Annotated in this window: 120 protein-coding genes, 1 tRNA gene and 6 pseudogenes (1 of these 127 running past the window's edge); 71 read left to right on the top strand and 56 right to left on the bottom strand. The window is 40.0% G+C overall.

The genetic code is table 11. From position 1 onward, the window contains the following. The 6 genes from NNJ85_RS09025 to NNJ85_RS09000 form a co-directional block, all read left to right on the top strand. A protein-coding gene (locus tag NNJ85_RS09025) for a PBSX family phage terminase large subunit (protein WP_254475363.1) crosses the window boundary here: on the top strand, positions 1-807 show its 3' portion. 522 nt of this gene lie to the left of the window's left edge; only the last 807 of its 1329 coding nucleotides appear in the window; its start codon lies off the left edge, out of view; its stop codon occupies positions 805-807. Beyond that, positions 792-2810 carry a portal protein gene (locus NNJ85_RS09020; protein ID WP_254475361.1) on the top strand — a complete coding sequence of 673 codons (2019 nt, stop codon included), beginning with the start codon at positions 792-794 and terminating at the stop codon, positions 2808-2810. Before NNJ85_RS09025 ends, NNJ85_RS09020 begins: the two co-directional genes overlap by 16 nt. Before the next feature lie 13 nt (positions 2811-2823). After that, entirely contained in the window at positions 2824-3708 is an 885-nt protein-coding gene (locus tag NNJ85_RS09015; protein WP_254473237.1) for a hypothetical protein, read from the top strand. A gap of 89 nt (positions 3709-3797) precedes the next feature. Further along, positions 3798-4922 carry a N4-gp56 family major capsid protein gene (locus NNJ85_RS09010; RefSeq protein WP_254473235.1) on the top strand — a complete coding sequence of 375 codons (1125 nt, stop codon included), beginning with the start codon at positions 3798-3800 and terminating at the stop codon, positions 4920-4922. 21 nt (positions 4923-4943) lie between these two features. Then, on the top strand, positions 4944-5324 hold the full coding sequence (locus tag NNJ85_RS09005) for a hypothetical protein (protein WP_254473233.1): 381 nt from the start codon (positions 4944-4946) through the stop codon (positions 5322-5324). Between the two features lie 11 nt (positions 5325-5335). Then, positions 5336-5716: a hypothetical protein gene (locus NNJ85_RS09000; protein WP_254473231.1), complete on the top strand. Its 381-nt coding sequence runs from the start codon at positions 5336-5338 to the stop codon at positions 5714-5716. Between the two features lie 35 nt (positions 5717-5751). Here the strand turns inward: NNJ85_RS09000 and NNJ85_RS08995 are convergent, their stop codons facing one another. Both NNJ85_RS08995 and NNJ85_RS08990 read right to left on the bottom strand, forming a co-directional pair. Continuing rightward, positions 5752-6036 carry an addiction module antidote protein gene (locus NNJ85_RS08995; RefSeq protein WP_254473229.1) on the bottom strand — a complete coding sequence of 95 codons (285 nt, stop codon included), beginning with the start codon at positions 6034-6036 and terminating at the stop codon, positions 5752-5754. Further along, positions 6017-6328 (bottom strand): type II toxin-antitoxin system RelE/ParE family toxin, encoded by a 312-nt coding sequence (locus NNJ85_RS08990; RefSeq protein ID WP_139413117.1) that lies wholly within the window; start codon positions 6326-6328, stop codon positions 6017-6019. Before NNJ85_RS08990 ends, NNJ85_RS08995 begins: the two co-directional genes overlap by 20 nt. Positions 6329-6392: 64 nt before the next feature. Between NNJ85_RS08990 and NNJ85_RS08985 the strand changes: the two genes are divergently transcribed. From NNJ85_RS08985 to NNJ85_RS08890, 20 genes and pseudogenes are all read left to right on the top strand, one after another. Further along, positions 6393-7100, top strand: a complete 708-nt coding sequence (locus NNJ85_RS08985; RefSeq protein WP_254473227.1) for a hypothetical protein — start codon at positions 6393-6395, stop codon at positions 7098-7100. Between the two features lies 1 nt (position 7101). Next, positions 7102-8562, top strand: a complete 1461-nt coding sequence (locus NNJ85_RS08980; RefSeq protein WP_254473225.1) for a hypothetical protein — start codon at positions 7102-7104, stop codon at positions 8560-8562. Further along, positions 8562-8987, top strand: coding sequence for a hypothetical protein (locus tag NNJ85_RS08975; protein WP_254475220.1), 426 nt, complete (start codon positions 8562-8564; stop codon positions 8985-8987). Before NNJ85_RS08980 ends, NNJ85_RS08975 begins: the two co-directional genes overlap by 1 nt. Position 8988: 1 nt before the next feature. Continuing rightward, positions 8989-9927: a hypothetical protein gene (locus NNJ85_RS08970; RefSeq protein ID WP_254475359.1), complete on the top strand. Its 939-nt coding sequence runs from the start codon at positions 8989-8991 to the stop codon at positions 9925-9927. Between the two features lie 24 nt (positions 9928-9951). Next, complete coding sequence (locus NNJ85_RS08965; RefSeq protein WP_254475357.1) at positions 9952-11364, top strand: hypothetical protein; 1413 nt, start codon at positions 9952-9954, stop codon at positions 11362-11364. A gap of 5 nt (positions 11365-11369) precedes the next feature. Beyond that, positions 11370-13484 carry a glycine zipper family protein gene (locus tag NNJ85_RS08960; protein WP_254475355.1) on the top strand — a complete coding sequence of 705 codons (2115 nt, stop codon included), beginning with the start codon at positions 11370-11372 and terminating at the stop codon, positions 13482-13484. Next, positions 13477-14113: pseudogene (locus tag NNJ85_RS08955) on the top strand (transglycosylase SLT domain-containing protein). The gene NNJ85_RS08960 and the pseudogene NNJ85_RS08955 overlap by 8 nt, the downstream one beginning before the upstream one ends. An 11-nt stretch (positions 14114-14124) precedes the next feature. Then, the gene (locus NNJ85_RS08950) at positions 14125-15126 is read left to right on the top strand and encodes a phage tail protein (protein ID WP_254475217.1); all 1002 of its coding nucleotides are present in this window, start codon (positions 14125-14127) and stop codon (positions 15124-15126) included. 9 nt (positions 15127-15135) lie between these two features. Then, a complete protein-coding gene (locus tag NNJ85_RS08945; RefSeq protein WP_254473210.1) occupies positions 15136-16149 on the top strand; it encodes a phage tail protein in 1014 nt (337 codons plus the stop codon). Positions 16150-16156: 7 nt separating this feature from the next. Next, positions 16157-17290 carry a phage tail protein gene (locus NNJ85_RS08940; protein ID WP_254475216.1) on the top strand — a complete coding sequence of 378 codons (1134 nt, stop codon included), beginning with the start codon at positions 16157-16159 and terminating at the stop codon, positions 17288-17290. Positions 17291-17299: 9 nt separating this feature from the next. Next, complete coding sequence (locus NNJ85_RS08935; protein WP_254475215.1) at positions 17300-17533, top strand: hypothetical protein; 234 nt, start codon at positions 17300-17302, stop codon at positions 17531-17533. Between the two features lie 21 nt (positions 17534-17554). After that, complete coding sequence (locus tag NNJ85_RS08930; protein WP_254475213.1) at positions 17555-22168, top strand: hypothetical protein; 4614 nt, start codon at positions 17555-17557, stop codon at positions 22166-22168. 9 nt (positions 22169-22177) lie between these two features. Further along, positions 22178-22507: a hypothetical protein gene (locus tag NNJ85_RS08925; RefSeq protein WP_254475211.1), complete on the top strand. Its 330-nt coding sequence runs from the start codon at positions 22178-22180 to the stop codon at positions 22505-22507. A gap of 64 nt (positions 22508-22571) precedes the next feature. Beyond that, positions 22572-23234, top strand: coding sequence for a lysozyme (locus NNJ85_RS08920; RefSeq protein WP_254475209.1), 663 nt, complete (start codon positions 22572-22574; stop codon positions 23232-23234). A gap of 31 nt (positions 23235-23265) precedes the next feature. After that, complete coding sequence (locus NNJ85_RS08915) at positions 23266-23493, top strand: hypothetical protein (RefSeq protein ID WP_254473145.1); 228 nt, start codon at positions 23266-23268, stop codon at positions 23491-23493. Between the two features lie 412 nt (positions 23494-23905). After that, positions 23906-25093: an alpha/beta hydrolase gene (locus NNJ85_RS08910; RefSeq protein WP_254475354.1), complete on the top strand. Its 1188-nt coding sequence runs from the start codon at positions 23906-23908 to the stop codon at positions 25091-25093. Between the two features lie 133 nt (positions 25094-25226). Beyond that, positions 25227-25721 (top strand): hypothetical protein, encoded by a 495-nt coding sequence (locus tag NNJ85_RS08905; protein WP_254475352.1) that lies wholly within the window; start codon positions 25227-25229, stop codon positions 25719-25721. Positions 25722-27554: 1833 nt separating this feature from the next. Further along, a pseudogene (locus tag NNJ85_RS08900) lies at positions 27555-28086 on the top strand (YqaJ viral recombinase family protein). 70 nt (positions 28087-28156) lie between these two features. Continuing rightward, a pseudogene (locus NNJ85_RS08895) lies at positions 28157-28322 on the top strand (DNA-binding protein). Positions 28323-28584: 262 nt separating this feature from the next. Next, a complete protein-coding gene (locus tag NNJ85_RS08890) occupies positions 28585-29742 on the top strand; it encodes a site-specific integrase (RefSeq protein WP_254475350.1) in 1158 nt (385 codons plus the stop codon). A gap of 45 nt (positions 29743-29787) precedes the next feature. Here the strand turns inward: NNJ85_RS08890 and NNJ85_RS08885 are convergent, their stop codons facing one another. The 6 genes from NNJ85_RS08885 to NNJ85_RS08860 all read right to left on the bottom strand — a co-directional run bounded on the left by NNJ85_RS08885 (position 29788) and on the right by NNJ85_RS08860 (position 33350). Continuing rightward, a complete protein-coding gene (locus NNJ85_RS08885; protein WP_254475348.1) occupies positions 29788-30132 on the bottom strand; it encodes a hypothetical protein in 345 nt (114 codons plus the stop codon). Positions 30133-30610: 478 nt separating this feature from the next. After that, positions 30611-31855, bottom strand: coding sequence for a hypothetical protein (locus NNJ85_RS08880; RefSeq protein WP_254475346.1), 1245 nt, complete (start codon positions 31853-31855; stop codon positions 30611-30613). A 267-nt stretch (positions 31856-32122) separates the two neighbouring features. Continuing rightward, a complete protein-coding gene (locus NNJ85_RS08875; RefSeq protein ID WP_254475344.1) occupies positions 32123-32335 on the bottom strand; it encodes a hypothetical protein in 213 nt (70 codons plus the stop codon). Then, positions 32328-32531, bottom strand: coding sequence for a hypothetical protein (locus tag NNJ85_RS08870; protein WP_246744087.1), 204 nt, complete (start codon positions 32529-32531; stop codon positions 32328-32330). Before NNJ85_RS08870 ends, NNJ85_RS08875 begins: the two co-directional genes overlap by 8 nt. Then, on the bottom strand, positions 32464-32691 hold the full coding sequence (locus NNJ85_RS08865) for a hypothetical protein (protein ID WP_254475342.1): 228 nt from the start codon (positions 32689-32691) through the stop codon (positions 32464-32466). Before NNJ85_RS08865 ends, NNJ85_RS08870 begins: the two co-directional genes overlap by 68 nt. Further along, complete coding sequence (locus tag NNJ85_RS08860; protein ID WP_254475340.1) at positions 32688-33350, bottom strand: lysozyme; 663 nt, start codon at positions 33348-33350, stop codon at positions 32688-32690. The genes NNJ85_RS08865 and NNJ85_RS08860 overlap by 4 nt, the downstream gene beginning before the upstream one ends. Before the next feature lie 106 nt (positions 33351-33456). On the opposite strand from NNJ85_RS08860, the gene NNJ85_RS08855 reads away from it, so the two are divergent. After that, positions 33457-33780: a type II toxin-antitoxin system RelE/ParE family toxin gene (locus tag NNJ85_RS08855; RefSeq protein WP_254475331.1), complete on the top strand. Its 324-nt coding sequence runs from the start codon at positions 33457-33459 to the stop codon at positions 33778-33780. Positions 33781-33792: 12 nt separating this feature from the next. Next, complete coding sequence (locus tag NNJ85_RS08850; protein WP_254475330.1) at positions 33793-34104, top strand: DNA-binding protein; 312 nt, start codon at positions 33793-33795, stop codon at positions 34102-34104. A 72-nt stretch (positions 34105-34176) separates the two neighbouring features. Here NNJ85_RS08850 and NNJ85_RS08845 read toward each other — a convergent pair whose 3' ends face one another. From NNJ85_RS08845 to NNJ85_RS08810, 8 genes are read right to left on the bottom strand one after another with little or no spacing between them, the layout of a single operon-like run. Beyond that, complete coding sequence (locus tag NNJ85_RS08845; protein WP_254475328.1) at positions 34177-35478, bottom strand: phage late control D family protein; 1302 nt, start codon at positions 35476-35478, stop codon at positions 34177-34179. Then, a complete protein-coding gene (locus NNJ85_RS08840) occupies positions 35475-35699 on the bottom strand; it encodes a tail protein X (RefSeq protein ID WP_254475326.1) in 225 nt (74 codons plus the stop codon). Before NNJ85_RS08840 ends, NNJ85_RS08845 begins: the two co-directional genes overlap by 4 nt. Further along, positions 35696-36076, bottom strand: a complete 381-nt coding sequence (locus NNJ85_RS08835) for a phage tail protein (protein WP_254475324.1) — start codon at positions 36074-36076, stop codon at positions 35696-35698. Before NNJ85_RS08835 ends, NNJ85_RS08840 begins: the two co-directional genes overlap by 4 nt. 5 nt (positions 36077-36081) lie before the next feature. Next, positions 36082-38217: a phage tail protein gene (locus NNJ85_RS08830; RefSeq protein WP_254475322.1), complete on the bottom strand. Its 2136-nt coding sequence runs from the start codon at positions 38215-38217 to the stop codon at positions 36082-36084. Continuing rightward, positions 38214-38318 (bottom strand): GpE family phage tail protein, encoded by a 105-nt coding sequence (locus NNJ85_RS09685; protein WP_256387030.1) that lies wholly within the window; start codon positions 38316-38318, stop codon positions 38214-38216. The genes NNJ85_RS08830 and NNJ85_RS09685 overlap by 4 nt, the downstream gene beginning before the upstream one ends. 8 nt (positions 38319-38326) lie before the next feature. Continuing rightward, positions 38327-38611, bottom strand: a complete 285-nt coding sequence (locus NNJ85_RS08820) for a phage tail assembly protein (protein WP_254475320.1) — start codon at positions 38609-38611, stop codon at positions 38327-38329. 1 nt (position 38612) lies between these two features. Next, on the bottom strand, positions 38613-39119 hold the full coding sequence (locus tag NNJ85_RS08815; RefSeq protein WP_254475319.1) for a phage major tail tube protein: 507 nt from the start codon (positions 39117-39119) through the stop codon (positions 38613-38615). Continuing rightward, entirely contained in the window at positions 39119-40348 is a 1230-nt protein-coding gene (locus NNJ85_RS08810; RefSeq protein ID WP_254475317.1) for a phage tail sheath subtilisin-like domain-containing protein, read from the bottom strand. The genes NNJ85_RS08815 and NNJ85_RS08810 overlap by 1 nt, the downstream gene beginning before the upstream one ends. Positions 40349-40702: 354 nt before the next feature. On the opposite strand from NNJ85_RS08810, the gene NNJ85_RS08805 reads away from it, so the two are divergent. The 4 genes from NNJ85_RS08805 (at position 40703) to NNJ85_RS08790 (ending at position 42504) form a co-directional block, all read left to right on the top strand. Beyond that, on the top strand, positions 40703-40885 hold the full coding sequence (locus NNJ85_RS08805; RefSeq protein WP_254475315.1) for a Rha family transcriptional regulator: 183 nt from the start codon (positions 40703-40705) through the stop codon (positions 40883-40885). A 289-nt stretch (positions 40886-41174) separates the two neighbouring features. Next, complete coding sequence (locus NNJ85_RS08800; RefSeq protein WP_254475313.1) at positions 41175-41696, top strand: Rha family transcriptional regulator; 522 nt, start codon at positions 41175-41177, stop codon at positions 41694-41696. Between the two features lie 177 nt (positions 41697-41873). Next, the gene (locus NNJ85_RS08795) at positions 41874-42125 is read left to right on the top strand and encodes a type II toxin-antitoxin system Phd/YefM family antitoxin (RefSeq protein ID WP_142416285.1); all 252 of its coding nucleotides are present in this window, start codon (positions 41874-41876) and stop codon (positions 42123-42125) included. 61 nt (positions 42126-42186) lie between these two features. Next, complete coding sequence (locus NNJ85_RS08790) at positions 42187-42504, top strand: hypothetical protein (RefSeq protein ID WP_254475312.1); 318 nt, start codon at positions 42187-42189, stop codon at positions 42502-42504. 9 nt (positions 42505-42513) lie between these two features. Here the strand turns inward: NNJ85_RS08790 and NNJ85_RS08785 are convergent, their stop codons facing one another. The 8 genes from NNJ85_RS08785 to NNJ85_RS08750 form a co-directional block, all read right to left on the bottom strand. After that, positions 42514-42822 (bottom strand): HigA family addiction module antitoxin, encoded by a 309-nt coding sequence (locus NNJ85_RS08785; RefSeq protein WP_254475310.1) that lies wholly within the window; start codon positions 42820-42822, stop codon positions 42514-42516. 176 nt (positions 42823-42998) lie between these two features. Further along, positions 42999-44327, bottom strand: coding sequence for a Bgr_08870 family protein (locus NNJ85_RS08780; protein ID WP_254475308.1), 1329 nt, complete (start codon positions 44325-44327; stop codon positions 42999-43001). Positions 44328-44341: 14 nt separating this feature from the next. Continuing rightward, positions 44342-47485 (bottom strand): DUF4815 domain-containing protein, encoded by a 3144-nt coding sequence (locus NNJ85_RS08775; protein ID WP_254475306.1) that lies wholly within the window; start codon positions 47483-47485, stop codon positions 44342-44344. Between the two features lies 1 nt (position 47486). Next, positions 47487-48593, bottom strand: a complete 1107-nt coding sequence (locus tag NNJ85_RS08770) for a phage tail protein (protein WP_254475304.1) — start codon at positions 48591-48593, stop codon at positions 47487-47489. Continuing rightward, positions 48593-49417 (bottom strand): baseplate J/gp47 family protein, encoded by an 825-nt coding sequence (locus NNJ85_RS08765; protein ID WP_254475302.1) that lies wholly within the window; start codon positions 49415-49417, stop codon positions 48593-48595. Before NNJ85_RS08765 ends, NNJ85_RS08770 begins: the two co-directional genes overlap by 1 nt. Then, positions 49414-49755 (bottom strand): GPW/gp25 family protein, encoded by a 342-nt coding sequence (locus NNJ85_RS08760; protein WP_254475300.1) that lies wholly within the window; start codon positions 49753-49755, stop codon positions 49414-49416. The genes NNJ85_RS08765 and NNJ85_RS08760 overlap by 4 nt, the downstream gene beginning before the upstream one ends. After that, complete coding sequence (locus tag NNJ85_RS08755; RefSeq protein ID WP_254475298.1) at positions 49752-50417, bottom strand: phage baseplate assembly protein V; 666 nt, start codon at positions 50415-50417, stop codon at positions 49752-49754. Before NNJ85_RS08755 ends, NNJ85_RS08760 begins: the two co-directional genes overlap by 4 nt. Then, positions 50398-50940 carry a hypothetical protein gene (locus tag NNJ85_RS08750; RefSeq protein ID WP_254475296.1) on the bottom strand — a complete coding sequence of 181 codons (543 nt, stop codon included), beginning with the start codon at positions 50938-50940 and terminating at the stop codon, positions 50398-50400. The genes NNJ85_RS08755 and NNJ85_RS08750 overlap by 20 nt, the downstream gene beginning before the upstream one ends. A gap of 52 nt (positions 50941-50992) precedes the next feature. Between NNJ85_RS08750 and NNJ85_RS08745 the strand changes: the two genes are divergently transcribed. Both NNJ85_RS08745 and NNJ85_RS08740 read left to right on the top strand, forming a co-directional pair. Beyond that, positions 50993-51307 carry a type II toxin-antitoxin system RelE/ParE family toxin gene (locus tag NNJ85_RS08745; protein WP_254475294.1) on the top strand — a complete coding sequence of 105 codons (315 nt, stop codon included), beginning with the start codon at positions 50993-50995 and terminating at the stop codon, positions 51305-51307. A gap of 16 nt (positions 51308-51323) precedes the next feature. Continuing rightward, on the top strand, positions 51324-51638 hold the full coding sequence (locus NNJ85_RS08740; protein ID WP_254475292.1) for a HigA family addiction module antitoxin: 315 nt from the start codon (positions 51324-51326) through the stop codon (positions 51636-51638). Positions 51639-51680: 42 nt separating this feature from the next. Here the strand turns inward: NNJ85_RS08740 and NNJ85_RS08735 are convergent, their stop codons facing one another. Next, entirely contained in the window at positions 51681-51959 is a 279-nt protein-coding gene (locus NNJ85_RS08735) for a hypothetical protein (RefSeq protein ID WP_254475290.1), read from the bottom strand. Next, positions 51956-52684, bottom strand: coding sequence for a phage regulatory protein/antirepressor Ant (locus tag NNJ85_RS08730; protein ID WP_254475288.1), 729 nt, complete (start codon positions 52682-52684; stop codon positions 51956-51958). Before NNJ85_RS08730 ends, NNJ85_RS08735 begins: the two co-directional genes overlap by 4 nt. 415 nt (positions 52685-53099) lie before the next feature. Here NNJ85_RS08730 and NNJ85_RS08725 point away from each other — a divergent pair, with 415 nt between their 5' ends. Together NNJ85_RS08725 and NNJ85_RS08720 are read left to right on the top strand one after the other, a co-directional pair. After that, positions 53100-53465, top strand: coding sequence for a helix-turn-helix domain-containing protein (locus tag NNJ85_RS08725; RefSeq protein ID WP_254475286.1), 366 nt, complete (start codon positions 53100-53102; stop codon positions 53463-53465). A gap of 3 nt (positions 53466-53468) precedes the next feature. Then, entirely contained in the window at positions 53469-54005 is a 537-nt protein-coding gene (locus tag NNJ85_RS08720; RefSeq protein WP_254475284.1) for an ImmA/IrrE family metallo-endopeptidase, read from the top strand. A 337-nt stretch (positions 54006-54342) separates the two neighbouring features. On the opposite strand, the gene NNJ85_RS08715 is transcribed toward NNJ85_RS08720, so the two are convergent. From NNJ85_RS08715 to ssb, 15 genes are all read right to left on the bottom strand, one after another. Next, on the bottom strand, positions 54343-54702 hold the full coding sequence (locus NNJ85_RS08715) for a hypothetical protein (RefSeq protein ID WP_254475282.1): 360 nt from the start codon (positions 54700-54702) through the stop codon (positions 54343-54345). Between the two features lies 1 nt (position 54703). Continuing rightward, positions 54704-55780: a major capsid protein gene (locus tag NNJ85_RS08710; RefSeq protein ID WP_254475281.1), complete on the bottom strand. Its 1077-nt coding sequence runs from the start codon at positions 55778-55780 to the stop codon at positions 54704-54706. A gap of 12 nt (positions 55781-55792) precedes the next feature. Continuing rightward, complete coding sequence (locus NNJ85_RS08705) at positions 55793-56161, bottom strand: head decoration protein (RefSeq protein ID WP_254475279.1); 369 nt, start codon at positions 56159-56161, stop codon at positions 55793-55795. Next, positions 56158-56499, bottom strand: coding sequence for a hypothetical protein (locus NNJ85_RS08700; protein ID WP_371923343.1), 342 nt, complete (start codon positions 56497-56499; stop codon positions 56158-56160). The genes NNJ85_RS08705 and NNJ85_RS08700 overlap by 4 nt, the downstream gene beginning before the upstream one ends. Then, positions 56421-57479, bottom strand: coding sequence for a S49 family peptidase (locus NNJ85_RS08695; RefSeq protein WP_254475277.1), 1059 nt, complete (start codon positions 57477-57479; stop codon positions 56421-56423). Before NNJ85_RS08695 ends, NNJ85_RS08700 begins: the two co-directional genes overlap by 79 nt. Continuing rightward, entirely contained in the window at positions 57469-59040 is a 1572-nt protein-coding gene (locus NNJ85_RS08690; protein ID WP_254475274.1) for a phage portal protein, read from the bottom strand. Before NNJ85_RS08690 ends, NNJ85_RS08695 begins: the two co-directional genes overlap by 11 nt. After that, positions 59040-59288 carry a phage head-tail joining protein gene (locus NNJ85_RS08685; RefSeq protein ID WP_254475273.1) on the bottom strand — a complete coding sequence of 83 codons (249 nt, stop codon included), beginning with the start codon at positions 59286-59288 and terminating at the stop codon, positions 59040-59042. The genes NNJ85_RS08690 and NNJ85_RS08685 overlap by 1 nt, the downstream gene beginning before the upstream one ends. A gap of 3 nt (positions 59289-59291) precedes the next feature. Then, the gene (locus NNJ85_RS08680; RefSeq protein ID WP_254475272.1) at positions 59292-61220 is read right to left on the bottom strand and encodes a phage terminase large subunit family protein; all 1929 of its coding nucleotides are present in this window, start codon (positions 61218-61220) and stop codon (positions 59292-59294) included. Between the two features lie 30 nt (positions 61221-61250). Continuing rightward, positions 61251-61802, bottom strand: a complete 552-nt coding sequence (locus NNJ85_RS08675; protein WP_254475270.1) for a hypothetical protein — start codon at positions 61800-61802, stop codon at positions 61251-61253. A 378-nt stretch (positions 61803-62180) separates the two neighbouring features. Further along, complete coding sequence (locus NNJ85_RS08670) at positions 62181-62759, bottom strand: hypothetical protein (protein ID WP_254475268.1); 579 nt, start codon at positions 62757-62759, stop codon at positions 62181-62183. Beyond that, positions 62756-63082, bottom strand: coding sequence for a hypothetical protein (locus NNJ85_RS08665; RefSeq protein WP_254475266.1), 327 nt, complete (start codon positions 63080-63082; stop codon positions 62756-62758). The genes NNJ85_RS08670 and NNJ85_RS08665 overlap by 4 nt, the downstream gene beginning before the upstream one ends. A 445-nt stretch (positions 63083-63527) precedes the next feature. Next, entirely contained in the window at positions 63528-63923 is a 396-nt protein-coding gene (locus tag NNJ85_RS08660; RefSeq protein ID WP_254475264.1) for a type II toxin-antitoxin system HicB family antitoxin, read from the bottom strand. Continuing rightward, positions 63920-64120 (bottom strand): type II toxin-antitoxin system HicA family toxin, encoded by a 201-nt coding sequence (locus tag NNJ85_RS08655; RefSeq protein ID WP_254475262.1) that lies wholly within the window; start codon positions 64118-64120, stop codon positions 63920-63922. The genes NNJ85_RS08660 and NNJ85_RS08655 overlap by 4 nt, the downstream gene beginning before the upstream one ends. A 64-nt stretch (positions 64121-64184) precedes the next feature. Further along, positions 64185-64721 (bottom strand): hypothetical protein, encoded by a 537-nt coding sequence (locus NNJ85_RS08650; protein WP_254475260.1) that lies wholly within the window; start codon positions 64719-64721, stop codon positions 64185-64187. 10 nt (positions 64722-64731) lie between these two features. Further along, positions 64732-65175 carry a single-stranded DNA-binding protein gene (ssb, locus tag NNJ85_RS08645; protein WP_254475258.1) on the bottom strand — a complete coding sequence of 148 codons (444 nt, stop codon included), beginning with the start codon at positions 65173-65175 and terminating at the stop codon, positions 64732-64734. 190 nt (positions 65176-65365) lie between these two features. On the opposite strand from ssb, the gene NNJ85_RS08640 reads away from it, so the two are divergent. After that, positions 65366-65647: a type II toxin-antitoxin system RelE/ParE family toxin gene (locus NNJ85_RS08640; protein WP_254475257.1), complete on the top strand. Its 282-nt coding sequence runs from the start codon at positions 65366-65368 to the stop codon at positions 65645-65647. Positions 65648-65663: 16 nt separating this feature from the next. Further along, complete coding sequence (locus NNJ85_RS08635; RefSeq protein WP_034988160.1) at positions 65664-65957, top strand: HigA family addiction module antitoxin; 294 nt, start codon at positions 65664-65666, stop codon at positions 65955-65957. Between the two features lie 41 nt (positions 65958-65998). Here the strand turns inward: NNJ85_RS08635 and NNJ85_RS08630 are convergent, their stop codons facing one another. The 5 genes from NNJ85_RS08630 to NNJ85_RS08610 form a co-directional block, all read right to left on the bottom strand. Then, positions 65999-66325 carry a hypothetical protein gene (locus tag NNJ85_RS08630; RefSeq protein WP_254475255.1) on the bottom strand — a complete coding sequence of 109 codons (327 nt, stop codon included), beginning with the start codon at positions 66323-66325 and terminating at the stop codon, positions 65999-66001. Between the two features lie 182 nt (positions 66326-66507). Beyond that, positions 66508-66879 (bottom strand): hypothetical protein, encoded by a 372-nt coding sequence (locus NNJ85_RS08625; RefSeq protein WP_254475253.1) that lies wholly within the window; start codon positions 66877-66879, stop codon positions 66508-66510. A gap of 88 nt (positions 66880-66967) precedes the next feature. Next, positions 66968-67393, bottom strand: coding sequence for a hypothetical protein (locus NNJ85_RS08620; RefSeq protein WP_254475251.1), 426 nt, complete (start codon positions 67391-67393; stop codon positions 66968-66970). Next, positions 67374-68414 carry a YdaU family protein gene (locus NNJ85_RS08615; RefSeq protein WP_254475249.1) on the bottom strand — a complete coding sequence of 347 codons (1041 nt, stop codon included), beginning with the start codon at positions 68412-68414 and terminating at the stop codon, positions 67374-67376. Before NNJ85_RS08615 ends, NNJ85_RS08620 begins: the two co-directional genes overlap by 20 nt. After that, positions 68407-68874 carry a crossover junction endodeoxyribonuclease RuvC gene (locus NNJ85_RS08610; protein ID WP_254475247.1) on the bottom strand — a complete coding sequence of 156 codons (468 nt, stop codon included), beginning with the start codon at positions 68872-68874 and terminating at the stop codon, positions 68407-68409. Before NNJ85_RS08610 ends, NNJ85_RS08615 begins: the two co-directional genes overlap by 8 nt. Positions 68875-68943: 69 nt before the next feature. On the opposite strand from NNJ85_RS08610, the gene NNJ85_RS08605 reads away from it, so the two are divergent. Continuing rightward, positions 68944-69612, top strand: a complete 669-nt coding sequence (locus NNJ85_RS08605) for a hypothetical protein (protein ID WP_254475245.1) — start codon at positions 68944-68946, stop codon at positions 69610-69612. Between the two features lie 258 nt (positions 69613-69870). Here NNJ85_RS08605 and NNJ85_RS08600 read toward each other — a convergent pair whose 3' ends face one another. Then, positions 69871-70119 (bottom strand): helix-turn-helix transcriptional regulator, encoded by a 249-nt coding sequence (locus tag NNJ85_RS08600; protein WP_254475243.1) that lies wholly within the window; start codon positions 70117-70119, stop codon positions 69871-69873. A gap of 86 nt (positions 70120-70205) precedes the next feature. Between NNJ85_RS08600 and NNJ85_RS08595 the strand changes: the two genes are divergently transcribed. The 29 genes and pseudogenes from NNJ85_RS08595 to NNJ85_RS08455 all read left to right on the top strand — a co-directional run bounded on the left by NNJ85_RS08595 (position 70206) and on the right by NNJ85_RS08455 (position 101545). Next, positions 70206-70808, top strand: a complete 603-nt coding sequence (locus tag NNJ85_RS08595; protein WP_254475242.1) for a S24 family peptidase — start codon at positions 70206-70208, stop codon at positions 70806-70808. Between the two features lie 167 nt (positions 70809-70975). Then, the gene (locus NNJ85_RS08590) at positions 70976-71359 is read left to right on the top strand and encodes a hypothetical protein (RefSeq protein ID WP_254475240.1); all 384 of its coding nucleotides are present in this window, start codon (positions 70976-70978) and stop codon (positions 71357-71359) included. Between the two features lie 55 nt (positions 71360-71414). Continuing rightward, a complete protein-coding gene (locus NNJ85_RS08585; protein WP_254475238.1) occupies positions 71415-71843 on the top strand; it encodes an antA/AntB antirepressor family protein in 429 nt (142 codons plus the stop codon). After that, complete coding sequence (locus NNJ85_RS08580) at positions 71836-72564, top strand: Rha family transcriptional regulator (RefSeq protein ID WP_254475236.1); 729 nt, start codon at positions 71836-71838, stop codon at positions 72562-72564. Before NNJ85_RS08585 ends, NNJ85_RS08580 begins: the two co-directional genes overlap by 8 nt. Before the next feature lie 11 nt (positions 72565-72575). Beyond that, positions 72576-72893 (top strand): hypothetical protein, encoded by a 318-nt coding sequence (locus NNJ85_RS08575; protein ID WP_254475234.1) that lies wholly within the window; start codon positions 72576-72578, stop codon positions 72891-72893. 10 nt (positions 72894-72903) lie between these two features. Next, on the top strand, positions 72904-73473 hold the full coding sequence (locus NNJ85_RS08570; RefSeq protein WP_254475232.1) for a hypothetical protein: 570 nt from the start codon (positions 72904-72906) through the stop codon (positions 73471-73473). Positions 73474-73487: 14 nt separating this feature from the next. Further along, entirely contained in the window at positions 73488-73859 is a 372-nt protein-coding gene (locus tag NNJ85_RS08565) for a hypothetical protein (RefSeq protein WP_254475229.1), read from the top strand. Positions 73860-73935: 76 nt separating this feature from the next. Continuing rightward, positions 73936-74700 (top strand): ERF family protein, encoded by a 765-nt coding sequence (locus NNJ85_RS08560; protein WP_254475227.1) that lies wholly within the window; start codon positions 73936-73938, stop codon positions 74698-74700. 1 nt (position 74701) lies between these two features. After that, the gene (locus NNJ85_RS08555) at positions 74702-75325 is read left to right on the top strand and encodes a lambda exonuclease family protein (protein WP_254475225.1); all 624 of its coding nucleotides are present in this window, start codon (positions 74702-74704) and stop codon (positions 75323-75325) included. A 59-nt stretch (positions 75326-75384) separates the two neighbouring features. Continuing rightward, a complete protein-coding gene (locus NNJ85_RS08550; protein WP_254475223.1) occupies positions 75385-75849 on the top strand; it encodes a DUF488 family protein in 465 nt (154 codons plus the stop codon). An 85-nt stretch (positions 75850-75934) separates the two neighbouring features. Next, positions 75935-76138 carry an AlpA family transcriptional regulator gene (locus NNJ85_RS08545; protein ID WP_139413528.1) on the top strand — a complete coding sequence of 68 codons (204 nt, stop codon included), beginning with the start codon at positions 75935-75937 and terminating at the stop codon, positions 76136-76138. Positions 76139-76239: 101 nt separating this feature from the next. Next, positions 76240-79635, top strand: a pseudogene (locus NNJ85_RS08540) (type ISP restriction/modification enzyme); the annotation flags it as partial. 1850 nt (positions 79636-81485) lie between these two features. Continuing rightward, positions 81486-82127 carry a hypothetical protein gene (locus tag NNJ85_RS08535; RefSeq protein WP_371923342.1) on the top strand — a complete coding sequence of 214 codons (642 nt, stop codon included), beginning with the start codon at positions 81486-81488 and terminating at the stop codon, positions 82125-82127. An 84-nt stretch (positions 82128-82211) separates the two neighbouring features. Further along, positions 82212-82814 carry a hypothetical protein gene (locus NNJ85_RS08530; RefSeq protein ID WP_254472608.1) on the top strand — a complete coding sequence of 201 codons (603 nt, stop codon included), beginning with the start codon at positions 82212-82214 and terminating at the stop codon, positions 82812-82814. 91 nt (positions 82815-82905) lie between these two features. Further along, positions 82906-83676 carry a hypothetical protein gene (locus tag NNJ85_RS08525; RefSeq protein ID WP_254475221.1) on the top strand — a complete coding sequence of 257 codons (771 nt, stop codon included), beginning with the start codon at positions 82906-82908 and terminating at the stop codon, positions 83674-83676. A 1500-nt stretch (positions 83677-85176) separates the two neighbouring features. Further along, positions 85177-86637 (top strand): hypothetical protein, encoded by a 1461-nt coding sequence (locus NNJ85_RS08520; protein WP_254473225.1) that lies wholly within the window; start codon positions 85177-85179, stop codon positions 86635-86637. Beyond that, positions 86637-87062, top strand: a complete 426-nt coding sequence (locus NNJ85_RS08515; protein WP_254475220.1) for a hypothetical protein — start codon at positions 86637-86639, stop codon at positions 87060-87062. Before NNJ85_RS08520 ends, NNJ85_RS08515 begins: the two co-directional genes overlap by 1 nt. A 1-nt stretch (position 87063) precedes the next feature. Continuing rightward, a pseudogene (locus NNJ85_RS08510) lies at positions 87064-87946 on the top strand (hypothetical protein). An 11-nt stretch (positions 87947-87957) separates the two neighbouring features. Further along, positions 87958-89487: a hypothetical protein gene (locus tag NNJ85_RS08505; RefSeq protein ID WP_254475219.1), complete on the top strand. Its 1530-nt coding sequence runs from the start codon at positions 87958-87960 to the stop codon at positions 89485-89487. After that, entirely contained in the window at positions 89484-91589 is a 2106-nt protein-coding gene (locus NNJ85_RS08500) for a glycine zipper family protein (protein ID WP_254475218.1), read from the top strand. Before NNJ85_RS08505 ends, NNJ85_RS08500 begins: the two co-directional genes overlap by 4 nt. Next, positions 91582-92165 (top strand): annotated as a pseudogene (locus NNJ85_RS08495) (transglycosylase SLT domain-containing protein). Before NNJ85_RS08500 ends, NNJ85_RS08495 begins: the two are co-directional and overlap by 8 nt. A gap of 11 nt (positions 92166-92176) precedes the next feature. Next, positions 92177-93178 (top strand): phage tail protein, encoded by a 1002-nt coding sequence (locus NNJ85_RS08490; RefSeq protein ID WP_254475217.1) that lies wholly within the window; start codon positions 92177-92179, stop codon positions 93176-93178. A gap of 9 nt (positions 93179-93187) precedes the next feature. Further along, positions 93188-94201, top strand: coding sequence for a phage tail protein (locus NNJ85_RS08485; protein ID WP_254473210.1), 1014 nt, complete (start codon positions 93188-93190; stop codon positions 94199-94201). Positions 94202-94208: 7 nt separating this feature from the next. Further along, a complete protein-coding gene (locus NNJ85_RS08480; protein ID WP_254475216.1) occupies positions 94209-95342 on the top strand; it encodes a phage tail protein in 1134 nt (377 codons plus the stop codon). Positions 95343-95351: 9 nt separating this feature from the next. Next, the gene (locus tag NNJ85_RS08475) at positions 95352-95585 is read left to right on the top strand and encodes a hypothetical protein (RefSeq protein WP_254475215.1); all 234 of its coding nucleotides are present in this window, start codon (positions 95352-95354) and stop codon (positions 95583-95585) included. A gap of 21 nt (positions 95586-95606) precedes the next feature. Further along, positions 95607-100220 carry a hypothetical protein gene (locus NNJ85_RS08470; protein ID WP_254475213.1) on the top strand — a complete coding sequence of 1538 codons (4614 nt, stop codon included), beginning with the start codon at positions 95607-95609 and terminating at the stop codon, positions 100218-100220. A 9-nt stretch (positions 100221-100229) separates the two neighbouring features. Further along, positions 100230-100559, top strand: coding sequence for a hypothetical protein (locus NNJ85_RS08465; RefSeq protein ID WP_254475211.1), 330 nt, complete (start codon positions 100230-100232; stop codon positions 100557-100559). Positions 100560-100623: 64 nt separating this feature from the next. Continuing rightward, positions 100624-101286 carry a lysozyme gene (locus NNJ85_RS08460; RefSeq protein ID WP_254475209.1) on the top strand — a complete coding sequence of 221 codons (663 nt, stop codon included), beginning with the start codon at positions 100624-100626 and terminating at the stop codon, positions 101284-101286. A gap of 31 nt (positions 101287-101317) precedes the next feature. After that, on the top strand, positions 101318-101545 hold the full coding sequence (locus NNJ85_RS08455) for a hypothetical protein (RefSeq protein WP_254473145.1): 228 nt from the start codon (positions 101318-101320) through the stop codon (positions 101543-101545). 175 nt (positions 101546-101720) lie between these two features. Here NNJ85_RS08455 and NNJ85_RS08450 read toward each other — a convergent pair. The 4 genes from NNJ85_RS08450 to NNJ85_RS08435 all read right to left on the bottom strand — a co-directional run bounded on the left by NNJ85_RS08450 (position 101721) and on the right by NNJ85_RS08435 (position 104984). Next, a tRNA-Thr gene (locus NNJ85_RS08450) sits at positions 101721-101796 on the bottom strand. A 193-nt stretch (positions 101797-101989) separates the two neighbouring features. Next, positions 101990-103348, bottom strand: coding sequence for an acetyl-CoA carboxylase biotin carboxylase subunit (gene accC, locus NNJ85_RS08445; RefSeq protein WP_254475207.1), 1359 nt, complete (start codon positions 103346-103348; stop codon positions 101990-101992). 14 nt (positions 103349-103362) lie between these two features. Further along, positions 103363-103863 (bottom strand): acetyl-CoA carboxylase biotin carboxyl carrier protein, encoded by a 501-nt coding sequence (gene accB, locus NNJ85_RS08440; RefSeq protein WP_254475205.1) that lies wholly within the window; start codon positions 103861-103863, stop codon positions 103363-103365. 248 nt (positions 103864-104111) lie between these two features. Further along, positions 104112-104984 (bottom strand): DsbA family protein, encoded by an 873-nt coding sequence (locus NNJ85_RS08435; protein WP_254475203.1) that lies wholly within the window; start codon positions 104982-104984, stop codon positions 104112-104114. Between the two features lie 346 nt (positions 104985-105330). On the opposite strand from NNJ85_RS08435, the gene glpD reads away from it, so the two are divergent. From glpD to cobT, 3 genes are all read left to right on the top strand, one after another. Beyond that, entirely contained in the window at positions 105331-106863 is a 1533-nt protein-coding gene (gene glpD / locus NNJ85_RS08430; protein ID WP_254475466.1) for a glycerol-3-phosphate dehydrogenase, read from the top strand. A gap of 684 nt (positions 106864-107547) precedes the next feature. Continuing rightward, on the top strand, positions 107548-108531 hold the full coding sequence (gene dusA, locus NNJ85_RS08425) for a tRNA dihydrouridine(20/20a) synthase DusA (RefSeq protein WP_254475201.1): 984 nt from the start codon (positions 107548-107550) through the stop codon (positions 108529-108531). Positions 108532-108922: 391 nt separating this feature from the next. After that, on the top strand, positions 108923-109930 hold the full coding sequence (cobT, locus tag NNJ85_RS08420) for a nicotinate-nucleotide--dimethylbenzimidazole phosphoribosyltransferase (protein WP_254475199.1): 1008 nt from the start codon (positions 108923-108925) through the stop codon (positions 109928-109930). A 31-nt stretch (positions 109931-109961) separates the two neighbouring features. On the opposite strand, the gene NNJ85_RS08415 is transcribed toward cobT, so the two are convergent. The 5 genes from NNJ85_RS08415 to NNJ85_RS08395 all read right to left on the bottom strand — a co-directional run bounded on the left by NNJ85_RS08415 (position 109962) and on the right by NNJ85_RS08395 (position 113461). Further along, entirely contained in the window at positions 109962-110450 is a 489-nt protein-coding gene (locus tag NNJ85_RS08415) for an Lrp/AsnC family transcriptional regulator (protein ID WP_254475197.1), read from the bottom strand. A 21-nt stretch (positions 110451-110471) separates the two neighbouring features. Then, positions 110472-111101: a uracil-DNA glycosylase family protein gene (locus tag NNJ85_RS08410; RefSeq protein WP_254475195.1), complete on the bottom strand. Its 630-nt coding sequence runs from the start codon at positions 111099-111101 to the stop codon at positions 110472-110474. Positions 111102-111128: 27 nt separating this feature from the next. After that, positions 111129-111686: a thermonuclease family protein gene (locus tag NNJ85_RS08405; protein ID WP_254475193.1), complete on the bottom strand. Its 558-nt coding sequence runs from the start codon at positions 111684-111686 to the stop codon at positions 111129-111131. Positions 111687-112025: 339 nt separating this feature from the next. Continuing rightward, on the bottom strand, positions 112026-112193 hold the full coding sequence (gene rpmG, locus NNJ85_RS08400) for a 50S ribosomal protein L33 (RefSeq protein ID WP_004864083.1): 168 nt from the start codon (positions 112191-112193) through the stop codon (positions 112026-112028). A gap of 98 nt (positions 112194-112291) precedes the next feature. Further along, positions 112292-113461, bottom strand: coding sequence for an MFS transporter (locus NNJ85_RS08395; protein WP_254475190.1), 1170 nt, complete (start codon positions 113459-113461; stop codon positions 112292-112294). Positions 113462-113651 lie beyond the last annotated feature (190 nt).

Here is a 113651-nt window from a genome sequence, read left to right as displayed (position 1 = left end):
CGCTTTTCAGACAATGAAGCGATTAAGCGTGTAGAGATCAACTGGTCAGATAATCCGAAGTTTCCCAAGATCTTGAATGAAGCGCGACTTGATGATTTGAGATCCCGCCCCGAGACCTATAAACATATCTGGGAAGGGGCTTATCTTACAGCGGTTCAAGGGGCTTACTATCAAAAAGAGATGTTAGCAGCCGAGCAAGAGGGGCGGATAGGGCGTGTTGCACGTGATCCATTGATGCAGATACGCGCCTTTTGGGATATTGGGGGGACGGGGGCTAAGGCAGATGCCACAGCGATATGGATAGCACAGTTTGTTGGCAGAGAGATCAGAGTGCTGGATTATTACGAGGCACAAGGACAGCCGCTCTCAGAGCATATCGGTTGGTTACGTGACAATGGTTATGAGAAGGCACTGATGGTATTACCCCATGACGGTGCAACCAGAGACCGTGTGCATAATGTGAGTTTTGAAAGTGCTCTCAATGATGCGGGTTTTGAAACGCAAGTCATTCCCAATCAAGGGGCTGGTGCAGTCAAAATGCGGATAGAGGCAGTGCGCCGTATCTTGCCCTCCGTTTGGTTTCACGAGGAAACAACGGTAGCGGGTCGTAAGGCACTGAACTGGTATCATGAAAAATGGGATGAGAAGCGGGGGATTGGTTTGGGGGCAGAGCATGATTGGTCGAGTCATGGGGCAGATGCCTTTGGATTAATGTGTGTGGGTTATGAGCAACCGATACAGAAACATAAGAGACAAGCTTATAGCGGTAGAGAAGTTTATGAGAGTACGTCATGGATGGCAGAATGATGCATGATGAAGAGCATTTAGAGCAAGATAGCAACGCTTCAGATCTGTCGACAGAAGGCTTGTTTCGCAAGCTTGTGAGTTGGTACAAAGAAGATGTTGAGCATGTGAACAAATGGCGTGAGCATGCGCGTGAAGATTTTCGTTTTTACAATGGAGACCAGTGGAATGAAGCGGATTTAGCGGCATTAAAAGAGCAACGCCGCCCCGTTATGACTTTTAATCGTATTGCACCATTGGTCAATGCGGTTGTGGGGTCAGAGCGTAATAACAAACGTGAAGTACAGTTTATTCCCCGTCAAATAGGAAAAGCGTTGCCAAGTGAATTGCTTACGGGGGCAGCCGAATGGTTTCGCGATATGGCACAAGCCGAATATGCGGACTCGGATGCTTTCCAAGATGCTGTCATTTGTGGCATGGGGTGGACTGATACACGTCTTGATTATGAGAATAGCCTTGATGGCGAGCCGGTTATCACGCGTTTAGATCCATTAAAGATGGTTTGGGACAGCGCGGCAGTGCAACCGAATTTAACGGATGCACAACGTATGTGGTATGTGGACCGCAAGCCTTTGGAAGTTGCAAGGCAAATGTTTCCAAAATCCCATTGGAGTGAACTGAGTGCAGATTGGGCGAAGGATGGGAATATTTATGAAGGGGTTCATCATAACGACTCAGAGGCTTATGATGATGAGAGAGGCATTGATGTTGAAAACGGTCGACGGATGGTCACGCTCGTTGAATGTCGTTGGTTTGAAAACGAGCCATATTACAAAGCACCCGATTTAAGCACTGGAGAACTTCGTGATTATAGCGAGGAAGAATTTAAGCAACTTCAATGCATAATGCCCGATATTCAAGGAGCGGCTTTCAATAAAAAGGTGGTCAAGCGCGCTTTTTTAGGCAGAAAAGTTTTACTATGCCCCGATCAACCGATGGTTCCTGTTGGTCAATTGGGCTGGGAATGTATCACGGGTTATTTTGATAAAGTAGAGCGGCAATTTTATGGGGTTGTGCGTCCTACAAAAGATCCGCAACGGTGGGCGAATAAATATTTCAGTCAAGTGATGCATATTCTCAATAGCCAATCCAAAGGCGGGATTATGGCAGAAAGGGGGGCTTTTGAAGATGAAAGAGAAGCAGTAAAAAGTTGGAGCAGGATAGATAGTATTACGTGGACAAAACCCAATGCTTTAGCTACTAGCAAGATCCAACCCAAGCCCGTAGCACAATTTCCAACGGGTTTTTTCCAATTGTTTAATGAGGCGAAAGAAGCGATTAACCAAGTCACAGGATTATCACCAGAGTTTATAGGAACGCGAGAAGTTTCACAAGCAGGGGTTTTGGAGGCACAACGACGTCAATCCAGTTTAAATCTGCTTGCTTGTCTGTTTGATGGCTTGCGTTTGTATCGCAAAAGGCAAGGCAAGCTTATTTTGCACTTGATCCAGAATTATCTGTCTGATGGTCGTTTGGTGCGAATTTCTGGAGAGGAGAATGCGCAATACATTCCCTTAACTCGTGAAGCAGTGATGAGTGTTGATTACGATATTGTGGTAGATGATGCGCCAACCAGTCCGAATGAGAAAGAACGGACCTTTGGCATTATTACGCAATTGTTACCATTGCTTCAAAATGCGGTTACACCGGATATCATGCTTGATTTGTTGCGTTATTCACCCTTGCCTGCGTCACTGCTTAATCGTGTGAGTGAGAAGGTTCAACAACAGCAGCAAATAGCTTACCAAGCCCAACAACAGATGACTCCAGAACAAGAAATGAAGTTGCAAGAAAAGCAGCAGGACATAGCAGCGAAAAGCCAAATGCAACAGATGGATTTACAAGGAAAGCAGATTGAATTGTTCATGCGTCAAAAGAGAGCAGAATTGGATTCAGAGTTGATGCAACAGAAACATGAACTAGAACGGCAACGCATAATCAATGAACAGATGCAAAATCAGATCATGCGAGAGCGAGCGGCAACATACAGAGGAAGAAGCATTTGAGAAAGGTGAAAGAATGAATGCAGAAATGAATGAAGGACTAAATGAGGACTACAGAGTTGGAGCACCGGTGTTTGATGATGAAGGCTCTTTTGATGCCGTCAATGATGTGGAAACGGTTGAGAGCCATGATGTCACGGCTCCGGAGCCGGTTGTAGAGCCCGTTGAACAGCCTTCAGAAATTGTTCCTATAGATCGGCAGCGCGCTGTAGAACAAGCCAATCAAGCCCGTGAAGCACTTGTCAAGTTTTATGAACCCCAATCTCAAGCGCCAATGGCTGAAGGAGAAAACGCACCCCCAGACCCTACACAAGACATTATCGGTTATATGGGATGGATGGGAAGAAAGCTTCAAGAGCAGGATGCGTATATTAGAGCACAACAAGATGTGCAAAGACAAGCGATTGAATATCAAGAATTCAATGGACATTTGAATCAGTTTTTAGAAAATTCTGTTGCGTCAGTTAAGGATAAATACAGTGATTTTGATGCAGCGGCAGACTTTCTTTATGAGACGCGTGCAAAGCAGTTAAATGCATGGTCTTCTGTTTATCCAAATTATGCGCAAAAAAGCACGATAGATGCGATTATAGGGGATGAATTACGTACCATTGTCGCGACGTGTGCACAAAAAGGCGTTAATCCGGCAGAAGAGCTTTATCGGATAGCGCAAAATCTGGGGTATCAGAACCAAGCGGTGCAAGTCAATGATCAAATTGCAGCGCTCCAGAGTCGGCAGAATTCTGCGAGAACCTTAACGGCATCTGGTGGTGGGGGTGTAACAGGTCCTATGACTAAACAAACTCTTGCCAATATGTCAGAGAAGGAATTTGATGCTTGGATAGCCAATCCAAAGAATGAAGCACGTTTTTATGAAATTATGGGTGCAGATCCCGATTAGGCAATAAGTTTTACAGCATAATCCGCCTTTGATGCGGGTTTTCCACCGGCTTTAAGCCGGTTTTTTTACAGCAAAGAAAGGTAAAATAAATGGCAACAACACATATAGGAACCCATGATCCACAATCAGTGAAATTGTGGTCACAAAAATTAAGTAATGAAGTTTTGAAGGCAACGAAAATTGCCCCCTTGATTGGCAAAAGTTCAAACAGCATTATCCAGCTTTATAATGAAACCCATAAGAGTGCAGGGGATAGCGTTACATTCAGTTTGCTGGTGAATCTGTTTGGGGATGGTGTCACTCAAGGTGAAACCCTAGAGGGCAATGAAGAAGCGCTTCAATTTATGAATGATAGGCTGGTCATTAACGAGCTCTTACATGCAGCGCGTGTAGCCAATGATGACTCGATTGATCAACAGAGAATACTCCCGAATTTACGCAAGAAAGCCAAAGAAGGCTTGGTTCGCTGGTATGCCAATCGTTTAAGCATCATGTTCTTCTTACAGGTGTGTGGTTATACAGCGCGTACGATCAATGTTGATGGTCGAGAAGTGTACATTAAACCGGTTCATTACGGCTTTAATGAAATCATGGCACCAAGCAGTGAACGGATTATTCGTCCAGATGGCAAAACCAAGGATGAAGATCTCAATGAGAAAGCCAAACATAGCTTTAGCCTTAAATTGATTGATGAAGCGGTTAAACAAGCTAAACTAGCTAATCCTCAAATTTCTCCGGTTCATGTTAATGGTGATGATGTTTACGTTCTCTATTTGCATCCCACTCAAGTGATGCAGTTGCGAACCAATACAGCAGCCGGTGAATGGTTAGATATTCAAAAATCGGTTTATGCAACCTCTCGTGCGAAGAACCCAATCTTTGATGGTTCTCTTGGCATGTATAACGGGGTTGTTTTACGCGAAGCAATCCATGTCACCCATGGTGTTAAATCGACCGATCATACAGCGGTCAAAAGCGTGCGTCGTGCAGTGTTCTTGGGAGCACAAAGTGCGATTATAGGTTTTGGTAAAAATCACAGTGCAACGCATTACACACTCAAAGAAGAATATTTTGATTATGAACGTGAATTTGGTGTTGCAGCTAAGACCTTGATAGGAATGAAGAAAACTCGTTTCCAAATGCCAAATAGTGCACAAACAGCACAAGATTTTGGAACGATTGTCATTCCTACCTACAGCGGTGAAGCAGCATAATTATTAAGGAGGAAAACAGACATGGCAAATCATTTACCACCTCCATTACAAGGGAGAAATCTTCACACGCAACAGGTGAGTTTCTTACGGTTGAACATATCGCATAAAGATAAACATCTCACAACGAAAATAGGAACTCTCCCTCGTGGTGCTTTGATCACGTCGATGAAAGCATTTGTTAAGACGGCGTTTTCAGAAGCGAAGTTGAAGATTGGCAGTACCGATGGGGGCAATGATTTTAGTGAAAAGGATATCAAAGCCCAAGGAACACAAGATTTTACACCAACAGATCAAAAGGTTTTTATTGCGAATGATAAGGAGGTTACTCTTTATGCCACCCGTGATAAAACCACGGATGCTGGTGAATGTGTTGTGGTCGTACAATTTGTGACAAATCATTAAGGGGATCAGACATGGCAGATCATTTACCACCTCCGTTACAGGGGAGAAATCTTCATACCCAGCAAGTAAGCTTTTTGCGGCTTAATTTTAGCTACAAAGATAAAGAGAATGCACTGAGAATAGGCATTTTGCCTCGAGGGGCTTTAATTACTTCGATTAAGGTATTTGTTAAAACAGCCTTTTCGGACACGAAAGTGAAAATAGGCAGCACGGCTGGAGGGATTGAGTTTGGTGAGGCAGAAATCAAACAACAGGCAGTCAAAGAGGTCAAACCCACCAACCAAAAGGAATTTGTTCCTTATGATGAAGAGCTTACTCTCTATGCTAAAGCTGATAAGACAGTCCAAGCAGGTGAAGCAAGTATAGTCGTTGAATTTGTGACAAATCACTGAAATTAAGGGGAAAGATCTATTAATTTCCCCTTATTTTATGAATTGCAAGATTGTACAGAGAGTTGCAAATTAAGGGCAGATAAGACAGCAACTAAGGTAGAAAGCTTGGGGTCCCCCGTTTTACTTAAGGAGCGATATAATCCACTGCGTTCACGATTGGTTTCTTTTGCTAAGGCACTCATATTTCGGGCTCTGGCAACGAGACCAATAGCATCGGCAATATGAGCTGCATCACCGGTTTTAAGAGCTTCATTTAAAAAGATTTCTTGATCTTCTGGTGTTGCGAGATGTTTTTCAAAGTTAAAGGTTTTCAATTTCATTTTTAAGATCCTCTAAAAGAGATAAGGCTTTTTGAATATCATTGGATTGTGTGGATTTGTCACCACCCCAAAGCAATATAATGATTTTATCGCCTTTTTTTACAAAATAAATTCGATAACCAGCCCCATAGTGGATACGTAATTCACCTATGCCATTAAAGAATTTAACATCACCCAAAAGTCCTGAACGAATTCTACGAAGTCTTTCAAGAATCATATTGGCAGCTTTTCTATCTTTAAGCTTTTCTAACCATTTATCGAATTCATCTGTTGTTTTTATTATCGCTACCATTCGTGTACTATAGTATACATGACATATAATGTCAAGTTCGTTTCAATTACGGAAAGGTATTTTAATGGCACGTCATTATATTCGGGTTAGGACCGGCGGACCGATACCTGCTGGTCAAAATGTTTATCGTCATAGAAAAACGCTTTCACACATGGTGTCAGTCATTCAAGATGAGATTGATGATGTTGCGGATGAATATGTATCTCAAATCCAAGAAAGTATTTTTGCTGCTATTCGTTTTTGTGAGAGGGAAACTTTTTACTTTAACGAAAGCCGTGATGTGGTGTTTCGAACAAGGGCGGGGCAAGGGGCTTATGATGCAACCGATACCCGCCATATCGAAACAGCTGTTAAAATCAAAAGCGTTTACTTGGGTTCTGATGAACATCATAAGTTTGCCTTGGCGTGTAAGGACCATGTTTCTTTAGAGCCTTTATTGCGATCAGAACAGCAAGGAACGCCGGTTTGTTACAGTTACTTTGATAGGAAATTGCATCTTTATCCTACACCGGACAGAGCCTATCAAATTCAACTCATTCTCTCTCCATTGCGCTTAGCAGAGATAGAAAGTGTTGATGAAGAGCATCTATGGTTTGTGCACGCGTTTGATTTGATTAAGGCGCGTGCAAAATATGAGTTGTACAAGAATATCCTTAAAGATCCCGATTGTGCAACGGCAGCTTACAATGACTTTAAGGAGCATTTGCATGAATTGCGTGCAGAGACCTCTCAACGTCATAACGTCACCCGCATAATTCCAACGGATTTCTAACATGGTTTATTTTCCTATAGCCGATTATCGACCGGATATTTCGGTTGTCAATGGCAGCTTTACAGATAGCCTTGTGAATGTTTTACCGGCAGATGGCGGTTACATTCCTATGCCGAGTGCAACGATTGTTTCTAAGGTTCCTTTGGAAGAAAAGCCGTTGGGTTGTATAGCTTTTAGAAGTGGCAATGGTGTTAAGATTATTGTTGGAGGTAAGCAAAAGCTTTATAGTTATGACAGTCAAACGCAGGGTTGGAAAGACATCAGTCAAAGTGGTGTGACGTATCATGCGCATGAAGATAATCAATGGTCATTTGCTTTGTTTGGTCAAAGAGTTATTGCGGTGAATAAAAATGACAAACCGCAAGTCTTTAATACCCACAGTTCTGAAAGATTTGAAGATTTAGGGGGCAATCCACCGAAAGCCGGATTGGTGAAGGTTTGGGGACCTTTTGTTTGTTTGATGCAATTGACAGATAATCCCAATCGCATTCATTGGTCTGGTTTGGATGATGCAACCCATTGGACTGTTAAGCAGAAAAATTGTGATTTTCAAGATTTTCCGGATGGAGAATATGTCCAAGGGGCAACAGAAACGACCAATCCGCTCATTTTTATGCGTTCTGCTGTTTATGCAGGAACCTTTGTTCCAGGTTCTAAGATAGTGTTTACGTTTCAAAAGATTCAAGACAAGCGAGGCGCGCGCAGTGCAGCCTCTATAGCTTGTCGAGGCAGTGACACCTTTTTTGCGAGTGATGGTGGCTTTTATCAGATGAGTTTGGATGGTCAACTTTTGCCGATAGGCTTTGAAAAGGTTGATAGAACGGTTTTTAAAACATTTGATAAGTTTGCTCTTGATGAGATGCAAGGGGTTATAGACCCCGTTGATAACCGGATTTACTGGTCTTTAAAGAGAGGTAACAACGAGCAAACTACCTTTATTTATGATTGGGGTTTGCAAAAGTGGTCGACGATACAAGGAAAGCCTTTCACATTTTTTCCAGTCTTTACGACAGGTTATACTTTAGAACAATTGGATGAGATTTCGATCAATCTTGAGTCCTTACCGGCTTCTTTAGATAGCCCTCGTTGGCAAAGTGGTGCGCCTATCCTTGGGGCTTTTGATGATCAAAATCATCTTGTTATGTTTACAGGAGCCCCAATGGAGGCAACGGTTGTTTCGCAAGAGATGGGGGCACCGGATGGAAGTTTTAGCTTTATCACGAAGATATTTGCAGAGGTTGATACGACGCAAGGTCTTTTAAGTATTGGTGAGAGAAGATTGCGTAATCACGATACGCCGATCACATGGCACAAGGAGAGGATATGTTCTTATGTCACAGGTGCTTATCATGGTCGCTCACGCAATCGTTATCACCGCTTTAAATTGCGCATTCCAGAACATGAATCTTGGACGATGATTACGGGCTTTAATGTTGATTTACGTCCTTTAGGCAGGGGATAATGGCAAAAGTCTATTTGACCAGTTCTTGGGATCTGGAGCGTATAGCGCCGTATTTTGAAGAGATCATTGCGTCATTGAGTGATTACGTAGAGCGTTTCAAACATGAAGTTACGTTACAAGAACTGATTGAAGCCATTTGCAGTGGCAAGAAACAGTTGTGGCTTGTTTTGGATGATGACGAGCGATTTTTAGCGGCTGTTACAACCCAGATACAAGAGACAGTTTTGGGTAAGAAGCGCGCCTTGATTTGTGAATGCAGTGGCAAGGGCGTTCTTGATCAGATTGACAATTTAAAAGTTGTAGAGGATTGGGCGCGTGAGAATGGCGCTTTTGAGATAGAGATTTTAGGGCGTCTTGGTTGGAAGCGCGCCTTAGACAAGCAAGGTTATGGCATAACGATGCTTTATTACAGGAAGGAATTATGACATGGGGAGCGAAACACCATCAACAACACAACAAAAACAAGTACAGACGAGCGCTCCGCCTGCTTGGATGCAGAATGTCTTTAAGCGTGGTGGTGCGGATGCCTATCTTATGTATAACACAGGGATGGGTGGCAATGTTTATGGGGGACCTCGTGTTGCGCCGTTAAGTGATCAGACGCGCTATGCCATTGGTGGACTTGGAAGTATACCTCATCATTATCAAAACCGTTCTTTGATGAATACGATCTACAATCCAACGTCGGCAGCAAATAATCTTGGAAGAATGGCTTCTGGCGGTATGGTTGGACAGAATCCCTCTTTTAATGCCGCTCTTCAAAATAGTTTAGACCGTGTAAGAGATACGATTAACAGTTCTTTTGCAGGTGCAGGTCGTTATGGATCTGGTGCACATACAGATGTATTGGCAAATGAACTTGGTGCTTTGTCTACAAGTGCTACAGCAAACCAGTATAATCAAGATGTACAGAACATGATGCAAGCCAATGCAATGATTGATCAAGCCAATCAAAACCAGTTGGGAGCTTCGAATAACTTCTTACAGGGTTATGGCAATGCCTATTCTAATGCCATACAGGGAGGAGGCGTGCTTGATAATTATAATCAACGGCTTGTTGATGCCAATCGCGAACGTTGGCTGGAGCAAGACAATAGCGGTTGGAACAGACTGAACATGTTGATGAATGCCGGTCATGGTTTTGCAAGAAATTACGGTACGACGACGAATAACAGTACGAATTCTCTGGTGCAAGGCAATAATCCTTGGAGGAATGTAGGAACTGTAGGTTCTCTAGCGCTTCAGGCAGCACCAATGGCTTTTGGTTATATGATGGGTGGTCCAGCAGGAGCGGCAGTAGCAGCAGGAATGTCGAAAGAAGTCATCGACTTTCTTACTAAGCAACAACAACTGAAGAATAATTAAACAATAGTTTTGTAGGAGAGCGTTATGGTTGCACCGATAATCCCAATGGCTTTAGTGGCAGGAGCGAGATTTGCACCGCATATTATGCGATATCTTTATCCCAGATTGGCTCCAAAAGCGGTTACAGGGGCGCAAAGATTGGGACAATTCATGAAAGCAAATCCAAAGAGTGTTATATCTACTGCTGCGGGGATGACTCTCGCCCCTTTGATGGCACCAGAGGAGGTTCAAGCCCCCTCCAACCCCTATTTACAAAATATGCAGCAGCCATATGGACCATTTATGCCCTCTACGGCTCTTAAAACGGAAATGCCTCTTGGTGTAGGCAATCATCCACCTATGCCAAATCCACTGGAGGAATCCTTACAAGAACTTACACCTAAAGTTGATGTTCCCCAAACACAACCATTGCCACCTACATCACAAACACCGCCTTCTGAACCAACAGATTTAGAAAAGTTTTTACAATCCAATACTTATAAGTTTTTTCAATCAGATGCTTATAAAAAGCTTCAAGATCTTTTTGCAGGCATGTCGGCAGCACCCTCTGGTGGTTCTGGATGGGATGCGCTTGCAAGTGGTGTGAAGCATCTTAATGAAGGCGATAAACAAAGAGGGCAGGTTAACCAAACCGTCGAGTATCTAAAATCCAAAGGCTACAGTGAAGAAGAAGCTGCTGTCATGGCACGTAACCCTCAAATGCTTAGTGCATTGCTAAAAGGTGCTGATAAACCTACACTTTCTCCTGATTACCAGCATGTTTACAATCCTGAAACTGGAGAGTTGGAAGCAAAGGTTATTAAGGGATCTAAGGCATATCAAGAGATACAACAGCGTGAACAGTTGAAAAAGTTACAAATAGTAGATGCCAAAATTATGAGAGAGAGTACAGCGTATACGATAAATGAAGCACTTGAGATACTTAAGAAAAATCCTAAAGCATCTACTGGTGCAATTGGTCAATTTTTACAGCATTTGTGGAATACACCAGCATCACGTTTAAAAAATCATCTTGAAGCTATCAGAGGAGGAGTGATGCTTCATAAGTTAGAGAGAATTAAGGCACTCTCACCTAATGGCGCTTCAGGATTGGGTAATTTGACTGATAGGGAAGGTAAGACATTAGAAAGTGTTTATGGTGCTTTGCAACAGAGTTCATCTCCTAACGATCTTATAAAGAATTTGCAACGTTTACAGGAGATTTATAACAAAGCGACAGATGCTCAAATAGCTATTTTAATGAATGATAACATAACAGCTGCAGATGTGGATGAAGCATTTGGAAGTAGTGCGCAGCATTCTATAGATTCGCCAACTCTTACGGGAAAGTATGCAGGTGTATCGTTTATTACTACAAATGAAGAGATACAAGAACTTCCTAAAGGATCAAAATTTGCCGTTCGTACTCACGACGGCATAAGGATTTATGAAAGGTAAGTTGTATGACGTCTTCTCTAAAAAAACAAAGTAACCACATACCGAATTGGCTTAAAAAATATAAATTAATCGATACTATTCCAAATACTTCAAATGCTACGGATTTGGGTGACAATAAAACTCAACCTATACCGGATTGGCTAACAAAATACAAATTAATTGACACCATTCCGAATACTTCATCTTTTGTAGAAGTTGAAGATAATCAAGGAAAACAAGCTACAACAGATGATTTTTCATTTGATGATAAAGATCTTACGTGGTGGGATGCACTAAGGAGTCATGGTACATCTGGTTTGACAGCAGGATATAGTGATGAGATACAAGCGGCGAATGAAGCGGGTTTTAAGGATTATTGGAGTGGCGATAAACGGGCAGAAGAGATTTACAATAGAAGGGTAGCAAAAGAGCGTGCTTACCAAAAAGCCTTGGAAGAAAAACATCCAGTGTTGTCTTCTATTGGTTATGCTCTTGGTTCGCTTGTACCAACAGCACTCTCATTTATCCCTGGGCTTGGACTTTTGAGAGCAGGTACTGCGCTATCAACATTTGGAAATGTTGGTAAAGCAGCACTTTTAGGAATAGGTTCTGGAGCTTTGCATGGCTCTGGAGCAGGAGATGGTTTTTATGGTCGTCTTGGTTCGGCAGGAGTTGGTGGTGTTATTGGAGGAGTTGCTGCTCCAGTTGGTTCTCTTGCTGGTACATTCGTTTCTTCAGGATTGAAGAAAGTAGGACATGGATTGCAACAGGTTCCTTTTGTAAGAAGGCATTTTAATCCTGCTTATAAGGAAGTTAAAACCAAAGCGGTTAGGGAAGTTGCAAAAACATTATATGATGATGGTGTTGAAAATGTTGCAGAACGCCTTGCAAGTGCGCCACGCCATGCATTTTTGACAGATATTAGTCCGAATTTAGAAGTATCACTTGCTAATATGGGAAAAACAAATACGCGCGTTTCTGAACTTTTGAAACATGCTCATGGGGAAAGGGTACAGAACGCTATCCGCCGTATTGGTCAATCGGCAGATGAAAACATTACTCCTCTCCAAGATACGAAAGTTTTAAAAAGGTTGCTTGAAGAGCAGGGAAAAAGAGAATACCAACCTATTTATGAGCAAGTATATCGTATTCCAGTAGGCAAAGAGCATTATCCAGCTCTTAATGATCTTTTTGAACATGAAGCATTTCAAGAAGCTGTCGAGCGAGCCGTTAAAATCTTAAAGAAAGATCGTCGCAATACAAAGCCAGAAATGTTTTATTCTAGAGATTTTAGGCATATTAATTATAAGCCTACGATGGAGTTATTAGATGAAATTAAGAAGTCTCTCGATGACCTTCGCGACAAATATCATAATTCTGGTGATAAACGCATGGCTTCTGTATATCAGTCGCTTAAGAAAGATTTAGTAGAGATAGCGGACCAGATTGCTCCTACTTATAAAGTAGCACGTGGTAGTGTAGCAAAATATGAAGGTTTTGAAGAAGCAATACAACAAGGCAAAAAAATTGCAGAAAGAGATGTATCTGGAGAAGGAATTGCAGAAGGTCTTCGTAAAGGAGCGATGCCGGATGGTCTCAATACCTATCGCGTTGGGATGAGAGATTATATCGATGACATATTAGAAAAATCCCGCCCTATTAATACACTTTCGGATATTTTACAAACAGGTAGCATGTCTAAAAATCTTAGCAGGTCTTTAAGCCCTAAAAACGTTAAAGCGTTCAGAAAAGCTGTAGATGATGAAAGATTTTATGAAGATGCGGCGAAAAGAGCACTAAAGCCATTTCAAGGAACACCAGAGGCTTCTCCTTTAACAGGTGTTAATATTCCGTACGGAAAAGTTAGTACAGCACGTGCTGGGGCAAAAATTACTCAAAATATTTTATCTGATACGATTAGAAAATTGCCTCAAAAAGAGAGACAAATATTTGAAAGTGATATAGCAAAGTTAGCAACTTTTGGCGTTAAAGGTATGACCCAGCAAGAAGTAGCTCAAATGTTACAAAGGTTCATAAATTGGCATAAAAAGGGAGTTTTGACTGAGAAGACAATGCATTTCATTTCTTCGATATTGATGGGAGAAGCGGGCAGATTTGCAAGGAGCAAAATCTATGGCTAGATATAACCCTTCAGTTGATCAAGCGATACGTCAAGCAGCGGCGCGGTATGGCTTGCCGGAAAGCTATTTATACCGTGTTGCGCAAGTTGAAAGTGGCGGTAATCCCAATGCAAGGAATCCCCGTTCTTCTGCGGGTGGGTTGTATCAGTTCATAGACAGCACCGCTAAGCAATATGGCTTACAAGACCGTTTTGACCCCATGCAGGCAGCCGATGCCATGGGGCGGTTGACCCTTGACAATCGCAACCATTTAAGCCGTCTGTTGGGAAGGGCGCCTACAGATGCGGAACTGTATTTAGCCCATCAACAAGGAGCAGGGGGGAGCAGCGCGGCTTTTGCAAAATCCCCATGCCAATGCAGCGCAATTGGTTGGGAGCAATGCGGTTGGTTTGAATGCAGGCAATAACGCAATGCGCGCAAGTGATTTTGTTAATCGTGTATTTCAGATGTATGGGGGGCAGCCTTATAGAGCAAGCCCTATCGCACGGGGTGGTATGGGCGATAGAGAGAACTTGCTGGAGGTTTTACGGGCATTACTAGCGTCACAGGAAGAGCCTTTGGAAGAAGAAGAGCGTGAAGATGATAATCCTTTGATGACGCAATTCATGCGGGCATTTTACGGAGTTTAGGGGTCACAAATATGTCAACGATATATGATTGGTCGCTAAGAGCGGCGGATAACACGCGCGCAGATGATTTAATTGATTGGTCAGAGGGACAACACCCTAACACAGTCAATAACAGTGCGCGTGTGATGATGCAGCGTATCAAGGAATACTTGTTAGACATGGGTGGAACACTTGAAGGGATTGTGACGAATGATCATGTCCAACGAATAAGTACGATCAGTCTTGAAAGCCAATCACAGTTTTTAGAATACAAGAATGGTATCGTTTTACGCTTTATGGCGACAGGCAGAAATATTGGAGCAACCACGGTTTTTCTGAATGCTTTAGAGGGCAAGCCGGTTTATAAAGCGACCGCCTTAGGGATTGGTCCTTTATCGGGCTGGGAAATCCAACAGGGATGCATTTATACATTGGTATTTAGTGGAGATCATTGGCACCTTGTTAATCCCACCTCTATCCCTTTAGAAGAAGAAATCAGTCTTTATCCTACTGGTTTTATCGGAACGTTTGCGATGCGTGATCTTCCAACAGGTTGGTTACTCTGCGATGGGAGAGCATATTCGCGTAGTGATTATAGTGATCTGTTTTCTGCGATAGGGACGGTTTGGGGAGAAGGGAATAGTGTTACGACGTTTAATGTTCCGGATTTTCGGGGAATGTTCTTACGCGGTGTTGATGACGGTCGTCATATTGATGAAGGGCGTTCTTTTGCAAGTGTGCAAACAGATTTAATGGAGTCACACGAACATCAGGGGCAAAGTCTTTCCTTTCCCCATTTTACGAGCAATGAAGATTTTTGGGATGGGAATACGACGGCTGTTTTGGGATATCGTCTAGGATTGTTTGGAGGGGGGGCACTTGCAAACTTTATGGGAATAGAGCGTGAGAATTTAGGGAGCTATATTGCAAGTCCCTATAGCCATGATGAAGATCAAGAGGTTGACTTGAGAAGCAGTGGTGAAGGTGAGACGCGTCCAGTGAATGTTTCTGTTCTGTTTGCCATTAAGACATGAGGTTTTACGATGTCGACGATTTATGATTGGTCTTTGAGAGCCTCTGAGAATGCCTATTGTGATGATTTGATTGATTGGTCAGAAGGACAGCGTCCTAGCAGCGTGAATAATAGTGCGCGTGTGATGATGCAACGCGTAAAGGAATATTTATCCGATACGAGTGGTATGATTGCAAATACCTTTACGGTTGATGCGGAACAACAAACGACGTTGATAAGACTTGAAAGCCACTGTCAGTTTTTAGCGTATAAGAATGGTATCACGGTTTGTTTTAAAGCGAAGGGCAAGAATGTTGGGGCAACAACAATTGCTTTAAATGCTTTACCTGCCAAGCCTCTTTATAAGGCGACGGAATTAGGCATGCGTTCTTTGACAGGAGGCGAGTTTCAAAAGGGGTGCATTTATCGTTTGGTTTATAGGGATAATGGTTGGCATGTTTTGAATCCTACCCCCTTGCCTTTATTACAAGAACCAATGATTTCAGTTTATCCTACCGGTACGATAGGGATTTTTGGAATGCAAGTTTTGCCTGAAGGCTGGTTAGTCTGTGATGGGGCTGCTTATTTGCGCAGTGATTATCCAGCACTTTATGAAGCGATAAGAACAAGATGGGGTGGCAGTGATAGTTGGACGAAGTTTAATGTTCCCGATTTGCGTGGCGTGTTTTTGCGGGGTGTTGATGATGATCGCGAGATAGACCGTTTTCGTTATCTTGGCACATTACAGCATGACACTATGAGAAAGCATGAACATGGAGGTCAATCGGTTACGATTTTGAATGATGCCAATGAGGAAGAGAGTTGGTATGGAAATATGATGATTATCTGGGGGTATGTGCTGAATGAGCAGCAAAGGGAAAAGCTTGCCGAGCGTTTGGGTGTGCGTGCAGAGGATATACGGTTGCATCATGTGCTTGCCTTTCCCCATTCCCATCTTCACATGCGTGATGTTGTTTGGGCTCGTTCAGGTGTCAGTGAAACACGCCCGATTAATATGAGTGTTGTGTTTGGGATTAAGACGTGAGGTCAAGATGTCAACGATTTATGATTGGTCTTTGAGCGCCTCTGAGAATGGTGGGGCAGATAGCTTGATTAATTGGTCAGAGGGACAGCACCCTAACACGGTCAATAACAGCGCGCGTTTTATGATGCAAAGAGTCAGTGAGTATTTATCGGATACGGGGGGTGTGATTGAGGGGGTTGTTACGGTTAATCAAGAACAAAAGACGAGTGCGATACGTCTTCAAAGTCAATCGAAATTTTTAGCGTATAAGAATGGTATCTCGGTTTGTTTTAAAGCGAAAGGTAAAAACGTTGGGGCGACCACGATTGCTTTGGATAATTTGGCTGCTAAGCCCGTTTATAAGGCGACAGAAAGCGGTTTATTAGCCTTATCGGGAGGCGAGATCCAAGAGGGTTGTCTTTATACGCTTGTGTATGATGAAGAGATAAGCGGTTGGCAAATTCTCAATCCAACAAGGGAGAAAGCTTTTTCCTTAAAACGTCTACCGTCTGGTTTTATTGGTCCTTTTGCAATGGAACGCTTGCCGGCAGGTTGGTTGCCTTGTGATGGGGGGGCATATTCGCGAAGAACGTATAGAGCATTGTTTGACGCGATAGGAACGGTTTGGGGAGCAGGAGATGGCGTTTCGACATTTAATGTCCCCGATTTTCGGGGAATGTTTTTACGGGGCACAGATTATGAACGTGGTCTAGATCCTTGGCGTTCTTTTGCAAGTCAGCAAGCGTGTTCTTTGAAAGCGCATGAACATTTAATAGGAGCCGCTTCTTCAGTTGACCGTTCTTCACGCAAGAAACGAGATATTTCTTCTTCTGAATCTTCTTTGACAAGGCGAAAGAGATCTCTAGACGAAGAGTGTGTAGGGTTGAGTGGGGATGCCTTGGAAAGGTGTAATCAAGAATTTGACCAAATAGCAGGAGGTTCACAAGAAGAGGTTCCCTTTTGGTTTACCGATAAGGATAAGCCGCCTCGCTTGCCTTGGTTTATCCGAAGTCCCTTTGCGAACATTTTATATTATTCGACGCCTCTCAAAGAGGGCATTCATGATAGGGGGCATCATGAACATCATCTTATGTCAGAGAGGGTTGGTGGCGCTGAAACGCGCCCCGTTAATGTGAGTGTAATTTATGGAATAAAGACATGAGGAGTTGAAATGACCTTAAAACCGTTTGCGATATCAGAGCTTAGCGACCCGTCCCAAGTACGGGTCGTTTTGTATTCAGGGGGAGGCTTTTTGCATACGCCGCTTCAAGGGATTGTTGATTTAGTGACAACAGCTTTGAAAACAGAGTTTGATGGTTCGCAGAAAGAGATGGAGAAACGCTTAGAGAGCTTAAGCGCAGATCTTGAGGATTTGAAAGAGTGTTCTTTGGATGAAGCACTTTAGAGGGAGTAAGGAGGAAAGCAGATGAAGATCCCCGATCATAGTCATGAGTATCTGATACCGGTAGCGACTGAAGAGGAAATTAGAGAAGGGCTTTCGCAAGATAGTGTAGTTGTTCCGAAGATTTTAGGGACAGCTTCTTTGTATTCGTATGAGACCTTTGCACCGTTAGAACAGGTTGTGAATGCAAGGCAAGAGGCAGAAAAAGCGATGGCGCGTGCAAATGGTGCGCAACAGGTTGCAGAAGAAGCTAAGAGGGGCTCAGATCAAGCGCTCACAGAGGTAACAAAAACGGTTCAAACGGTTAATGTAGCGCTTACAACCTCCAGTGAAGCGAAGGAAGCGATTACAGCAGCAACAGCAATCGCCAATGAAGCAAAAGAGACAGCGGATAGCGCCAAGGGCTTAGCCGAAGAAGCCCAAAATGCCTCTGATGCTGCAAAGCACATAGCAGAAGAGACCAAAGCAGCGGTTGATAGAGCTTCAGGGGAAATCAGTGGTACGAAAGGTTCACTGGCTACGGCATTGGAAAGTTTTGCAGAGGTTAAGCAGGTAAGTGAGAATGCCGTTAATGTCTCGACAGAAGCTAAGAGGTTAGCCGATGCATCAAAAACGATTTCTGAACGTGCAGAGCAAACAGCGCGAGAAGCTTCCCAAACAGCGACAGAGACGTCCCAAGTAGCCGCAACCGCGGTAGCAACGTGTCATGAAGTCAAGACGGTAGCGACCCAAGCCAGTCTTAAGGCAGATGGAGCCAAACAGACAGCCGATGATGCCAAGGATATTGCAGAAGCGGCAAAAGGTTTATCGGAACGGGCGACAGCTTCTGTTACAGAACTGACAAAAACAGCAGAGCAAATCCAAACGCGTTCTAATGAAGTGTTGAGGAATGCAAAAGAAGCCAAGAATAAAGCAGAAAGTTTAGAGACTATTGCTAATGCAGCAAAACAAACGAGTGATGATGCAGCACAAACAGCGACAGCAGCAAAGAGTCTATCAGAAGAAGCAAAACGAGAAGCCGGTGTTGCAAAGACCACAGCTTTAGACGCTAAAAGCGCGGCAGATAGTGCACAAACGAAAGCAGAGCAGGCACAACAAGAAGCGTTCGAAGCGTCTCGCGTAGCCAAAGAGGCCAAGGCAGTTGCAGAGGCGTCAGTGCGTTCAGGTAGTGAAACAGCCCGTGGAGGAGAAGAGATCAAGAGCTTAGCAGAAGATGCGAAAGCTAAAGCGGAAACAGCAGAAAGATTAGCGCAAGAAGCGAACAGTGCCTGTGATGAAGTGAAGCAAACAGCCGATGGTGCGAAGGTAACGTCAGAAACAGCAGTAAATATGGCGACAGATGCGAAGACGTCAGCGTTAGAAGCCAAGCAAACAAGTGAAACAGCGACAACTACAGCAAGCTCTGCTCAATCAACAGCCAATACGGCATTAACAGAATCAAGAGAAGCCAAGAGCACAGCAGAAGAAGCAAAGAAACTTTCAGAACAGTCAAAGGAAGCTTGTGATGAAGTCAAATCATCCGTTGAAGCTGTTAAGGCTGTAGCAGAATTGGCAAAATCTGGTGGAGAACAAGCATCCCAAACAGCGTCCGAAGCGAAAAGATTAGCGGAATCCGCGAAAAGTGTAGCAGATAGTGCAAACACGAAAGCCGAGCAGGCACAACAGGCAGCAACAACGGCATCTCAAATAGCTTCTGAGGCTAAGACAGTTGCAGAGCAAGCATTACAAGCCGATAGACAAGCGGTTCGTGAAGGGAGTGAAGCATCCAAAAGTTTAGCAGAAGCCGTTCAGAAGAAAGCTGAGGCAGCAGAGAGAGTTGCACAAGAAAGTAAGAGTGTTTGTGAAGAAGCCAAACAGCTAGCAACAGAAGCTAAAAATGCCTCTACAAGTGCGCTTAGAGAATCGAGTGATGCGAAGGAGAAAGCTTCTACAGCGCTTACATCAGTCAATGATGTCAAGGGGATTTCTGAAGAAGTTAAAGGTTTAGCAGAAAAAGCAACGACATCATCTGCAGAAGCGCAAAAAACCGCCGATGAAGCATTAAGAGAAGCAAATGCAGCGAAAACAACGGCGGATACGGCATCTAGCACAGCTCATGATGCCAAGGGGATTGCTGAGGAAACTAAACAAACGCTTGGAGATGTTAAAAGCGTTGCAGACACGGCATTATCGACAGCCACTACAGCCAAGCAGAAAGGTGATGAGATAAGCCAGCAAACTTCAGAAGTCTTAACGAAGTCTGGTGAAGCAAAGGCTAAAGCGGAAGAGGCACAACGGTTGGCATCAAGCTCACAAGAGGCAGCAGAAACAGCAAAGGCTAAAGCCGAAAGCGTAGAGGCAGTTGCGAATGAAGCTTCACAGACAGCAATATCTGCGAAGAGCCTATCAGAGGAAGCAAAAGAAGAAGCAAGCAATGCCACAACGATAGCCTTGGAAGCGAAAAGTTCTGCGGATAGTGCGTCGGCGAAATCAGAGCAAGCCCAGCAGAGTGCAACCGAAGCCACGCGAATAGCCAAAGAAGCAGCAGAAGCGGCAGCGCGTTCAGGAGAGGCGGCAGGGCAGGCTGATGTAGAGGCGGTGAAGGGCATAGCGGAAGAGGCGAAGAGCAAAGCGGAAGCAGTAGAGAAGGTAGCAGAAGAAACGAAAGGAGCCTTGGATAGTCTAAAACAAATAGCTAATAGTGCGAAGTCAACAGCGGAAGAAGCGAAGAAGGTTGCGGAAGGAGCACAAACTAAAGCAGGAAAAGTAGAGACAGTAGCGGGTGAAGCCGAAAAGATAGCGAAAGAAGCCAAACAGACAGCCGGTTATGCCAACCATGAGGCAGAACAAGCGCGCAGAGAGGTAGAAAAGGCAAAAAGTACAGCTCATGAAGGGTGGAGTAATGCCAATAAAGCGAAGGCAGCAGCAGATGAGGCTAAGACCATAGCAAGTTTAGCACGGACATATGCAGACGAAGCCAAGAAGATAGCGGAAAATTCAGGCAACACAGCTCATCAAGGGTGGAGTACAGCTCACAAAGCGAAGGAAGTAGCCGATGACGCTAAGACCATAGCAAGTTTAGCGCGTACGTACGCAGATGAAGCCAAGAAAAAAGCCGAAACAGCAGATTCACAATCCTATCAAGCCAAGGGCGAAGCCGAAAAAGCTAAGGAAATAGCTAATAGTGCAAAATATACAGCCGAACAAGCACAGAAAGCGGCAGAAGCAGCTGATAAAAAGGCATCGTCTTTAGCAACATCTTTAGAAGGAAAAGTAGAAGAGGCACAAAAAACAGCGAAGGCAGCCAAGGAAAAAGCAGGCTATGCCGAAAATGATGCGAGGCAAGCTCGTAGTGAGGCAGAATCCGCAAAAAATATAGCTTATAACGCTAGTAGTACAGCTTATAATGCGAAGGAAGCGGCAGATAATGCTAAAACTACAGCAAGTTTAGCGCGGACGTACTCAGACGAAGCCAAGAAAAAAGCGGAAGCAGCAGATTCAAAAGCTTATCAAGCCAAGGGCGAAGCCACTAAAGCTAAAGAAACAGCTGATAGAGCGAAAAGGACAGCCGAAGAAGCCAAAGGAGTTGCGGAGCAAGCAAAGAAAACTGCTGATACGACGAAACAAGAGCTTGGAGGTCTCAAAAGTTCTTTAGCAACAGCAACGGCAGCTCAAACAACAGCAACAGCAGCAAAAGCGCTAGCAGAAAAGATAAATACTTTACTGAAACAGTCTAATTTAACGGTTTTGTCAAATTCTACCCCGTTTCTTGTAGCTACAGGCAAAGCGCAATTAACGGTAAAAAAAGGAACGACCCTAACCTTGGGAGTAGGCAATGATATTTTGGTTGTAGGTTATGCAGCCGATGCAAGAATAGGCATGCCGTCTCTTTCGGCAGGCAAGGATTATTATGTTTATTTGGTTTCTGATGGAGGACAGTCTCATAAATTTGTTGTATCGGAAAACTCTACGTATCCAAGGAATTACACCGTCAATAATTCGCGCAAGATAGGAGGGTTTCATACGCTTTGTGTGGATGTTGGTACGATTTCTGGTCATCTCTTATCGGGTTATCGTGCAGGGGATATATTACCCCACTCTGTTTGGTGTCTCAATCATCGCCCGCATAGTTCACCAGAAGGAATGGTTTACGACTTCTCTACAGATCTTTGGGTTGATATTTATCTTCAGTCAGGTACGGGAGAAAATACACGCTCCGCGTATAATGTTCCAATTACAACGGGGTGTACTTATACAGATCATGTAACAGATATGATGCTTGTAAATAAGTCATTATTAAGTGATGAAGAATTTGCTTCTGCTATGCATGGGAGTAATGATAAGACGAGTATTGTAGGAAAGAAGGCACCTTCTCCTAAGATTTCAGGTGGTCACGTTGATACGGCAAAACGTCGCATGATCTCTCATATAGGGTGTGAAGATGGTTGCGGTTATATTTGGCAGTTTTTATCCGGAACATTTCCTATGCAAATAACGAATAGGGGGCAGTCTAGGCTAGAAATGAGGTGGTTATCAGGAGGCGGAAGTTGGAGTCATGGTGCAGAGAGTGGACATTTTGCACGTGCTAACGTCTCTTCTGCTAGAGACAATCACCAATTAGGGGCGCGTGGTTGTAGCCGTCCTCGTCATTTTGTTTAGGAGGGGTAGATGATAGATTATCCAGAACACTTAAATACGAAGCAAGATTATCTAAATATGCTCGAATTTGATAGGGAAGAAACGGTAAAAAGGCTAGAGCAGCTTTTATCAACGCGTTTTTATTGGGTCTTTATCAAAGAGCTCAGTGAAGGAGAAGAGGGGGTAGAAGATGACACGCATAAGGTTGCTCTCATAACCGAAATGCCGTCTGATCTCAATGGAGATTTTGTCAAAAAGCGTTGTCAGTATGAATTACAGGAAAGCGAATATGCACCGCTTTTTCAACTTGGCTTTCGTGTTGAAGAAGTCGAGCAGTTGATCAAAGAGCATAGCCAATAGAAGATCATAAAAGAAGATTTTAATCCAGCCTCACAGATGTGGGGCTTTTTTTATGGAGGGTCAGATGAGAAAGATATCAAAGGAAGGATTAGAGCTTATCAAACAGTGGGAAGGGTTACGTTTAGAGGCTTATAGAGATGTAGCATGTATCTGGACGATAGGGTATGGTCACACCAGCAATGCCGGTCAACCGCTTGTTAAAAAAGGCATGCGTATCACACAAGAGCAAGCAGAAGAAATTCTTTGTGAAGACTTAAAGCAATTTGAGAAGACGGTTGAGGAATCGGTGACGGTTTCATTAACGGATTGCCAATTCGCGGCATTGGTATCGTTTTGTTATAACGTAGGAACGAAAGCCTTTAGCAAGTCAACGTTGTTGAAGAAGCTTAATCAAGGGGATTATGAAGCTGTTCCTAGTGAATTACAGAAATGGAATAAGATAGGGGGTAAGCCTTTTGTGGGATTATCCAACCGTCGAGCAGCCGAAGCCGGTTTGTGGGCGAAAGGGTCTTACATTGCTTCGAACTATCACAGGGTAGAAACGAAGGAGAGAACAGGTCTTTTCAAGATAGAGGCGCTAGCCCCGATTATAGGGTCTTGTTCAGGATTTGGAGGCTTTTTTGTTGGTAATGGACCAATTCAGTGGGCGTTAGCAGGGATTATGGTTTTAGCGGCGTGTACAGGACTGGTGATTGTTGCCAAGCGGTTTAAGGAACAGCGTTTGTGATTTGGGGGCGCAAAATAGGGAGCACGCTTATGTGGTTGGTCAAATGAGTAGAAAGCGTAAACCGGAACAAGATCTCACGGAGACAGAACAACAGCTGCTTCATGAGATGATAGAGACGTATCAAGGCTTAAAGATGATGTCACGCATTATGAAGTGGTTAGCCTTCATTGTCTTTATGTTTGTCATCGATTTATCCCGTTTCATAGATGCGCTAGATAATCACTTCTCACACTTTAAAAAATGGATAACTAAGAGTTAGAGATTTACAAAATCTTTTCTTTAAAATCGCAAAAAAAATCACCTCGAAAAGAAGTTTTGATTCGCAATTGAAATATATAAATAATGATGTTATTTGATAGCGTCACTTGTTCTATATATCAGGTGGTTTAAAAGGTGGTTTTATTATTTGGTATTTTTATTAACTTATTGAAAAATATTAAGTAATTGTTATTAAATGGTACCTCTCCGCACCATTGATAATTAATTTCTCTGTAACGGGAAGAAGTTATGTAGAGAAAGGTGGTCTATGCAAATTATAGAAAAATCTTTCCCATTATAGAAAAATATTTCTTTGTGTGTTATTTTGACGTTTTCTTTATAATTGTTTATTTTTTATTCCTTTGTCTGTGCATTTAAAACGTTATATTTTTTGTAGGTGGGGTGGAGTTGCGGTGAAAAGTAGAGTGATTCTAAGATATTTAACACTTCTTATTTGTATTTCTTTATTATCAGCATGTAGTGATTCGCGTGCTGTCCTTTGGCATGGGGTGCATGCAACGCCTTCTATGACTGCAGTAGAAAGAGAAGTTGAGGGAAAACCAATTTTTCCAAAAGCTATTGTTTCAGTGTATGTTGCAACAAGCCGTATGATGCAAAATAATTATGCTCAACCTTATGGCTCAGAGCGATCAAATAAAGTACATTATAATCGCGTTGATGTAGGAATTCCTCAGCAACATGTAAAGGGGGGTGTTGAAATAAACGCCTATAAACCTACGCATGATAAGTATTTTGCAGCAGTCTCATTGCAAAAATATGATAATAAAGAACAGTTTAAACAACAATTAAATGCTGCTTTAGCAAAAAAGCCAAAAGGAAAAAGAGAAATTTTTCTTTTTATCCATGGATATAATAATAATTTTGCAGATGGTACATTTCGTACGGCACAGTTTACACACGATTATTCTTTAAATGTTGTCGCTGTGCATTATTCTTGGCCTTCTGCTGGATCAGTTCCTCTTTACATTTATGACCGTGACAGCGCTAATTTTGCCCGTGATGGATTAATAGAGCTCTTGACACTTATTAGTGAAACCAATGCTGATCAGATTTCGGTTATTGCACATTCTATGGGCAATTTTGTTATAATGGAGGCATTTAGAACTTTAGCTCTACAGGGAAAATATAAGCCTATTCGTCGTATTACAAGTTTATTAATGGCAGCACCAGATATTGATATTGATGTATTTGAGCGCCAACTTAATGATATAAAAAAACTTCCACAGCCAACGGCAATTTTAGTATCTAGAGCAGATAAAGCTCTCGCGGTTTCAGGACGTCTTACGGGGGGACATCATCGTGTGGGTGATGGTTCAGACATTGAGATGTTGCGTAAAAATGGAATAGCTGTTCTTGATTTCTCTCATGTGGATGGGGGAGCACACAATGTCTTTGCCTCTTCACCAACATTAATGGCTCTTTCTCGAGAGGGTTCTTTGGCTTCAACAATTATGCAAGGTACGGAATTGTCGCCTAGCCAAGCTCTTCTTGCAGATGGTAGTAGTGTGTTAGAAAAAACAACACATCTTATCCTTTATACACCTTTACGTTTTCTCTCTCCACGGATTCCAGGTCGATAGTAAAAAAAGAGGAGCAAGGACTACGAATAATGTATTGGAGAAATATTTTTTAGCACTTTCTTTAGAATGGCTTTGTAAAATAAAAATAAATAGCGGGATGAGGTGTGAAAAACTGTTATTAGGTGGGTTTGTGATGATTACATGGAAAAGCTATGCCAATACACCTACAGTTGTTGATTATTTATCTCATTCCGCAATTAAGTTATTAGAAATTCATGCTATGCTTGTGAAGGTGAGAAAAGGTGATATGGGGGAAAAACCAAATTTATTGCGTCAAATTGATTCTACAAAAAAACAATTAGATGAAATAAGCCATGCTCTTATTTTAGAATATCGTAAACGCCAAGAAAATGAGCGTTTTTTAAAACAAATTTTACTCTCTATTTCCGATCAACTTTTTTCACTTAATAATGGTTTTAAGGAAACTGGGCGTCTTTTCTTTCAAGAAGTTAGAATACTTCAATCTCAAATGCAATGTTTATACGAAGGGAAGGAAAAGCTGCATTTGTTGAATAGTGAAGAAGCTCTTTGTTCTCCATCAAAAATTGATGAAGTCATTAAACAATTACAAAAAGCGCGAGAAAAGCTTATTGTTGAAAGCCCACATCTTTTTGAAAAAGAATGTTAAAGTGAAAAAAAGATTTTCTAAAACAAGCAAATTGATAAAAACATTTTTCCTTTAATCGTAAACAGTGCATTTAAATTACAGTTATTTTTTTCTTCTTTTCGTTTTGTACAATATCAGCTCATAGAGCATTTCAAGTGCTATACCAAAGAGAAAAAATATATTAACTATGCTGTATGCGAAAGAATATGTGATGATTTTAAAGAAGTGAGAGTCCGCAGAGGTACGCGTTAGTTTACAACATTTGGCTCTTCTTAATCCAGTTTCTAAAAAATTCAAAATGATTGACTAGGCGGCTTATCATGATAAAAACTACAATCGCCATGCTTATTTCATAGGTAAACACCGTTTCATCAATATAGTATAAGTCATTGATAAAGAAGAAAAATTGCCAATAGTTACTTTCAAATCTTCGCTCTCGACACTTTTTTCTTCACTGTTTATCGTGATATTTTTTTACTTTTATTTCAATATATCACTCTCAAAGGGGCAGAAGAGTTTTATACAGTTTCTCTTGTTGAAGTGGGTGAAGGCAAACAGATTTGTGCAGATATTCTGGAGTGGATTCATAGCCAAAATGTAAATAAAAACATCTATAATTATGCTTCTTTGTTTATACAGATAGTGAAAATTTAACTTTATAACGCACTATCTTGTTGCTCTTACTAATTTGGAATATTGAAAAGCTTCAATTTTACAAGGAGAACTTTAAGAAAAACTGCCTAAGTTTTATGGAAGGAATATACACAACTAACGCTTTTACTTTCGCTTGGCATTATCGAACAGTTTTTTCTAAAACGTCCCAATTTTTTCCATTCTTCCTCCAACGATATTTCTCATTTCTAAAACAGTACCTATTGATGTGACAGGAGAGAACGGATAAAATGGATTATAATGTTGACTATGGAGGCGTGTAACAGCACTTTTTAAAACTCTAAGCTTGTTGATTAATTAACAAGATCTGTAGGATGATCATATGGCAAGCTATCATGTGACTGATCGTGAAGATAAGTTCCTTTATAATGGTGAAATTGCTAAATTTTGTCTGTAATATGATAACTACTTTTTAATGAGTATCGATATTTTTCTACTGCTTGTAAAATGATCGATTTTACGTATTTTGAATATTTATCAGATTAAGAGCTTAATTTTGAGGCAAAGGGTTTAGAAATATTAGATGCCGTATATGTGATATCAATGATAGTTATATCTCTCTTAACTGTAGCGTTTTGTTTACCTGCTGCTTTTTGATTTTTATTAATAGTTTATGGATCATATGCAATTACACATTTTTGAAAAAAATCTAGCGTGAGGAGTGTCCCAGCTAAATATTAAGCTCATGACAGATTGCTGTTGACCAAAAAAAGATCTTTTCAAGTTTCTTTCTTATACACAATTGATCAATTATACGTAAGAGTCTTTGCACAATTGATATATTTATACGTATACCTTTTGCATTATTTTCAATAAAAGGAACTTGTATTAAAAAACTCTTAATGACAAATCTTTTTTGACAACTTTCTGTTGTATTATTTCCTCAAATTTTTAAAGGAATAGGTACTATATCCATATCTTCACACTAAGATTGTAGGCTTTGGTTGCATTTATGATAAAATTTTCTTCTTTATCAGCAGTAGAGAATAGATCTTCAAAATCAGGAAATTGCACACTAAAACATAATCTTCATCTTTATGGACAAGAGCAAAGAGACGCACCTATACAAGATGCCAAATATGTTCATATCCAATATTAACCAAATAACAAGCGGCGGTGTGAGATGGAACAAAGAATACAGAATGCTTTCAAGCCCATTTAGACAAATTCACTGCATCAAGCATTTTACAACGTAATTAGTAAAACAGAAAAGCGAATGCTTACAAATATGAGGAATACCCAATTAAGCTTATAACAGAGCGTTTAGCAAAAAAAACAAGCCTCTCTTATACAACGTCCACTATGCAATGGGATTAAACATGAAGAGAATGCACTAAAGAATATGCGTTCATTTATGATACAGAGATTACTCGATGTGATTTCATCCAACATTCCGTAATCAAAATGGTTGGTGTTAGTCTTGATGGGTTTGTTGCTGAGGACAGTCAACCATCTACGCTTCTTTATAGATGGCAATATCAAGCCTAAATATATCGCACAAATGCAATTCCAAATGGCATGATGCACTGGACGTAAATTGTGTCATTTCATGAGCTATAATCCAAACTTTGTAGGCAAATCATCTTACTTACGCATGAAAATCATATGCGTCGAGCGTTATGAGAAACAAATTGCACAGCTCAATCAAGCTGTTGAAAACTTTTTAGAGAAAATAGAGCAACGCATGAAGAAGATCTCGATACAAGCTTCTTAACCCTATGGGGATATTCCTCCTCAAATACCCCCACTCATTTACATAACATAAAAAATAGAAAGGTAATGAGATGATATTTGATGATGGCGTTTTGAGTGTACTGACAATAACGATCGTAATTAGGTGCTTCAAGGGGTATTTCCAGAGCCATATAAGCTAGGGAGAGCAGTAAGGTGGAGAAAAAAGATTAGGCATTTACTCTAGGGAAAAATACGACGCAAATAACAACAAATTAAGTAAAATTGCATAAACCGTAAGAGGAGATCTAAAAAAAGAGCATTAAAGAAAAAAATCTATATAATTTCTCAGTGCACTAAAAATGGTGCCCCGGAGATGCAAGTTGGGATTTAGCAACAAGATTCAAAGTATATAAATATGTGCAAGAGCGTATTGATGTGTATAGTCTTTTATGTTCCAATAAAAAAATTAAGAATTAAAGAAAAAATCTCAAATCAAAAGTTTAAGGTGGTCTAAAAGGTGGACGAGAAGGTAAATTAAGTGAGGGCGATACATAGATTATCAGCTGCATTCGTAAAGGCATCTCCTCAAGGGAAATATTGTGATGGGGCAGGGCTGTGGCTGAATGTTCGAAAAGACAATACACATTCTTGGTTTTTTCGCTATACACATCACAATAAGCGCCGTGAAATGGGGCTTGGTTCTGTCACAAGACTTTCTTTAAAAGAAGCACGAGAACTTGCAAGATATTATAGCGATATTCTTAAAGAAGGCAATGATCCTATTGTCTTTCGAGAACAAACTGTCTTAAAACAGCAAAGCAATATGTTTAAAGAAATTGCACAAGCAGCTTTTGAAAGTAAAAAAGCAGAGTTAAAAAATGAAGGCAAAAATGGGCGTTGGTTTTCTCCACTGGAATTACATGTTATTCCACAGATAGGGAGTTTGCCTATAGAACAATTAACTGCCAATATTATTCGCAATGTTTTGGCACCTCTTTGGCATGAAAAAGCAGATACGGCACGAAAAGCACTTAATCGTATTAACATTTGCTTGAAATATGCTGCAGCTCTTGGTTTGAATGTTGATCTACAGGCTTGTATGAAAGCGCGTGCTCTTTTAGGAAAACCTCGTGCTACACCAACAAACATTCCTGCTATGCCATGGCAAGAAATTCCAGCTTTTTATCAGAGTTTGGATGATAAGATTCTTTCAAATTTAGTACTGAAGCTTCTGATTTTGACTGGAGTACGGTCATATCCATTGCGATATTTACGTCTTGAACAAATAAATAAGGATATATGGACAATACCGAAAGAAAATATGAAAGGTATTGTAGGAAAGGTTTCCGATTTTCGCGTGCCATTAAGTCATGAAGCTTTGAAAGTGATTGAAAAATCTCTCCCTTTTGAGAAAAAAGGTTTTTTATTTGCTGGGAGTTCTGGAAAGCCTATATCTGATGTAACACTATCTAAATTCATGAAAGACAAAGGTTTTGATTATAGACCCCATGGTTTCAGATCTAGTCTTCGTGACTGGATAGCAGAGACAACGTCAACACCATTTGAGATTGCAGAAACTGTTCTTGCGCATTCCGTTGGGAGTTCGGTGACAAAAGCTTATATGCGGACAGATTTTTTAGAACAACGACATGCCCTCATGGAACAGTGGGCGGCATTTATAACAGAAGCGATTTGATAAAATATTCAAAGCCATTAGAGTAAAAATATAATTGCTGTTATTCTATCCTAATGGTAACCCTAAAGCTTCAAAGAAGCGTTGATGTCTTTTTTCGGCGTCAGCTATGAGCTTATCAAATGAAATCACCTCTATATAGGATTTAAAGCCTTTGTGATATCCAAAATATCCCATATAATCGCCTGATTGTGTTAAATCCCAACGTATGCAACAATCTCTTATGCGAGGAGTTAAATCACAGATAATATAACAATAACCGGGAACTTCTCCCTCCAAATTTATTGGACGCCCTTTGGGGGTACGTACTTTACCTTCACGAATTTTTTTTAGATAAGTAATGACCTGATCAATAGGATCTTTTTCGGTACCAGATTTTGCATCATCTCTCATAGGCGCTTAATTTCCACTATAGTAAGAGATGCCAACGTAGGAGACTTTGAATCCTCTTTGCTATCTGATACGAATAAAGGATTCCAATAGATAGAATTATCACACAATTCTAAACTACATATATCAGGTCTTTCCATTTCTACAGATCCTGTAATAGGCATTTTTTTAAATGAGAGATCAGAAGCTAAATAATTATGGAATACTAATTTTTCGTCTATTAACCACAAGTTACAATTATTCATAGCTACGGAATTAGAATCACACTTCGTGGGTACTATGAGTTGATGAATAACGTCTTCTTTAACATATTTTTTATCACCTTCAGAAAGGGAGTTTAAAGATTCCTTCAGAAGTTCTATGATCGTTTTTCTGTGGAATAAGTAATTTGCCAAATCGGACTTTTTAAGATCACCTACAGCATTTACATATTTACTAATTCTTGTAGTATAACTGTCTGAATTTTCTCCTTGTTGAACTGCTAAAACTTATGACCTTCTTTTAAAATTTCATTTTCTATTCTAGCGAAACGTTCATGCAAATATAGCTCTAATTCTGAATCCTTTATTGTAGGAGAAATCATATAGTCATTGTCTGTTAAATAGTTTAAGAGTGGACGATAGCGTGGTACTTTATGTGTGAACTGTTCAACTATCTCCTTACTGTTTTGAATGTTTTGCTGTAACTCTACAGCTAAATATTCTTGAATTTTTTCATATATAGCTTGCCGTATTATCGGAAATGATATTTTTATTCTTTCAAATAAATTTTCTTGTTTATCTTCAACCTTTTCTTCAATATCAAAACCTATTCTTTCAGAACGTACTCTCTTATCCAAAAAAGGAGAGTTTATGTAGCAAGAGTAGATGAATTCACCCTTATCATCTTGTAGTTTTGATTGCATACCAGGAATTTTCTTAGATAATTTTTCTTTTGTAATAACCCTATTGCCTGCACAAAAATATAAAGCCTGATTTTCTAAAGGTAAGAATCTAAATTTAATATGCATAATAGAAAAAATATCATTTCCAATTTGGATTTCTTCATTAAAAACGGCTCCATGCATGCATTGTTCATATAGACCATTCAACAATATCTTTTCCGAGTCATCTTCAATAGTTATGGAGGGACAACCACCAGTTCTTGCAAAATACCAGAGACAATGTTCTAAAAGTGCTTTTGCAATAGATTGTAGCGTTTTAGGGATATGACCTTTATATTCTTTTTTCAGATCTTGTAATTCAACAACAGTTTCTCTTTTTGTACAATTATCTTGAAAATCCTCTAATGCTTTTATACCTGTAGCAGTATCAAATAAAAATGCGCGTCCCTTTAACCCTTCATCTGTTTTATAAATACTTTTGATTTTTATATTATCAAAAGCTTTAAGCCATAAAAGTCGTCCTATACCATGGCAACCTTTTTCTATCTTATAATCTGAGTCTAAAGTTTCAAATGATTGAAAATTATGATCATTAAAGCCTGTACCATTATCGGTTATTTTAAAACCTACAATTTCTGTTTTGTTTAGTTTTTCAGTGCCTTCAAGTGGTAGTAAAGCTTGCTCTGATCTTATGACTGAAATTGTAATGTAGCTTGAGGAAAAATCATTTCCTATTTCTTCAATGGAATGAATAGAATTTACAACTGCTTCAAAAAGAGGCAGTAGAGCATTATTTTCTGGTAAAGATGTATTTCTTACCCGTCCACTTAAATTTGTTTTCATTATCTACTCTGATTTATAAAAGACAAGAAATTGTATCATTTTACAAAGATTTGACTTCTTCTTCATCTTCAAAGGACTAAAATTTCGAAGCCGATTACACCTAGTATACGCTATTAGAATTTTTAAATCCATGAAACAAGCTAATTTAAAGATTAATTTTTCAAAAAACACTGTTTTAAATATGCAAAGACATTATCTCATGCCTCCATGAGACGTGCAAAATTAAAAATCTATTGGCTAAAAAATTTAGCACGTCTCAGAGCGTATTTAGAGTCGGATATTTGGTTTTTGTGTAAAAATATTTTCTATGGCATCTAGGATCCGTGAAAAATCAAGCGCTAATAAGAGTATAATGAGTACAATCCATTTCGTATAACGCGACATCACCTTTACACTTTTGTAGGTCATGATGATTTCTTGTAGGATTTCTTTTTCCGCTTCTGTAAGCTCTATATCATCTCTTGTTTTTCTTCTAGCCATGTTTCCATCCACACAAACGTTCACCTAGGGTGTTATGTTTTAAGATATCTCTTGCTAAGCTTGAACTGATGACGTTAACATCTCTTTTGTTTAAATAAATGGGTAACCAACCAACACAAGAGACATACTTATTTGCCCCGCAGCCAACGAGAGAGAGCAGTGCGCACATCAGAATCGCTTTTTTGATTAACTTCATTTTCCACCTCCAGACGTTTTGTTGCTGCCTTTAGCGTTTTTTCTGTTTGCTTTTGCTGTTCTGCTTTTTTGCCAAGGGTAAAAGCTTTAGCTAAAGCCATAAAAAAAGCGGCAAAAGCCGCACCTGTTAACAGCAGATTTTTTTTCATCCATAAGATCATAGGCGGTGCTCCTGAAAGCGTTTGGCAACAAAGAAAAGACCAACACCTGCAGCTAGAACCATGATGGTGGCAAGTGCCCATTGCACTGGACCATTGCCTGCTAACAAGCCGCCAAGACCTGAAAAAGAGCCAATGACTGGTGCCAATGCTTCTGCTTTAAAGAGCGTTGTTGAATCCTTTGTTTCTACCGTTTGGTAGTTAGAGGAAACATAAGCGCCTTTCGCCCATAATCCTGCTTCTGCGACACGCCGGTGTACGAGACCTTGCAAGCGTTTACCACCCGCTTTGGTCCATTTTTGTAATTCGGCCGGGACTGCTTCATATTCACCGTTATTAAGCTTTTTTAGCAGGGTGGAATTGCAAAAAGCTGTTGTTCCTACATTATAGCAAAAGGAAACCAATGCCGCGAATTGCCAAGAATTTAAAGAGACTGTAACGGCTTTTGCAACAGTGTTTTCAAATTGTCTTAAGTCTTTACAAAGAAGTTCTTCGGCTTGTTTTTCAGTAATTGTCATGCCCTTGTGAACAAAAGGTTTTCCTGCGGCGCTGGTATGTCCATAACCAATAGTCCACACACCGATGGCGTCTTTATAAGCATTGAGGCGCAAGCCTTCCCATTGTTTTATGAGTGCAAGCCCTTCTTGTGATATTTTTCGCATAAAGTTCTCCATTAAAAAAGCCCCACACAAGGTGAGGCTGAGTGAAAATCTAAAAATAAATTTCTTTCTATCTTGACAGATGTTCGTTTATAAACGAATATAGATTATGTTTGAAATACGTCACTACCTTACCTCTGATGGAAAAGACTTGATAAATGATTGGCTGCGAAAGCTGCGTGATGTGCAGGCTAAAGCTGCAATTATTCGCCGTCTTAATCGTTTAGAGCAAGGAAACTTTGGCGGTTTCAAACCGCTTCGTGATGGTGTCTATGAATTGCGTATGAATATTGGTCCTGGTTACCGCGTTTATTATGCCCAGTCTGGCAAGACCGTATTGTTGCTATTATGCGGTGGTAGCAAAAAAACACAAGACACCGATATCACTCGCGCATGTGCTTGCTGGCGTGATCGGCAAAACCGTGAAGATTAAAGGAGTGCAAGAATGAAAGACCGTAACCATGATGATGCGATGGCAGAAATATTTCATGATGACCCTGAGTTGGCAGCAGCTACCCTTGATGCTATCTTAGCAGATGGTGACCAGGGGGAATTGCTTATAACACTGCGTCAAATGGCAAAAGCTTATGGTGGTGTTCAAGCTGTCGCTAAAGCAGCCAACCTGAATCCAACACAACTTTACCGGACACTTTCAGAAAAAGGTAATCCAGAATTTCGTAGTTTAAATGTTTTGCTGCGTACTATGGGGCTTCGCCTGGCTGTCCGACCTCTTGAACAACCCGTTCCACACATTTGATATCAGTGTTGAGTGTATTAAACACTTTCCACTCCTAAACAACAGTGTTTTACAGCAAATCATGATAATCTGCTATATATCTTCTTTATCCATATGGATGACGCCGTCTCCTTCGTCACATGCATTGGGAGGGGCGTTTGGATCAAGGGTATCATCTTTGTCTGGTGTGGTATTGGCTACGTTTTTGGCAGCATCTTCTTGGGCTTTATCAAAAAGTTCGCAGTCTATTTTTGTTGTATAGCCCCCCGTCTTATCAAGCTTGTGTTTGACACTTTTGATGCGCCATTCTGCTGGAATATAGGGGCGGAAAGGGGGCTCTTGAATAAGTTTTGCTTCTGCTTGTACAAAGAGATCACCACTGATATCACATGAGAAAGAAGATTTTCCACGCGATGATTTGTTGCGATAAGTAGCAATGGCCGCAACCGCTTCTGATTGATTATGGTAGGTATATTTGAGTTCATGAAAAGGTTCTTTACCAACCTTGACTTCCTTTTTCTCACCGGTGCGGATATCATGATAGCTTGCAAGTACACCGCCCTTTTTCTCTTCTTCTTGCTCTTTTTTTTCAGAGGATTGTGTTTCTGCTTTAGGCAAATTGGGGGCGTCATTTTCATCCATATGGATCACATCTTCGCCTTCTTCAATTTCCTCTGGTTCTCGTGCATTAGCGGCGGCTTTTTGGTCATCTCCTGCATCTGTTGCTAAGCCATTGGCGGCACCTGCTTCATCGCGTGCACTGTATTTAAAATCCCAAGAGGTGCAGTGTTTTTCATGGATGACAACAACGGGGAGTGTTTCACCGGTAATGGCTTTGCCTTCACCCCGTTTGGCAAGCACCAATTTGCCATCAACAGGCTTTGCGACGGCATCATATTCTTCTGCAAGGCGTGTGGCAAAAGCCATATCGCTTTCTGCGGTTTGATCAATGTGACGTACGACAATTTTGGCAAGAGCAGGGTCAACTTTTGCTATATAGCCATTGCGCTGTGCTATCTCTTGAATGATACCCCCGAGGGTTTGTTGATGATAGGATTGGCTTTTGGGTGTTCTATAAGATGTGTTCATAGAGGCGGCACGCCCTGTAACATTTAAGGTTTGTGGTGGACTGCTTACAGAGATTTCATCAATCAGATAGGCGCCCATATCGCGGTTTTTACCCCCTTCATAGCCAAGGGTGACAGAAAGGATAGTTCCGATGAGAGGAATATCAAGAAAGCCGTTATCACACTCACGGGCGCGGTCATCAAGCTCTATGGTAATACGATCACTTTTGTCTTCTGCTTCATCGGTAATTTCAATCGATAAGACATAGTCCATAAGTATGCGTGTAATATCTTCTCCATTTGCCATCACTGTGCAAAAAGGTTTCATGATTGACTCCCCCAAATTCTAATGACCGGTGTGGCTTTGGGATAGGGGAGGGATGGCAAGAGGATTGTGATACCTGCTTTTAAGAGTGGTCCATAGTCTGCAAGACCAAAATTAGCTGCATAAACGCGTTCAACAGCAAGAGCTTGTTGACCCTTGGCATAATATCTCCAGCAAATAGCATCAACCATATCGCCTTCTTTTGTCACATAAAGATCATTCATAGTTCTTCACCATATTCTCTCAAATTGACGGTAAATTCTTGTTTTTTTGGGTTACCATTTTTGTGAAAAATACTCTGTTTTTCTTTGACAGAAAGGATGACAAACTTACCTAAAATCTTTCCCTGTCCTGTTACGAGGATATGAGGTCCCTCATGTGCCATTTGCCGCAAATATTCCAGTTGTCTATAACCGCCTTTAAAGTCTGGATAAACCACACCTGTTAGGGAAAATTCCGCATTGGCAACAGCTGGCAATTGAAGAGCAGCCTTGCGCCTCAATCGCCCTTGCTCGACCCATGGAATGTTATAGGTCATATCGAGGGCTTGATAAGCTGCTGTTTCAATGGAAAAGATAAAACGACCTAAAGCTAACATCATGATGATTAATCCGAAAGGCTAGAAGCGATAGCCAAACGCTGTTGTTTGGCATAGTGTTCAAGGGCTTGATTGACGGCGGCGCGGATTTCGTCTTTTAAACCATTGGGAACAGAAATATTTAAATTTGAAATCATCACGCGGGCATCGATTTCTACCGGCTTATGAACGGTAATGGGCTCTGGAACTTTGAAAGATTCAACCTTTACATTTGTCGCCTGCATTTGTCCTGTTTCGACTATGCCTTTATTAGAACTGCTCTTACCTTTTCCAGATGGAGCATTGGGAACAATGGCTGTATCAAGCATTTTTTTGACGGGAGCTTTGGTTTCATCGTTAAGGGTTTTAATGGTTTGGGTTGAATTTTTGTCGATTGTAGCCTTAAATCCTAGCTTTTCTCTCATCCAGTTTGGCATCCAACTGGTTAATCCATCTATATTGTTGCTAAACCAATCGGATAGAGCATTCCATTTGCTTTTGATGCCTTCCCAAAGTCCGTTAATCAGATTGGTTCCTGCGGCCATTAAATCGATCCCAAACAGCCATTTAATGAGGTCATTGATTTTTTTTGCAATCCAAGAGAGGGGTGAAAACTTTTTAAAGAGACTAAAGAGGTTATTAAAAACAGTACTACATAAGTTGGCAAAAGAATTCCACAAGTTGCGTAAGAAATTCATGACCGTATCCCAATTTTTGTAGAGCAGATATCCAATTCCAATAAGGGCTGCAATACCAGCCATTATCCAGCCTATGGGGGTTGTCATGATGGCAATACCAAGCGATATAAAAGCGGAACCAACAGCAGTTATTGCTGGAATAAGTGAAGCGACAAGACTTACCGCGAGACCGGCAACTGCGGAAGCAGCTGGAACCATTGCTGCAATGAATGATCCGATAAGAACGGCTCCAACTGCGGCTAAAGATGCTGCTACCCAGCCATTGAGTTTATCCCAACTTTTATAAAGTACAACGAGGACAGCAATACCGCCAATGAGCCAACCGATAGGGGTGGTCATCATAGCATAGCCAAGGCTAACAAACGCTACTCCTACGGCTGCTAATGCGGCAATGAGCGGACCAAAAATAAAGGAACCAAGGGCGACAAGACCCACTTTAAAAAGGGTTATTTCACCAATTAAGGGCTCTAGCCATTGGAACCAGCCTTTAATCCTCTCTGTGAGATCACTGATACCTTTTCTTAAATCAGAGGTAGGATTAAGCAAATCTTGCAAGACTTGTTTTAAGGTTTTAGCCCAGCTTGCCACGGTTGTTTGAATGAGGTCACGGTTTTCATCAATCAATTTTGAAAATGCATCAATTAAATCATTGATCACGGGCATGAAGCGTGCGCCAATAAAGTTTGCGATACCGCCTATTTTTTTCTTAAAAGCACCAAGCTTATCACTTAAATCTGCTGCATAGCGTGCAACATCGGCACCAAGGAGCCATTTTCCTTTTCTCGCCTTTGCAAAGAGTTCTTTAATGGGCGCCATGCCTTGTGAGAGCATGGATGCCATCTCTTTACCATCTCCACCAAACAGTAAGGCAGCAATGTGCTGTCTTTGTGCTTGATTTTTCATCTTACTCATTTTTTCGGTAATTTCTTCTAGTAAGAGAGAATTTGATTTGAGTTTGCCAGAAGCGTTTTTGACAGAAATGCCGAGCGCTTCAAATCCCATCATGCCTCTTTTTTGTCCAGCATATGCTTGCGCAGAACGCCTATTTAAGGTTGCCAAGGATTGTTGAAAGAGTTCGGCAGAATATCCTGAATTATCGGCTGCATCACCCCATAATTGAAGGGCTGTGACACTCATTCCTAAATGGCGTGAGGCATGGTAGAGACTATCACCCATATGCATGGTTTTCATGGTAACGGCGGTCAAGCTTGCCACAAGACCACCCGCAGCAAGCCCTAAGACACCGGTAAAGACCGAAGCACGACTTGCAGCCACACTAAGAGCCCCTTGAACGCCATGAAGGCTTTTTGTCATGTTTTTTACAGCAGCAGAAAAGCGCGGAATACGCAAACTATGGGATAATGTTTTTGATAAATTGTCGAATTCCTTTTGCACACGTTTTAAAGGCACGGTGAGTTTGTCTTCAAGAGACAACTTGACCTTTGCATCGGCAACTTTTTTACTCATTTTGTCTTATACCTTTCTGCTGCTTGTTTTCGCCAAAAGAGCAACTCTCTTGGTTCCATTTCCATCATCTCTGAAAGAGACCAATGGAACACAATGGCAATATCGGCAATCAGTTTAGCGGCGGTTTCCCAGTCAAGGTTTCCCGCCGTTTGATAAAAGATTCCAAAATTTCTCCAATACTCGATAAGTCATTGATATCGAGTTCACTGATAGCGTCATGTGGCCATTCAGAAAGGCGTGCAATCATAGCGATTGTTTGCTCTACACCTTCTTTTTTATCAATAGCTTGCAAATCTTTTGTTTTGGGGCGGCGTAAAGTAATTTCGGTGTGTTCTTTTCCTTCAAAGGTAATAGGGATAAGCAATTGATGGGTAACACTTTGTTGTATAGTCATTTTATAATCCTATGTTTTCTCTGTGGACTGCGAGTTGATTGACGCCATTGAATTTTCTCACCATATTGAGGACGTCTATCTCAACAATTTCAACGTCCTTTTGGACATATTTGAAATATTGCAATGTGAATGTTGCTGTAGAAGTTGCTTTGCCTCCCGGTTGCCATTCTGCCATTTCAAAGCCTTTGCAAAGTCCTCTCATGGTAATGACAACCCCTTCTGCGGGTGTGCCTTGGGCTTGCATTGAACTGCGCAATGAGATGTCAACATCTGTGCGTCCCAACAGCGCCATTAATTCTGGAGAACAATCAGAAATGGTCATGGTAAGGGAGAGAGTTTCAAGACCAAGATCAACCTCAATGGCACTATCCATGCCGCCGCCGCGATAACTTTCAACGACCAAATTCAAGTTCGGGAGGGTGACGCTTTCACACTTTGCTTGATAGGGAATACCGTCGACAAAAATGTTAAAATATTTCAAAACTCTTGGTAAAACAGGAATAGTCATTAAAAGATCTCCTCTAGGTAATCATTGATGATTTGTGAACGGAAGGTGATGTGTTCTGCGGGTGTTGTGGGCGTGAATTCCACATTGAAATAGACTCTGCCATCTTCAATAGCACTTGCTGTGTTAAGCTCTAGATCTGGTGTACAGCGTCCGCCAAGAATGGCGCCTTGTGCTTTTAAATCACGCAAATAAGCATTGACGCTTTCACTCACATCATTCAGATAGGTCTTTTTGATATTGCGGTCGACCGCCCATAGATGTCCGCGCAAAATAGCATCATTGATCATATCTGCGGTGCGTACTACCGATAAAAAGGCAAATTTTGTATCGCTTGAAAGCGTGCGATTGCCCCAGAGGCGATAACCGTTTTCACGGATGATGGTGGTGATGTTTTGTTCGTTAAGAAGGTTAGCGCGGCTTGCACGATCACCAATAGAAAAATCAATGGGGCGCGCAGTTCCTACAATTCCATTGATCACTTTATTGGAAGGGGAATGCCAAAAACCATTAGCAAAATCATTTTTAGCAATGACACCAGCAACCGCTGCACTTGCTGGCTCTTCTAAGATCTTGCCATTGCGATTAACTTTGACAAATGGATCAATGAGAAGGGCGCGTTTGGAATCAAAATCCTTTGCTGCACTGAGTGTTGCTTCATCTGTCGTGTTGGGGGCATCAAGCACTACAATCGCGCGCAAACGTTCAGCAATGCCAATCAGTTCTGCTGCAACGGGGTTAGAGGTTGTACTGATCTCAGTTTTGGCGCTATCACTCGTTCCATCAGTGGTTACACTGGAAGGGCGTTGATGGGTAAAGCCTGGAGCAATCAGAATACGTGGTGTTTGTCCCACAACAGATTGTGCTCCAATGAAAGCATGAACACCTTCATAGGCGCCATGTTCGTTCACACCACCTAGAATATTGGTGAGTGTTGCTTCTTCATTGTCTCCTTCTTTCACACGGATAACGACGACAATGGCTCCCACTTGCTTGAAAATAAGATCAAGGGCATTGGGTAAAGTACCGCGTCGTTTGCCTGTTTTGTCCAGTTTTGCGGCTTGTGAAAGAGAGCCTGCGACCAAAACCGGTGTGTTAAGAGGAAAGGCTTGTTCATCTGCATCGGGTGCTGTGCCGATAATTCCGATAACGCCAGACTGAACTGCACGAAGGGGGCGTGTGCCGTCATCAACCTCGATGACTTCAACACCGTGTAGAAAACCTGTTGCCATTTTATGCTCCTTTAAAATAGTGGCGAATGAAATGAAGATGAAAAAATGAGAGTTGAAAGTCGCTCTTGAGAACGACTTGACAAAATATTTAAAACCGTTAGATTCATATAAAGGTGCTTCAAAAACACCTTAAAACAACAAGCGGATTGGTTGCCGAAATAACTGATCATCTGCAAACTAAAAGCTTTGACTCATTGTATGCTGTACGCATATAATAATGTTTGTCGGGTGTGGTTATGTTATACAATACCCTTTTAGGGGAAGGCATAACGACGGGCTTGTTGCCGTGTTTTTGAGCGCCCGGCATTCTTTTGAGAGTGTCAATCAAAAACGCCTAACAACAAGGAGTTCATCATGAACAATTTAGTAACAATCAACAGTGATGGTATCGTTGTCACAACCTCTTTAAAAATTGCAGAGGGCGTGGGGAATAGCCACGCTACAGTTATAAAGCTTGTACGTCAAAATATTGAAGACTTTGAAGAATTTGGTTCACTCGCATTTCAAATGCGATCCTTTGAAAACAATAATATGTGAAATAATTTTTTAAAAGCATATTGACACTAATAAACCCTCATGTTATTCGAATCATAAGTGCTAGAAACACTAAACCATTAGCGGATAGGTCACGTAAGATCTCTCCCATGCATTTAAAATACTGATTGTCTTTTATGCTATTATTGGCATATAACGATTTTGTCGGGTGTAGCTATGCTATACAATACCCTTTTAGGGGAAGGCATAGCGACGGACTAATGGCCGTGTTTCTAACGCCCGGCACTCTTGGGGGTGTCAATAGAGACATTAAAACCATTAGGAGTTCATCATGAATAATTTAGTAACAATCAACAGTGATGGTATCGTTGTCACAACCTCTTTAAAAATTGCAGAGGGCGTGGGGAATACGCATAAAACAGTTATACAGTTAGTACGCAATAATCGTAAGGATTTTGAGGAATTTGGTTCACTTGGATTTGAAATCCAAGTGAGTAAAAAAGATGGTAAAGGTGGTCAAAAAAGAGAAGTTGCTATTCTCAATGAACTACAAGCAACCTTACTCATGACGTATATGCGTAACAATGATACGGTGCGTGCGTTTAAAAAAGCTCTTGTTAAAGCTTTCTATGATTTAAAAAATCAGTTGATTGATAATGACCGCGATACACGGTTTTCTTTTCCAAGCAACTGGGATGAGATGTCTTCAACCGAAAAGGCTGTCTATATTTATGGCCCCCTCCATATGCATCTTGTTAAAGCCTTTACGTTAGTGGAGGAGAGCAAACATTATAAAAAACTTGTTGAAGAAGCAAAAAAAGTTTTAGAAAAATCCGTTGTAAAAGCTGCTTAATTAAAAAACATAACCTCTCTTCCCTGCTTCTAAGTGGGGAAGAGTTTATTAGATTCCCTCTGAGAACGGCTTATTCCAATTACAAAAGGGTACTTTTTTCTCCAGTACGTTGTAAAAAATCTTTACATAATACATATTATACGTACAATACGTATTATCTATTAAAGGTCTGTACTGATGAAAAAATATAGTTTTACAGATGTAAATCGCGGGGCAGGTGATATTTTAGACGAGGCGATGTCAAAGCCTGTTGCTTTAACGAAACGAGGGCGTGAAAAAATCATTATGCTTCCTGTTGATTTATATCATGAATTAATAAAAGCGCGCTCTCACGCACAATCTTTTTCTTATGCAGATGCACCTCAAAATATATTAGACGATTTAGATCATGGTTTAGATGACATTTTAAATAGTGATGAACATGTTTAAAGCAGGGGATGTTGTTCGATATTATTATTTATGGCACGAATAAGCGCAAAACGGTGAACATTTGGGGCGTAAAGCGCGTCCTTCGTGCGTTATGGTCAAAACTGAAAAGCATCTTTTTTTGTTTCCTATCACTTCTCAAGAACCTCATGATTTGCAGTATAGCGTAAAGGTACCTGAGATAGAATGTCAGCGTGCGGGTTTGCAAAAGCAATCTTGGGTACGTGTTGATGAATTTAATGTTGTTCCTTGCGAATCTTTGTTTGACTTTGAAGATTTGAAGCCACAAGGGCGTTTTAGCCTTGCTTTCATGCGTAAAATTGCAGTTAAAATTAAAGAAGTTAAAGCAATAAAACCACTTGGGAAAGTTTCTAGAGACTGAGTAATACACTTAAACAGTGTGGAGTACCGGAATTTTGCTCACATCTGTTTCACGCTCTGCATGCCAAGCATCATAATTGGCTTGCATACGTAACCATATGCCTGCTCCATTCCCAAACATCTTTCCAAGACAAGCCGAAAGAGAAGGGGAGATAGGCTTTTTTGCCTTTAGAATATCGCAAAGATGTTGGTGTGATATACCGAGCATTTGTGCGATTTCTGAATTTGTTTTTCCAGTTTCTGGAATAATATCTGCTAAAAGCTCTCCTGGATGAGTAGGGCAGCGGTTTTTATCTCTTTGTGCAGGAATGCCATTCATAATTGTATCCTTTCTTCATAAAGCGAATACGAAGTTTAAATTCTATTGCCATTTTGCTCTCCAAATCAATGGAGAGACAATAACAATTAAAAGCACTCTTTCATAAGACTGACAGTGTCAGTCAAAAAAAGCCCTTTAAAAGGGTTTTGAAAGAGTGATAAAAAAACTTTAAAAACTTATACAAAAACCTTTAATTTAACTGCGCCATCTCCACCCCGTCCAGCACCACTTGCTGTTCCATCCTCGCCATCTCGATACCCGCCGCCCCCGCCACCGCCATTGCCTAATTCAGCACCATTTCCTCCATTGCCACCATACTGGCTTTTTCCACCATTACCTCCATTATTAGGTACATGACCACTACCTCCACTACCACCCCCACCTGCACCACCATAGCTACTATCCCCCCCATTACCACCACGACCATTATTGGTACCACCGCCACCGCCTCCTCCTCCTTGCCATGCATGGCTTTTTCCTGAAAAACCACTCTCGTTGTTGGAAATATAGCCACTACCACCTGAAACGCCACCGCCACTATTCCCACCAATATAACCGTTATTCCCCTTACCACCTCGTGCTGTAAGAATAGAACCAACTAGCGTATTACCACCATTAACACCATTTCCATATCCGCCTTTTCCAATAGTCACTACATCATTATTCTGTAATTGGCGTTTTTGAATCTTTAAAGAAATACATTCACCACCACCTCCTCCTCCACGTTGGCCTCCGCTACCTCCTCCTCCCCAAGCCATGATTTCAATATCAGTGTCATCTGTCACCCCATCAGGCCAAGGAATATTACCACTCTGCAACATGGTGATTTCAATGTATTCTTCTTTACGCTTTTTGATTAAAGCATCTAAAAGAGCATCTACTTGCGCCTTGGTATAAACAAGATCACCATCGACTCTCAAAGGTCCTTTAAGTAAGCTTCCGCTTGTACTTAAGTTAGTGACCACTTTGTTGTTATGGGTAGTAATATTCAATGATGAGTTTCCCAACAGTTCCAAATCGCCACTCATAGTGACTTTACTGGTAAACTTGTTGTAACTTTGCCATTCATTGGCTTGTTTTAAGCGCCCATAGCTGGTCAGATCTTCATTGATCTTGGCTCTAAAGTCATCAAGCCCCACGATATCTTCTGTTTTATGTTGATGGGTGCCTAACAGAGAGATGGCACTGCCAAAGGTAAAATTATTGTTGCCTGATTTATAAAGCACATAGTTATTTGCGGCATCTTTTGCGCCCTCGATATCGCTTAAATCAGCAAAAGTGAAGGTTTTATTCGCTGCCATCTTGCCATTAAGAGCGCTTTCTAGCCCCGTCACATCATTGATTGTATGGGTGTGTTGTAAAGAGGCTTTTTCGTCTGTTTTTTCCACAATAGCTATAAGGGCTTGATCAAGTTTGCCTAAATTTTCACGTAAAATGGGGAATTCAGAACTGATAAAACGTCCTTCTTGAGGCAATTCCATGTCGAGTTTTTTAGTTTTTGTCATCTCTCATTCTCCCATCATATGATGCCGGCACCAAAATCACACACCATAGACCGCGCGGCGGGTCCACCGGTAATGGTGAGTTTTAAGCGTGCTTGTCGTGCTGTTTTCTCACCACTGATAAATTTACGCTCTGTGAGGAGAGGCTCCGATAACTGTTCTGTCTCGTCGAGTTTCAAAGGCGTAAAAGCACCATCATCCAGTTGCATCTCGAGGGTGAATGAAGAACCACCCGGCAAGAAGGTTTTGATATAGCTGGTCAATCTTGCCTTTTCCCCAAAGGCAAAAGCCCGTGTGACATAGGTTGCTTGCCTGTGAATCTTTCCTGCAATCAATTGCACAGGGGCAAATAAGACCGGCGAGAGCTTCTCTGTGCCTTTGAGAATGGCGCGAAGCTTGACTTTTTCATTGATATATTCGGTCAGACTAAGCAATTGAAAGGGCAGCAGTTGATAAACTGTACCGTTGTTTCTTTCAATTTCAAAGATGACAGAACAATCGCTTGAAGGCAATTCAATGGCTGCACGGATTTGCAAATCAGAGCAATCCACAAGATCAAAGGTGCCTAAATCCACCGTTTTTTCTGTTTGCCTATAGCGGGCGGCCAACACCCGAAATGCCAAGGCTTCATCTTGATGCGCTGTCCAACTCTGCGCATTAACAGAGGAAAAGCGCGGTCCCGTCACATAAGGGTGGCTTGAAACATATCTTTGGTGCTCTTTATCAAAATCCCCAAGTTTGGCAAGTGAAACAGAATGATCCCCATCATCAGTTTTAAGCACAAAGGCGGTCAGACGATCATCGGGCACTAACAAAGGAACAGCGTAGCGTGCGCTCGCCCAGCCGGTTTTAGCGCCCTTCATGGAATAGGAGGTTTGGGCTTGAATATCGGCGGTAGGATAGCCGTTTTCGGTGGTCACCAAATCAATCACGAGATCATGGGCTTGATTGCCAATTTTACAAAGATGGAAATCAATCCCAGTGATTTGCCGTGTTTCATCGGGGGTAAAGACTTGCGCTTGCGGATCATAGGCTGTCCATATTTTTACCGTGGTGGTGCGTCGCATCACTTTTACATCAATCACGCCTTGTCCGGTAAAAAGCCCCGTTGCTGTTGTTCCACCTTTCCCTTGTGCCACAACATTTTTTGTCCCAGCGGGAATGTTTGGAGGAATCTTGAAACTCCCTTCAAGGGTGCCTTTGCTATCGGCACTAAGGCGGCTTGTTGGCAAGACATTCACGCCATCAAAGCTAAGACTGTCCAAGATTTCGCCACTGCCAAAGCCTTCAATCTTAAAGTTCAACGGAATTTGTCTTAAAAAATCGATTTGCTCCCTTGTTGTATTCACCAAATCATCACTGATTTCTGTCTTAACGATGCTTCTCCCACGGTTCCAGCCCATATTGAGTTGATTGGTCACACCAGAGAGCCAATCGGTGCGTTCAACATGCCAAAAGTCTGTCGCGGGGGTCAGGGTGACTGTTCCAGGGAGAGGCGCAAAATTTTGATAAGGATTGATCTTTTCACAAGCGGTTGTCAATTCTTGCGCAATGATCACTTCATTGGTCCAGTCAAGGGTGACAGGGGTGTTCAAGGGGGCAGTATAAAAAGTTGGATCAATAGCAAGCTGTAAAATACCGTTTCCCACAGCCCCTGTTTGTTCAAAACCTTCGTCTCTATAACTGTCATCGAGAAAAGGGTCTGCAAACATGCCTTTTTTAGCAACAGGCTCTTTGGAATCCACATTGCTTTTAATGCGCTCTAATTGCATGAGGCGGTCAAGGGAGAGCACCCGTTGAAAATAACGCCACATCTCATCATAGGGGGCAACACGTGTGCCATCATTTTTCACACGCGGTACATCAATCCAGTTATTGGTAATGGTGGCAAGGGAGAGCACATCTTCAGGAACGCTTGGCGCCATGGGTTGGTCTGCCGAAACCCCTTTGATATAGACAACATCACCTCCTATATTCAGTCCAATACGGTCAATGCGGGGCAATTTGTAAGAGTAATTCACAATAATATCACCCCCCTCAGCACCTCCTGAGACAGTGATTTCTTGTGCTGTGACTTTATCGGCTTTTACACTTGCACGGTATCGATAGGTTACTTTATAGCTACTGCCAGGGAGAGGTTCGTCGCCTACAGGAGCCCAATCAATGGTGTCTCCGGTTTTTTTAAAGTCCTTGCCTTCTTTAAATTCCTTACCTCCTTGCACAATTTTAAGAAAAGCAGTGATACTTTTGTCAGGAACGCCGTCACGCCCAGATGTAATAGCCCCGCGGGTCACGTTAACGGTTTTTTCTTTCGTCAATAAAATAGAATGAACAGCCGCAATGGGAGCGTAATAGGTTTTAAAGGTAAAGCTTTTTTCTTGATTTTTAGGCGCAAAAATATGGGTTTCACTAGGAACTTCGCTTGTTGAAAAGTCTTCTACCTCTTCATGGCGCAAAGCAGCTAAGCGTTTGCGTTTAAAGCCGTTGATATTGGCTTCTCCCTCTTGGATACTGAACACTTGCTTTTGTCCCTCTTGTCCCAAAGCTGTGACACGGCAACCATTCACGATATAATGTCCATGGGCGCGGTCGTACGTCGCAATAGCTTGCATGGCTGGTTCAAGCAGTGAGGGTGATTTTTGATCAATGAGAACACCATCTTGTAAAATGTAAACGGGGTAAAATGTGCCTTCTTGTTCATCATCTTTGAGAGCCCAGACAAGTTTTGCCACCTCACGGGCGGCACCAGGCTCTCCTTCTGCTAAAGACCCCGGAACTTGCCCCAAGAGCTGTGGATCATCTTCATATGTCACCCAGCTTTTTTGAAGCTTCACACCGATTTCCATCCGTCCAACCATGGAAACATTCTCTAAGACGGCATTTGAGACAGGAAAAATATCGCCGGCGATATAAATCTTGCCCTCTGTTAAAGTGACCGTCTTTGTATCTTTGTTCACAAAAGCATCTGCTCGTTCAACGCGGTCTCCTTCTTGTGCTACAAGGCGCCCCAAACGGTTATGGCGTCCTTTGATGATGGTTTGCATTTCATTGAGTTCAGCCGATTGCAGAAAAGGGCGCTGTCCATAAAACACAACGCTTTGTTGTTCATCTTTGCCAACGGATCTGTCAATTGCAAAAGGCAAGCCACTTTCATGCTTCATATTAAAACCTCAATAAAATCTTGAATTGTTCGCGAACATCTGCGCGCAAAGGAATATCGACGGGTGTTTTAAGGATCTCTACACCCCCATTTAGTTCACCCTCGTCACACCAAAGTTTGCCAACGGGTGTCTGTTCTGCACATGTACCATGAACGAGCAGGGAAACAGAGGCGGCTTGTTTGTCCTCAACATCCCGAAAATCTGTACGCGCGGCAAGAAACAGCATGGTGCCAGTTTTCGAAGGGTTAAATCTGTTTCCACAATGGCTGTAAACACCCTCTAAAGCTTGTTCAACAGGCGCCACAGCATAGCATCTGCGATAACCAATCAGAGCGTTGTTTGTATCTCTTAAAGCCAGATAAAGCGTGCGGTTTTGGAACCATTCTGCCATGAGCATATCGCGTTCATGTTTTTTAACCGAACACCATGGAAAATTTGCCAAATCCCATGGATAATCAATTTGATCCCAGCTTAACTCCTCATCGAAATCATCAATCCAGTTACCAATGAGTTTGCCTTCTTCTTTTGTGAGAACGTGGTTGATTTCTGTCGTGCGCCCAAAAGAAAACAGTGTGCCAAGAGCTGTTACGGGGATGCCACTCTCAAAATCCAGCATGCACTCATCAAGCCTTGACATATTAGTTTCCATAGCCCCCACATCATAACCAATGACACCGCGGCGAAAATCAGAACGCAAGCTTTTGGAAAGGTTGACAATCGCTTCAATAGACTCAAGATCATCTCGTTCGGGAAGGTGATCAAATTCGAGTTGAAAGGAATTCCACCATGCACGCTCTGTCCACGCGGGTGTAAAGTGTACTGAGAGTCCAAGCCATTGAAGCCCCATATCAATTGCCGCTACAGAGCCACGTATCCGCTGCCATTCCAGCCCTTGGTCAAGAAGATCATAGAGGTTTGGAACATAAGGGGTAAGTTCTCCAAGCCCATATTCTTCAATCAACCATGGCAAGAAACGGGGAGGGCGTGTGATCAGTTTAGAGCGTGAAATCCCCAAAACAGAACCATCAACATCTTGATGAAAATCGCAAACATCAGCAAGGCGCCTTTCAAATTCCGTTGCATTTGTTGGGAGGAGGGAGGAAAGCATTAGCGTGCTCGCCCTTTAAAGTTTAAGGTGATCTTGCCAATGGATAACACTTCTTCGTCTAAAACAGCGTTGTCTGTTGTAGGTTCAACGGCAATGACTTTTTGCACACCAGGGATCATCAGTTTTGAAATCCACCAAGAGAGGCTTAATTCGCGCCCAAGAGCTTGTTCTTGTTTCCAAGCGGTGCGTAAGTTGGCTTCCATTTGGGTTAAAACCGTGAGTGCCGTTTCTGGTAACAGCCAAACATCTGCTTTCAAGTCCACAACTTTTGAAACAGCTGCATGCACAAGTATGGTGTCATTGGTCATGATGACATTTTTATCGTGAAGCGCTTGTGAGACTTTGTCTAGCAAGTCTTGGCTTGCGGTTTCTTCTTCATTATTGCCAAAAACAGCAACATGAATGGTTGGATTTTTGCCCTTCCGGTAAATAATGGCATCCTTTACGCGATTATCTGCGGATAAAGCAATAAATTTGTAATAAGGCTCTGTTCCACTGCCTTTGCCACTGCGGGTACGAAGTCTTATGCGTTCGCGGTATCTGTCATCACTCTCACCATCCATGCGTTGAATCCCGTGCCAATCGCCCAAAGCATCAAGGGAATTGCCTGTAGCAAAATCAAGAATATTATTGCGTGCGGCTTCGTTAATGCGTTGTCTTAAAAGCAGTTCTCGATAGCTAAAAGCTTCAATAATTTTTAAAGCAGGGTCACTTTCTAAAAAAATGTAGCGAGGCAAAAGTTCTTTTAAATGTTCAATATTTGCCGCGCGGATTTCTTCAAAGGAAAGTTCTGAGATGATTTCGGGATTGGCAAGGTTCTTCATTGTATCAGTATTCCTTCCATGGTAATGGGCTTGCCGGATGGCAAATAAATGCCTGCAAAGGATAAGGATACTTTTCCATCTTCACTCCTTTTAAAATCAATCTTTTTCAGCTTAAAACGGGGTTCCCACTTGTCTAACGCTTCAGCAACGGCGGCATAAAGGGCAACGGTAAGCGCATGATTGGCAGGTGCATCAATCAGTTCTGCAATGCGTGAACCATAATCGCGCCGCATCACCCGCGTGCCAATGCGTGTTGTTAAAATATCAAGAATTGATTGGCGCAAATGATCAATACCGGATAAAGGTTTCCCTGTCATACGGTCCATTCCACTATTCATTTTGGACCTCCTGTCATAGCGCCACCAGGAGAAACACCCCCATGAACATGGGTTGCTCCTACATTGGTGCCATTATGCTTTAAATCGCTTGAATGAAGAGCAATGCCATCATCCGCATGGAGTGAAATCCTCCTGCCTGCTTTCAGAGCAATGGCTTTTTCTGCGTTTAAATTCAGATCACCTTTTGAAACAATTTTGATGCCCTCCGGTGCTTGCAGCTCTAATTTCTTGCCAGCCCCTTTTATCGACACACCGTCAGAAATCATGAGATTAAACTTTCCTTCTGATGTGAGATGAAGGGTATAGCTATTTTGTTCATCATCATATTCAATGGTGGTTCCATCTGGATAAAGTGTCTTATGAATATTGCCTTTATCGGCTGCTTGGTTTGCATCCGTGTGAAGTGAACCAACAATTACTCCTTGTGATAAATCGCCAGAGGAAGAGACAACAATAACTTGCTCTCCAACATCACGCCCTTCATAAGAACAGGTTTTACCAGCGCGGGCTTGTGTATCTGGAATCCAATCACTGATCAGATGACCACTCTTTACCCGATAGCGTGCATTTTTATGGTCGACATGGCTAATTTTCCCAACCACCACCATGTTGGCCATGCGTCTTTTTAAATCGGTAATCTCTTTATCGCGTCGCTCTAACATGGGAGTCCTTAATTTTTACGTATTTCTCTTCGTTTTCCACACCGGCTTCGGGTTTAAAACCGACAAGAGGTTCAACAATTTCTGCGGTTGCATTTTCTTCATGAGGCGAGGGAATATTAGTCACATAAGTGACTTCAAAGGTTAAAATGGCACCATGGAGCGCTAGGGCCCCATTATCGCCAAAGGCAAAAGCAATATTTTGCAGGCGGCATGTCTCAACGGTGTTGTTAAGATTGGGATTGGCATGGAAAATCTTCTCAACTTGCCATGCCAATTGATCAACGAAGCACGCTCCGTTTTCTTGTGTGCTATAACATTCAACATCCACTGTTAAGACGCGCCGCCTTAAGCCAAAATCATGTCCATCTTCAATGGTTTCGTTTTGCGTTGAGATATTAATGGCCGGCATTGTTTCAATAAATAAGTTGAAGTCACGCATATTGAAAACATTGTCACTAGCTGTTGTCTTGGCTGCTTTGATCAATCCAACAAATGTTTCTCTTATCGTTTCGCGCGGATGCATGAGTGTTCCTGTTATTTAACATTTATCCTTTTCTTTATATTGGTATCGTGTTATGATACGTAAAAGAACGAATAAAGGTGATTTGGTGATTGAATCTTTTGCTGATAAGCGGTGTAAAGATCTTTTAGAAGGCAATCCGCCCAGAGGCTTTCCCCCTACTCTAGTGCGTATAGCCCAAAGAAAATTGTTTATGCTCGATAAAGCAGTTGATCTTAAAGATTTGCGCAGTCCCCCAGGAAATCGTTTAGAAGCATTGAAAGGAGAGCGTAAAGGTCAATATTCTATTCGTATTAATGACCAGTTTCGTATTTGTTTTGAATGGCGTTCTAATGGCGCCTATGAAGTTGAAATCGTAGATTATCATTGATCTGTAGGAGGTCGAGATGAAAAATTATATTGCTATTCATCCCGGAGAAATTTTACGAGAGGAATATTTAAAAGAATATGCTCTCTCTGCTTATGCTCTTGCAAAAGCATTGAATGTTCCACGCACGAGGATAGAACGTATTGTTGCGGAAAATAGCCCAATAACTCCAGATACAGCTCTTAGATTAGCTTCCTTTTTTGATACGACAGCTGAGTTCTGGCTTAATATGCAAGCTGCTTATGATGTTCATATTTTGCAAGCAGAAAAAGCAGACGAATTTGCCAAAATTAATAAATTCTCCCAAATCAATAAATTTGAATGTACGGTTTAGCCACCTCCCCACCTTTGAAGTGGGGAAGGGGATGTTTTTACCTTAAGCAACCTTTTTAATGGGATTGTCTAAATTGGGTTCATAAGCACGCAACAAAGAATCCATGCTATGTGGTAATTCTGAATCTCCAAAATCTGTAAGAACTGTTAAGATTTTAAGTATACTTGGCATCTCATTTTGAAGCTTTAAAATTAAAGCTTTTTCTATGACACTCATAGTATCCACCAGAGCTGTACAATCTTTGTCACTCATATTTTCATGTCTAGAAAATTGATATAACGCCATCCACAAATCGCATAAAAAGTTAGTATCGATCTTCATTGTACACCTCCATGGATCTGCTCTCTTAAACATGCCAAACCTCTGGAGGTAATTTTTGTCGAAGGCAGTATCTTTTCTGTACCATCTGGTCTTTGAATAGTAATCGCGGGGCAGTCCATAAAACCTTTCTTGATTTTATCTTGATAAGGTAACAAAGGCGCCCCTGGAGAACGTCGATAGACCCAATCATGTTTGCGCAAATAATCAGTTAAATCCTTTGGTCGTACCTCTAACATTTTCGCTGCTTCAATCAAACCAAACAAACCATCAGAACGCTTTAAACCTTCCAAAGCCTCTGCTTTTGGAGCTAATTCAGCAATCACATGATCTTTTTGCTCAATTTGACTTTGTAAGTGATTCAAAACACCAAGTAATACTTGAGGAGTTGAGTAATCGATTTGTGGAACAGCGACTTGTTTTTCCAATTCTTGCCAACGGTCAATTATTTTTGCACGTAAAGCAGTGCTATAACCGGATACAAGAATTAAACATTCACGTTTTGGAAGGTTGTAACAAGGGCGTGTTTCTCCTTTGCTATCAAGATAATAATCGCTAAAATCAACCACCCCAAATTTGGGGGCGTTAAGTTCTTCAAGCATTTTCTTGATATCACGCATAACATGATCATGCCGTTTATCACATAGTTCAGCAATTTCACGACTGGACATAGTCTGAACGGTTGCTTCACTAAAAGTGCTTTCTTTAGTTTCTATGAGAGTGTTCATAGTGAACTCCTTACTACTTAGACGTTTCTTAATGACACTCTAAAAGAGCGCCGGGTGCTAAGAAACACGGTAGTAAGTCCGTCGTTATGTTTTCCCCGTGAGGGTATTTTATGACATAACTACACCCGACAAAATCTTTATATGCTACATACATATAATGAGTCAAAGTCTTTAAATTTGCGGAAGATTAGTTATTTCGGCAACCAATCCGCTTACTATCAAGGTGTTTCTTAGGCACCTGATTCGATTATTCATATCCTTATGATGATGTCAAGTAATAATATTATATTTTATTTTGCTAATGTCGTTTGTTGGCAATCTGTAATTATTGTAAAAAGGCAGTTGATTTATACCTTAATATAAAATATATTCAACTTATTAAGATTAATTATAAATCCTTTGGAGTTCTATTTAGATGCTTACATCCTTTGGTAAAACCATACGAAAACTCCGTATTGATCATGCAGAACGTCTTTTAGATATGGCTGATAAATTAGGTATATCTGTAGCGTTTTTATCTTCTGTCGAGATTGGCAAAAAGTCTGTGCCTATTGGTATGGAAGAAAAGATCATAGAATTATACAATTTAGATCGAGATATGGCTTCTCTCTTAAGAAAAGAGGCTGATGCCTGCCGTAAGAGTTTTACAATAAAGTCTTCTAATTCATCCACAGGTGAACTTGTTGGTATGTTTGCTAGAGTTATAGATAACATTTCTCCAGAAGATGTAGAAAAAATGAAAAAACTGATGAAACAGATAAAAGAAAAAGAAGGTAAATAGAAGGTGTATAAAAGCATTGATTACGAAGTTCCTCCTCATAGTTGGCGCAAAATTAGTTATTTAGCTGGTTTATTTCGAAGAGAATTACAATTGTCAGATGTCCAATATTTTCCAGTAATGGAGTTTATTGAACACATTTTGCCTAATATGAAGCTAGATTTTCATTTACGTATCGCAGATAAGAAAGAACTTGGAAATGTGGGTGGTTTAACTGATCCACAAGGTAAGTTTATCGTTTTAAGAGAAGATATTTATAGAGATGCGTACAATGGTAATGGTCGTGCAAGATTTACAGTTGCTCATGAATTTGCTCACCTCTTTTTACATACAAATTTACCCTTACAACGCGTAATTGATTCTCATGAAATACCTGCTTATCGCAGTTCAGAACGGCAAGCTGATCAGTTTGCCGCTGAACTTTTAATGCCACGTTCAGGTATGTCCAAATTTAAGACTCCAGAAGAGGTTGCTAAGTGCTATAAAGTTTCATTACAAGCAGCAAAGGTTAGAATGAAAACATTAAACATTAAATCAGAATAAAAAGGGTTTGAGTTGCAGCTCAAACCCACAAGAAGTTTACGTCAGGCTAAGGTTTGCTGACGTAAAACCAGACAGGAAACAGCAAGATGCAACCTGTAGCAATAAAAAAATTGTATCATTGTGAATGTCTCCTGTCTAGGTGAATACACCGAGAAAGTTATCTTATGAATAACAAAAATAAAATTCATATTTTTCGAACATGGCGTAGATGCCCTTATACAGGTCAAAAACTTTACGCGAAACACTATGGACGAAAGGCTTGGCGTATTCCAATAAGTAAGTGATGAAAACACAGAAGGGGGATAATTTATTCCCCTTCTGTATATTAGAAACATAATCAAAATTGCTTTTTAGATGAAGATTCGTTACGCAGAATAAGCTTGTACATACCGGATTCAGAGGCTTGTACCTCTGTGACCACGAAGTGGTCTTGAGAAGTATCTTTAGGAGAAATGACCACAACACTATCTTGAGGCTTTGGGGGGAAGCCGCCGATATCATGGATACAGACATCAAGTTCTTTTCGAGGCACTGTTGTGGGAATTCTCCCGCCAGCGTCCGATTCTGAATGTTTAATGCCGTAAATCGCTGTAATCCGAAACGATTGTTGATTGTCTTTTCGCGTGTAGATGACGGGCTGCCCAAAGGTATTGCGTACATCTTGAATCATTTTATGAAGCAACCCGTACCATCGCATGTTATTTGCCTCCACTAACCGCTTTAAACAGCATTTCAGGGCGTGTGCAGATGTAAAGCGGATAGCTATAGACCTCTGGTTTCACCCATGCATTACGGTCGTGATCAATGATCAGCATGGTGTAGAGAGGTTTTCCAACGGTGTTGGCAAAATCCAAGCTTTCTCCCGGTGCAAAGGTTTTTTGGAACACACCAGGCGCATTAGCAGGAAAGAATTGGCATTCATCGGGCTTAATGCCTATGGCGCGTTTTGTCCCAGCTTTCGCACTCACATTATAGTTATGAATACTCCGGTAATTAATGAAAGTAACACCCGCAAAATCAAAACTCCCAAAGCTTCCAGAACCAATGGCACTTGGTGTTGCAACACCTCCAGCACTATTGAGTGTTTGTGCAAGCGCTGTGTTGAGATAGGTCTCACGAATTGTTTTATGGTTTTTCAATTTGGAAAAAAATTCATTTCCACAAAGCCCAATAATCCGTGAACGATCAGAAAATGCCCCCTTTGAAGCCTCAATCATTCTCATGATGACTTGATCAACATGGTCGGCAACATTTGTTGTCTCAACATTCAGTTTAAAATCAATAGGCTTTGGGGGTGTAATTTCCCATTCCTTGTACCAATCAACAATAACAGAGCCATCGGCATCAAGCACAACACCTTGAACAGCGCCAAGCTGCATATTTTCCCATGTCAATTCAATTTCAGAAATCAGTTTCTTTTGTTTTCTAGCAATATATTTCATTGCTGTCTCGAGTTGATCTTCTGTACCAAATTCACGTCTGTTTTGGATTTCTTCAGATTTCACCGTATCACTTTTGGCAATCCGTGTTGTTTTGAAAAACCTTAGATTACGCCCCTCTCTATCTCCTTCAACCAAAGGGGCACCCCGTTCACTGGTTTGAATCAAGGACAATGTATTGTCACGTCTTTCAATGCCAACCACTGTGGTGCTTGTTTCCACTTCTTCAAAAAGATCAAGAGAACTAATCAGACCAGGTTGAAACTCATAGTTTTCAATCGCTTTCATCATGGTAACAGCAGAGAAAGCATCGTGTTTAAAAAAGTTCATATCCATGTGCGCATTCTCCTATCGCAACAGTATTTTGTTATTGTCTTCTAAGGACTGAATGGCAGCACTTTTCTGTTCATCGGTGATGGCATCTGGCCATAGGAGTTCAGAAGCCTTTACGGTACTCAAGCGCGCTGTAATGACTGCGCGTTGATCTGCCTCTGTTACATCAACAGTGGCATAAGAAATCCCTGCCGGCGTTTGACTGCCATCTGATAGTGCTGGATTAAGGGGAACATATTTTCCCGTTGCTGTTACTTTTCCCATAACAGTGCCGGCTTCAACAAATGCCCCTGATGCAAAAACTACTTCTTCATTGGACATATCCGTGTCATAGCGTCCAAGATAAGCGCCATTGCGAACATCTTCATAAAAAACTTGACTCATTTTATTGCCCTCCAAGCTGCTTCCCATTTTGTATGAATTTTTGCCTTGCTCGCCCCATCACTATGGGGCGCTGTGGTCGAGAGTTTTAAAGAGGAACTTTTCGAGACAGCAGCAGATAAGACAACATTTTTAGCCTTCTCAACATTCATGCCGCTTTGAATGGCTTTTGCGGCATCAAAGGAGACACCTAAACGCTTTGCTTGCTTTTCAAGGTTTGTCAGTGCCTGTGCGCGTTTTCTTTCCTTTTCAAGAGCAGCTTTTATGGTTTCTTGCTTATCTTCGTTGTCTTCCTCTTCTTCTTCATCATCATCGTCGAAGTCTTCGGCATCTTCGTCAATGTCGAGAGTGTCTTCTTCGTCTTCATGGATGACGTCGACAATCTTTTCATCATCGTCTTCTCTAGCGCGATAGTGTGTGCGTGCCATGTGTTTTTTCCTTCTTTTATTGCTGTTGGGGGTGAGTTAATGGAAGCTGTTAAGGCTTCCAAAGCTTGCGCAAGGGGCCCCTGCGCATCTGCTAAGCCAAGCGTGATGGCTCGGGCACCTATAAAAGTTTCTGCTTTTGTGTCGTGGATTGCAGCCGCATTCAGAGGTCTGTTTTGTGCAACCAAATCCACAAACATCTCGTAGAGCAGGGCGCAATCTGCTTGTATTTTTATCTGTGCTGTATCGCTCAAGGGTTTGTGAGAGTTTCCATGAACTTTGTGATCCCCTTCAAATATAAAAGTCCATTTAAGCCCATGTTTTTCATCCGCACGGGACTGGTCAAGGTGCGCGCAAACAACCCCAATGGAGCCCACAACACTCGTGCGTGCAATCCAGATTTGAGAAGCAGAACAAGCAATGGCATAAGCTGCAGAACAAGCAACTTCATTGGCATGCGCCCAAATGGGTTTATTATATTTTTTTGAGAGTGCTTGAAACTCTTCCACAAGATCAAACACACCGCCGGCTTCTCCACCGCTACTGTCAATATCCAGCAATATCGCGCGAACATCAGGCTGCTCAATGGCTTCACGAAAAGAAGCTCTCAAACCTTCATAAGAGGTTAGACCCGATAAAGCCCCAAGCCATGCACCACGGCGTACAAGCGTGCCGTGAACCGGTATGATGGCAATATTGTTTTGCACCACGTAAGTTTCTGGTGGTTTTAAACGAGCACCATCTTTTTCTAACAATGCTCTCACAGTAAACTTTTCTCCTGCAAAAAGCCGTGGTGCAAGAGCATTGAGAATAATATCAAGCTTTGTGGAGGCAAGCATGAGGGGAACACCAAAAAGCCGGGATGCCAAAAACGGCATATCAAGATTATTCGCCATTTGCATGTGCCTTACTGTCTTGGTTACTTTCATAAGTTTCAGAAGTCTCTGAATCTTCCGTATCAATCAGTTGATTGCTAGCAGAGGGCGCTAGCGCATTATCGGTATCAAAGGATAAACCCCGCGTGCGCGCATCTGTGCGTTCTTCTTCGAGTTCGGCATGAATGTTATCAATATCAAAGCCCCGTTCAGCCAACGCCATACGCCGTGTTTTCAAGCCAGCACGAATTTCTTCTTTTTCTGCCGAGATATCCTTGATGGGATCAATCATTTCAAGGGGTGGTGCAAAGCTTTCACATTGAAGCCATGGCAAGGAATTTTCTTCCCATCCGGGTAAATTCACGCATCTGCCAAGCACTGCCATTTCGACAAAACGTGCCCAAATAATGCGGTTAAACTGAAAAGCAATGATATGTTCACGCCATTGTTTAACATGGCGTCTAAATTGAATGATGGAGGTTCGCACATTGGAAAAGTTTCCCCGTGTAACATCCCCTGTCACAACGGCATAAGGCATATTGAGAGCAGAACAAATTTTCAAGATATTGCGAAATTGAAAAGCCTCATAAGAACCTCCAACCTCAACAGGATTTGAGAATGTAATTTGTTTTTCACCATCGACCACGTTAACCGAGCCAGGGTAAATTGGATGCTCTTCGGGGACCTCTTCAATCTTCTTTTCCACCCTCTGTTCAGTTTTCGTTTTTTCACGATTCTCCTCTAACTCTGCCTCATGAGATTCCTTGCCTGTAATAAACACTGCAAAAAGAGCCGCTGTTTTTTTTCGTTCAAGTTCTGCATCATCATAGGATTCGAGTTGAAAGATTTTTGTCATAGAGCGCGTTATTTTGGGAGAACCGCGCAATTGTCCGGCAATACGGCGCTCTTTGATATGAATGACCATTTCAGCAGGCACACGTATGCGCTCTTGACTCTCAAAGACTGTATTGGAAGGGCAATCATCATAGGGGTGATGTTTCCAAAAATGATAAGCAACACGCTTACCACTGGCATCGAATTCAATTCCCATACGAATGTAATTGCCTTCAATCTCAGCCGGTCCATTATAGGCAAGGTCCAACATTTCAGTAGGATAAACTTGCAACTGAAGAGGCACACCAGAGCGTCCATAAAGGTCAACATAATGCAATCTTACAAAGCATTCACCAGTTAAAAAGACTTCTCGCGCAATGGTTGCTTGCAGACCATAAAAGCTGGCATCTTCATCATAGTCTGCTTCATCAACCCATTGCCACCATAAGTCTAAAAGCTTTTTCTTTTCTTCTTGAAAGCCTTCAATGCGAGGATAAGGTTTAATCCCATCACTTACAGCTGCAGAGACCCATTCCTCCGTTGCAGAACCATAAAGAGATTCATTGTCATAAAGCCATCTTGAACGGGCAACAATGGTATCTCCGCATTCTTCAATGGCTTTATTGATATGTTTTTTTGCGGGGTCAAAACCACTCATACGGCGGCTTTTGCTTGCCGCTTCAAAATGGGGATTGTGTTGACGAGAAATTTTAAAAAAGCCCGTAATTTTATTGAACAAACCAGCCATTAATAGCCTCGTGATATGTTAAAATAGAACACGCGTGCACTTTTACGCCCTTCAAGGTCCGCTATTTGCCTATTCAGCATCTCAAGCGCTCTGCGAAGTTCCTCAACAGAGCGGTTGCTGACTTGCTTATCGCCGTGACGCACTGATTGTGCTCCCGAATAAAGAGCCTCTTCAATTTGCTCACGTCGCCTTTTTAAACTTTCCAGTCTCGAAAATTTGCTGTTCATTGGTTCTAAAGTTTCATCCACAAATTACCTCCAATCCCCTCGCATATAAGGATTCATCATTGTTCTGAATGGCTTCTTTTTAGGCTGTGCTGTCTGAGATCTTCTTGGAGAAGTGAATGAAGAAATCCCAGCTGTTGTCTGCTCTACAGAGCCTTCAACTTTAAGCTTTTCCAAACGTTCTTCTAAGATATCGACTTCTCGATTAAGGTTTATTCCTGCCGAAATCAGACCTTGTAAAGCCGCATAAGCGTAGACCCTACAGTCCAAGGCTTCATTCCTTGCCTTTTCACTTTTTTGCCATTCAATACGCTTAAAGCCTTTAAAATATTTGATTACTTTTCTTTCAGCGGTTAGTTGGTCAAAATATTCTCGATCAAGGCTTTTGTGAAAGTGTGTTGCACCAGCCCCCGTTGCTTCAGGACCCGATTTTTTAAAGCGCGCTGTAATGATATCTTTCGCCGCATCCACTCCAACAATATAAAGATTAATCTGTCCTTTGTTGTTTCTGCTTGGTCGGCGTGGCCATACCGCTCGCCAACCAGCTTGTCCCTTAATGCCCCAGATACGCCGCCCCTCACGCGGGCGCACATAATTATAAACAGCCTGTGTATGTCCACCACCAGTATCAATACAAGCCGCCGTTATCCTAATACCCTCTTTATAGCCTGGATGTGGCCAACGTTTTGCAAGATATTCATCCAGTTGGTCCCATACTTCAAAAGAAGAGGGATCACCAAGGATAACTTGATAATCAATATGCCAGCTTTCTTCGCTGCGTCCCCATCCCACCACTTCAAGCTCTAAACGGTCATTTTGCACATCAATGCCTGCTGTCAACACGACAGCTTGTTCTGGTGCTAAAGGATATTCTTCGCGCTTTGCATAGAGACTGTCTGGATCAACAACTTCACCGGTTCTATCCTCCCATGGTTCTCCAAGCACTGTATTGACAAAAGGCTGTAGAAGGGCTGGATCATCTTTGGCATTTAAAAACTCTCTTGCACATTCCCCCCAAGTAAGCCAAGGGGAATAGAGTGCAGAAATATGATAAGAGCGCAAATTGGGTCTGCTTGACTCACTCGTTGGAACCCAACATGCGCCTCTTTCTTCACACATCAAATCCGTTTTTCGGTGTTCGGCATGCTCATGACCACAATGGGCACAAACAAAAACAGCTTTTTCAGGGGCACCTTTTGGCCATTTAATTTGTGACCAAACAATAGGTTGGAGTACACCACACGCATCACAAGGGACATTGTAATATCGCTGGTCTCCTAGCACAAAGTCCTTGGCAATACGGCTTGTGTCACGGTGTGTGGGCGTGGACAATTTAAAGATCTTTCGTTGTACAAAGGTTGATGTGCGCTTTTCCGCAATCATCACTGGATCCCCTTCGTTATCGACACTGAGAGGATAACCATCAACCTCATCCAAAATCAGATAACGAATAGGCATAGAGCGCAAACCAGCAGCACTGTTGGCTCCTGTAAGCATTAACGCTCCACCATCAAACTCTTTCGAAAACATCGTATTACCACTGTCACGCGCACGAGCAGGGGCTATACGTTCACTTAAAACGGGACTTGCCATAATCATGGGGTCAAGCCGCGTCTTTGAAAGCTTCTTAGCTGTCTCAACGGTAGGCATGACATAAAGGGCTGGTCCTGGACTATAATGAATAGCATAACCACAAAAGTTCAGTCCCGCCTCTGACATGCCAACTTGCGCCCCTTTCATGACAATGGTTGTTTCAACCGGCACGTACGAGGAAAGATTATCCATGATTTCGCGCAAATAGGGGGTGCGTTTTGTTCTCCACAATCCAGGTTCAGCACTTGCTACCGTGCTAAGGTATCTATTCTTATCCGCCCATTGAGAAACCGTATACGGTGGGTCCGGTTGTCTTGCATCATTGGCATTGGCGAAAAATTCTGTAACAGCATTCTCATCCATTATTCATTCTTTGCTCGCCCCAAAACTCTCTCATTCTGGAGGTTGAGGATCATGATAAGGAACTGGAATATGAACAGCTTCAAGCAAAGCCTTTCGTATGTAATAATCAATGGCACCGATTAGGCTTGCAGCATCACATCCAACTTGTGCGGCAATGCTTGCACCAAAGCGGTGAGGAAAATTCAACATGGCATCACGGTGTGCTCTTCCAAACTCACGTGCTGCTCTCTTTACTTCTTCACGGTCAACGGTTGTTTCGCGCAAACGTTCAAGAGCAATCTTTTCGCTTTCAAGGGCAACTTGCATTCGCTCCAGTTTAATCTTGTATTCATTTGCTGCATCTGATGAGACTTGTTTTATCTTAGTTCGTGGTTGACCATCTGGTGCTAAAAATGGGGTAGGGCGCTTTGTTGGATTCTCATTCCATATGGCTGTAGCAAGCGCTTCATTAACAGAACCATCTTCAAAAAGAGCCTTATCAAATTTACCCGTTTTAAAACGAGAAACCACCGCATTGGGTGAAACACGCATCTTTCTTGCAAAGGCACGAAGCGATAAACCTTTTCGAGATTTCTTATTCATAATGCTCCTTGCTTTCTTCTTTTCCCTAAGAAGTAAGTTTTACGGCATATCAGGATAAAGAGAGATTTATGGTCCTATCTGAAAAACAAGCTTCAATATGATAAGAAAATACTTAACACATTAAATTCGTTATTTATCAATATGTTAAGTGTACAATGTACAGTCGATTTAAAAATTCTGTCGCTAGCGATAGTTCGCGCTCGCCTGCCCCGCAACGAAGCCAACCCGCTGGAAAGTACCTTTTGCATTGATTTTATTGGTTTTTTTATGGACAATACAAAGCATAAGTGATGATCTGTTTTTAAAATTGTAATAAGAATATGTAATGTATGAACCAATAAGGATATGTAATATAGAGATAGAGCTTAAGAACATGATCTAGCCTCTTTTATTGGCAGCGTATTCTTGACGTTTAAGTTGGCTTTGAATATTTTCGATTAATCTTTCATTGGCTTTTTTTACAATAGCATTTGTAATCTCTGGTTTGGACATAACTGTAGCAATTGATGGTCCTTCTTGTTTTGCAATAGGGAATTGGTCCCCGTCGGCTCTTTGAAACACATTCCCTCCCATTTTTAAATCAACCCGCTTAGGAAAACTTCCTCCCTTGATGAAACCATGGGGCAAGATTTGTTGTTTCCCAAATATTGTGTAAGTCACACCGTGTTTTGTTTCTTTTGCTTGAAAAAATTTAAGAGGCAAGGGTGTTCCAGAACCAATGATATCTGTCTCGAGAAACTGTGCGGTAGCCTTGTCTTTAATATAAACACCTTTTTTAACGCGCTTTGGTTGGGCGGATGAGAGGTAGGCAACTTGCTTCTCAGTAAAGCGCTCGACTTGCTTTGCTGCGGTGTTAACAGCATTCCGTAAAGCCCAATTAAGGCGTGGTGCTTGAAGATTGCTAAAGGTATCTTTTACCTGTTGAAGATACCATTCTTGATGGATGATTAATTTCAATTTTTAAGCTTTTTAGCAGGAGGTGTTGATGACTTGGAAGCTTTAGGTGTTTCGGTCTGTTGAAGTGAAGTTTCTTGTGCCGCGGGTTCAGAAGATGTTTGTAGCACTTCTTTTTCGATTGGCTTAGTCTGTTCAATTACCTTTTCAGATTTTGTTGTTGTTTTGCTTTCAACAAAGGGTTTTGCGGCGTTTGCTCGTTTAAGTCGTGCATAGACTTGATTGGAAATCTCTACAAATGGATTACTTGAAGTTGATGGTTCAAAACGAATAGTGCTTTTGTTATCGCCAACAACACACATTGGTTTGGTGATGATTGCTTTCATCTTGACTCCTTTTGAGGTAATTAATTAATGACATCATTGGTCAATTAATGGCTTTTGATGTGTGCAAAATAGATAAGCCAATTTTATCAATAAAAACAGTAAGTTAAACTACTTTTAAAGCTTAATATTTTAACAAATTTTAGGGGATATTTTTGAATTTTAGATACAATACAACCCGGGACAGCACTGACATTAAATAAAAATTTTCACACATTGTCAACAGAAAAATCTAAATATTGTATAATTTCTATTTTAAAGCAAAATATATAGAATTCTGAAAACATTTTACATGTTATAAATTAATTAAACAGTTATTGTAGCAGGGAAGAGAAATGACAGATACAGAAATATTAGATGCCATGTATATGATATCAATGATAGTCATATTCCTCTTAACTATAGCGTTTTGTTTACCTTCTGCTTTTTGATTTTCATTAATATATAGCTAAATATTAAGCTCATGGCGGGCTGCTGTTGCCAAAAAAGCAGATCTTGTTAAACCTCTCTCTTGTGCACAATTATCAATTGCACGTAACAGTCCTCGTTCAATTGATATATTGGTACGTACTACTTCTGCATCATTTTCAATAAAAGGAACTTGTATTAAAAAAGCTCCTTGTGACAAAGCTTTTTTAACAGCTTTCTGTTGTATCACTTCTTCAAATTTTAAAGGAACAGGCACTGTATCCATATCTTCACAATAAAGTTGTAAGGCTTCGGTAGCATTTATGATAAGATTTTCTTCTTCATCAGCAGCAGAGAATAAACCTCCAAAATCAGGAAACTGAACACCAAAAGCAGAATCTTCATCTTTATGAACAAGAGCAAAAAATCTTTTCATTCTTCTTCTCCTTTTTTTAACCAGCATGCTTGTAGTGCAATAGAGCGCGCTGTACCAATTGGAAGATTTTTCTTAGGATGTGGAACAACAACAACCATACCATCTTTTTTAAATTTATGGTGTGAACCCTTTACTTTAACAAGTTCAAAGCCGTCGCGTTTTAATTTTGCAATTATCTTTCGGCTGTTTTGTTCCATTCCCCAATCTCTCAATGTGTATATATTTACATACTGTACTTTTTCTTATTTTAAGTCAATCTTTTTAATAACCAAAATATTTTTGGAGAGTATTAAGAACGATACGTAATGAAGGTATAAGATGTGGTAGAGGCTGATCTTCTACAACAAGATATTGTAATGCAGCATAAAAATTGTGCTGTCTGTAAAGGTGTTGTGTTTCTTTTATTACCTCTTGCATATTAAAAAATTGTTTTGTTGCAAATTCAACCCATTTCTCTCTTGCTGCTTCATCAGAAGATGAGGGCATTTCATTATAAATTGCACTAGGCAATGTTTTTGCACATAAATAATCATTTCTTACTTCAAGATATTTTTGTGCAGCATCGTATTGATCTTGATTGAGATTTCCTTGTAAGTAAAGCCGTCCGATATAAGTCCCGGAAAGCGGATTTTTAGCTTCTTCTATGGTCAAACCAAAGTGTTTAACACGCATTTCTATTGCCAATTTATCGATAGGATCACGTGGCATTTTTGTCCGTGAGATACGACCATTGGGTTCTCTGATACATCCTTCAATGCGTGGTCGACCACGTTTTGCTCGTTTTTTTCTTTTTGTCATATTTTTTCAATCAGAATGGCATGCTGTCATTAAGAGATACGCTATAATCGGAGGCACCAGAGGCTATAGCATAATTTTGAGAAGTCACGGGGGAGGGGGGAGATTGCTCTTTCTTTGCATCAAGTAAATACAATTCGCCTTTGTATTGTGACAAGACAATTTCTATTGTGAAGCGGTCAATACCGTTTTTATCTTGCCATTTACGGGTTTGTAATTTTCCTTCTACATAAACCTTTGAACCTTTGTTTAAGTATTGAAGAGCGATTTTTGCCAAATGTGGATTAAAAACCACCACGGAATGCCATTCTGTTTTCCCTACTTTTTGCTGTGTATTTTTATCTGTATAGCTTTCAGAAGTAGCCATGCGAAAATTGACGACTTCAGCACCAGAATTCATTGTTTTGCTTTCGGGATCTGCCCCTAAATAGCCAATTAAGATCACTTTATTCAACATGTTTGTAAGTTCCATTTGATTTGCATTTTATATACGTAAAATCCTATCATAATTTGTTTATTTTTTCAATTATTTCAAAAGGATATTATTATTTATTAACATATAACATTATATTTTAAAGCGCTTTGTGATCAATAATCAGTTGACAAAGTGTATTGTGTATCGTATCAGTATACAAAAGGGGTCATATATGGCAATCGTTAGTTTTAAGCATAAAGGGTTGAAGTTATTCTTTGAAAGAGGAATTGTTAAAGGAATACAGCCTGCACATGCTAAAAAACTAGCAAATATTTTAGTGATTTTAGATACGATATCCGCTCCTGAACAAATGACGATTAAATCATACCGTCTTCACGAGCTTACAGGTGATTTAAAGGGTTATTGGTCTATGCGTGTCAATGCAAATTGGCGTGTTACTTTTCGTTTCATTGGAACAGATGTTGAACTGGTTGATTACCAAGATTACCATTGATTTTTGAGGTGTTATTATGATGTACAATCCCCCACACCCTGGTGGCATTTTGAAAGAAGAATTGCTTGATGAATTGGGATTAACAGTAACAGAGGCTGCAAATCATCTTGGTGTTGCACGTTTAACTCTATCACGTGTTTTAAACTGTCATGCGGCAATCAGTATTAACCTTGCTTTACGCTTAGAAAAGGCTGGTTTAAATGATGCGGAATTTTGGCTTAAATTGCAACAAAAGCATGATCTATGGCAAGCACGGCATAATAACCCCATACCGGATATTTCGTCTTTAGAGCAAGTAAGCCATCCTTAGCAGTTAAGACTTGGCTTGTCCGATTTTTCGCTTAAAATACATCAAATGGCTTTTGATAATTTTTTGATTTCTTTGTTGATTTCATCAATGAGAGGTTCATAATCGAGAACACTTCTTGGTAAATTACCACCATAAACCCACGCCTTCACTTGCGCTTTGGTGCTAAAATCCGCATTCTCTGGTATGGTGTAATACTGACCACCATCAAACATTTCACACTCTCTTGTGCCGTCTTTATATTCGTAGAGGTTGTAAAAATACTCTGCTGCTCCATCTCCCCATGGAACATATCCAACAGCCGTTGCTACGAACTTTTTTTGCATGGGCTGTTTACGGTTTATTAAGGATAAATATTTTAAAATTGACATGCTTTAATCTTAATTTTACCTATGGGCTTATTTGCCTCAAATTTTACCGTATAGAGCGTTTTATATTACAGATGTGGTTTTCATCATAAAATCTTTAAATCGCCTTGTACGGTATTATTTTGTCGATTTAAACACACATCTAATCTCAAAACGATCAGCACTTTTCACTATTTTGCTGTTTTTTAGTAATCTATTCTGAATTCGCCTGTTATGAGTTCATGAAGAGTTTTAGCTCGTGAAAGCAGATCTTTTTCAAGCTCTTCGCAATATTCAGAAAAATCTGATGCTCTTGGAATAAATTTTTTAGACATGCCTTCTACTTTGCCCTGTAAAATGCGTTTTAAAGCCTCTTTCAAAATCAACAAGGAAACACCTTTGAGTTCAGTTTGATAAGCTTGAGCAGACGTATCACAATCCATATCTTTTCGCATTTGAAAGCCACCACAAGAGAATAAGCGAAAGGTGTTAATGATATCATCATTGGAAGCTTTTACGGCAATAAGTCTGTGAAGCCATAGGCAAGCTTCAAGTGCATTTCCTTCGTTTACACGCATCAGTTTTTCCCATGAATTGTTCATGAAAAACTTGATGATTTTTTCTTCATTTGGTTTTTGTTTTAAATTTTCCATATAATCACCTATTTTAAGCTATCGCTTTGGTTTGGTTAAGTAAAACAACATTTTCTCTTTTGTTTGTATTCATGATAGCTTTGCAAATAATCTTGGCTTTTGCCAAAAGGTCCAATTCTAATTTTTTGCAATATGACGCAAGCTCCGAAGCACTTGGCATGAATACTTTGGATATTTCTTCTACTTCACCACGTGCAATCCGTTTGATGGATTCTTGTAGGATTACAGATGAAACTCTTTCAAGAGCCATGCCGTAAAAAAGAGCAGAAAAATCATGATCCATATCTTTGGGGGTTTTCATTCCAGAAGAAAGCAAACGAAAAGCAAAAGAAATCTCATCAGCAGAAGCTTTTTTAGACACTAATTCCTCTAACTGTAGGCAAGCTTTAAGGGTATTCTGCTCTTCCTGTACGGTCATCTCATATCCAGGTTTCAGCATTGTTGGAAATCCTTGGTTCACATGCTTTAAAGCTTGTGTTAAAAAAACCTCTATCTGCGAAATCTTTGATGCGTTCTGCAATGATTTCTCCATTGCTTTTTTGTCTTTGAGAGTAATTTCCATTGTTTCCACCATTGTTGTTTGTGTTTTTTTCTTTCTCTAAATCTTCAATTTTTTTTCTTACCCAGTTACGCCATGTTGCTTGCCAATCACGTTTGCTAGCGTCCTTACCCGTCTTGGCATTCCAATAATCTCGAAACTTTGCGATCTCGATTTTGATACGCTCTGGAGGCAAGCCCTCTGCAATGGCAAAATCATAATCGGGTTCAAAATCCGCAGGCAATCGACAACCTCGATCAGTGTTAACCTGCTTGGCTTTCTTAGGAACGCTTTCTTGCTCGTGAATGGGAGGTTGGTTTTCTGATGATGTTTCGATTTGTTCTGATTGGCTTTTGAGAGCATCATCTTCTGTTGGCTCTTCAAGCAAATCGTTTGTTTCTAAATTTTCAGAATTAATTTCTTTTTTTGCTAAAACGATAGTTTTAGTTTTTTTATATATATTCTTATTCTGGTTCTTTATAGCTTGATTTTGCTTAGCGTTTGCTTCAGCAAAAAAAACGTTTTGCTTATCATTTGCTTCAGCAAAATTATTAACATGTTGTTTTATCGCATTTTTTGCTTGCGCACCTTTTTTACCAGCTTCACTACGAACTTGTGATATGTGGTCTTTTTTATCCGAAAAATCTTTTAGCTCTTCTTCAACACGCGTATTCCACAATCCATCATCTGTCTCAATAAGTTTATCATTCCTTATGAGATACTCGACAGTCGTTGAGAATTTTTTTTGTGAACAATGACAAACCCGTGCAAGCGTTTCAAAATCTGTTTTAAGTGGTGCTTTTTTTTCATACATAAGAACAAGAAGGGTTATATAAATCCCCCGTTGTTCAGATGTCATTCCATTTGTACCACTTATCCAGTCATACAAATGGAATCTTATCCATGGCATACCATTAGACATGTGTGCCCCCTTCTTTCTTTAAATATAAAATTGCTAAAGCATCTGCTTCGTTGTCATCTTTAGGCGCGTGCCCTTTTGCATACATCGCCTTAATCATTTCTACTTTTGAGGCGTTTCCTTTTCCTGTCGTTGCTTTCTTAATTGTGCTAACAGGAATGCCTTCATACGGTATCTGATGATGTTCACACCACGCCGTTAAGGTTGCTAACAAACCGCCATACACATGGGCTGCATCAGTACCGATATGCCGGCGTACTTCTTCAAAATACACGGCATCAATGCTGCCTACTGCCTGCTTTATTTCTGATAGCCCCCCCTTAAAGCGTAAGTAACGCATTCCACCGCCTTCAAAACGGCGTGATTGAAAATGTTCTGTATCGCTTGTTATGTGACCATCAGCACCGCATATAGCCCAACCAGTCTTGGTACCTAGATCAAGACAGAGAATCGTGTTAGTCATTTACTATTCCATTTAAAATATTTTTACAAAGCCGTTTGACGGTAATTATTTTCGAAATAAAGGTGGAAAATGCCTGATAATGATGCAATTCAAAATGTAAACAATCAAGTAAACAGCATTCCACTGCAACCTTTGTTTATTACGTCTTGTTATGAAGAGTTTGCTGATGATATTGCGTGGTTTAATTTTCACAATATAACCCCCTTTGATATTAAGTTGCATTCTGTTTCTGGTGTTTACTGTCGGACACCATGTAGTGATATTAAATGGGAATATACTAGTTCTTGGCCTGAAGTATTTCTTTCTGTTGGTCAATTTAATGCCCCTTGTGTACCTTATTGCCATAATATCGAAGATAGAATTCATTTTATAAGTCCACCTGAAGCGCCAGAGGTAAAAGTATTATTAGGACCTATAAATATTCCAGCCCATACAAAATGTTTTGCTATCATAGGAATGCAATTTTGGGCCGATATTAGTGAGACAGAGGGGGCTTCTATTAAACTCACTTTTCAATTTTCTCCGACATATGATTTCACAAAAATTTTTAGTACTAATATTTTTTTAGAACGTGTATTGCTATATTCTCCTAAAGAAGAAGCTAAACGAATCCAAGCATCGTGGGATGAAATGGAAGTTGCAGCAGATCGCTTAAAAGCATATCAATTACGATGCTCTTCATCTAATATAGAGACTGCTTATTATGCTTCTCAAATAATCCATGAAACTTCTCTTTGAAAGCTTTTGTGTCACCATGTATCTCTAAGTACAACATTGGTCCTAGAGTGCTTTTAGCTATTAAATGCTTGTGTTCATCAAAAGAAAAATTCCAATCAGAATTACTAAAAACGAGCGTGCACCCCTCTGGTAAGCCTATTGCATATATTAAATCGTCTGAAGTACTAAAAGTATAACGTGGTGTTTTTTTCATTTTCCCCCTTAAGGTTGTTGTGTATTTATCTGCACGCCATGATGACATGCACAGTGATTAAGCTTTTAAAAATTGTGCTGCTGGTGCTCGTTATTATCTGTAGAAGCAGGTGTGAAAGCAGGCATAGAACTGCTCTTTAATTGTTGTAGTTTCAGATAACTTTTTAATGATAATCCTTTGCCTTGTTCCCAACGACAAACAGAAGCTTGCTTAACGCCTAAAAGGTCTGCTAATTCCTTTTGTGTTAGAGATAAACACTTTCGGATAGATTTAATCTTTAATTTTTCCTCTGTGCCCATTTGAATTGAATCCATTATCTTTAACCATATACGCAATTGTATACAGTTTATTTAAAAAAACAATAGATTTTTTTAAATTTAAAAATCATAAGTGATTAATTATGACAAAAAACATCATTGCTACATTGCAAATATTGCAATCTGAATTTGGTCTCAGCCAACAAGATCTTGCAGAGAGATTAAATGTAACCCAAGCAACCATATCAAGATGGTTGGGGAGTGAGTCAGATCCTAGAGGTTCACATAGAGATGCAATTCTAGAACTATATAAAAGCTTAAAGGGCTATAACCAAATTACTACACTCGTTCCTATTATGGGGTATGTAGGAGCAGGACTAGAGATTGATACAGATGTTGAGCAAATTCCAGAAGATGGGCTTGAAACAGTTGAAATACCATTTGATTTACCTTTTGAAGCATTAGGTTTCATGGTCCGTGGAGATTCCATGTATCCTGTGTATAAAGATGGTGATTTAATTGTAGTTAAACATCTGCAAACAAAGCCAGTAAGCGATTATTATGGTGATGAAGTTGTTGTTCTAACAGAAGATAATAGGCGATTCATCAAACAAATTACTCGTTCTCTAGAGGGCATTGTACTTAAATCATGGAATGCAGACCCTATTAAAAATGCTAAGATAAAATGGGTTGGAGAAATAGTTGCAATACTACCACGTAAATCTTATCGTCCACTTATGAAATAAGTCCAGCAAAGCTTTTGATTCTATTATTCTGAAGCTAATATTTATACACAAATGTAAAAAAAGTGGAATATTCGTAATTTTTCTCTTGATTTTATTTATACGTTTGCGTATAAGTATTATATCAATTAACACAAACAATCGCTACTAGGCGTTAGGGAGGGGAAATTATGGAAAAGCCAATTCTCATAAATTCTAATGAAATTCTCTTAGTTCATTTAGTTTACTTCGATAGAGATGAACACATTGCAGAATCTGGACCGCTTGATGCAAGTCAAATTCTAAGCATTGTTAATGGGGTAGATGATGTTATCCAAATCTTTCGTATAAATCCTTCTGAAAAGAGTTGTGAAGATATCTCTGAAGAGATTGCAGACGCATATGTAGAAAAAAATATCGACCATCTCCATGAGGAGAGTGTGGTTCATTACTTTGTACGCGAAAGTGATACTTACAATGACCTTTTAGATGATTTAGCAAAAGAAAGATATAATGATGAGGTCTACGGTACTTATGAACAACAGCACCGTTTGCGTCCTTGTGATGTGCTTTAAAATTTTGAAGGGCGTTTCTAAAAGCCCCCCCTTTTCCCATCATATGAGGTACGTAATGAAAAATTTTATCCCTACTCATAATATCATAATTAAACAAAAAACCATTCAAACTGTTAGCGCTCGTGACTTGCATGCATTTTTGGAAGTCAAAGCCGAGTTTAGAAAATGGATAGAAAACTGTATTAAAGATTTTTCTTTTCGAGAAGATATCGATTTTGTCACATCTACTAAAAAATTACCATCACGGGGTGGTCCTTCTAAAGATTATGCTCTCACTTTAAACGCAGCAAAACACATTGCCATTTGTGAACCTAATCTCAAAGGTAAACAAGTACGTCAATATTTTTTGGAATGTGAAAAAAAAGCAAAAGCAACAATCGATTATTCAAAACCTGAAACATTAGAAGAAATCTTAAGACATCTCAAACAGCAAATTAAGCACAATGAAAATGTTCTCACAACGAATGGAGTGAAGCATGCATAATCTTATGACAGTAGAAGAAAACAATTTTAATAACCAAACCATTCAAACTATGTCCAGTCGTGAAATTGCTGAACTATGTAGTAAACAACACGCACACATTATGCGCGATATTAGGCAAATGTTAGGGGAATTATACCCTGAAGAGGGTCAATCCAAATTTGGATCCACCTATTTAGACAAACAAGGCAAGCCCCAAAACTGCTACCATCTACCCAAACGTGAGTGCCTCATCTTAGTTTCGGGTTACAGCATGACATTACGTGCTAAGATTATAGACCGTTGGCACGAATTGGAAAAACAAGTGGTAGCACCACAAATCGACTATTCAAGTCCAAAAGCTATGATTGGCTTTTTGAATTACCTCCAAGGGCAAATAGATCAAAAAGACAACATTATTGAAGATTTAACACCAAAAGCCATGGCACTTGAAAGTTTACAGCGCCATGATGGGCTCTTTGGTCTTACAGAAGCGGCTAAAATACTCGAGATGCAACCAAAACAATTCATTCAATTTTTACAGCAAAAAGGTTGGATTTACAGACGTGCAGCAGGGGGAAATTTACTCCCTTATCAAGACAAAATCCAAAAGCAACTGATGGATTGTCCAACCATCACACTTCAAACCGCCAGTGGAATAGAAAAAGTCATTCCTTGCGCAAAAATTACCACAAAAGGCATGGGGTTGCTGTCTCAAGAGCTTAAAAGACAAAGCATGCATTAAGGGAGGTTATCATGATAAAAAAGAAATATAAACTCACTGATGAAACAATCAAAGTTGATGGAACAACGCTTTATCGCATACGCGCCTTAAAAGATTTTGATGATGTCAAAGAAGGCGACCTTGGAGGCTTTGTCGAGAGTGAATGGAATCTTAGCCATGATGATAATTGCTGGGTTGGAGGCAATGCTTGTATTTATCAAAATGCATATATCTCTGAAAATGCGAAGGTTTATGATGATGCCGAAGTTTATAATAACGCAAAAGTTCGTGGTAATGCCATAGTAGCCGGCGAGACAGAATTTTATGGAAGTGACGCTATTTTAAGGTAGGGCGAAAATCATGCAAAAAAAATATGAACTGACTGATGAAACAATCGAAGTTGCCCTTATGACACTTCATAGAATTAAAGCATTACGAGACTTTGGAGATGTTAAAAAAGGCGTTCTTGGTGGTTTTATAGAAAAAGAGAGCAACTTAAGCCATGAGGGAAATTGCTGGGTAGCTGATGATGCCTATGTTTATCGTAATGCCCGTGTTTTTGGTGATGCACAAGTTTACGGAGAAGCATGGGTTTATAATTATGCTTGGGTTGGCGAGGAAGCCAAGATTTTCGACAAAGCCAAGGTTTATGGCAATGCCCGTGTTCACGGAAAGGCCCGTGTTTTTGATGATGCCGAGGTTTATGGTTTTTCCCGTGTTTATGGGAGTGCCAAAGTTTTTGGTGGTGCCGAGGTTCTTGGTGATGCCAAGGTTTCTGGCAATGCTTGTATTTTGGACTATTCTTTTGTTCTTAATAATGCACGTGTTTATGGTGACGCAAAAATTTATGGTGATGCACAAGTATCCGGAAATACAAAAATATCCGGAAACGACACTGTTTTAGAATATCCGAAAACGACACCGTTTTAAGGTAGGGGATAATCATGTATAGATATGAAATTAAACCTACTTGGTGTGTACAGACAGTTGTGAGAAGTGATCAAAACCCCGGAGAACTTTGTACAACTATCTCTGGATATGAAGACGACCCCTATGTAGATACCATAATTCCTAAAGACGTAATCAATGACCTTTTAGGTGAAGATAATTTTAAGAAAATGATATCAAATCACACATCTAGATGTACATATGCATCATACGCAAGCAAAGTATTTAGATGTATTGGATTTGAAATAGGACGATTTTCTAATGATAAAGAAAAAATCTTTATTGCACTTAAGTCTAATGATGGACGTAGATTTATGTCAATATTAGAAATTGATGACATCATACCGCCTCTGAAATTCAATTTTTAACAACCCAAACAAGCAACTTTTAACACATGCGTGATTCACGCCACGGGGGAATTGCGCTTTAATGGAGGAAATCAAGATGAGAGAACTAAGTACCACACAAACGGAATTAGTGGAAAAAACAAACGCTTGTGAAACCAACTCTACAGCTATGGAGCTTATTTTAGAAAGAGCTTTACAAAGTGATGTCGATCTGGAGCGTCTCAAGAGCCTTCTTGAATTGCGAGAAAAGGAGATAGAACGACAAGAGCGCCAAGACTTTGTCCGTGATCTTTCTGCTATGCAAATGGAATATAAAAACATCGAACAAAATGCCCTTAATACACATACTAAAAGTATCTATACAACACTTGATAAATATATTGATGCCATCAAGGAAACTCTTGCAAAACACCACTTTGCCTTGTTTTCTCAGATCAAAGCACAGAACTCAAACGGTATAACCGTAGAAATGACTTTAACACATAAATCAGGGAATAAAATATCAACAGAAGGAACATTTCCTTATGACACTACAGGGAGCAAAAACAGCATACAAGCGGTTGGCTCTACAATTACCTATGCACGAAGATACCTGCTAGGCATGCTTCTTAATGTAGCAAGAAAAGAAGACGATACAGATGGAGCCACAATTCTTGCTGGTATCTCTTCTGAACAAATGAATGAGATCAAAGAATTAATAGAACAGACACAAGCAAAGGAAAGCGATATTCTTTCTTTCATAGGAGTAAAAACCCTAACACAGATGTCTTATAAACAAGCACAAACCGTTTTGTTTGCTTTGAAAAAAAAGAAACGCTCTCAAATGAATAAAGCACAACAAGAGCAACAAAAGGCGGTGTGAAATGGAACAAAGAACAGCAGAATGGTTTCAAGCCCGTTTAGGTAAAGTCACCGCTTCAAACGTTTATAACGTACTCAGTAAAACAGCCAAGGGAATGCCTACAAGCAAATATGAAGACTACAAAATAAAACTTATGACGGAGCGATTAACAGAGGAAATAAGCCAATCTTATACGACACCGGCTATGCAATGGGGCATTGAACATGAAGAAGATGCCTTGAGAGAATATGAATTCATTTATGATACAGAGGTCACAAGGTGTGGTTTCATTCAACATCCCACAATCCAAATGGCTGGTGCTAGTCCTGATGGGTTTATTGGTGAAGATGGTTTAGTAGAGGTTAAATGCCCGCAACCACCAAACCATCTACGCTTCTTTATAGATAGTAATATTAAGCCTGAATATCTTGCACAAATGCAATTTCAAATGGCTTGTACGGGGCGCAAATGGTGTGATTTTATCAGTTATGATCCGCGTTTTGTAGGCAGATCATCTGATTTTCGTATGAAAATCAAGCGCATTCACCGTGATGAAGAACAAATCGAACAGATTAATCAAGCGGTCGAAATCTTTTTAGCAGAAATAGACCAAGAGATGCAAAAGATTTTAGCGAAAGCCGCTTGATATTATGGGGGTGCTCTCTCCTCCCAGCACCCCCACCCATTTGCATAAGGAAATTAAACATGTGTAATACCAAAGATGAGAAGCCTTGTTTTTTTACCATTGGTTATGAAGGAAAATCACTAGACCATTATCTGAATTGCCTCATAGAAAACAATGTTAAAATTTTGTGTGATGTTCGTAAAAATCCAATAAGTAGAAAACATGGTTTTTCAAAAAGGCAATTAGAGAAAGCTGTAAGCAACATTGGCATTGAATATATACACTTGCCTGAATTTGGAATTGCCTCTGAAAAAAGACGCAATCTGAAAACACGAGAAGATTATGAATATCTTTTTGAAGATTATAAAAATACAACTCTTAAGAATAATCTTCATGCAATAGAAAAATTATACAAGCTTTTTTTGGATAAAAAGCGTGTTGCAATTACTTGCTTTGAAACTGATGTGTGCATGTGTCATCGGGGAGAAATTACCAAGGCTCTTACACAACTCAAAGATTGGAAATATGAAATTAAACACATCTAACAAATAAATTTGCAAATTTAAAATACAGAGGTGTTTCTTAACAGCCCACCCATTTACATAATATAAAAAATAGAAAGGCAATGAGATGATATTTGATGATGGCGATAGATATGTAACAACCCGTGAATGTGCAGAGCTTTTTAGTGTATCGACAACAACGATTCGCAATTGGGTGCTTCAAGGGGTATTTCCAGAGCCATATAAGCTAGGGAGAGCAGTAAGGTGGAGAAAAAAAGAGATTTTAGCCTTTACTCCAAAGAAAAATACGGAACAAATAACAACAAATTAGGTAAAATTGTATAAACCGTAAAGGGTGGTCTAAAAGGTGGTCTTAAAAAAGATAATTAAAGATAAAATATATATATTTCAATATGTTAAAAGAAAAAAATGGCGCCTATTGATGGAACACAAAGTGCCAAGAAACGCAATGAAGCCCTTGATTGGTTAAAGGAAGATGCGGGGGAAAATACGTGTCGTGTGTTGACTAATGTACGCTGTTTGTCTGAAGGTGTTGATGTTCCTGCTCTTGATGCGATTATGTTTTTACACCCGCGCAAAAGCCAAGTGGATGTGATACAGGCGGTGGGGCGTATCATGCGTCGTTCCAAAGGCAAGAAGAGAGGTTATATCATTTTACCCGTTGGGGTACCTGCTGGGGTTTCTGCTGAAGAGGCTTTAAAATACAACAAGAGATACAGTGTTGTCTGGCAAGTGATCAATGCTTTGCTTTCCCATGATGAAAACTTTGAAGTAACCCTTAACCAGATGATTTTAGGTCAAGATGTTAGTCATACTTTAGAGATTGCTGCCTTAAAGAGTATGACGACGGTTGAAGATAAACTCCATGTTTATGAGAAACCAGAAAGCACGGGTCTTGATATTGGAAAAGCAGCTTATGAACCACAACGCTATATTCATAGCGTAACCGGAAGATTACCTTTTTATAAAGAGTTTCCTAATGCCCTTAAAACCCTTTTGGCTAAGAAATTTACTCTTGCGGATTATTGGGGCATATGGGCTAGCAATGTTGCTGAGATTGCACAAAACCATATCAATCATCTTAAAGATATCCTATCCGATGAAACCAGTGAAGCCTATCATGCCTTTGATGCATTCCATAAGGAATTAAAAAACAACTTAAACAGTGAAATCAAACAAGAAGAAGCACTTGAGATGTTAGGACAACATCTTGTAACGCGCCCCGTATTTGAAGCCTTGTTTGATGGCAATGAATTTGTGCAAAACAATGCCATTTCTCAAGCGATGGAAAAGATCTTAGCTGAGTTGGATAAAACCAATATCAAGCAAGTCTCTAAAGAATTACAAGAGTTTTATGACAGCGTAAAATTCCGTGCCTCTGGAATTACACCCCCCCAAGCAAGACAGAACCTTATTATCAAGCTTTATGAAGATTTTTTTACCAAGGCATTTAAGAAAACCACGGATAGGCTTGGAATTGTTTATACCCCCGTTGAGGTTGTTGATTTTATCATTCACTCTGTTGATGATGTTTTACGCAATGAATTTGGCAAAAGTCTAGGATCACGGGGTGTTTCTATTCTTGACCCTTTTACGGGTACTGGTACCTTTATCACACGGTTGTTACAATCAAATCTCATAAAACCAGAGGATATGGAATATAAGTTCCGTCATGATATCCATGCCAATGAGATTGTTTTATTGGCCTATTACATAGCAGCGATTAACATTGAATCGACTTATCATAGTCTTATGAAAGGTGATTATATCCCATTTAAGCATATTGGTTTAACCGATACGTTTCGGATGCTTGAAGAGAAAAGTCTGCTACAAAAATTATTTAAAGAGAACAGTGAATATTTAGAACATCAAAAGAAACTGGATATCAAAGTTATTTTTGGTAACCCCCCTTATTCGGTAGGACAAAAAAGTGAAAATGATAATGCAAAGAAGAGTCCTTATCCCATATTAGATAATCGTATCCGTGAAACTTATGCTGCTCAATCAAAAACAACTTGTGTGCAAGCACTTTACGACAGTTATATCCGTGCTATCCGCTGGGCTAGTGACCGTATTGATAATGCTGGGGTAATCGGATTTGTCACAAATGCCGGTTTTATTACTGGACATTCTATGGATGGCTTACGAAAATGCTTCGTTGAGGAATTTAGCAGCCTTTATATTTTCCATTTACGGGGTAATCAACGAACTTCTGGAGAACTTTCTCGAAAAGAGGGTGGCAAGATTTTTGGTTCTGGGTCACGGGCTCCTATCGCTATCTCTATTCTTATCAAAAATCCAGAATCTCAACAGCGTGGTAAAATATATTTCCGTGATATTGGAGATTATCTTAAAAGAGAAGAAAAACTTACGATAATTGAATCCCTTGTAAGCATTGATGGCATTACACGGAGTCAACAAGGTTGGCAAATAATCAAACCGGATGGACATAATGATTGGCTTAATCAACGTGATGATAGCTTCAAATCATTTTTAGTCATAGGTGATAAAACTACAGGTGATAAGAAAAGTCATGATAAAAAACTTTTTGATATTTATTCTTGTGGTCTAAAAACTAATCGTGATGCTTGGGCTTATAACTCAAGCTGTGAAGTTTTAACTAAAAACATGAGTAATATGATTACTTTCTATAACCGTGAAGTAGAACGTTTTAACAATATCTATCCACATGCTGAACGTAAGTCACGTGTAAAAGTTGTAAATGATTTCGTAAATTCGGATGAAAGCAAAATTAGTTGGAGCCATAACATTAAACAAGAGTTGGTAAGAGGAAAGTTTTTCGAGTTTGAAGATAAGTGCCTTATTCAAAGCCTATATCGCCCTTTTACAAAACAATGGCTTTATTACAATAGCATCTTCAATGATGGCATTTATCAAATACCGCGCCTATTCCCTATCGGAAAAGCAGTTAAAAATAAGGTAATACAAGTTACTGGCGCAGGAGCAATGAAAGGTTTTTCTGTATTGATGACGAAAAACTTACCTAACCATCATGCAATAGATACGAGTCAATGTTTTCCACGGTATATTTACGAAGATACTATGGTTTCAAAAAGTAAAAATGAAGATCAATCTCATCTATTTACGAACTCTATAGAAGAAAGCAACAATACTGATTTACAACGGCGTGATGCCATTACGGATGAGGGTTTAACCCATTTTAAAGCGGCTTATCCGAATGAAATCATAATAAAAGATGATTTGTTTTATTATGTTTATGGGATCTTACATTCGGAAGATTATCGTACCCGTTATGCTGATAACCTCTCTAAAGAACTGCCTCGTATCCCTTGTGTAAAGACAGCTGATGATTTTTGGAAATTTGTTACAGCAGGACGTGAATTAGGTCATTTACACGTGAATTATGAAGATGTGGAGCCTTATCCAGTCACATTTAAAAAAGGCAATCCAAAATTAACTGATATCTCTAATCTTGAGAAATTTTACTATGTTACAGAAATGAAATTCGCAAAAATTAAGAATAGTAAGGAAAAGGATAAAACAACGGTTATTTACAACAGCAACATCACAATGACAGATATCCCTCTTGAAGCTTATGAGTATATCGTCAATGGCAAGCCTGCTCTTGAATGGGTTATGGGGCGTCAATGCGTAAAGACTGATAAAAAGAGTGGTATTGTGAATGATGCCAATCGCTATGCTGTTGAGACCGTTGGAAACCCTGCCTACCCTCTAGAATTGTTTCAAAGGGTTATTACCGTAAGTTTAGAGACAATGAAGATTGTTAAGAACTTACCAAAATTAGAAATTAAAGAAACTGAATAAGCTTATAAGACCTTATAACTCATAAGGGGTATAGGATATAGCTATTATAATCTATACCTCTTTGTTAAGTTGATTAGATACAATCTTAAAAGAAGTGTTTATATGCGTTATTCTAAAAAAAGAAGCTTTGCACTTTTAGACACATTTATTTTGATTGCTTTAAGACTTTTAAGAAATCCCATCTTAAATAGAATACGCTTCTTTTGGATTGCCTTTAAGAGATTATACCGTAATCTCAAATGATAGCTTTATCCTTTTCAAAAGCTCTGTTTAAAAAGAGTTACATAGATTCATTTTGCTTATAGGTTTTGAAGGTTTCTAACACTCTCAAAACACCTTCAAAATATATTATGAGTTGTGTTTATAGCTTTATAATATCACTATAGGTTGTTATTTTTAAACTTAATAAAAATTAAGGTATTGAAATATAATAACTTTTATTTTTTGATTTAAAAAAAATATTATAAAGGGGTGTAAAAAGAACCTTCAAAATCTTCAAAATACTCAAAACTCATAACCATAATGATTTTAATAGCATGCCTTATGATTATAGGCTGTCTTTTAAAAAGCTTTAAAGGATCACATGCTTTCATAAGACATGTTTTAATCATTTTCTAAAATTATAAATTTATCTATTAAAGTGAAGTGATAAAAATACATTAAAGGGATTTTGAAAATATAATCAGTTTTCACTTTCATGCGCTTTTCATAAAGCACGTTTTAATCACTCACTAAAATGATCACTTGTGTCAGTTCAATTTACTGACAGATAACTGACAGGTTTTAATCAATTTACATCATTGGTTATCTTTAAAGATTGCACCATTGATATGAGTTGTGTTTTAAAGTCATTAATCTATTGAAATATAATAACTTTTATTTTTGATTAAAAAATATATAGAAAGGGGGGGCTAAAAAGAACTGACAAGACTGACAGCACTGACAAAAGTCTATTAAAAGGGATTTTGCTCATCTCTATAATTAACAATCTCTCTTTAGATGTTTTCATAACAAGCTATAAATCACAATTATCCTATTTATAATCTCTCTTATGAAAATGAAAAATGATGCGGTGGCTATAAAGATTATAACAGCTATAAAGCACGCGTGAAAAAAGCAGGGTTTCATAATCATAATGCATTTTCATAATCACAATGCAAATGAAAGCATGATTATAAAGACAATCCCTATAAAAGGCTGTTAAGTTGCAAATGTGTTATAAAAAGAAATTAACAGAAATCTTTAAAACCATTTAGTAAAAAACAAGATAGGTTATAAAGTTAAAAATACGCATGATGAGAGCGTTTATAAATATTATAAATGTATAGATTCAAAAAATAACGCAATTGTTTAAGAAAGCACATAATATAGCTTTAAAAGCATATAATAAAAAAGAAGCAATTCATAATCATATGATAAATATTTATACACAATGCATTTAAAAAAATCATAAAAAATATCAAAAAATATAAAATATTATTTGACAATAAATACGTATTTTGTTATATAAATAATCAAGTGATTAACAAACACTTTCGTTAAGCGGATAGGTTACGAAACAACCTCTCTTATGCTTTTAAAATACTGGCTGTTTTTTATGTGTTAATTAGCATATAATGACTCTGTCGGGTGTGCTTACACCATACAATACCCTTATGGGAAAAGTGTAAGCAACGGACTTAACGCCGTGTTTGTTAGCACCCGATGCTTGTTAAGAGTGTCAATAACAAACAATTTTACGTTAAGGTTTTAATTATGACAAATATATCAAAAAACACCCCCGTTATTTCTAACATTTCAAATGAAACCGCTTCTATTAACAAACAAGAGCCTGCAAAAAATACGAATTTATTGATGATTGTGAATATATAGATGGTCATTTCTTAAAGCGAATTAGAGCTTTAAGAGATTTTGATGATGTCAAAAAAGGCGACCTCGGGGGGTATATTGAAAGTGAAGATAATCTCTCTCATGATGGCAATTGCTGGGTATATGATAAAGCTCTTGTTTTAAATACTGCCTATATTTATGAAAATGCAAAAGTTTCTGATAACGCTATTATCATGGGCTTTGTTTATGGCAATGCGCATGTTTGTGACCGCGCCCGCGTTTATGCAAATGCTCATGTTTATGACAATGCGCATCTTTCTTATAACGCTTGGGTTTATCAATATGCAAGGGTTTATGGGAATGCAAAATTATCAGGAAGTGCTCGTATTCATAGCAATGCCGTGGTTTATGATCATGCTGTTGTGAGTGGCGCTGCAAAAATATATGGCAAGGTTTATGGTAATGCTAGCGTGGGGTCTCATACTGATGTTTATGGCTCTGTTTATGGGAATGCGAAAATCTCTGATTATATCGTGATTAGAGGCAAGGTCTATGGCAATGCAAGGATAAAAAGACATAGCGGTTTATGTTGGGTTCCCATAAATTGTGAGGTTTATGAAAGCGATCACGTTGTCAAGATTATTGAAAACAAAGCAGCATAAATAAAAGCAGCGGCGCGGCGGGGGCGCCCCCTCTTTAAAACATTTCATTTAAAAATTTAAATCTCTTTATAAAGGAATTGTGCTATGCAAAAAAAGTTTGCACTCACAAATGAGACACGTGTATTAAATAATCAAACTCTTTATCGTATTAAAGCATTAAGAGACTTTGCTGATGTTAAAGCCGGCTCTTTAGGTGGCTTTATTGAAAAGGAAGATAACCTCTCTCATGATGGTAATTGCTGGGTTTATGATGAGGCTCTTGTGTTTAAAAATGGTCACGTTTATGAAAATGCAAGAGTTTTTGGCAATGCTATCACTTGTGGTCGTGTGTATGGTCATGCGCGGGTTTATGATAATGCTATCGTTGCTGGTCATGTCTATGATAGTGCTCATGTCTATGGCAATGCTGTTATTTCTGATAATTCCCATGTCTATGGCAATGCTCATGTTTATGGCAAGGCTATTATTTATGATAAAGCCTCTGTTTATGATAATGCTAGGGTTTATGACAATGCTCGTATAGCAAATAACGTGCATGTTTGTGAAAATGCTCATATCCATGGCATTGCTGTTATTCGTAAAAATGTCGGGGGGTCTACTGAGATTAAAACCTATATTGAACGGCTTTCCCCTTATGGAGAATTAGAGATTGTCTATGTCTCTCCAAAAATAAAGCAGCATAATTGAATGCTCGGGCGTTGCGGGGGCGCCCTTCTTTTAAATTTTCCATTCCAAATTTTAGCAAACGTTTATCACATTAGATTGTGAGGGTATCCTTATGTCTAAAAAATATGAATTAACCAATCAAACAAAACAAATTAAAGATAGATTAACAAAACAAATTACAAACCTTTATCGCATTCGTGCTTTAAAAGATTTTGATGATGTCAAGGCTGGTGATCTAGGTGGCTATATCGAAAATGAAAGCAACTTATCACACTATGGCAATTGCTGGGTTTATGATGAGGCTCTTGTTTATGGCTATGCTCATATTACTGATCATGCAAAAGTAAGGCATTCTTCTCAAGTGCGGGGGCGTGTCTATGGCAATGCTGAGGTTTATGGCAAGGCTGTAATCACTCGATATGCAAAAATTTATGACCATGCTTGTGTCTATGACAGTGCTCATGTCGCAGGGAATGTTTATGGCAAAGCTCATGTGAGTGGTTGCGCCCGTGTTTATAGCAATTCCCATATTTATAATCATGCGCGCGTTTCTCATGATGCTTTTGTTTATGATCATGCAAGGATCTATGGTCATTCAAAGGTTTCTGGGTCTGCTTGTATTTACAGCAGTGCAAAAATTTATGGACAAGCTGCTATCAAAGGCTTTGCAAAGATTTATGGCAAGGTCTATGGCAATGCTATAGTGAGTGGTCGTGCCGCGGTTTATGGCTCTGTTTATGGGAATGCGAAAATCTCTGGTTATGTCAAGGTTTGGGGTCGTGCCTATGGAAGAGCAAAAATAGATACACAAAGTAAAATAAGATTGGTTCCCGATAATTATGAGGTCTATAAAAGCGATGAGGTTGTAAAGATTGAGAAATAAAACAAATAATAGTGTGTGAGTGCCTTCTTTATGGCTATAAATGCATTATAAGCATTGTTTAAAACGTATCATAAAAGAGAGAATTCAAAAAGAAAGCCGTGCCATTAATATAACGCGGCTTTCTAATTTTGATTCTAATGATTAAAATTAATCACCCACAATGGAGTAATGAATGCATATATACAAAACGTATCATATTGCAAGCGTTTTCTTGTTTTTATGAAAACTTATCAAAAGGAACATAAATGATGGGTATCATCTTGATAGCATTCATTTGAATGAGAGAAACTATAAACGCTTGTTATTGCTATCAAACGTATAATCATAACGTCCATTTCTTAAAGAGATTCATTTGAAACAAAGCACATTATCAAAACGCTTCTTAAAACGTTTTAATATACTACTAAGCTCAAAATTGAGTTGAGTGAATTTCAAATAACGCATTGTCTAAAATCAAAACATATTAAATAAATCAAAACGCTTTTATCAAATCTAAGGCTTTTAAGATTTGCTCTGCTGTGAAATCTAGATCTTTGTTTTTTCGTAAATGAAACGTTCTTAAAAACAAATGATAACTGTTATAAAACATCAGTTTCAAACGTTTAAACATTCACTTAAAGAGGTCCTTATAAGCGTCTTTTTACTTTTCTTTAAAACCTAATCTTTTTAAAAATTAGCCGGCTCAATTTTGAGTTGGCAAAATCAACCAATCCAATTTTGGAGGCGTTAAATTTAGAATAGAGCATTCTTTAAACATTATCGCTTTTTTCTAAAATTTTAGAAAAATCCTATGTCTTTATGATGCTACAATGGTTTTGAATTTTGCTTGCTTATCTTTGTCTAATAGGTGCCCCCATTTAACTTTGTATTTTTAAACGATAACTTTTAAAACGTCTTTTGATAGCTTGCTTGCATATGTCAAAAAAAGCTTTTGACATAAGATATAACATTTTGAATTTTATATCTGTTATGATGATAGTGTCTGTATAATTGCCTGCCTATCGTTTTCTAAATTTTTAGAAAGCGTTTTAAAAACGATTTTGTCTTTAAATCTTTTTATGCGCCCTTAATAAATGAAAATCTATAAGCTTATAAAAGTTTCAAACGATTATTTTCCTTTTAAGGTTTCGCTCAAAAAAGAGCAAAATACATACCATTCTTTAAACCCATGAAATTATGTTATCGATAATTTAAAACGACTAAATTTTAAAACAATGCGATTTGTGAGTGATAAAAACGTATCATAAAATTTATAAACTGTTATGAATGATAGCTGCTTTTCATTTCATTTGAATACACACATGCATTATAATATTTGCATCATGATTTGCTTTTTATGCTCTATTCATACGTGGCAATTGTTTATAAAAAATGGTCAAATGAATCATGCATAAAAGGATGGATTCTTAAGTGGATTCATATAAAATAATTACACTCAACATATTGACTTTATTGTGTTTTTTGGAATTATACTGCGTATAATTCCAACGGATTTCTAACATGGTTTATTTTCCTATAGCCGATTATCGACCGGATATTTCGGTTGTCAATGGCAGCTTTACAGATAGCCTTGTGAATGTTTTACCGGCAGATGGCGGTTACATTCCTATGCCGAGTGCAACGATTGTTTCTAAGGTTCCTTTGGAAGAAAAGCCGTTGGGTTGTATAGCTTTTAGAAGTGGCAATGGTGTTAAGATTATTGTTGGAGGTAAGCAAAAGCTTTATAGTTATGACAGTCAAACGCAGGGTTGGAAAGACATCAGTCAAAGTGGTGTGACGTATCATGCGCATGAAGATAATCAATGGTCATTTGCTTTGTTTGGTCAAAGAGTTATTGCGGTGAATAAAAATGACAAACCGCAAGTCTTTAATACCCACAGTTCTGAAAGATTTGAAGATTTAGGGGGCAATCCACCGAAAGCCGGATTGGTGAAGGTTTGGGGACCTTTTGTTTGTTTGATGCAATTGACAGATAATCCCAATCGCATTCATTGGTCTGGTTTGGATGATGCAACCCATTGGACTGTTAAGCAGAAAAATTGTGATTTTCAAGATTTTCCGGATGGAGAATATGTCCAAGGGGCAACAGAAACGACCAATCCGCTCATTTTTATGCGTTCTGCTGTTTATGCAGGAACCTTTGTTCCAGGTTCTAAGATAGTGTTTACGTTTCAAAAGATTCAAGACAAGCGAGGCGCGCGCAGTGCAGCCTCTATAGCTTGTCGAGGCAGTGACACCTTTTTTGCGAGTGATGGTGGCTTTTATCAGATGAGTTTGGATGGTCAACTTTTGCCGATAGGCTTTGAAAAGGTTGATAGAACGGTTTTTAAAACATTTGATAAGTTTGCTCTTGATGAGATGCAAGGGGTTATAGACCCCGTTGATAACCGGATTTACTGGTCTTTAAAGAGAGGTAACAACGAGCAAACTACCTTTATTTATGATTGGGGTTTGCAAAAGTGGTCGACGATACAAGGAAAGCCTTTCACATTTTTTCCAGTCTTTACGACAGGTTATACTTTAGAACAATTGGATGAGATTTCGATCAATCTTGAGTCCTTACCGGCTTCTTTAGATAGCCCTCGTTGGCAAAGTGGTGCGCCTATCCTTGGGGCTTTTGATGATCAAAATCATCTTGTTATGTTTACAGGAGCCCCAATGGAGGCAACGGTTGTTTCGCAAGAGATGGGGGCACCGGATGGAAGTTTTAGCTTTATCACGAAGATATTTGCAGAGGTTGATACGACGCAAGGTCTTTTAAGTATTGGTGAGAGAAGATTGCGTAATCACGATACGCCGATCACATGGCACAAGGAGAGGATATGTTCTTATGTCACAGGTGCTTATCATGGTCGCTCACGCAATCGTTATCACCGCTTTAAATTGCGCATTCCAGAACATGAATCTTGGACGATGATTACGGGCTTTAATGTTGATTTACGTCCTTTAGGCAGGGGATAATGGCAAAAGTCTATTTGACCAGTTCTTGGGATCTGGAGCGTATAGCGCCGTATTTTGAAGAGATCATTGCGTCATTGAGTGATTACGTAGAGCGTTTCAAACATGAAGTTACGTTACAAGAACTGATTGAAGCCATTTGCAGTGGCAAGAAACAGTTGTGGCTTGTTTTGGATGATGACGAGCGATTTTTAGCGGCTGTTACAACCCAGATACAAGAGACAGTTTTGGGTAAGAAGCGCGCCTTGATTTGTGAATGCAGTGGCAAGGGCGTTCTTGATCAGATTGACAATTTAAAAGTTGTAGAGGATTGGGCGCGTGAGAATGGCGCTTTTGAGATAGAGATTTTAGGGCGTCTTGGTTGGAAGCGCGCTTTAGACAAGCAAGGTTATGGCATAACGATGCTTTACTACAGGAAGGAATTATGACATGGGGAGCAAGACACCAACAACAAAAGAACAGAAGCAGGTGCAGACAAGCGCCCCACCTTCTTGGATGCAGAATGTCTTTAAGCGTGGTGGTGCGGATGCATCAAATGTATAACACAGGGATGGGTGGTAATGTTTATGGTGGTCCTCGTGTTGCGCCGTTAAGTGATCAGACGCGCTATGCCATTGGGGGACTTGGGAGTATCCCTAGCCATTATCAAAATCGTTCTTTGATGAATACGATCTACAATCCAACGTCGGCAGCAAATAATCTTGGAAGAATGGCTTCTGGCGGTATGGTTGGACAGAATCCCTCTTTTAATGCCGCTCTTCAAAATAGTTTAGACCGTGTAAGAGATACGATTAACAGTTCTTTTGCAGGTGCAGGTCGTTATGGATCTGGTGCACATACAGATGTATTGGCAAATGAACTTGGTGCTTTGTCTACAAGTGCTACAGCAAACCAGTATAATCAAGATGTACAGAACATGATGCAAGCCAATGCAATGATTGATCAAGCCAATCAAAACCAGTTGGGAGCTTCGAATAACTTCTTACAGGGTTATGGCAATGCCTATTCTAATGCCATACAGGGAGGAGGCGTGCTTGATAATTATAATCAACGGCTTGTTGATGCCAATCGCGAACGTTGGCTGGAGCAAGACAATAGCGGTTGGAACAGACTGAACATGTTGATGAATGCCGGTCATGGTTTTGCAAGAAATTACGGTACGACGACGAATAACAGTACGAATTCTCTGGTGCAAGGCAATAATCCTTGGAGGAATGTAGGAACTGTAGCATCTCTTGCAACAAGTTTCATGGGAATACCTGATATTTCTAAACCTTTTGGTGCATTTTTAGGCAAAAAACTTGGTGTATAGGAGAGAAAAAGATGGAAAAAGGTTCTTGGTTCAATAACATTTCGCGTTTTTTTATTCCTCCTGATCAAGGCGAACATCCCTTAGTTAGAATGTCTAGAATAGGTGCTGATGGCTTAATCAGTCCACACCTTCCACCTACAGTACAACGTGCGAAAAATAAGTGGTCTGTAGTTCAAGAAGAAAGAGAACGTCAAAAGCATGAAGAGATATATGGTCGAAAGCTGTTAGGAATGATTATTCCGAAGATTGGTGAGAGACCAGTTGATAAGATGAATATGTTGCAGAAAGTAATAGAGCAGCATCAAGGTCCTATTGTTCCTAGTGCAATTTCTCTTAATCAACCGTTTAATACAGGGGATCTTTCTTCTGTTAACGTAGGTTCTATTATTCCTGATGGAATCTATCATGAAAAGAAAGAGCCCTATATGGTTCCTGAAGTAAAAATACCACTTGGTGTAGGAGATCATTCACCTCTCCCCAATGCACAGGAGTTTAATCAACTTACGCCTATAATAGAAGAGGCAACTTCAACTCCACAGTCACAAGCTTCTCCGGTAGATACACGAACTGGTTTTGAAAAGTTTGTACAATCGGATTTTTATAAAAAGCTTCAAGATCTTTTTTCAGGTATGTCGGCAGCACCGTCCGGTGGTTCTGGATGGGATGCGCTTGCAAGTGGTGTGAAGCATCTTAATGAAGGCGATAAACAAAGAGGACAAGTTAATCAAACGGTCGAGTATCTGAAATCTAAAGGCTACAGTGAAGAAGAAGCTGCTGTCATGGCACGTAATCCTCAAATGCTTAATGCGCTGTTAACAGGTGGTAAGACCCCAGAAGGCTTTCAATCGTATACCAATCCAGAGACAGGTGAACTTGAATATAGACCGGTTAAGGGGTCTATGCAGGAACTTGAGTATAATCAGAAGAAAAAAGAAATAGAAGAGTGGGAAATAAATAAGAGAAACGCTGCTGCTATAGCAGCAAAAGAAATTGATAACATTATGGGTACAGTTAATGATGCTCTTAAACTTATAGATGAGAACCCCGATAAGGTTGCAGGTATAATTGGTTCACTCGCTCTGCTTGTTCCAGGATCTGATGCAAACTCATTAAAAAAGAAGTTCAAACAGCTTGAAGGTGGTATCTTTACTCGAGTGATTGAAACAATCAAAAAACAAAGTGAAAATGGCTCATTGGGAGTAGGACCGTTATCTAATGAAGAAAGCGCGCGGTTGGTAGCATCTTATGGTTCTTTGGATATTAGCGATAAACCTGAAGAACTACATAAAACGCTCTTAAAAATTAAAGATATGTTTGATCTTTTTAAACAACTCAATGATGAGGAAATTTATAGGTTATCAAAAGGAATGGAAGTAAGACCGCGTTCAAATCCCTCTGCTCAATATTCTAATCAGTCGATATCGCAAGGAGGCGGTGCAAACTTGCCAACGATAAGTAGCAGGGAAGAGCTATATAATTATCCTCCTGGAACAGTGGTTGATTATAATGGTACTCCAGTATATAGGGAGGCAAAAAGATGATGAACAATAAGCGTTACCGACCAGGAGATCGTGTACCAGAACTTGGTGATGATGTTTATGTAGCTGATTATCCTCTTAAACACAGCAATTCAGGAAAACATTATCGACCAGGAGATCGTGTACCAGAGCTTGGTGATGATGTTTATGTAGCCGACTATCCTTTATATGTTGAAGGATTACAAAATACAGCAAATCAATCAAGAGTAACAGATGATTTTTCATTTGATGATAAAGATCTTACGTGGTGGGATGCACTAAGGAGTCATGGTGCATCTGGTTTGACAGCAGGATATAGTGATGAGATACAAGCGGCGAATGAAGCGGGTTTTAAGGATTATTGGAGTGGCGATAAACGGGCAGAAGAGATTTACAATAGAAGGGTAGCAAAAGAGCGTGCTTACCAAAAAGCCTTGGAAGAAAAACATCCAGTGTTGTCTTCTATTGGTTATGCTCTTGGTTCGCTTGTACCAACAGCACTCTCATTTATCCCTGGGCTTGGACTTTTGAGAGCAGGTACTGCGCTATCAACATTTGGAAATGTTGGTAAAGCAGCACTTTTAGGAATAGGTTCTGGAGCTTTGCATGGCTCTGGAGCAGGAGATGGTTTTTATGGTCGTCTTGGTTCGGCAGGAGTTGGTGGTGTTATTGGAGGAGTTGCTGCTCCAGTTGGTTCTCTTGCTGGTACATTCGTTTCTTCAGGATTGAAGAAAGTAGGACATGGATTGCAACAGGTTCCTTTTGTAAGAAGGCATTTTAATCCTGCTTATAAGGAAGTTAAAACCAAAGCGGTTAGGGAAGTTGCAAAAACATTATATGATGATGGTGTTGAAAATGTTGCAGAACGCCTTGCAAGTGCGCCACGCCATGCATTTTTGACAGATATTAGTCCGAATTTAGAAGTATCACTTGCTAATATGGGAAAAACAAATACGCGCGTTTCTGAACTTTTGAAACATGCTCATGGGGAAAGGGTACAGAACGCTATCCGCCGTATTGGTCAATCGGCAGATGAAAACATTACTCCTCTCCAAGATACGAAAGTTTTAAAAAGGTTGCTTGAAGAGCAGGGAAAAAGAGAATACCAACCTATTTATGAGCAAGTATATCGTATTCCAGTAGGCAAAGAGCATTATCCAGCTCTTAATGATCTTTTTGAACATGAAGCATTTCAAGAAGCTGTCGAGCGAGCCGTTAAAATCTTAAAGAAAGATCGTCGCAATACAAAGCCAGAAATGTTTTATTCTAGAGATTTTAGGCATATTAATTATAAGCCTACGATGGAGTTATTAGATGAAATTAAGAAGTCTCTCGATGACCTTCGCGACAAATATCATAATTCTGGTGATAAACGCATGGCTTCTGTATATCAGTCGCTTAAGAAAGATTTAGTAGAGATAGCGGACCAGATTGCTCCTACTTATAAAGTAGCACGTGGTAGTGTAGCAAAATATGAAGGTTTTGAAGAAGCAATACAACAAGGCAAAAAAATTGCAGAAAGAGATGTATCTGGAGAAGGAATTGCAGAAGGTCTTCGTAAAGGAGCGATGCCGGATGGTCTCAATACCTATCGCGTTGGGATGAGAGATTATATCGATGACATATTAGAAAAATCCCGCCCTATTAATACACTTTCGGATATTTTACAAACAGGTAGCATGTCTAAAAATCTTAGCAGGTCTTTAAGCCCTAAAAACGTTAAAGCGTTCAGAAAAGCTGTAGATGATGAAAGATTTTATGAAGATGCGGCGAAAAGAGCACTAAAGCCATTTCAAGGAACACCAGAGGCTTCTCCTTTAACAGGTGTTAATATTCCGTACGGAAAAGTTAGTACAGCACGTGCTGGGGCAAAAATTACTCAAAATATTTTATCTGATACGATTAAAAAATTGCCTCAAAAAGAGAGACAAATATTTGAAAGTGATATAGCAAAGTTAGCAACTTTTGGCGTTAAAGGTATGACCCAGCAAGAAGTAGCTCAAATGGTACAAAGGTTCATAAATTGGCATAAAAAGGGAGTTTTGACTGAGAAGACAATGCATTTCATTTCTTCGGCATTGATGGGGGAAGCTGGCAGATTTGCAAGGAGCAAAATCTATGGCTAGATATAACCCTTCAGTTGATCAAGCGATAAGACAGGCAGCGGCGCGGTATGGCTTGCCGGAAAGCTATTTATACCGTGTTGCGCAAGTTGAAAGTGGGGGCAATCCCAATGCAAGGAATCCCCGTTCTTCTGCGGGTGGGTTGTATCAGTTCATAGACAGCACCGCTAAGCAATATGGCTTACAAGACCGTTTTGACCCTATGCAGGCAGCCGATGCCATGGGGCGGTTGACCCTTGACAATCGCAATCATTTAAGCCGTCTGTTGGGAAGGGCGCCTACAGATGCGGAACTGTATTTAGCCCATCAACAAGGAGCAGGGGGAGCAGCGCGGTTGGTTTGAATGCAGGCAATAACGCAATGCGCGCAAGTGATTTTGTTAATCGTGTATTTCAGATGTATGGGGGGCAGCCTTATAGAGCAAGCCCTATCGCACGGGGTGGTATGGGCGATAGAGAGAACTTGCTGGAGGTTTTACGGGCATTACTAGCGTCACAGGAAGAGCCTTTGGAAGAAGAAGAGCGTGAAGATGATAATCCTTTGATGACGCAATTCATGCGGGCATTTTACGGAGTTTAGGGGTCACAAATATGTCAACGATATATGATTGGTCGCTAAGAGCGGCGGATAACACGCGCGCAGATGATTTAATTGATTGGTCAGAGGGACAACACCCTAACACAGTCAATAACAGTGCGCGTGTGATGATGCAGCGTATCAAGGAATACTTGTTAGACATGGGTGGAACACTTGAAGGGATTGTGACGAATGATCATGTCCAACGAATAAGTACGATCAGTCTTGAAAGCCAATCACAGTTTTTAGAATACAAGAATGGTATCGTTTTACGCTTTATGGCGACAGGCAGAAATATTGGAGCAACCACGGTTTTTCTGAATGCTTTAGAGGGCAAGCCGGTTTATAAAGCGACCGCCTTAGGGATTGGTCCTTTATCGGGCTGGGAAATCCAACAGGGATGCATTTATACATTGGTATTTAGTGGAGATCATTGGCACCTTGTTAATCCCACCTCTATCCCTTTAGAAGAAGAAATCAGTCTTTATCCTACTGGTTTTATCGGAACGTTTGCGATGCGTGATCTTCCAACAGGTTGGTTACTCTGCGATGGGAGAGCATATTCGCGTAGTGATTATAGTGATCTGTTTTCTGCGATAGGGACGGTTTGGGGAGAAGGGAATAGTGTTACGACGTTTAATGTTCCGGATTTTCGGGGAATGTTCTTACGCGGTGTTGATGACGGTCGTCATATTGATGAAGGGCGTTCTTTTGCAAGTGTGCAAACAGATTTAATGGAGTCACACGAACATCAGGGGCAAAGTCTTTCCTTTCCCCATTTTACGAGCAATGAAGATTTTTGGGATGGGAATACGACGGCTGTTTTGGGATATCGTCTAGGATTGTTTGGAGGGGGGGCACTTGCAAACTTTATGGGAATAGAGCGTGAGAATTTAGGGAGCTATATTGCAAGTCCCTATAGCCATGATGAAGATCAAGAGGTTGACTTGAGAAGCAGTGGTGAAGGTGAGACGCGTCCAGTGAATGTTTCTGTTCTGTTTGCCATTAAGACATGAGGTTTTACGATGTCGACGATTTATGATTGGTCTTTGAGAGCCTCTGAGAATGCCTATTGTGATGATTTGATTGATTGGTCAGAAGGACAGCGTCCTAGCAGCGTGAATAATAGTGCGCGTGTGATGATGCAACGCGTAAAGGAATATTTATCCGATACGAGTGGTATGATTGCAAATACCTTTACGGTTGATGCGGAACAACAAACGACGTTGATAAGACTTGAAAGCCACTGTCAGTTTTTAGCGTATAAGAATGGTATCACGGTTTGTTTTAAAGCGAAGGGCAAGAATGTTGGGGCAACAACAATTGCTTTAAATGCTTTACCTGCCAAGCCTCTTTATAAGGCGACGGAATTAGGCATGCGTTCTTTGACAGGAGGCGAGTTTCAAAAGGGGTGCATTTATCGTTTGGTTTATAGGGATAATGGTTGGCATGTTTTGAATCCTACCCCCTTGCCTTTATTACAAGAACCAATGATTTCAGTTTATCCTACCGGTACGATAGGGATTTTTGGAATGCAAGTTTTGCCTGAAGGCTGGTTAGTCTGTGATGGGGCTGCTTATTTGCGCAGTGATTATCCAGCACTTTATGAAGCGATAAGAACAAGATGGGGTGGCAGTGATAGTTGGACGAAGTTTAATGTTCCCGATTTGCGTGGCGTGTTTTTGCGGGGTGTTGATGATGATCGCGAGATAGACCGTTTTCGTTATCTTGGCACATTACAGCATGACACTATGAGAAAGCATGAACATGGAGGTCAATCGGTTACGATTTTGAATGATGCCAATGAGGAAGAGAGTTGGTATGGAAATATGATGATTATCTGGGGGTATGTGCTGAATGAGCAGCAAAGGGAAAAGCTTGCCGAGCGTTTGGGTGTGCGTGCAGAGGATATACGGTTGCATCATGTGCTTGCCTTTCCCCATTCCCATCTTCACATGCGTGATGTTGTTTGGGCTCGTTCAGGTGTCAGTGAAACACGCCCGATTAATATGAGTGTTGTGTTTGGGATTAAGACGTGAGGTCAAGATGTCAACGATTTATGATTGGTCTTTGAGCGCCTCTGAGAATGGTGGGGCAGATAGCTTGATTAATTGGTCAGAGGGACAGCACCCTAACACGGTCAATAACAGCGCGCGTTTTATGATGCAAAGAGTCAGTGAGTATTTATCGGATACGGGGGGTGTGATTGAGGGGGTTGTTACGGTTAATCAAGAACAAAAGACGAGTGCGATACGTCTTCAAAGTCAATCGAAATTTTTAGCGTATAAGAATGGTATCTCGGTTTGTTTTAAAGCGAAAGGTAAAAACGTTGGGGCGACCACGATTGCTTTGGATAATTTGGCTGCTAAGCCCGTTTATAAGGCGACAGAAAGCGGTTTATTAGCCTTATCGGGAGGCGAGATCCAAGAGGGTTGTCTTTATACGCTTGTGTATGATGAAGAGATAAGCGGTTGGCAAATTCTCAATCCAACAAGGGAGAAAGCTTTTTCCTTAAAACGTCTACCGTCTGGTTTTATTGGTCCTTTTGCAATGGAACGCTTGCCGGCAGGTTGGTTGCCTTGTGATGGGGGGGCATATTCGCGAAGAACGTATAGAGCATTGTTTGACGCGATAGGAACGGTTTGGGGAGCAGGAGATGGCGTTTCGACATTTAATGTCCCCGATTTTCGGGGAATGTTTTTACGGGGCACAGATTATGAACGTGGTCTAGATCCTTGGCGTTCTTTTGCAAGTCAGCAAGCGTGTTCTTTGAAAGCGCATGAACATTTAATAGGAGCCGCTTCTTCAGTTGACCGTTCTTCACGCAAGAAACGAGATATTTCTTCTTCTGAATCTTCTTTGACAAGGCGAAAGAGATCTCTAGACGAAGAGTGTGTAGGGTTGAGTGGGGATGCCTTGGAAAGGTGTAATCAAGAATTTGACCAAATAGCAGGAGGTTCACAAGAAGAGGTTCCCTTTTGGTTTACCGATAAGGATAAGCCGCCTCGCTTGCCTTGGTTTATCCGAAGTCCCTTTGCGAACATTTTATATTATTCGACGCCTCTCAAAGAGGGCATTCATGATAGGGGGCATCATGAACATCATCTTATGTCAGAGAGGGTTGGTGGCGCTGAAACGCGCCCCGTTAATGTGAGTGTAATTTATGGAATAAAGACATGAGGAGTTGAAATGACCTTAAAACCGTTTGCGATATCAGAGCTTAGCGACCCGTCCCAAGTACGGGTCGTTTTGTATTCAGGGGGAGGCTTTTTGCATACGCCGCTTCAAGGGATTGTTGATTTAGTGACAACAGCTTTGAAAACAGAGTTTGATGGTTCGCAGAAAGAGATGGAGAAACGCTTAGAGAGCTTAAGCGCAGATCTTGAGGATTTGAAAGAGTGTTCTTTGGATGAAGCACTTTAGAGGGAGTAAGGAGGAAAGCAGATGAAGATCCCCGATCATAGTCATGAGTATCTGATACCGGTAGCGACTGAAGAGGAAATTAGAGAAGGGCTTTCGCAAGATAGTGTAGTTGTTCCGAAGATTTTAGGGACAGCTTCTTTGTATTCGTATGAGACCTTTGCACCGTTAGAACAGGTTGTGAATGCAAGGCAAGAGGCAGAAAAAGCGATGGCGCGTGCAAATGGTGCGCAACAGGTTGCAGAAGAAGCTAAGAGGGGCTCAGATCAAGCGCTCACAGAGGTAACAAAAACGGTTCAAACGGTTAATGTAGCGCTTACAACCTCCAGTGAAGCGAAGGAAGCGATTACAGCAGCAACAGCAATCGCCAATGAAGCAAAAGAGACAGCGGATAGCGCCAAGGGCTTAGCCGAAGAAGCCCAAAATGCCTCTGATGCTGCAAAGCACATAGCAGAAGAGACCAAAGCAGCGGTTGATAGAGCTTCAGGGGAAATCAGTGGTACGAAAGGTTCACTGGCTACGGCATTGGAAAGTTTTGCAGAGGTTAAGCAGGTAAGTGAGAATGCCGTTAATGTCTCGACAGAAGCTAAGAGGTTAGCCGATGCATCAAAAACGATTTCTGAACGTGCAGAGCAAACAGCGCGAGAAGCTTCCCAAACAGCGACAGAGACGTCCCAAGTAGCCGCAACCGCGGTAGCAACGTGTCATGAAGTCAAGACGGTAGCGACCCAAGCCAGTCTTAAGGCAGATGGAGCCAAACAGACAGCCGATGATGCCAAGGATATTGCAGAAGCGGCAAAAGGTTTATCGGAACGGGCGACAGCTTCTGTTACAGAACTGACAAAAACAGCAGAGCAAATCCAAACGCGTTCTAATGAAGTGTTGAGGAATGCAAAAGAAGCCAAGAATAAAGCAGAAAGTTTAGAGACTATTGCTAATGCAGCAAAACAAACGAGTGATGATGCAGCACAAACAGCGACAGCAGCAAAGAGTCTATCAGAAGAAGCAAAACGAGAAGCCGGTGTTGCAAAGACCACAGCTTTAGACGCTAAAAGCGCGGCAGATAGTGCACAAACGAAAGCAGAGCAGGCACAACAAGAAGCGTTCGAAGCGTCTCGCGTAGCCAAAGAGGCCAAGGCAGTTGCAGAGGCGTCAGTGCGTTCAGGTAGTGAAACAGCCCGTGGAGGAGAAGAGATCAAGAGCTTAGCAGAAGATGCGAAAGCTAAAGCGGAAACAGCAGAAAGATTAGCGCAAGAAGCGAACAGTGCCTGTGATGAAGTGAAGCAAACAGCCGATGGTGCGAAGGTAACGTCAGAAACAGCAGTAAATATGGCGACAGATGCGAAGACGTCAGCGTTAGAAGCCAAGCAAACAAGTGAAACAGCGACAACTACAGCAAGCTCTGCTCAATCAACAGCCAATACGGCATTAACAGAATCAAGAGAAGCCAAGAGCACAGCAGAAGAAGCAAAGAAACTTTCAGAACAGTCAAAGGAAGCTTGTGATGAAGTCAAATCATCCGTTGAAGCTGTTAAGGCTGTAGCAGAATTGGCAAAATCTGGTGGAGAACAAGCATCCCAAACAGCGTCCGAAGCGAAAAGATTAGCGGAATCCGCGAAAAGTGTAGCAGATAGTGCAAACACGAAAGCCGAGCAGGCACAACAGGCAGCAACAACGGCATCTCAAATAGCTTCTGAGGCTAAGACAGTTGCAGAGCAAGCATTACAAGCCGATAGACAAGCGGTTCGTGAAGGGAGTGAAGCATCCAAAAGTTTAGCAGAAGCCGTTCAGAAGAAAGCTGAGGCAGCAGAGAGAGTTGCACAAGAAAGTAAGAGTGTTTGTGAAGAAGCCAAACAGCTAGCAACAGAAGCTAAAAATGCCTCTACAAGTGCGCTTAGAGAATCGAGTGATGCGAAGGAGAAAGCTTCTACAGCGCTTACATCAGTCAATGATGTCAAGGGGATTTCTGAAGAAGTTAAAGGTTTAGCAGAAAAAGCAACGACATCATCTGCAGAAGCGCAAAAAACCGCCGATGAAGCATTAAGAGAAGCAAATGCAGCGAAAACAACGGCGGATACGGCATCTAGCACAGCTCATGATGCCAAGGGGATTGCTGAGGAAACTAAACAAACGCTTGGAGATGTTAAAAGCGTTGCAGACACGGCATTATCGACAGCCACTACAGCCAAGCAGAAAGGTGATGAGATAAGCCAGCAAACTTCAGAAGTCTTAACGAAGTCTGGTGAAGCAAAGGCTAAAGCGGAAGAGGCACAACGGTTGGCATCAAGCTCACAAGAGGCAGCAGAAACAGCAAAGGCTAAAGCCGAAAGCGTAGAGGCAGTTGCGAATGAAGCTTCACAGACAGCAATATCTGCGAAGAGCCTATCAGAGGAAGCAAAAGAAGAAGCAAGCAATGCCACAACGATAGCCTTGGAAGCGAAAAGTTCTGCGGATAGTGCGTCGGCGAAATCAGAGCAAGCCCAGCAGAGTGCAACCGAAGCCACGCGAATAGCCAAAGAAGCAGCAGAAGCGGCAGCGCGTTCAGGAGAGGCGGCAGGGCAGGCTGATGTAGAGGCGGTGAAGGGCATAGCGGAAGAGGCGAAGAGCAAAGCGGAAGCAGTAGAGAAGGTAGCAGAAGAAACGAAAGGAGCCTTGGATAGTCTAAAACAAATAGCTAATAGTGCGAAGTCAACAGCGGAAGAAGCGAAGAAGGTTGCGGAAGGAGCACAAACTAAAGCAGGAAAAGTAGAGACAGTAGCGGGTGAAGCCGAAAAGATAGCGAAAGAAGCCAAACAGACAGCCGGTTATGCCAACCATGAGGCAGAACAAGCGCGCAGAGAGGTAGAAAAGGCAAAAAGTACAGCTCATGAAGGGTGGAGTAATGCCAATAAAGCGAAGGCAGCAGCAGATGAGGCTAAGACCATAGCAAGTTTAGCACGGACATATGCAGACGAAGCCAAGAAGATAGCGGAAAATTCAGGCAACACAGCTCATCAAGGGTGGAGTACAGCTCACAAAGCGAAGGAAGTAGCCGATGACGCTAAGACCATAGCAAGTTTAGCGCGTACGTACGCAGATGAAGCCAAGAAAAAAGCCGAAACAGCAGATTCACAATCCTATCAAGCCAAGGGCGAAGCCGAAAAAGCTAAGGAAATAGCTAATAGTGCAAAATATACAGCCGAACAAGCACAGAAAGCGGCAGAAGCAGCTGATAAAAAGGCATCGTCTTTAGCAACATCTTTAGAAGGAAAAGTAGAAGAGGCACAAAAAACAGCGAAGGCAGCCAAGGAAAAAGCAGGCTATGCCGAAAATGATGCGAGGCAAGCTCGTAGTGAGGCAGAATCCGCAAAAAATATAGCTTATAACGCTAGTAGTACAGCTTATAATGCGAAGGAAGCGGCAGATAATGCTAAAACTACAGCAAGTTTAGCGCGGACGTACTCAGACGAAGCCAAGAAAAAAGCGGAAGCAGCAGATTCAAAAGCTTATCAAGCCAAGGGCGAAGCCACTAAAGCTAAAGAAACAGCTGATAGAGCGAAAAGGACAGCCGAAGAAGCCAAAGGAGTTGCGGAGCAAGCAAAGAAAACTGCTGATACGACGAAACAAGAGCTTGGAGGTCTCAAAAGTTCTTTAGCAACAGCAACGGCAGCTCAAACAACAGCAACAGCAGCAAAAGCGCTAGCAGAAAAGATAAATACTTTACTGAAACAGTCTAATTTAACGGTTTTGTCAAATTCTACCCCGTTTCTTGTAGCTACAGGCAAAGCGCAATTAACGGTAAAAAAAGGAACGACCCTAACCTTGGGAGTAGGCAATGATATTTTGGTTGTAGGTTATGCAGCCGATGCAAGAATAGGCATGCCGTCTCTTTCGGCAGGCAAGGATTATTATGTTTATTTGGTTTCTGATGGAGGACAGTCTCATAAATTTGTTGTATCGGAAAACTCTACGTATCCAAGGAATTACACCGTCAATAATTCGCGCAAGATAGGAGGGTTTCATACGCTTTGTGTGGATGTTGGTACGATTTCTGGTCATCTCTTATCGGGTTATCGTGCAGGGGATATATTACCCCACTCTGTTTGGTGTCTCAATCATCGCCCGCATAGTTCACCAGAAGGAATGGTTTACGACTTCTCTACAGATCTTTGGGTTGATATTTATCTTCAGTCAGGTACGGGAGAAAATACACGCTCCGCGTATAATGTTCCAATTACAACGGGGTGTACTTATACAGATCATGTAACAGATATGATGCTTGTAAATAAGTCATTATTAAGTGATGAAGAATTTGCTTCTGCTATGCATGGGAGTAATGATAAGACGAGTATTGTAGGAAAGAAGGCACCTTCTCCTAAGATTTCAGGTGGTCACGTTGATACGGCAAAACGTCGCATGATCTCTCATATAGGGTGTGAAGATGGTTGCGGTTATATTTGGCAGTTTTTATCCGGAACATTTCCTATGCAAATAACGAATAGGGGGCAGTCTAGGCTAGAAATGAGGTGGTTATCAGGAGGCGGAAGTTGGAGTCATGGTGCAGAGAGTGGACATTTTGCACGTGCTAACGTCTCTTCTGCTAGAGACAATCACCAATTAGGGGCGCGTGGTTGTAGCCGTCCTCGTCATTTTGTTTAGGAGGGGTAGATGATAGATTATCCAGAACACTTAAATACGAAGCAAGATTATCTAAATATGCTCGAATTTGATAGGGAAGAAACGGTAAAAAGGCTAGAGCAGCTTTTATCAACGCGTTTTTATTGGGTCTTTATCAAAGAGCTCAGTGAAGGAGAAGAGGGGGTAGAAGATGACACGCATAAGGTTGCTCTCATAACCGAAATGCCGTCTGATCTCAATGGAGATTTTGTCAAAAAGCGTTGTCAGTATGAATTACAGGAAAGCGAATATGCACCGCTTTTTCAACTTGGCTTTCGTGTTGAAGAAGTCGAGCAGTTGATCAAAGAGCATAGCCAATAGAAGATCATAAAAGAAGATTTTAATCCAGCCTCACAGATGTGGGGCTTTTTTTATGGAGGGTCAGATGAGAAAGATATCAAAGGAAGGATTAGAGCTTATCAAACAGTGGGAAGGGTTACGTTTAGAGGCTTATAGAGATGTAGCATGTATCTGGACGATAGGGTATGGTCACACCAGCAATGCCGGTCAACCGCTTGTTAAAAAAGGCATGCGTATCACACAAGAGCAAGCAGAAGAAATTCTTTGTGAAGACTTAAAGCAATTTGAGAAGACGGTTGAGGAATCGGTGACGGTTTCATTAACGGATTGCCAATTCGCGGCATTGGTATCGTTTTGTTATAACGTAGGAACGAAAGCCTTTAGCAAGTCAACGTTGTTGAAGAAGCTTAATCAAGGGGATTATGAAGCTGTTCCTAGTGAATTACAGAAATGGAATAAGATAGGGGGTAAGCCTTTTGTGGGATTATCCAACCGTCGAGCAGCCGAAGCCGGTTTGTGGGCGAAAGGGTCTTACATTGCTTCGAACTATCACAGGGTAGAAACGAAGGAGAGAACAGGTCTTTTCAAGATAGAGGCGCTAGCCCCGATTATAGGGTCTTGTTCAGGATTTGGAGGCTTTTTTGTTGGTAATGGACCAATTCAGTGGGCGTTAGCAGGGATTATGGTTTTAGCGGCGTGTACAGGACTGGTGATTGTTGCCAAGCGGTTTAAGGAACAGCGTTTGTGATTTGGGGGCGCAAAATAGGGAGCACGCTTATGTGGTTGGTCAAATGAGTAGAAAGCGTAAACCGGAACAAGATCTCACGGAGACAGAACAACAGCTGCTTCATGAGATGATAGAGACGTATCAAGGCTTAAAGATGATGTCACGCATTATGAAGTGGTTAGCCTTCATTGTCTTTATGTTTGTCATCGATTTATCCCGTTTCATAGATGCGCTAGATAATCACTTCTCACACTTTAAAAAATGGATAACTAAGAGTTAGAGATTTACAAAATCTTTTCTTTAAAATCGCAAAAAAAATCACCTCGAAAAGAAGTTTTGATTCGCAATAATTGAGAGGCATGTCGGAAAATCCTATTCCCTTACTTTTATTGAAGCGTCCCTAACCCATTAAAATACACATAAAATCAATAAATTATAGGAGAAGTAAAAGTGTATGGTGCCCCCAGAGAGACTCGAACTCCCGACCCCCTGATTACAAATCAGGTGCTCTACCAACTGAGCTATAAGGGCGTGACCAAGTAGGAGTTAGCACAAACTCACAAAAAGGAAAACAGAAAATTATCAATTTTTGTACATATTAAAAGAAAATTATATAACAAATAAAAAATAATCAGCTTATTTCTTTTTTAACAATGTTTATGGCAGCATTGAAATTATCCTTACTTATAGAATATGGTGATAAGCTAATATTTTCATTCTTGAATTAAAGGTCTAAAGAAGTTGATTGTTGAGAAAGATACTTCTCTAGCCAGTGAATGTTATAATTACCGTCTGCAACATCTTTATTGTTAATGAGATCACGAAAGAGAGGAAGTGTCGTTTTTATCCCATCGACGACAAACTCATCTAAAGCACGCCGTAAACGCATCATACATTCTAAACGGGTACGTCCATGAACAATCAGTTTTCCAATCATGCTATCATAATAAGGAGGAATCCGGTAACCTGAATAAGCACCTGAATCAACACGAATTCCTAGACCTCCAGGAGTATGAAAATGTGTAATGGTTCCTGGTGATGGTGTAAAGGTAAGAGGATCTTCTGCATTAATACGGCATTCAATGGCGTGACCGAAGAAACAAACATCATCTTGTGTCACTGAAAGTTTGTAGCCTGATGCAATATGAATTTGCTCATGGACTAAATCTATACCTGTAATTGCTTCAGTTACAGGATGTTCGACTTGTAAACGCGTATTCATTTCAATGAAATAGAACTCACCATTTTCATAAAGAAATTCGACAGTACCAGCTCCACGGTATCCAAGTTGAGCACAGGCATTTGCAACAATACTACCAATTCTTTTTCGTTCAGTTTCATTAAGCGCAGGTGATGTAGCTTCTTCCCATACTTTTTGATGCCGTCGTTGAAGTGAACAATCACGTTCTCCTAAATGAATAGCATTTCCCGCACCATCACCTATGATTTGAATTTCAATATGACGGGGTTTTTCTAAATATTTTTCTATATAAACAGCATCATCACCAAAAGCTGCTTTCGCTTCTGAACGCGTTGTTTTAAGCGCTACCGAAAACTCTTGTTCAGAATGAACAACTTTCATACCACGTCCACCACCACCGGCAGAAGCTTTGATAATAACGGGATAACCAATTTCACGAGCAATGCGTAAAGCATCTGATTCTTCTGTGACAGCTCCATCTGAACCAGGAACGACGGGAATACCAAGTTTTTTGGCAGTTTTTTTGGCCTCAATTTTATCGCCCATGATTCGAATATGAGCAGCCGTTGGGCCGATGAATGTAATATCATGGGCTTCTAGAACATCTGCAAATTTTGCATTTTCAGAAAGAAAGCCATAACCTGGATGAACTGCGTCAGCTCCCGTAATTTCACAAGCAGCTATAATTTGCTGAATACTCAAATAAGAATCGCAAGCGGGAGGAGGGCCAATACAGACACTTTCGTCAGCAAGACGAACATGCATTGCATCTGCATCAGCGGTAGAGTGAACAGCTACGGTTTTTATACCAAGTTCTTTACATGCACGTAAAACGCGAAGAGCAATTTCTCCCCGATTAGCAATGAGGATTTTTCGAATCATGGTTGCCCCTCGCTTTATTCAACAATAATAAGTGGTTCACCAAACTCAACAGGTTGACCATCTTTGACAAGAACAGTGGTTACTTTGCCTGAGCGTGGTGATGAAATTTGATTCATTGTTTTCATCGCTTCAATGATCAGTAATGTTTCTCCTTCAGAAACATTTTTTCCTACTTCTACAAATGGCTGAGCACCCGGTGAAGGGGCAAGATAAGCTGTTCCAACCATTGGGGAGGTTATTGTATTTTTTGATTTATCTTCTTGGGTAGATTGTATGGGAGATTCGGATGTTGGGACTGGAGAAGATGCTATAGAAAAACTAGGAGTAGCAACAGGTGAATAAATTGCTTGTTCGGAAGAAGTAGAGGTATTTTGACGTGAAACACAAATACGAAGTTCTCCTTGCTCAACTTCAATATTCGTTAAATTCGTGTCATTCAAAATTTCAGCAAGATCGCGAATAATTTTCGTATCAATTGCGGAATATTTTGCCGAATCTATTTTTTTTGTTGCCATTTTATTTCTAACTCCTTGATCAATGAAGATCGTCACTATCTCATTTTATGACTGAACATCTCTAGATTAGGGATGATATCTTTAGAGGCTTTAAAGATATTTATTTAAGTCATTATACTTTGCAATTTTAAACTCGTATCTGCTTTACACAAAATTGCACTTATAAGCCTGTTGTCAAAAAAGAGAAAGTACAAAATCACTTCATTTACAGTATTCTTCCTAAAACGCATCAGGTATAGAATAGCTATTCACTGTGTATTGTCTATCGCTTGTTTTAGAACATCTTGGCTGGCTGCACCGATGAGTATTTTATTACCGATAATGTAAGAAGGTGTTCCCGTAATATGAAGTTGAGTGGCAATTCGGATATTTTCTTTAAAAGTGTTTTGTAGAGTAGGATCTTTTATTGCATTACGGAGTTTTTTTTCATCTGCTCTTAAAGAAACAGCTATTTTTATAGCTTTAGCTTCATTTACACGACCCTGATGCATTAAAAGCGCTTTGTGAAACTGCGGATATCTTTCTGGAAATTGTTTTCGAAATGCATAAGCAACAGTATGGACCGCTATAGAATCTGGCCCTAAAATTGGCAAATCCTTGATAATAACCCGTAGATCTGGGTACTTTCTTATCAAGTCTTCTATATCTGAATAGGAACTTTTACAATGTTGACAGTTGTAATCAAAAAAATCAACAAGTACTTTTTTACCATTTGGATTGCCTAAAACAGCGTCATGAGGAGAGTGAAAAATCTCCTTTTCTAATAAATGAATGATAGAGGCTTGTCTTTCACTTTCATATTCATTCTGTTTTTCTAGCTTATCTTGAAGGATAAGCTGCATTTCAATCATAATTTCTGGATGAGTAAGAAGATACTCTCTTACAGTTTGTTGAATATGATGAGAATCAATATGGGGTGTAACTTTTTCTTTAAACTTAGATAAAAAGTTAGAATCTTCCAGAAGTTGTATTTTAAGCTTTTCTAAGTTTAAATGATTTGTTGTTTGGGAGTGTGATGTTGCGTTTGATAAAGAAGGGGAAAAAATTAAAATACTCAGCATAACAAGCGCTAAAATTTTTAAAACAAGTGTTATTTTTGAGTTTTGGGGTTGATGAGTCATCTGTATCCCTTCATATTTTCTATTGTGTTATCGAGTGAACTATATGAAAAACATTATCTATGTGCAATAAAGCATTCGCTATAGTGTATATTCACAAATGGGAAAAAACATCAATTTTTCTCTAAAAAATTTTATATGATGCACATTCGCAAAAATTATGTTCTCTGAAGGAGAAAAAAATCTTTTTAATTTGTCAAATGTTGTTTTGATAAAAGGGTGTCAAAAAGCTTTTTATGCGTATTTTAGGCATATTTATTGTGGAAAAAAAGCGGATTGAGCATACAATGAAGTGCACTTGTATTGATTTTTTACTGTTACTTTATTGAGTAGTGTGAAACAAAATTAAATCATGAAAAGTAAAATTATGAAAACCACAACGCATTATGAGCTGTTTATCATTGGGGGAGGGATAAACGGGTGTGGATTAGCAAGAGATGCAGCTGGCCGCGGTTTTAAAGTAGGATTAGCTGAAATGAATGATCTTGCATCGGGAACATCGAGTGCATCAACAAAGCTTATTCATGGGGGGCTTCGTTATCTTGAACATTATGAATTCAAACTTGTTCGTGAAGCGTTAAAAGAACGTGAGATCATATTACGTATAGCTCCACATATTGTGCGTCCTTTGCGTTTTCTTCTTCCTTATCATAAAGAATTGCGCCCTGCTTGGATGTTGCGTTTTGGACTTTTTATTTATGATTATTTAGGGAAATGGAATCAAAAATTGTGGCGCAGTAAAACGATTAATTTTTCAAAAAAGTTTTGCTCTACACTGAAGAAAGAATATCAGAGAGGCTTTGAATATTCTGATGCCAGAGTCGATGATGCCCGTTTAGTCATTGCCAATGCGCGTGATGCAGAAAAGTGCGGAGCTGATATAAAAGTACGGACAGAAGTTCTCTCTTTAAAAAAAGAAGACAAAAAATGGTGTATTGTTCTACAAGATAAGTTAAGTGGTAAAGAATACAGTGTCACAGCCTCTTATGTCGCAAATATGACAGGTCCGTGGATTGATCATGTTTTGACAAGCGTATTAGATTGTAAAGAACATCCACCCGTACGGCTTGTTAGAGGTTCTCATATTTTGGTTCCGAAGCTTTATACGCATGACCGTGCTTATATTTTTCAAAATGGTGATGGGCGTATTATATTTGCTATTCCCTATCAAGAAGATTTTACCTTGCTTGGAACCACAGATTGTAATTATCAGGGAAATCTAGCCAATGTTCATATTACTGGCACAGAGATTAATTACATCTGCACAGCAGCCAGTGAATATTTCATACAACCAGTATCGCCTAAAACGATTGTTTGGTCTTACTCTGGAGTTCGTCCACTCTATGACGATGGATCTTCAAAGGCACAAGAAATTACGCGCGATTATGTTTTAAAAGAAATGGGAACAGGAAGTACACCAAAGATTCTTAATCTTTATGGTGGAAAGATTACAACTTATCGTAAATTGGCTGAAGATGCGATGAAATTCGTTGAAAAAGCGCTTGGTAAAAAGGGGGCATCATGGACGGCTAATGCAGTTCTTCCTGGCGGTGATTTTCCTTATAATCAATTAGATGCAATCGAAAATAAGATTGCTCTTTTAACGCCAGATTTAGATGCTTTTACACATCGCAGGCTTGCACGCTCCTATGGTACAGAAGCATTGGTGATATTTGCAGATGGTAAGGCGGATAGAGGGAAAGATTTTGGACATGGGCTTTATGAAGTAGAAGTAAAATGGTTGATGGAAAAGGAGTGGGCGAAAACATGTGAAGATGTGTTATGGCGTCGTTCAAAACTTGGCCTTTTTTTTAATGAACAAGAGATTGATACTCTTTCTTCCTATATGCAAAGTCAAAAAGAAATTGAAAAATGTTTATAGTCATTTAGCTTTACAGATTTTATCTGCAATGTTGTAAAATATTTTTCTTCAGGAGATATTGATACAAGCCCATATACGTTGAAAAGACAATGATTATCTGTATCCTCAATTTAGTTTTTTTGCAACAACCATAAAATAGCGAAATTGGAATGGAATATTTTTAGAATGAAGTTTGTCTATCCTATGAGGGAAAATTCAATAAATATCACCAAGAAAAACGCATTGTGAAAAAATAATTTATAATCGGATTTGTATGGAAAAAAATTTTTTGTTTTTTATTGGAGAAAAAAATAAAAGCACTTTCTGTCGCATTTTCTTCACGATGAATTGAAAAAGACTAAAGAAAATTAAGCCTATCATGGAAAATTGTGGAATGTTTTAGTTTATTATTTTAAACTCTGTGATAAAATCCGTAAGGATGAGAAGTTAATGGCATAAAAAACTTGCAAATGAGTTTTTTATATTACAGATGAAAGTCTTTTTTTTCGCGTTTATGTACTTTAGCGTTACTCTATGAAAATTGTGGTTTGGTATGCTTGATTATCGTCAACCTTTATATCAATTGGATAAAGGGACTGTTAGTATGCTCATAATGGTCTTAGAGAATAAAGCTTTCTGTAAACTAGAAGGTAAGTATTTTTACGTATAAAGAGAAAGCTATGAGGATATAAGAGCAATGCCCTCATGATATTTTATAATCTTCCATCACCTGTAAAATTTGCAGTAGCGCCAATGTTGGACTGGACAGACCGGCATTGTAGGTTTTTTCATCGTCTTTTAACAAAAAAAGCACTCCTTTATACAGAAATGGTGGTAGCAGATGCTGTTATTCATGGTGTTCGGGAACAATTGTTGGCTTTTAGTCATAAAGAGTGTCCAGTTGCATTACAATTAGGGGGAGCAGATCCAAAAAAGTTGGCAGAGGCTGCGCGGATTGCTGAAGATTTTGGTTATAATGAGATAAACCTCAATGTTGGTTGTCCATCAAATCGTGTTCAAGCAGGTGTATTTGGAGCTTGTTTGATGTTAGATCCTGATACTGTGGCAAATGCTGTGGAAGCCATAAAAAAAGCAGTTACGATACCTGTAACGGTCAAATGTCGTCTTGGGGTCGACGAGCAGGATGAAGAAGTCGCTTTAAATCTTTTAGCGGAGAAAGTTTGGAATGCAGGATGTGATGCCCTTTGGGTTCATGCGCGTAAAGCCTGGCTAAAAGGATTGAGTCCAAAAGAAAATCGCAATATTCCGCCCCTTAATTATGAAAGAGTTTATAAATTAAAACGTAAATATCCTCATAAATTCGTTGGGATAAATGGTGGAATTAAATCAATTGATGAGATAAAAGAGCACTTGATTTTCTGTGATGCGACCATGGTTGGGCGCCAAGTTTATCATGATCCAACTTTGTTAAAGCATATTGATTTTGAACTCTATGGTGAATCGAAGAATAATTTGAGTGAGAGTGATCTTATTGAACTCATGTGTGATTATGCGGCTCGACATATTGCATCGGGAGGGCGGCTTTCTCATGTGACGCGTCACATGATTGGTTTATTTCATGGGCGGGAAGGGGCACGTCGATGGCGGCAAATATTATCCAATGAAGCGACGAAACCAAATGCAGATATATGTATTTTGAAAGAAGCTTTTTCCGCTCTCATAGAATAACAGCAAGACAATTAATATATTATGTTAAAAGTTAGATCATTGATGCAATTTGCATTTTTCCACGATGATTTTTCTGACTTCAATTTTATAATTTTTGAAAGCTTATCACTTTTATTATGAAAAGAATGTTAGAATTTATATATTAAACGGTATGTCGATGACGTCTATTAGATAGGAAAATAGGTTAAGGGTATTCTGTAAAGTTCATCATAAGATATTGATAATATTTTGAATCGTGCATGTTTGTTATTGGGGTAGAAAATAGAATATAAAAGTCTTCACTATAAGATTTAATATTTTTAAAACACTGTAAAAAAAACAATAAATTATTCATACCCTATCTATATGAGGTGGTTTTTATTAAACATTGTAGATTTAAAAAGGTATCCTCATGACCGCTCGTCCATTTGATGATTTTCGTGCTTTGCTTACAAATTTACCTGTTGCTGATGAATTTTCTATAATTTTGGCTAAAAAACGGCAAGAAAACTTAATAAAAGCACGAGGAGCATTAGGAAAACTGGGAGATATTGCTGTTTGGTATGCGGGGTGGAGGGGTACAGAAAAACCCATCGTAACGCGGCCTTTGGTCGCTATTTTTTCTGGAAACCATGGTATCGTAGAAGAGAATGTTACACCGTTTCCACAATCTATGACACAAAAGATGGTAGAAAATTTTGCATCTGGTGGTGCTGCTATCAACCAAATTTGTATAGCTTATGATCTTGGATTAAAAATATTTGATTTAGCACTGGAATATCCAACAATGAATATTACAAAAGATGCTGCAATGGACGAGCTGAGTGCGGCTGCTACAATGGCATTTGGCATGGAATCCATTGCTGGTGGGACAGATCTTTTATGTATCGGTGAAATGGGGATTGGAAATACAACAATAGCTTCAGCTTTATGCTTCGCATTATTTGGGGGAGAAGTTGAAGAGTGGACAGGAAATGGTATGGGATCGGAAGGTGATTTTTATCAGCGTAAAATAGCAGCGGTTAAGACAGCTGTCGCTTTACATAAGGAGCATTTTAATGATCCTTTTGAGATAATGCGTCGCTTGGGAGGACGTGAAATTGCTGCTATGGTTGGTGCTATTTTAGCAGCAAGAATGGAGAAAATACCCGTTATTTTAGATGGTTTTGTGGCAACAGCAGCTGCTGCTATCCTTTATAAAATGCATCCAAGAGCTCTTGAACATACCCTTGTTGGACATGTTTCTTCTGAGAAAGCTCATCGTACACTTTTAAAAAAAATTGACAAAGAACCACTTCTGGATTTGGGAATGCGCCTTGGTGAAGGAGCAGGGGCCGCTATGGCTGCTGGTATCGTCAAAGCTGCTGTTTTAACACATGCACAAATGGCGGTTTTGGAACAAGAGAGTTTGAATACCTAAAAAAGAATGATGAGAAGGATGTAAAAAACTTTTAAGTTTGTTCATTCGCTTTTTCTTGTAATTTAATGTAATTAAGTGGAAGTTCTGTTGTATATTTAATCTGTTCCATTGCAAAAGAAGATGAAACATCACGGATATCAATTTTAGAAATTAATTTTTTATAAAAAAGATCATACGCTTCAATATCGGGAACAACAACACGCAATAAATAGTCAATATCCCCACTCATTCGATAAAATTCAATGACTTCACGGAATTCTTGCACAATTTTTGAAAAGCGCTTAAACCATTCATGGCTGTGGGTGTTTGTACGAATAGAAACGAAAACAGTAACGTGCGCATTGACTTTTTCTGGAGAAAGAACGGCAACGCGACGCTGAATAACACCATCTTCTTCAAGTTTTTGAATTCTACGCCAGCAAGGAGTGGTCGAAAGTCCCACTTTTTTAGCAATATCAGCGACAGAAAGTGTCGCATTTTCCTGCAAAAGATGTAAAATTTTTCGGTCAAGACGATCCATATTTTTTCTCAATATTTTAATTTATAAAAATTTACGCACTAAACGACGCAGATATACAATAAGCTCATCGTTAAACCATGGATTTTTCTGTAACCAAGAAGTATTTCGCCATGATGGATGAGGTAAAGGCATAACATTATAGCCCCGAGGCTGAGAGATGGAAAGGATATTTCTCCAATCACGAACGGTTGCTGAAACGGTTTTATGCTTTAATTCTGTAATATGCCACTTTTGCGCATAACTGCCAATAGCAAGAACAAGCTTTATTTGAGGCATCGCTTGAAATATCTTTTCATGCCATATTTCTCTACATTCACGTCTTGGTGGCAAATCAGCTTTATTTTTGTCATAACCTGGAAAACAAAATCCCATAGGAATAATTGCAAAGAGAGATTTATTATAAAATTCTTCTTCTGTGACATTAAGCCAATCACGTAATCTTTCTCCAGAGCGATCATTAAAAGGGATAGATGTTTCATGAACACGCAATCCTGGTGCTTGTCCTGCGATTGCAATCGAAGCCGTATGGGATAAATAAACAACGGGATTGGGTTCATGAGGAAGAGGAGGGAAATAATGTGGTTGTTGGATACAAATCCGACAGGAATAGATTTCTTTTTCAAGTTTGATAATTGGGCTAGATTGTTTCATTGTTCAATAAAATTTAAAAATATTTTTTTATTCCGTGCGCGGATGTGCTTTGCGCCATTCTTTGGGTCGTTGAAAACTTGATGCCCATATTCCCCTTTTTTTCCTTCTGGCTTCCTGCTCTTCTTTGAGATAATCATAATAGCTTACAGCCCAACCATTCTGTACAAGCGTTGCGTTAATATTGCGAACTTGTTGCGTTTGACATGTTGCAAGGATACGGTGATATTTATCTGTTTTATGCCAGTAACATGTGACAGTTTGATTTTCGACCAATTGTTCTAAATATTTTTTTGCCTCAAATCCACAAGGGTATCGTGCATTTTTCTTTCCACAAAATTGGTGAAGTTCAGGAGCATCAATGCCGACCAGTCGAATCTTAATGGAAGAAATCATGATGGAATCACCATCCATAATAAGTGCCTTTCCTTCAATGGAATTTTTAGAAGAAAATCTTTCTTTTTGAGGCAACGGTTGAGTCGGCTTAAAATAAGTTGCTATTATGACCAGAATGCTAGCAGCGATAAAAATAAAACCAATAATTTTCTTTAAGATTCTTAGGTTAAAATGGGAAAAAAATTTTTTCATGAAATAAAGAAACTGTCACTATCATTATAACGCAATTCTATTGAGCATTGCTTATAATTCTTTCAAAAAATTTTATTTACATGACGAAACACATTCCGTTTTAATGATAAAATTGTTGTTAGATATTACAAAAATCAAATACGCGCGCAGTATAATATGTAAGAAACTTAAACAATAAATCAACTTAGCTGAATCTGTATAGACCATACAAATTTAAAGTTATACAGATTTTAAAATAAAATTTAAAAGACAAAAAACACTCCTCAAAAAATAACTTTGAAGAGCAATAATCCCACATTTCTTTTGGAGTATAAAATCTATCAATAAGGATTGGCTGATTTATTTAATTTTTGTTTCTTTAAATTCAACATGCTTTTTTACAACTGGATCATATTTACGTTTGCTCATTTTATCTGTCATTGTACGGCTGTTTTTCTTTGTTACATAGAAAAAACCAGTATCTGCAGTTGATAAAAGCTTGATCTTAATAGTTGCTGCTTTAGCCATAATGTAAAAACCCTATTTATACTGAAAAAATATTATCGCTGTCAGAACGTATTTCCGACATCATCAAATTGGCAACAGTACGGATGTTCTCAAAAAAGTCAAGAGCTGATTAATTTTCTCATAAGTTGGACAAATAGCAAAATGACATATAGACCAAAAAAAACAGCCATGGCTATTGAAAAACCAAAGAGATCAAAGAGATCCATGGATTTTCCGATAAAAGTTGGTCCTATGAGCATACCAATTCCATAGCAAAAAATAAAAGCAGAATTAGCAGCAGCAAGTTTTTGCCCCGTAAGACGTGCTCCTAGATGTGCAAGACCAATTGTATAAAGGCTCGCTGATACACCACCTAGAATAAATAGATCAAACATCAGAATCCATAGATATTGAATAATCCATGGTACTATAAAAGTTCCCACAAAACCTAAGATAGCACAACCTATCAGCGGATAGCACCTATCTTTGGCGTAGTCGCTTAACATGCTGATAGGAATTAAGAGGATAATATTCCCGAGTGCAAGGGTTGCCATAAAGTGTGCTGCTTCATTTTCATGATAACCAATGGATAAACTAAAGGGGATTATAAGCGTTAATGTGCCCATTTGAATGGCCCCGTAAACAAGGGCCGCCATCATCGCGCTTGGAACGTGAAAAAGATAACAAAAAAATGGCGTATATTGATTTTTTTGAAATTTTGGACTTAGCTTCCAAGCTGCAAGAATTGGTATAGTAGCAAGTATAATAAGGCTATAGCCAACCGCAAAAGGAATAAATCCCTGTGTTCCCACTTTTACTAGCAGTGTTAGACCTATCACAAACCCTAATCCTAAGACAATAGCATAAATAGAAAGAATCAAACCGCGTTTTTTGGGGGGAGCATAACTGTTGATCCAAAACTCTGATAGGATAAACATAACTGTCATCGTGAAATGTAATATAAACTTTAAAATAAACCAAACCCATATGAATTCAAAAAAATAGAATCCTAAAAAACTTAAAGATCCTATCGCCATCATAAGCAATATTGTTTGAGCGATGCCTAAACATAAAGCAATTCGAGACGTAAAAATAGCTGCAATAATTGTGGCGATTCCACCAACTGTTCCACTATAGCCGATCGTACTGTTGGAAAGCCCTTTCTCTGCCATAAGAAGAGAGATAAGTTGTGTTCCCATTGCCAGTGCTGTTCCAACAGTGCCAATGGTTGCAATAGCGGCAATAATTGCACGCAAAGAATTATTTTGAGAGTCAAAAATTTTTTTCATGAGAATAGCTTAAGGTACTTTTGTTTATTAAAACAACGAAAAGGTGAACTGAAATGAAAGAAAGATCAAACCAATTTTTGCAGATTCTCTCACTTCATTGAGTATAAAAAACTCTGCAATACTTTTAATATAAAATAAAACGTATGCATTTATATGCTAAAGAAAGCATATTGTATACATAAAATAATAT

The organism is Bartonella sp. B1098 (assembly GCF_944896145.1).
Taxonomy (GTDB): Bacteria; Pseudomonadota; Alphaproteobacteria; order Rhizobiales; family Rhizobiaceae; genus Bartonella.
This window is presented reverse-complemented; position numbering and strand designations above follow the sequence as displayed.

Excerpts from the sequence above, each read along its gene's own strand:
- NNJ85_RS08550 (WP_254475223.1), top strand. The coding sequence starts at position 75,385 with ATGTGTAATACCAAAGATGAGAAGCCTTGTTTTTTTACCATTGGTTAT.
- NNJ85_RS08970 (WP_254475359.1), top strand. The coding sequence starts at position 8,989 with ATGGGGAGCGAAACACCATCAACAACACAACAAAAACAAGTACAGACG.
- NNJ85_RS08465 (WP_254475211.1), top strand. The coding sequence starts at position 100,230 with ATGATAGATTATCCAGAACACTTAAATACGAAGCAAGATTATCTAAAT.
- NNJ85_RS08740 (WP_254475292.1), top strand. The coding sequence starts at position 51,324 with ATGAAAAATTATATTGCTATTCATCCCGGAGAAATTTTACGAGAGGAA.
- NNJ85_RS08840 (WP_254475326.1), bottom strand. The coding sequence starts at position 35,699 with ATGAATGATCTTTATGTGACAAAAGAAGGCGATATGGTTGATGCTATT.
- NNJ85_RS08725 (WP_254475286.1), top strand. The coding sequence starts at position 53,100 with ATGCTTACATCCTTTGGTAAAACCATACGAAAACTCCGTATTGATCAT.
- accC (WP_254475207.1), bottom strand. The coding sequence starts at position 103,348 with ATGATTCGAAAAATCCTCATTGCTAATCGGGGAGAAATTGCTCTTCGC.
- NNJ85_RS08925 (WP_254475211.1), top strand. The coding sequence starts at position 22,178 with ATGATAGATTATCCAGAACACTTAAATACGAAGCAAGATTATCTAAAT.
- NNJ85_RS08470 (WP_254475213.1), top strand. The coding sequence starts at position 95,607 with ATGAAGATCCCCGATCATAGTCATGAGTATCTGATACCGGTAGCGACT.
- ssb (WP_254475258.1), bottom strand. The coding sequence starts at position 65,175 with ATGTTGAATAAAGTGATCTTAATTGGCTATTTAGGGGCAGATCCCGAA.
- NNJ85_RS08735 (WP_254475290.1), bottom strand. The coding sequence starts at position 51,959 with ATGAAGATCGATACTAACTTTTTATGCGATTTGTGGATGGCGTTATAT.
- NNJ85_RS08475 (WP_254475215.1), top strand. The coding sequence starts at position 95,352 with ATGACCTTAAAACCGTTTGCGATATCAGAGCTTAGCGACCCGTCCCAA.
- NNJ85_RS08860 (WP_254475340.1), bottom strand. The coding sequence starts at position 33,350 with ATGCGAAAAATATCACAAGAAGGGCTTGCACTCATAAAACAATGGGAA.
- NNJ85_RS09010 (WP_254473235.1), top strand. The coding sequence starts at position 3,798 with ATGGCAACAACACATATAGGAACCCATGATCCACAATCAGTGAAATTG.
- NNJ85_RS08920 (WP_254475209.1), top strand. The coding sequence starts at position 22,572 with ATGAGAAAGATATCAAAGGAAGGATTAGAGCTTATCAAACAGTGGGAA.
- NNJ85_RS08980 (WP_254473225.1), top strand. The coding sequence starts at position 7,102 with ATGGTTTATTTTCCTATAGCCGATTATCGACCGGATATTTCGGTTGTC.
- NNJ85_RS08930 (WP_254475213.1), top strand. The coding sequence starts at position 17,555 with ATGAAGATCCCCGATCATAGTCATGAGTATCTGATACCGGTAGCGACT.
- NNJ85_RS08885 (WP_254475348.1), bottom strand. The coding sequence starts at position 30,132 with ATGAGAGATGATGCAAAATCTGGTACCGAAAAAGATCCTATTGATCAG.
- NNJ85_RS08565 (WP_254475229.1), top strand. The coding sequence starts at position 73,488 with ATGTATAGATATGAAATTAAACCTACTTGGTGTGTACAGACAGTTGTG.
- NNJ85_RS08940 (WP_254475216.1), top strand. The coding sequence starts at position 16,157 with ATGTCAACGATTTATGATTGGTCTTTGAGCGCCTCTGAGAATGGTGGG.
- NNJ85_RS08865 (WP_254475342.1), bottom strand. The coding sequence starts at position 32,691 with ATGATCTTATGGATGAAAAAAAATCTGCTGTTAACAGGTGCGGCTTTT.
- NNJ85_RS08505 (WP_254475219.1), top strand. The coding sequence starts at position 87,958 with ATGGAAAAAGGTTCTTGGTTCAATAACATTTCGCGTTTTTTTATTCCT.
- NNJ85_RS08960 (WP_254475355.1), top strand. The coding sequence starts at position 11,370 with ATGACGTCTTCTCTAAAAAAACAAAGTAACCACATACCGAATTGGCTT.
- NNJ85_RS08850 (WP_254475330.1), top strand. The coding sequence starts at position 33,793 with ATGAAAGACCGTAACCATGATGATGCGATGGCAGAAATATTTCATGAT.
- NNJ85_RS08810 (WP_254475317.1), bottom strand. The coding sequence starts at position 40,348 with ATGGCAACAGGTTTTCTACACGGTGTTGAAGTCATCGAGGTTGATGAC.
- NNJ85_RS08435 (WP_254475203.1), bottom strand. The coding sequence starts at position 104,984 with ATGACTCATCAACCCCAAAACTCAAAAATAACACTTGTTTTAAAAATT.
- NNJ85_RS08595 (WP_254475242.1), top strand. The coding sequence starts at position 70,206 with ATGACAAAAAACATCATTGCTACATTGCAAATATTGCAATCTGAATTT.
- NNJ85_RS08570 (WP_254475232.1), top strand. The coding sequence starts at position 72,904 with ATGCAAAAAAAATATGAACTGACTGATGAAACAATCGAAGTTGCCCTT.
- NNJ85_RS08520 (WP_254473225.1), top strand. The coding sequence starts at position 85,177 with ATGGTTTATTTTCCTATAGCCGATTATCGACCGGATATTTCGGTTGTC.
- NNJ85_RS08710 (WP_254475281.1), bottom strand. The coding sequence starts at position 55,780 with ATGGATATGAACTTTTTTAAACACGATGCTTTCTCTGCTGTTACCATG.
- NNJ85_RS08415 (WP_254475197.1), bottom strand. The coding sequence starts at position 110,450 with ATGGATCGTCTTGACCGAAAAATTTTACATCTTTTGCAGGAAAATGCG.
- NNJ85_RS08820 (WP_254475320.1), bottom strand. The coding sequence starts at position 38,611 with ATGACTATACAACAAAGTGTTACCCATCAATTGCTTATCCCTATTACC.
- NNJ85_RS08560 (WP_254475227.1), top strand. The coding sequence starts at position 73,936 with ATGAGAGAACTAAGTACCACACAAACGGAATTAGTGGAAAAAACAAAC.
- NNJ85_RS08815 (WP_254475319.1), bottom strand. The coding sequence starts at position 39,119 with ATGACTATTCCTGTTTTACCAAGAGTTTTGAAATATTTTAACATTTTT.
- NNJ85_RS08620 (WP_254475251.1), bottom strand. The coding sequence starts at position 67,393 with ATGCTGAAACCTGGATATGAGATGACCGTACAGGAAGAGCAGAATACC.
- NNJ85_RS08965 (WP_254475357.1), top strand. The coding sequence starts at position 9,952 with ATGGTTGCACCGATAATCCCAATGGCTTTAGTGGCAGGAGCGAGATTT.
- NNJ85_RS08545 (WP_139413528.1), top strand. The coding sequence starts at position 75,935 with ATGATATTTGATGATGGCGATAGATATGTAACAACCCGTGAATGTGCA.
- NNJ85_RS08800 (WP_254475313.1), top strand. The coding sequence starts at position 41,175 with ATGAATAATTTAGTAACAATCAACAGTGATGGTATCGTTGTCACAACC.
- NNJ85_RS08950 (WP_254475217.1), top strand. The coding sequence starts at position 14,125 with ATGTCAACGATATATGATTGGTCGCTAAGAGCGGCGGATAACACGCGC.
- NNJ85_RS08875 (WP_254475344.1), bottom strand. The coding sequence starts at position 32,335 with ATGGCTAGAAGAAAAACAAGAGATGATATAGAGCTTACAGAAGCGGAA.
- NNJ85_RS08460 (WP_254475209.1), top strand. The coding sequence starts at position 100,624 with ATGAGAAAGATATCAAAGGAAGGATTAGAGCTTATCAAACAGTGGGAA.
- NNJ85_RS08730 (WP_254475288.1), bottom strand. The coding sequence starts at position 52,684 with ATGAACACTCTCATAGAAACTAAAGAAAGCACTTTTAGTGAAGCAACC.
- NNJ85_RS08870 (WP_246744087.1), bottom strand. The coding sequence starts at position 32,531 with ATGAAGTTAATCAAAAAAGCGATTCTGATGTGCGCACTGCTCTCTCTC.
- NNJ85_RS08530 (WP_254472608.1), top strand. The coding sequence starts at position 82,212 with ATGCAAAAAAAGTTTGCACTCACAAATGAGACACGTGTATTAAATAAT.
- NNJ85_RS08525 (WP_254475221.1), top strand. The coding sequence starts at position 82,906 with ATGTCTAAAAAATATGAATTAACCAATCAAACAAAACAAATTAAAGAT.
- NNJ85_RS08780 (WP_254475308.1), bottom strand. The coding sequence starts at position 44,327 with ATGACAAAAACTAAAAAACTCGACATGGAATTGCCTCAAGAAGGACGT.
- NNJ85_RS08765 (WP_254475302.1), bottom strand. The coding sequence starts at position 49,417 with ATGAAGAACCTTGCCAATCCCGAAATCATCTCAGAACTTTCCTTTGAA.
- NNJ85_RS08805 (WP_254475315.1), top strand. The coding sequence starts at position 40,703 with ATGAACAATTTAGTAACAATCAACAGTGATGGTATCGTTGTCACAACC.
- NNJ85_RS09005 (WP_254473233.1), top strand. The coding sequence starts at position 4,944 with ATGGCAAATCATTTACCACCTCCATTACAAGGGAGAAATCTTCACACG.
- NNJ85_RS08655 (WP_254475262.1), bottom strand. The coding sequence starts at position 64,120 with ATGGAACAAAACAGCCGAAAGATAATTGCAAAATTAAAACGCGACGGC.
- NNJ85_RS08635 (WP_034988160.1), top strand. The coding sequence starts at position 65,664 with ATGATGTACAATCCCCCACACCCTGGTGGCATTTTGAAAGAAGAATTG.
- NNJ85_RS08785 (WP_254475310.1), bottom strand. The coding sequence starts at position 42,822 with ATGAATGGCATTCCTGCACAAAGAGATAAAAACCGCTGCCCTACTCAT.
- NNJ85_RS08745 (WP_254475294.1), top strand. The coding sequence starts at position 50,993 with ATGATACGTAAAAGAACGAATAAAGGTGATTTGGTGATTGAATCTTTT.
- NNJ85_RS08640 (WP_254475257.1), top strand. The coding sequence starts at position 65,366 with ATGGCAATCGTTAGTTTTAAGCATAAAGGGTTGAAGTTATTCTTTGAA.
- NNJ85_RS08600 (WP_254475243.1), bottom strand. The coding sequence starts at position 70,119 with ATGGATTCAATTCAAATGGGCACAGAGGAAAAATTAAAGATTAAATCT.
- NNJ85_RS08680 (WP_254475272.1), bottom strand. The coding sequence starts at position 61,220 with ATGGATGAGAATGCTGTTACAGAATTTTTCGCCAATGCCAATGATGCA.
- NNJ85_RS08555 (WP_254475225.1), top strand. The coding sequence starts at position 74,702 with ATGGAACAAAGAACAGCAGAATGGTTTCAAGCCCGTTTAGGTAAAGTC.
- NNJ85_RS08515 (WP_254475220.1), top strand. The coding sequence starts at position 86,637 with ATGGCAAAAGTCTATTTGACCAGTTCTTGGGATCTGGAGCGTATAGCG.
- NNJ85_RS08610 (WP_254475247.1), bottom strand. The coding sequence starts at position 68,874 with ATGACTAACACGATTCTCTGTCTTGATCTAGGTACCAAGACTGGTTGG.
- NNJ85_RS08585 (WP_254475238.1), top strand. The coding sequence starts at position 71,415 with ATGAAAAATTTTATCCCTACTCATAATATCATAATTAAACAAAAAACC.
- cobT (WP_254475199.1), top strand. The coding sequence starts at position 108,923 with ATGACCGCTCGTCCATTTGATGATTTTCGTGCTTTGCTTACAAATTTA.
- NNJ85_RS09000 (WP_254473231.1), top strand. The coding sequence starts at position 5,336 with ATGGCAGATCATTTACCACCTCCGTTACAGGGGAGAAATCTTCATACC.
- accB (WP_254475205.1), bottom strand. The coding sequence starts at position 103,863 with ATGGCAACAAAAAAAATAGATTCGGCAAAATATTCCGCAATTGATACG.
- NNJ85_RS08485 (WP_254473210.1), top strand. The coding sequence starts at position 93,188 with ATGTCGACGATTTATGATTGGTCTTTGAGAGCCTCTGAGAATGCCTAT.
- NNJ85_RS08945 (WP_254473210.1), top strand. The coding sequence starts at position 15,136 with ATGTCGACGATTTATGATTGGTCTTTGAGAGCCTCTGAGAATGCCTAT.
- NNJ85_RS08675 (WP_254475270.1), bottom strand. The coding sequence starts at position 61,802 with ATGAATAAGAAATCTCGAAAAGGTTTATCGCTTCGTGCCTTTGCAAGA.
- NNJ85_RS08480 (WP_254475216.1), top strand. The coding sequence starts at position 94,209 with ATGTCAACGATTTATGATTGGTCTTTGAGCGCCTCTGAGAATGGTGGG.
- NNJ85_RS08500 (WP_254475218.1), top strand. The coding sequence starts at position 89,484 with ATGATGAACAATAAGCGTTACCGACCAGGAGATCGTGTACCAGAACTT.
- NNJ85_RS08855 (WP_254475331.1), top strand. The coding sequence starts at position 33,457 with ATGTTTGAAATACGTCACTACCTTACCTCTGATGGAAAAGACTTGATA.
- NNJ85_RS08575 (WP_254475234.1), top strand. The coding sequence starts at position 72,576 with ATGATAAAAAAGAAATATAAACTCACTGATGAAACAATCAAAGTTGAT.
- NNJ85_RS08750 (WP_254475296.1), bottom strand. The coding sequence starts at position 50,940 with ATGCATCCGCGCGAAACGATAAGAGAAACATTTGTTGGATTGATCAAA.
- NNJ85_RS08705 (WP_254475279.1), bottom strand. The coding sequence starts at position 56,161 with ATGAGTCAAGTTTTTTATGAAGATGTTCGCAATGGCGCTTATCTTGGA.
- NNJ85_RS08760 (WP_254475300.1), bottom strand. The coding sequence starts at position 49,755 with ATGAATAGTGGAATGGACCGTATGACAGGGAAACCTTTATCCGGTATT.
- NNJ85_RS08990 (WP_139413117.1), bottom strand. The coding sequence starts at position 6,328 with ATGGTAGCGATAATAAAAACAACAGATGAATTCGATAAATGGTTAGAA.
- NNJ85_RS08625 (WP_254475253.1), bottom strand. The coding sequence starts at position 66,879 with ATGCGTGTAAACGAAGGAAATGCACTTGAAGCTTGCCTATGGCTTCAC.
- NNJ85_RS08845 (WP_254475328.1), bottom strand. The coding sequence starts at position 35,478 with ATGAAACCTTTTTGCACAGTGATGGCAAATGGAGAAGATATTACACGC.
- NNJ85_RS09015 (WP_254473237.1), top strand. The coding sequence starts at position 2,824 with ATGAATGCAGAAATGAATGAAGGACTAAATGAGGACTACAGAGTTGGA.
- NNJ85_RS09020 (WP_254475361.1), top strand. The coding sequence starts at position 792 with ATGGATGGCAGAATGATGCATGATGAAGAGCATTTAGAGCAAGATAGC.
- NNJ85_RS08395 (WP_254475190.1), bottom strand. The coding sequence starts at position 113,461 with ATGAAAAAAATTTTTGACTCTCAAAATAATTCTTTGCGTGCAATTATT.
- NNJ85_RS08660 (WP_254475264.1), bottom strand. The coding sequence starts at position 63,923 with ATGAAAAGATTTTTTGCTCTTGTTCATAAAGATGAAGATTCTGCTTTT.
- NNJ85_RS08590 (WP_254475240.1), top strand. The coding sequence starts at position 70,976 with ATGGAAAAGCCAATTCTCATAAATTCTAATGAAATTCTCTTAGTTCAT.
- NNJ85_RS08985 (WP_254473227.1), top strand. The coding sequence starts at position 6,393 with ATGGCACGTCATTATATTCGGGTTAGGACCGGCGGACCGATACCTGCT.
- NNJ85_RS08795 (WP_142416285.1), top strand. The coding sequence starts at position 41,874 with ATGAAAAAATATAGTTTTACAGATGTAAATCGCGGGGCAGGTGATATT.
- NNJ85_RS08775 (WP_254475306.1), bottom strand. The coding sequence starts at position 47,485 with ATGAAGCATGAAAGTGGCTTGCCTTTTGCAATTGACAGATCCGTTGGC.
- NNJ85_RS08630 (WP_254475255.1), bottom strand. The coding sequence starts at position 66,325 with ATGTCAATTTTAAAATATTTATCCTTAATAAACCGTAAACAGCCCATG.
- NNJ85_RS08580 (WP_254475236.1), top strand. The coding sequence starts at position 71,836 with ATGCATAATCTTATGACAGTAGAAGAAAACAATTTTAATAACCAAACC.
- NNJ85_RS08405 (WP_254475193.1), bottom strand. The coding sequence starts at position 111,686 with ATGAAAAAATTTTTTTCCCATTTTAACCTAAGAATCTTAAAGAAAATT.
- NNJ85_RS08830 (WP_254475322.1), bottom strand. The coding sequence starts at position 38,217 with ATGAGTAAAAAAGTTGCCGATGCAAAGGTCAAGTTGTCTCTTGAAGAC.
- NNJ85_RS08770 (WP_254475304.1), bottom strand. The coding sequence starts at position 48,593 with ATGCTTTCCTCCCTCCTCCCAACAAATGCAACGGAATTTGAAAGGCGC.
- NNJ85_RS08755 (WP_254475298.1), bottom strand. The coding sequence starts at position 50,417 with ATGTTAGAGCGACGCGATAAAGAGATTACCGATTTAAAAAGACGCATG.
- NNJ85_RS08905 (WP_254475352.1), top strand. The coding sequence starts at position 25,227 with ATGATTACATGGAAAAGCTATGCCAATACACCTACAGTTGTTGATTAT.
- NNJ85_RS08715 (WP_254475282.1), bottom strand. The coding sequence starts at position 54,702 with ATGCGATGGTACGGGTTGCTTCATAAAATGATTCAAGATGTACGCAAT.
- NNJ85_RS08650 (WP_254475260.1), bottom strand. The coding sequence starts at position 64,721 with ATGACAAAAAGAAAAAAACGAGCAAAACGTGGTCGACCACGCATTGAA.
- NNJ85_RS08615 (WP_254475249.1), bottom strand. The coding sequence starts at position 68,414 with ATGTCTAATGGTATGCCATGGATAAGATTCCATTTGTATGACTGGATA.
- NNJ85_RS08695 (WP_254475277.1), bottom strand. The coding sequence starts at position 57,479 with ATGGCGAATAATCTTGATATGCCGTTTTTGGCATCCCGGCTTTTTGGT.
- rpmG (WP_004864083.1), bottom strand. The coding sequence starts at position 112,193 with ATGGCTAAAGCAGCAACTATTAAGATCAAGCTTTTATCAACTGCAGAT.
- NNJ85_RS08665 (WP_254475266.1), bottom strand. The coding sequence starts at position 63,082 with ATGAAAGCAATCATCACCAAACCAATGTGTGTTGTTGGCGATAACAAA.
- NNJ85_RS08605 (WP_254475245.1), top strand. The coding sequence starts at position 68,944 with ATGCCTGATAATGATGCAATTCAAAATGTAAACAATCAAGTAAACAGC.
- NNJ85_RS08835 (WP_254475324.1), bottom strand. The coding sequence starts at position 36,076 with ATGATGTTAGCTTTAGGTCGTTTTATCTTTTCCATTGAAACAGCAGCT.
- NNJ85_RS08880 (WP_254475346.1), bottom strand. The coding sequence starts at position 31,855 with ATGAAAACAAATTTAAGTGGACGGGTAAGAAATACATCTTTACCAGAA.
- NNJ85_RS08490 (WP_254475217.1), top strand. The coding sequence starts at position 92,177 with ATGTCAACGATATATGATTGGTCGCTAAGAGCGGCGGATAACACGCGC.
- NNJ85_RS08410 (WP_254475195.1), bottom strand. The coding sequence starts at position 111,101 with ATGAAACAATCTAGCCCAATTATCAAACTTGAAAAAGAAATCTATTCC.
- NNJ85_RS08690 (WP_254475274.1), bottom strand. The coding sequence starts at position 59,040 with ATGGCTGGTTTGTTCAATAAAATTACGGGCTTTTTTAAAATTTCTCGT.
- NNJ85_RS08975 (WP_254475220.1), top strand. The coding sequence starts at position 8,562 with ATGGCAAAAGTCTATTTGACCAGTTCTTGGGATCTGGAGCGTATAGCG.
- NNJ85_RS08935 (WP_254475215.1), top strand. The coding sequence starts at position 17,300 with ATGACCTTAAAACCGTTTGCGATATCAGAGCTTAGCGACCCGTCCCAA.
- NNJ85_RS08995 (WP_254473229.1), bottom strand. The coding sequence starts at position 6,036 with ATGAAATTGAAAACCTTTAACTTTGAAAAACATCTCGCAACACCAGAA.
- dusA (WP_254475201.1), top strand. The coding sequence starts at position 107,548 with ATGATATTTTATAATCTTCCATCACCTGTAAAATTTGCAGTAGCGCCA.